The following is a 115343-nucleotide window of genomic DNA, read 5'->3' on the forward strand; positions in this document are numbered from 1 at the left end:
TCAGACAACCCACCACAGGCCACCATCCGGGGCACCACAACCCGACCACAACCGCACCGGGCACTTTTACTACGTTACCCGCTGGTTTCTGTCGTGTCAAACCGACTTGCATCGGTCTGTCGCAACTTCCACCCATTTCTCCGGGCACCACGATCAAGCCGGCTCTCGCCATTCCTGTCGTGGTTGTGGCAGGCCAGCCGTTGCGGTCTCCCGCGAGCGCGCCTGGGGCCCTGCCGGTCGTCAACCATACCCGGTCGGTTTCGCCCCGCCAAATCCGCCTCCCGACGAATCTGGGGCACCACCCGGTTCGAGCGCCTGGCCGTAGCCTCTTGGCCCGAAAGGTCTACCTGCACTCCGGCCTGAGGCTTTCGCCCCGTTCGTCCGTTCCGCGCTGGCAGAGAGAAAGTTACGCGCCCGGCGGATTGATCGTCAAATCCGTCGGGCGCGTCCCGCGTCACACCTGCCGGGCAGCGTCAGGACTCGACCTCCACACCGGCGAAGGAGCGCTTGCCCCGCCGGAGCACGAGGTACCTGTCGTGCAGCAGATCCGCCGGCGAGACCACAGCGTCCGCCGCGACGACGCGGACGTTGTTGACGTAGGCGCCGCCTTCGGCGATCACCCGCCTGGCCTCCTTCATGCTCGGCACCAGGCCGGACTCCTTGAACAGGGTGGCCACGTCCGGCAGGTCGGCGAGGCGTACCAGTCCGGCCTCGGTGAGGGCGGCGCGCAGCGTCACCGCCGACAGCTCGTCAAGTGAGCCCCGACCGAAGAGCGCCTGACTGGCCGCTACCACCTGTGCCATCTCCCGCTCACCGTGCACCAGGGTGGTCAACTCCTCGGCGAGAGCGCGCTGAGCGGCCCGGGACGCCGGCCGCTCCGCCGTCTCCTTCTCCAGCTCCTCCAGTTCCTCCCGGCTGCGGAAACTGAAGTAGCGCAGGTAACGGCCCACGTCCCGGTCGTCGACGTTGATCCAGAACTGGTAGAAGGCGTACGGGCTGGTCATCTCGGGATCGAGCCAGATCGCGCCGCCCTCGGTCTTGCCGAACTTCGAGCCGTCCGACCTGGTCACCAGCGGGGTGGTGAACGCCTGGACCGGCCCGAGCCCGCGTCGCCGGACGTAGTCGACTCCGGCGGTGATGTTTCCCCACTGGTCCGAGCCACCGAACTGGAGCTGGCAGCCGTGCCGCCGGTGCAGCTCGAAGAAGTCGTTGGCCTGGAGCAGCTGGTAGCTGAACTCGGTGAAGCTGATCCCGCTCTCCAGCCGGGCCCGGACCACCTCACGGGCCAGCATCCGGTTGACGGGGAAGTGCTTGCCCACGTCACGTAGGAACTCCACCACCGACATCTCGCCGGTCCAGTCCAGGTTGTTGACCAGGCGGGCGGCATGGTCCCCGGTGTACGACACGAAGGGCGCGAGCTGGTCACGGATCCGCTGCACCCAGCTCGCCACGACCTCCGGCGGGTTGAGGGTCCGTTCCGCGCTCTCCTTCGGATCGCCGATCTGACCGGTCGCCCCGCCGACCAGCAGCAGCGGCCGGTGCCCGGCGAGTTGGAGGCGACGGGCGGTGGTGACCTGCATCAGGTGGCCGACGTGCAGGCTCGGCGCGGTCGGGTCGAAGCCTACGTAGAAGGCGGCTCCCGGGCCGTCGAGCAGCGTGCGCAGCTCGTCCGGATCGGTGGAGTCCTGGAGCAGACCCCGCCAGCGCAGGTCATCGGTTAGGGAGTCCCGCCGGACCGGCGGGAGGGTGCTGTCGGTCACGGTCACCGATTGTCCCCCATCAGCCCGGTCCGGCCCTACCGGGTTCCGGCGACAGGCACCGGCACTAGGCTGACGAGTCCAAGATCGTGGAGGTGGCCGTGGACGTGTCGACGATGTCGGGTGGCTTCTTCGCCCTGCTCGGACTGGAGTTGGACGAGATCAGCGGGGACCGGGTCACGATCCGCTGGCGGGTCCGCCCGGAGCTGCACCAGCCGTACGGCATCCTGCACGGCGGGGTTCACTGCTCGGTGGTGGAGACGGCGGCGAGCCTGGGGGCCGGTGTCTGGCTGGGTGAGCGCGGGCGGGTGGTCGGGGTGTCCAACCAGACCGACTTCCTACGGGCCGTGGGCGAGGGTGAGCTGGTCGCGGTCGGCACCCCGGTGCACCGGGGGCGGAGTCAGCAACTGTGGCAGGTGGAGATCACGGACGCGGACGGGCGGCTGGTCGCCCGCGGCCAGGTCCGCCTGCAGAACCTCTACCCGACCGCCGACTGACAGGGCGGGTAGAACACCGTCGGCCCGGAACCGGGCGCACCCCGACCGCCGCTCATCGTCGCCGCCATGCCTGAGCGGCGCTGAAGGCGGTTTCGGGTAGATGGCGGCTTTCGCGGCGTTATCGTCGCGTCGATGACCGAGCCCGCACCGCCGACGTGAGGAAGCTTCTCGCCGCCACGCTCGGCATCCTGTCCGCGGTCGGCGGCTTCGTCGACATCGGCGACCTGGTCGCCGCCGGTCAGGCCGGGGCCCGCTTCGGCATGGGGCACACCTGGGTGCTGCTGCTCGGGGTCGTCGCCATCTGCGCGTACGCGGAAATGGCCGGACGGATCGCGGCGGTGACCGGGCGGGCGGTGTTCGACCTGGTCCGGGAGCGGCTCGGCGCACGGATGGCACTGCTCAACCTGGTGGCGTCGTACCTGGTCACGGTGATCACCCTGGCCGCCGAACTGGGCGGGGTGGCGCTGGCGTTGCGGCTGGCCACCGGCGTGCCGTACCTGCTCTGGGTGCCGGTCGCCGGGATCGCGGTCTGGCTGGTGCTGTGGCGGATGCGGTTTCCGGTGATGGAACGGGTCTTCGGGCTGGCCGGACTCGCCCTGGTGGTGTTCGCCGTCGCCCTGTTCTGGCTGCCGACCGACTGGGCGGCGCTCGGCCGCGGTGCGGTGACACCTGGCGACTCGGGTCAGGGATGGGGGGCGTACTGGTTCGTCGCGGTGGCGCTGTTCGCCTCGACGGTCAGCCCGTATGAGGTCTTCTTCTTCTCCTCAGGTGGGGTCGAGGAACGGTGGAGCGCCACCGACCTGGCCGACGCCCGCTTCGGCGTGCTCGTCGGCTTTCCGATCGGCGGCTTCCTCGCGCTGTCCCTGATCGCCACGGCGACGGTGGTGCTGCGTCCCGCCGGCCTGTCGGTGGACGGCCTCGACCAGGTCGCGCAGCCGGTGGTGCTGGCCTTCGGCTCGGCCGGCCTGGCCGTGGCCGCATTGGCGTTCTTCGCGGTCACCTTCGGTGCCGCGTTGGAGACCGGTCTGTCCGCCGCGTACGCCGCCGCGCAGTACTTCGGCTGGCAGTGGGGCAAACGGGTGAGCCCGCACGAGGCGGCCCGCTTCCACACGGTGCTGCTGGTAAGCGTGCTGCTCGGGGTGCTCATCCTGCTCACCACGGTCGACCCGGTGACCCTCACCGAATACATGCTGATCATCAGCGCGGTGGCGTTACCGCTGATCTACCTGCCGATCCTGGTGGTCGCCAACGACCGCACGTACCTCGGTGACCGGGTCAACGGCCGAGCTCTCAACCTGCTGGGCGCGGTGCTGTTGCTGGTCATCCTCGCCGCCTCGATCGTCGCCGTGCCGCTGGCGATCGGTACGAGGATGGGCCAGTGAGGATCCAGATCAGCCAGGAGCTGCTCGACCGGCAACTGGTCGACCGGGACGGGCGGCTGATCGGCAAGGTCGACGACGTGGAGTTCGCGCTCGACGCGGACGGGGTGCCGTACCTGCGGTCGTTGCTCAGCGGGCCGGGCGCGCTCGGGCAGCGGGTCGGCGGTCGCCTCGGCCGGATGCTGGTGCTGACCGCCGAGCGATTCGTCACGGACCGGCCGATGGCGCCGCTACGCATCCCGTACGCGCTCGTCGAACGGGTCGACAGTGCGGTGTGGCTGCGGGTGCGGGCCGACGAACTGCCCACCTCGCCGGTGGAGCAGTGGTTGCGCCGGCACGTGATCGATCGGATTCCGGGAGCGCACCGTGCGAGCGGGTGACCTGTTGGGGCGTACCGCGTACGACCCTCAGGGCCGGCGCGTGGGTCGGGTGGTGGACCTCGTGCTGCGCGGCCCTGCCGACGGCCCGCTGCGGCTGACCGACCTGGTCGTCACCCGGCACTGGTACGGCCGGTTGAGTGGACGGCTCATCGGTCCGCAACGGCACCCGTCCGGCCCCTGGGCGATCCGCGCGCTGGCCCGACTGCTCGCTCGGAGCACCTGGCAGGTGCCGGTGCACCGGGTGCGGTTGGACCCACCGCTGCCTGGTCGGCCCGATCCGGGTCGGCCGCACGACGCCGACCCGGATCCTGCCTGAGCAGGCCGTGCGTGGCTGCGCCGGCGGCCGGCACGGTTTCTCAGTGCCGGGTGCCGTCCAGCACCGACGGGGAGTCGGCCGGCGGGCCCGCCGCGTCGTCCGGCTGCGCCTCGGGCTCCTCCGGCGCTGCCGGCCCGGTCGTCTCGGCAGCGTCCGGGTCCGCGGGTCCCGTTGCCGTACGACGCAGCCGGACACCGGAGACCGCGCGGTCGTCGGCGAGCGTCACCTCCAGCCGCCAGCCGTCGACGGTGAGCTGCTCCCCGGCGTGGGGGATCCGGCCGAGACCGGCCAGCAGCAGCCCGGCCACGGTGGTGTAGTCGCCGTCCGGCCGCCCGGGCAGCTCCACGCCGATGTCGGGCAGGTCGTGGACGGGGAAGGTGCCCGGCAGCAGCAGTGCCCCGTCGGCGTCGGTGCGGACCGCACCGACATCCCGGTCGGTCTCGTCGTAGATCTCCCCGACGATCTCCTCGAGGATGTCCTCCAGGGTGACGATGCCCTCGACGGCGCCGCGCTCGTCGACCACCAGGGCCATGTGCTGGCGTTCGGCCTTGAACCGGCGCAGCGCGTCGACCACCGGCACCGAATCCGGCAGCAGCAGCGGCGGGCGGGCGTACTCGTCGACCGGCTGATCGTCACCGACGCCGACCAGGTCCCGCAGGTGGATGACGCCCACCGAGTCGTCCAGGCCGCCGTGGCGTACCACCGGCGCGCGGGAGTGCCCGGAGGCGGCCAGCACGAGTCGGGCGGCCTCCGCGGTGGTGCCGCTGTCCAGGCAGAAGACCCGCAGCCTCGGCACCAGCACCGCCCGCAGCCTGCGCTCGGCGATCTCCACCGCGCCGGCGATGATGGTCTGCTGCTCCTTGGTGAAGCCGTGGTGGCCGGCCACGATGTCGCGCAGCTCGTCCGGACTGATCTCGTCCCGCTCGGGCTTGGGGTCTAGGCCGACCAGCCGTACCACCAGGTCGCTGGTGGCACCGAGCACCCAGACGACCGGCCGGGTGAAGGCGGCGAGCAGATCCAGCGGACGGGCGACGAGCAGCGCCCACCGCTCCGGGACCTGCATGGCGATCCGCTTCGGGGCCAGCTCACCGAAGACCAGGGTGACGAAGGTCAGCACCAGCGTGACGAGGACCACGGAGATCGGGCCGGCGGCCCGGCCGAAGACGCCGTCCAGCAGGGGAACCAGCGGCTTGGCCAGTGACACCGCGGCGGCGGCCGAGGCGAGGAACCCGGCAAGCGTGATGCCGATCTGGATGGTGGCCAGGAACCGGTTCGGATCGCGGGCCAGCCGGGCCAGCACCCGACCCGTGCGCCCGCTGCGTTCCAGTCGCTGGACCTGGCTGTCGCGCAACGACACCAGCGCCAGCTCGCTGCCGGCGAAAATCGCGTTCACCACGATCAGGACCGCGACCAGGGCCAGCTGGCTCCAGTAGCTCTGCACGCCTGGTTCTCCCTCGCTGGACCACGCCCCGTGGCGCCGCCGGTGGCGGCCCCGCCGGCGTAGCGGAGCCTATGCCCACTCGCTCCGGCGGTGAATCATCACCAGGTGGGGCGGGGGCGCGCTCAGCCCTGCGGCAGCGCCGGCGCCGGCAGGTCCAGCACGTACGACTCCCCCGCGCGGCGGAACCCGAGGCGGTGGTAGTACGGGGCGATCATGCCCGGCGGGCTCAGCACCTGACGGAACCCACGGTCGGTGAACAGGCTGCTGCGCCGGTAGACGAACTCGCCGGGGGTGAAGTCACGAAACGGTGGGGTGACGTAGTCCAGGTCGACCTGGGCCACCCCGTCTCCGACGTCGCGGACCAGCACCACACCGACGACCTCGTCGGCGCGTACCACGAGGAAGGCCGAACGATCGACCGGCCGGTCCGGACGGAAACCCGGGTTGAACCGGGCGATGTCGGCGGCGTGCTCCCGCAGCGTGTGGGCCAGGAACGCGTCGTCGGCACCCACCTGCACCACCTGGTAGGTCTGCTCGTCGTGGCGGGTGGTGAGCAGCCGCCGCAGGTACCAGATGTTGATCACGGCCAGCACCACGTTCAGCCCGACCATGGGCCACACCCGGATCGTGGCGTTGTAGCCGATCAGGACGGCACAGCCGACCAGGTTGAGGGCGCGCAGCCGCAGAATGCGCGTCTGCAGCAACGACCAGACCAGCAACGCGGAGCCGGCCCAGCCGACCAGTTCCAGCCAGTTCACCCCGCGAGGGTAGTCGCTGCCCTGGTCAGGCCGGGTGCCAGGGGCGGATCACGCCGGGTCGGTGTCGGGTGCGGCCGGCAGTTCCAGGACGTACTCGTCGACGTCGTGACCGCGACCCGGGGCGTACGCCCGGTCGGTTCCCCGGACGACGAAGCCGCAGCGGCGCAGCACCGCCAGCGACGCGGCGTTGTCGGTGACCGTCCGCGCGAACAGTGGCCGGCGGGTGACCTCCCGCAGCAGCGCGGTCAGGGCGCGGGTGGCGTAGCCACGGCCCCAGTGCGCCCGGTCGATCCAGTAGCTGACCTCGAACTCGTCGCCGACCGGGAAGGCCAGCACGTGACCGACCACCGTGCCGTCGACGGTCACCGTGCGGGCCAGGTTGTCCGGGCCGGTGAGGATGCGGACCCAGTGCGCGGCGAACGCCCGCCGGTCCGTCGGGTCCGCGGCGCCGAACGCGGCCATCCGGCTGGCCTCCGGGTCGAGCTGGTGCGTGAAGAACTCCACCAGGTCGTCCTCACGCACCGGGCGCAGCCGCAGGTCATGGGTCACCGGCCGACCATACGCGTTCCGATTGGGGACCACCGACCCGGTTCGGATCGGCTTTCGGCCCTGACCCCGCCAGCGGCGGTGTTGCTACCAACGAGGCAGAGGCATCGACGGCGAAGTGGAGGCCCGGTCATGACCAGGTACGTGTACGACTTCATCGAGGGTGGCCGGGAGATGGCCGACCTGCTCGGCGGCAAGGGCGCCAACCTCGCCGAGATGACCCGGCTCGGGCTACCGGTGCCGCCCGGCTTCACCGTCAGCACCGACGCCTGCCGGGCGTACCTCGCCGACAAGGCGGTGCCCGACGGGCTGTTCGACGAGGTGAACGCTCATCTGCGGGAGGTCGAGGTGCGGCTGGGCCGGCGGCTCGGCGACCCGGCCGAGCCGCTGCTGCTGGCCGTCCGTTCCGGCGGGCGCTACTCGATGCCCGGGATGATGGAGACGATCCTGGACATCGGGCTCAACGACGCCACCGTGACCGGACTGGCCCGGATCAGCGGCGACGAGCGGTTCGCCTGGGACTCGTACCGCCGGTTGATCCAGATGTTCGGTCGGACGGTGCACGGCGTGCCGGCCGAGGAGTTCGACCGGGAACTGGACGCCTTGCGGGCCACCGCCGGGCCGGACGGGCCGACCGCGGAGCAGTTGCACGGGCTGGTCGAGACGTACAAGAAGGTGTTCGCCGACCGGGTCGGCCACGACTTCCCACAGGCCCCGCACGAGCAGTTGTATCTGGCGATCCGGGCGGTCTTCGAGTCGTGGAACGCCTCCCGGGCGGTGCTCTACCGACGCCGCGAGCACATCTCCGACGACCTGGGCACGGCGGTAAACGTGATGGCGATGGTCTTCGGCAACCTGGGCCCGGACTCGGGTACCGGGGTGGCGTTCACCCGCGATCCGGCCACCGGCGCACCCGGCGTGTACGGCGACTACCTGTCCGACGCCCAGGGCGAGGACGTGGTGGCCGGGGTCCGCAACACGGTCGGGCTGGACGAGTTGTCCCGGCTCGACCCGGCCAGCTACCGGCGGCTGACCGGAATCATGACGACCCTGGAGCGGCACTACCGGGACCTGTGCGACGTGGAGTTCACCATCGAACGGGGCCGGTTGTGGATGTTGCAGACCCGGGTCGGCAAGCGGACCGCGGCGGCGGCGTTCGTGATCGCCGCGCAACTGGCCGACGAGGGTCTGATCAGCTGGGACGAGGCGTTGACCCGGGTCAGCGGGGCCCAACTGGCCCAGCTGATGTTCCCCACCTTCGACCCGCAGGCCACCCCCGAGGCGCTCGCCACGGGCGTCGGTGCCTCGCCCGGGGCCGCCGCCGGCCGGGTGGTCTTCGACAACGCCGCCGCGACCGCGGCGGACGGGCCGGTGATCCTGGTCCGCCGGGAGACCAACCCGGACGACCTGCCCGGCATGATCGCCGCCGCCGGGATCCTCACCGCCCGGGGCGGCAAGACCTCGCACGCCGCCGTGGTCGCCCGGGGCATGGGGCGCACCTGCGTCTGCGGGGCGGAGGCACTGGAAATCGACCCGGAGCACGGCGAGTTCCGGGTCGGCGACACCACGGTCCGGGCCGGTGACCTCATCTCCATCGACGGCACCACCGGGCGGATCTATCTCGGCGAGGTGCCGGTGCGCCCCTCCCCGGTGACCCGCTACCTCGCCGGTGAGCTGGCGCCGGAGTCCGACCGGCTGGTCTCGGCTGTGGACCGGCTGCTGCGGCACGCCGACTCGGTGCGTCGGCTCGGCGTACGCGCCAACGCCGACACTCCCGTCGACGCGACGCGGGCGCTCGGCGCGGACGGGGTGGGGCTGTGCCGGACCGAGCACATGTTCCTCGGTGCCCGCCGGGCCCTGGTGGAGCGGTTGATCCTGGCCGACGGCCTGGATGAGGTCCACGGCGCGCTGGCGGAGCTGCTGCCGTTGCAGCGGGAGGACTTCGTCGCGATCCTCGCGGAGATGGACGGCCTGCCGGTGACCATCCGACTGCTCGACCCGCCGCTGCACGAGTTCCTCCCCCCGTTGCCCGAACTGGCTGCGCGGGTGGCCCGGGCGGAGGCGCTCGGGCAGCACCCGGGTCGCGACGCGGTGCTGCTGGCCGCCGTCCGCCGGATGCAGGAGAGCAACCCGATGCTGGGCCTGCGCGGGGTCCGTTTGGGTCTGGTGGTGCCGGGCCTGTTCGCGATGCAGGTCCGGCCGTGGCCGAGGCGGCGGCGCGGCGGGTGGCCGAGGGCGGCGACCCGCGCCCGGAGATCATGGTTCCGCTGGTCGTCGACGTGCACGAGCTGGCCGCGGTGCGGGCCGAGGTGGCCGACGTGCTGGCCACCGTGCCGGGTGCGCCGCCGATCCCGGTCGGCACGATGGTCGAGACGCCGCGCGCGGCGCTGACCGCCGGGGCGATCGCGGGCGAGGCGGAGTTCTTCTCCCTGGGTACCAACGATCTGACCCAGACCACGTGGGCGTTCTCCCGCGACGACGGGGAGGGCTCGTTCCTCGGTGACTACCTGGAGCGGGGCATCGTCGAGGCGTCACCGTTCGAGACCATCGACGTCGCCGGGGTGGGCCGGCTGGTCCGCCTGGCGGTGGCCGAGGGCCGCGCGGCGCGACCCGGGCTGACGGTCGGGGTCTGCGGCGAGCACGGCGGTGACCCGGAGTCGGTGGAGTTCTTCGCCGAGGCCGGACTCGACTACGTCTCCTGCTCGCCGTACCGGGTGCCGATCGCCCGCCTGGCCGCCGGCCGGGCCGCGGTGGCACCGGACTGCGTCGGCTCCGACGCCCGATAGGAGGTACCCGAGATGACCGCCATCTTCAATGCCACCGGGTCGGTGCCGCTGGCCCAGCCCCGACCGGCCCCGGAAACAGCGCCGCAGCCGGCAGTGCCGCTGTCGGTCGGGCCGGTGCTTGAGCTGCCCGGCACGCCGCCGGCCGCGCTGGTGCCGGTGACCCGCGACGGACGTCCGGTCGGCGTGTTCGTCGCCACCGGCGGGCGCGTCCGGTACCGGCCGCTACCGATCCGACCGGCTGCTGGTCGCCGCGGCGGGGGTGTTGACCGTCGGACTGGTCACCGCCGGCGTCACGGCGCTGGGCCGGCGGCGACCACCCGCCGTCGGTCGGCTGAGCATGGGACCGGGCGGCTGGGTCAGCTTCCGGGGCGTCCGCACACCGCCGCCGCGGGCCGCCCGCCTGGTGGGCCCGCCTGCTCCGGGCCCACCGGCTGGTCGCCGAACGCTGACTTCGGCCCCGGCGAAGCACTTCCGGTGACGGTGCTGCCTCCTCCTCGGACGCAGGCAGCACCGTCACCGATGTTGCACGGATCGTGCACGACGTCGGCCGGGCCGTCGGTACCCGGCCCCGGGTGAGCAGCGTGCCGGCGTCACCGACGTGGGAGGGCCGGCAGGGCCGTTGGTCCCGAGGCGCGCGGGCGGATCGCCCCTGCCGGGCGGCGCCGGCCTCGGCGAGGCTGGTGTCGGAAGGGGCGGGCCGTCGGGGTGCGCCCGATACACAGGGCGGAGCGGACGGTGACCGGACAGGTCCAGGTCGCGGACGGTGACGTACGCGGGGAGAGCATCGTCGTGACGGCACCTGCAACCGGGCTCAGCTCGACCGAGGCCGCCCGGCGGCTACAGGCGGACGGCCCCAACGCCGCCGCCGCACCGCCCCGCCGACATCTGGCGACCCGGATCCTGCATCAGCTCTCCGACCCCCTGGTCGCCCTGCTGCTGGCCGCCGCCGTGGTCACCACGGTGCTGCGGGACTACCCCGACACCGTGGTGATCCTGCTCGTGGTCGCCGTGAACACGGCGATCGGGGTGGTGCAGGAGGTACGCGCCGACCGGGCCATCGCCGCGCTCGACCAGCTCGCCGCACCGACCGCCCGGGTGGTGCGGGACGGCCGGGACGCGGTGCTGCCCGCCACCGATCTGGTCCGGGGCGACCTGGTCCGGGTCGAGGCCGGCGACGTGGTCCCGGCCGACCTGCTGCTGCACGACGCGAGCCGGCTGCACCTGGACGAGTCGGCGCTGACCGGCGAGTCGGTACCGGTGTCCCGGGCGGCGGGCGAGGAGGCCAGCGCCGGCACGGTGGTGACCACCGGTCAGGCCGTCGGCACGGTGGTGCGCACCGGCGCGACGAGTGCGCTGGGCCGGATCGCCACCCTGGCGGCCAGCACCCGGCCGACGGCGACCCCGTTGCAACGCCGGCCTCGCCTCGCTCGGCCGGTTCCTCGGCGTCGTCGCCGTGGTGTTGTCCGGCTGGTCTTCGCCGTCGGCGTGCTCAGCGGTCGCCCCCTGGTGGACATGGCGGTCACCGCGGTGAGCCTGGTGGTCGCCGCGGTGCCGGAGTCGCTGCCGGCGGTGGTGACGCTGGCGCTGGCGCTGGGGGCACGTCGGATGGCGGCGGCCCGGGCGATCCCCCGCCGGCTGCACGCGGTGGAGACGCTCGGCTCGGTCACCGTGATCGCCTCGGACAAGACCGGCACCCTGACCGAGGGACGGATGGCCGTGCAGTCGGCGGTCACCGGCGACGGTGCCGTCTTCGGTGTCACCGGCAGCGGGTACGCCCCGCACGGCACGGTGCACCGCGACGGCGCGCCGGTGGCGGTGCCGGACGAGCTGCGTCGGTTGGCCCGGGCCGGGCTGCTCTGCAACGACGCGACCCTCGCCCCGCCGACCGAGCAGCGACCCCGGTGGGGTGCGGTGGGCGATCCGCTGGAGGCGGCCCTGGTGGCCTTCGCGGCCCGTTGCGGCCTGGATCCACAGACCACCTGCAACGCCTGGCCCCGGGTCGCCGAGCACCCCTTCGACCAGCAGTTGCGCCGCATGACCACGGTGCACCGCTCCTGCGACCGTCGCTACCTGGTGGTGTGCAAGGGCGCCCCGGAGAACGTGCTCACCGCGCCGCTGCTCGACGCCGACGCCGACGAGTTGGCCGCCCTGACCGCCGCGGCGCACCGGCTGGCCGGTGCCGGGCTGCAGGTGCTGGCGTTGGCCGCCGCCGTGGTGGACACCGCGCCGGCCGACCCCGGTATCCCGAGGGGTTGCGCCCGCTGGGTCTGGTCGCCGTCGGCGATCCGCCAGGTGCGCAGCCGCGGCGCCGGACATCGCCGACGGTTTCGCCGACGCCGGCGTGCGGCTGGTGCTGGTCACCGGCGACCATCCGGCCACCGCGGCGGCCATCGCCGGTCAGCTGGGGCTGTGGAGCGAGGGCGACCCGGTGGTACGCGGCGACGACGGTGATCCCGCCGCGGCACCACCGGCGACCCGGGTGTACGCGCGTACGCAGCCGGAGCAGAAGCTCGACATCATCGCCGGGTTGCAGTCCCGGGGGCATGTGGTGGCGATGACCGGCGACGGCGTCAACGACGCGCCGGCGTTGCGCCGGGCCGACATCGGGGTGGCGATGGGTGGCGGTACCGAGGTGGCCCGGCAGGCGGCCGACCTGGTGCTGGTGGACGACGACCTGTCGACGGTGACCGCCGCGATCGGTGAGGGTCGCCGGATCTACGACAACATCCGCCGGTTCCTGCGCTACGCCCTCTCCGGTGGGGTGGCCGAGATCGCGGTGATGCTGCTCGGGCCGCTGTTCGGCCTGCCCGTGCCGCTGCTGCCGGCCCAGATCCTCTGGATCAACCTGCTCACCCACGGGGTGCCCGGGGTGGCGCTGGGCGCCGAACCGGCCGAGCCGGGCTCCCTGCGGCGGGTGCCACGCTCGCCGCAGGAGTCGGTGCTCGGCGCGGGGCTGGGCCGGCAGATCCTGGTCGGCGGCGCGCTGATCGCGGCGGTGACCCTGGGCGCGGGCGTGCTCGCCGCCCACTGGGACCGGCCCTGGCAGTCGGTGATCTTCATCGTTCTCGGCCTGGCGCAGCTCGGGGTCGCGCTGGCGGTCCGCGCACCACGACCGGCCGGACAGCGGCGGAGCAACCTGGCGCTGCCGCTCGCGGTCACCGCCTCCGCGCTGCTCCAGGTGGCCGGGGTGCTGCTGCCGCCGCTGCGGGAGCTGCTCGGCACCGAGGTTCTCGGCGTCACCGAGCTGCTGGCCTGTGCCGCGGTGAGCGTCCTGCCCGGCCTGGCGCTGCGGCTGACCCGGCGTACGTCGGGCACCGATCTGTCCACCCTGACGCCGTCGGTACGCGAGGCTGACAGCGGAGTCGAGAAGGAGATGCGATGACCAGCAACACCGGCGCCCCCGTCGTGGTGGGCGTGGACGGTTCCGAGATCGCCCTGCACGCGGTGCGCGCCGCCGCGCGGAGGCCGCGTACCGGCGCTGTCCGCTGCGCGTCGTGCACGCGTTCATCTGGCCGCTGATGGGCGTGCCGCTGGGTCCCGCGCCGGGCGCGCCGGCCGATGGTGGGCTACGCAACCAGGCCGAGCGGCACCTCGCCGACGCCGTCGCCGAGGCCGGAAAGGTCGCCCCTGAGGTGGCGGTGACCGCCGAGGTGGTCGACGGGTCGGCGAGCAGCGTCCTGCTCGCCGAGGCCCGGGACGCGGCGCTTGTCGTCCTCGGCAACCGTGGCTTGGGCGGCTTCGCCGGGTTGCTGCTCGGCTCGGTGGCCGTGCAGGTCAGCGCCCACGCCGACGGACCGGTGCTGGTGGTGCGGGGCGAGTCGCGGGCGGACGGGCCCGTGGTGGTCGGCGTCGACGGTTCGGAGCTGTCCCAGGAGGCCGTCCGGTTCGCCTTCGAGGAGGCGGCGTGGCGCGGCACCGAGCTGGTCGCGGTGCACGCCTGGCTCTATCCGACGCCGGTCGGTCCCGGTGACATCCTGCCCCTGGTCTACGACCTGGACGCCTTCCGGGACGAGGAGGAGCGCGTCCTCGCCGAGGCGGTGGCCGGCTGGTCCGAGCGGTATCCGGAGGTGCCGGTGCGGCGGCGGTTGGTGCGCGGTTCCCCGGGCCGGGCGCTGGTGGAGGAGTCCCGCACCGCCCAGTTGGTGGTGGTCGGCGCGCGGGGACGTGGCGCGCTGGGTGGGCTGCTGCTCGGCTCGGTCAGCCACGCCGTGCTGCACCACGCCCACTGCCCGCTGGCGATCGTCCGGAAGCTGCGTACGGTCGAGGGGACCTGACCGGTGGTGTGTCGACGCGTGCCGGCGGCGGGACGCGTCGACAATGAACCCTGACCGACCCATGGAGTGACGATGACCCGACCTGTCGTGGTGGGGGTGGACGGATCACCGCCGAGCCTGGTGGCCGCGGAGCACGCGGCACAGGCGGCGGTGTGGCGTTCCCGCCCGCTGCACCTGGTACACGGATACCTGCACCCGCTCGGCTACGGCGTGCCGATCAACCCGTACGAGGTGGGTGTGCCGGCGGCGTCGGAGGACGGCCGCAAGATGCTCGAACAGACCGCCGCCGAGCTGGTCGACCGGTGGCCGGGGCTGACGGTCGAGGTGCGTCAGGTGGCCGGCGGACCGGGTGCGACGCTTGTCGAGGAGTCCCGCCGGGCGGAGTTGGTGGTGGTGGGCAGCCGGGGCCTGGGCGGCTTCGCCGGGCTGCTGCTCGGCTCGGTCGGCACCCAGATCGCCGCGCACGGGCACTGCCCGGTGCTGGTGATCCGCCCGCCCGACCGTCCGCTGCCCACCGAGGGGCCGGTGCTGGTCGGTGTGGACGGTTCGGAGTCGGCCGAACTCGCCGTCGGTTACGGCGCCGAGGAGGCCGGCCGGCGCGGTGGAACGCTGGTGCTGGTGCACGTCGCCGACGACGGCGACGACGCCGGGGAGGCCGAGGCCCTGCTCGCCACCGCCGGTGCGGCGGCGCGCGGAAGTCGCCCGGGACTGACCGTGCAGGAGCGGTTGATCGTCGCGCCCAAGGCGGACCAGGCGTTGATCGAGGCGACCGGGGACGCGGCGCTCGTGGTGGCCGGATCCCGCGGTCGGGGTGGCTTCGCCGGGCTGCTGCTCGGCTCGGTCAGCCAGACGCTCGTGCACCACGCCCGTTGCCCGGTGCTCATCGCCCACCCGTACCAGCCGGAGCAGTGACCACCGCCGGCCGGCCCGCCGACGAATGGCGGCCCGGCCGGCGGGATCAGCCGTCGCGGCCGTGGAGCAGTTGGTCGAAGCTCGTGGTCAGGGCGAACGGGTCGGCGGGTCCGCTGGACGGGGCGCTGCGCCGTACCAGTTCGGCGAGTTCCCTACCGGCGCGCTCGATCCGGGCGCGCAGCGCACCGTCGACGGTCCCGCCGGACCAGTCCTCCGGTGCGGCGAAGACCGCGGTCGGTGCCACCACCGCCCGCAGGTAGGTGAACATCGGACGCAGCGCGTGCTCCAGGGCCAGGGAGTGCCGTGCGGTGCCGCCGGTCGCGCCGAGCAGGACGGCACGGCCGCCGAGCGCGTCGGCGTCGACCAGGTCGAAGAACGACTTGAACAGCCCGTTGTACGAGGCGTTGAAGATCGGACTGACGGCGATCAGCCCATCGGCGCCGGTGACCTCGTCCAGCACCTGCCGCAACGGTTCCGCCGGAAAGCCGGTGAGCAGGTGGTTGACGATGTCGTGGGCGTGTTCGCGCAGCTCGACCGGGCGCAGCTCGACCTGCTCGCCGTGCCGGACCAGCTCGTCGCGGGTGGCCGCGGCGAGCTGGTCGGCGAGCAGCCGGGTCGACGAGGGCTGGCTGAGACCGGCCGAGACCACGGCGAGGGTACGCACGGTCATCGGGCGGCCTCCGGTGCCCGGCCGGTGACGTCGTCGACGGCGTGGACGGTGCTGTCGCTGCCACCACCGGCGGCGGCCAGCAGCGAGGCGTGGGTCGGCGCCAGCGGCACGTGCGCCGGCCGCAGCGACTCGAACTCCTTGCGCAGCACCGGCACGACCTCCTCGCCGAGGAGATCCAACTGTTCCAGGACGGTCTTCAACGGCAGCCCGGCGTGGTCGACGAGGAACAACTGCCGCTGGTAGTCACCCACGTAGTCGCGGAAACCGAGCGTACGGTCGATGACCTGCTGCGGGCTGCCCACGGTCAGCGGGGTCTGGGCGGTGAACTCCTCGAGCGAGGGGCCGTGGCCGTAGACCGGCGCGTTGTCGAAGTAGGGGCGGAACTCACGCACCGCGTCCTGGGAGTTGCGGCGCATGAAGACCTGGCCACCGAGACCCACGATCGCCTGGTCGGCGGAGCCGTGGCCGTAGTGCTCGAAGCGCTGCCGGTACAGACCGACCATCCGCCGGGTGTGCTCGGCGGGCCAGAAGATGTGGTTGGCGAAGAAGCCGTCGCCGTAGTACGCGGCCTGCTCGGCGATCTCCGGGCTGCGGATGGAGCCGTGCCACACGAACGGTGGTACGCCGTCGAGCGGGCGCGGCGTCGAGGTGAACGACTGCAACGGAGTGCGGAACCGACCCTTCCAGTCGACCACGTCCTCGCGCCACAACCGGCGCAGCAGGTCGTAGTTCTCGATGGCGAGCGGGATGCCGTTGCGGATGTCCTGCCCGAACCAGGGGTAGACCGGACCGGTGTTGCCCCGGCCCATCATCAGGTCGACCCGACCGTCGGCGAGGTGCTGCAGCATCGCGTAGTCCTCGGCGATCTTCACCGGGTCGTTGGTGGTGATCAGCGTGGTCGCGGTCGACAGCAGCAGCCGCTCGGTGCGGGCGGCGATCCAGCCCAGCATGGTGGTGGGCGACGAGGGCACGAACGGCGGGTTGTGGTGCTCGCCCGTGGCGAAGACGTCGAGGCCGACCTCCTCGGCCTTCAGCGCGATGGTGACCATCGCCTTGATCCGCTCGGCCTCGGTGGGCTCCCGGCCGTTCGTCGGGTCGACCGTGACGTCGCCGACGGTGAAGACTCCGAACTGCATGACCGCTCCCTCGTGTCGTCCGACCCGGGCGGTGGTGCCCGACGCCCCCGACAACATATTTGACGAGTCAACTATTCCGCGAGCCCGCCGCACACCAGTGTCCCCCGTCACGTCCGTCTCATCCCCGAGCCCGAGCGCCGACGGCCGCGGGGCGGCCCTCAGGCTCGTCGCCGTGGCACGTGCCGCCGGTACGGACTGACCGTGGGGTCGCCGGTGATCCAGAAGCGCCAGGGCACGTCGTGCGCGGCGGCCACGCCGACCCGCGGACCGGCCGAGACGGCCGACGCCCCCACCGGGCGGGCCGGTGGCGTCAGCAGTAACGGCCCGGTCCCGTCGACCATGCAGGTGCCGTTCGCCGACGCCTCGACGCCGAGCGCGACCACCAGCCGGGCCGGCCCCGGGCCAGGTCCCGGTCGGCCACCTCACCGCGCCGCTTGCGGGCCAGGTCCACACCCTCGACCACCTCACCGGCGCGCAGCAGGACCGCCGCCGCCTCCCCCGCGCCGCCGCAGACGACGTTGAGGCACCAGTGCATGCCGAAGACGAAGTAGGTGTACGCGTGCCCCGCCGGGCCGAACATCACCGTGGTGCGGGGCGTCGGCCCGCGATGCGCGTGCGAGGCCGGATCCACACCGGTGCCGGCATACGCCTCGACCTCGGTCAGCCGGATCCGGACCCCGTTCGCCGCCACCTCCCAGCCAAGCAACGTTCGTGCGGTCTCGGCGACGTGTGCGGCGGGAGCGCGCAGCCAGGAATGGTCCACGGATCCAGGTAACCCGGCCCGGGACCCAACCGGCAAGCCGCGCTCCGATGCCGATCCGACCGGGCCACAGCCGCCGACATCCGGCAGGCAGGGTGCGAAGATCACGCAGAGGATCGAGGTGCGACGAGATCGTTCTCGTAGGCGGCGATGACGAGCTGGGCTCGATCACGGGCGTCGAGCTTGGCGAGCAGATTGCCGACGTGCGTCTTGACGGTCTTGACCGAGATGGTGAGTGTCCGGGCGATCTCGTCGTTGGACAGGCCGCGGGCCACGAGAGACAGCACCTCGGTCTCGCGGCCGGTCAGCCTGTCGATCCTACGGACCTCGGGCGGGCCGGGCCGGTCGAGGTAGTGCGCGACGAAGCGGGTGAGAATGCTGGGCGCGAAGAGGGACTCGCCCGCGTGGGTCCGTCGGATCGCGTCGACGAGTTGGTCCGGGTGGGCGTCCTTGAGCAGGAAGCCGTGCGCCCCGGCGCGCAGCGCGGCGGCCACGTACTCGTCGAGGGCGAACATGCTGAGCACGAGGATCCTGGTACCGCTCAGGTCGGGGGCGGCGGCGATGCGTCCGGTCGCTTCGATGCCGTCGCCGTCGGGCATCCGGATGTCCATCAGGACGACGTGGGGGCGGCGTGCACGGGTCAGCGACACGGCCTCGTGTCCGGTGGCGGCCTGACCGACGACGGTGAGGCCCGGGGTACCGTCGATGAGCAGGGCGAGGCTGTGCCGCAGGAGCGGCTGGTCGTCCGCGACGAGCACCCGGATGCTTGTGGGTGGGCCTCCTGGATCAGTTGTCATCCGGACCGCCGAGCCGGCAGGCGCGCCGTGAGCTGAAAGCCCGGCCCGGCCGGGCCGGCACGCAGGGCGCCATCGAGCATGCTCACCCGCTCGCGCAGCCCGTCCAGGCCGTGGCCGGCCCCGGGGCGGGGTCGCCAGCCCGGGCGGGGACCGGCGTCCCGTACCTCCACCACGATCGCGTCGCCGTCGCGATCCACGGTGACGTGCACGCAGGTCGGCCCGGCGTGCCGGGCCGTGTTGCTCAGGCCCTCGCGGACGATCGCGCACACGGCGAGCTGGACGCCCGGTGGCACCTCGCCGACCTTCCGCACCTCGACGGTGGCGGCGAGCCCGGCGGCGGTCGTGGACCGCACGATCTCCGGTAGTGCCTCGAGTGTGTCGGGCGGCCGCAAGGGAGCGGGCTCGGCGCCAGGTGCGCGGAGCACGTCGAGCATCCGCCGCAGTTCGGCCGTGGTCTCCCGACCGACCTGTTCGATGTCGGACAGGGCGTTCGCCCGTTCGGCCTCACCGGCTGGCCCGGTCACCCGAGCGGCCGTGGCGGCACGCACGGTGACCAGGCCCAGGCCGTGCGAGACGAGATCGTGAAGCTCACGGGCGATGCGCAACCGTTCCGCCGCCGCGGCCCGCTCAGCCGCCCATGCGGTCAGCCGGTCCTCGTACACCCGCCGTTGCTGACGAGCGCCGATCAGCGCCCAGAGCAACGCTGCGACGGCGGTCGTGGTGATCAGCGTCAGCAGGAGTGTCCCGGCCGGCCCCACGGTGCCCGCCGTCATCAGGCAGAGGAGCAGAGCCACCGGCACCGATACGGCGACGGCGGACAGCCACGGCCGCCATGTCGGTCGCCCGTCAGGTGCCATCTCGCGAGTCTAGGAACCCGGACCGTGGCCTGACATCGGACCTGGGTCGGAGCGACCTGAGGTGGGCGGGCTGGCGGAAGTCCCGGCTCTGGCCCGATGACGCGGACCGGCACGCTGAGCTGACATGGTGCTCATGCTGTCAGTCGAGCGTCTGGTCAAGCGGCGCGGCTCCCGCGAGATCCTCACCGATGTCACCTTCCGGGCCGCACCGGGCCGGGTGACAGGTCTGCTGGGGCCCAACGGTGCGGGCAAGTCATCCACCCTGCGCATCCTGTTGGGCCTGGACCGCGCGGATGCCGGCACGGCCCTGGTCGACGGCCAACCGTACCGGCGCCTGCGCCAGCCGTTACGCACCGTCGGGTCGATGCTGGAGGGCTCCGGCGCACACCGCTCCCGTACCGCGCGCAACCACCTCACCTGGATGGCGCGCAGCAACGGCATCCCGATCCGACGGGTGGCCGAGGTGCTCGATCAGGTCGGGCTCGGTGCCGCCGGAGGAACCAGGGTCGGCCGGTTCTCGCTCGGCATGTGCCAGCGGCTCGGGCTGGCCGCCGCGCTGCTCGGCGAACCTCGTGCACTCGTGCTCGACGAGCCGGTGAACGGGCTCGATCCCGAGGGCATCCGCTGGATCCGCGTTCTGCTGCGCGGGCACGCGGACGCCGGTGGCACCGTGCTGCTCTCCAGCCACCTGATGAGGGAGGTGGACGAGATCGCCGACGACCTGGTCGTCATCGCCCACGGCCGGGTTGTCGCCGCCGGTCCGATCCGCGAGGTCACGGCCGGCTACCCGACCCTGGAGGACGCCTTCTTCGCCCTCACCGGGCCGACGGCAGGTGGGCGATGACCTTCTTCGACACGGTCGCCGCCGAGATTCGAAAGACGGCGACGCTGCCGGCGACCGCTGTCGCGCTGGCCGTCACGGTGCTCGGTCCGGTCGCGATCACTCTGATCAACGCCGTCGGTGTCCGCGCCGCGCTGCGCAGCGGACGGCCCGAGCTGACGGCCTACACCTCGCCTGCCGAGGCGGTCTTCTCCGCGGTGCCGATCGGCACGGTCGGCGCGGTGGTCCTCGGCGTCGTCGCCGTTGGCGGCGAATACACCGCGAACAGTGCCAGGATCGGCGGCGGTCGGCAGATCACCACGACCCTCACCGCCATCCCCAACCGCCTCGCCGTGCTGGCCGCCAAGGCCGTCACCGTCGTCCTGCTGGTCGCGGTCGCGGCTCTGGTGGTGATTCCCGCCTCGTTGGCGCTGGCTGGCGGGATAGTTGGCACCGATGCTCCGCCGGCCCCGGGAGGGGTGCTGTCCCGCTCTGTCGGTGCCGGGATCTACTGGCTGCTCACGGCGTTGATCGCCCTCGCGGTCACGGTCTTCACCCGCAACGGGATCGTCCCGATCATCGTGCTCGTGGTGAACAGCACGCTCGTCTCGGTCTCCGTGCTGCTGTCACACCTCACCCCGCTCGCCAGGTTCCTGCCCGATCTCGCGGGCATGAGCATGTTCGCCGGTGACCTGTTGGCGTTCGACGACGCGCTCGCCCCGGTCACCGGCGGCCTGGTCATGGCCACCTGGACGGCAGCGCTGCTCGCGCTGGCCAGTGCAGTTTTCCTGCGGCGGGACGCGTGATCCGCTCCTGCGCCCGTGCTACCGCCGCCGAGTTGGCCAAGCTGTCCGGCCTGCCGGCGGCGCTGGCGGCGGTCTTCGGCACGATCGGCACAGCCGTCGCCATCACCGGGGCGTTGGCCGCCTCACCGGTCGGGGCGAACGAGCCGGTCGCAGTCGTCCTCCAAGCGGTGCCGTACCTCCAGGCCGGCACCATCACGCTCGGCGTCCTCGCGGTCGGGACCGAGTACGCCGATGGGCAGCTCCACACCACCCTGCGGTGCGTGCCGGACCGCCTGGTCGTACCGGCTGCCAAGGCCCTCGCCTACCTGGCCTGGGCTGCCGGAACCGCCGTCGCGGCGCTCGCCGTCGGGCTGCTCACGGCCCGAATCGCGCTGGCCACGCGGGACGTCCCGGTGGTCACCGACGGTCTCCCGTGGAACGTCGTCGGCGCGGCGGCCTACCTCGCGCTCATCGGGTTGCTGGGGTTCGCTCTTGCCGCACTCCTGCGGGCCGTCGTTTCCGCTCTCGTCGTCACGCTCAGCCTGGTGCTGGTCGTTTCGCCGGTGCTGGACGCCGTCACCCCGCACGCTCGTTACCTGCCGGATCGCGCGGGTGGCCTGCTCTACCTTCCCGACCAGGCACAGGTTCTGACGCCCGCCACCGGCCTGCTCGTTCTGCTCGGTTGGGTCGTTGTCCTCGCGAGCGGGGCGCTGGCTGCCTTCCGACGCCGAGACGCCTGAGTCCGCCTTCATCCTCACCCTGATTTGTGGAGAGGCACCTGAACCGAGCGCGTCGAGGCGGCAGATTCGGGGAAACTGTCCTCTCAGGATGCCTGGAGGCGACAGTTTCCCCGAAACTGCGCTGAAGAGACCGCGAAGGGGTGCGGGTCAGCGGGGGACGACCTGCTCGGCGGACCATTCGCGCCAGGTGGTGAGCTGGTCGGCGGCGGTGGCTAGTTGGTCGGCGACCGGACCAGGGCCGGTGGAGCCGGGGGTGATCCGGGCCGCGAGGGCCGAGCGGACCGACAGCACGTCGCGTACGGCCGGGTCGAGGTGTTCGCTGACCGTGGCCAGGTCGGCGTCGGAAACCTCGTCGAGAGCGCAGTCCCGGGCCGCGCAGAGCGCCACCAGCTTGCCGGTGATCTCGTGCGCGTCGCGGAACGGCACACCCTTGCGGACCAGCCAGTCGGCCACCTCGGTGGCCAGGGAGAAGCCCACCGGCGCGGCGGCGACCAGGCGGTCGACGCGTACCGTCATCGTGGAGATCATCCCGGCGAGCGCCGGCAGCAGCAGTTCCAGGGTGTCGACCGCGTCGAAGGCCGGCTCCTTGTCCTCCTGCATGTCCCGGTCGTACGTCATCGGTAGGCCCTTGAGCATGGTCAGCACCGCGACCAGCCCGCCGACCAGCCGACCCGACTTGCCCCGGGCCAGCTCGGCGATGTCCGCGTTCTTCTTCTGCGGCATGATCGACGAGCCGGTGGCGAAGGCGTCGTCCAGCTCCACCCAGCCGAACTCCTGCGACGTCCAGAGCACCACCTCCTCACCGAGGCGGGACAGGTGCACCCCGATCATCGCGGTGACGAAGAGGAACTCGGCGACGAAGTCCCGGTCGGCCACGGCGTCCATCGAGTTGGCGAAGGACGTCCGGAACCCCAGCTCCTTCGAGACCGCCCCCGGGTCCAGCGGCAGCCCCGAACCGGCGAGCGCGCCCGCGCCGAGCGGACTGACCGCCGTCCGGTGGTCCCAGTCGCGGAGCCGCTCCAGGTCCCGCAGCAACGGCTGCACGTGGGCGAGCAGCCAGTGGCCGAAGGTGACCGGCTGGGCGTGCTGCAGGTGCGTCATGCCGGGCGCGGCGGTGTCCACGTGCCGGCCGGCCTGCTCGACCAGCGCCTCGGCCAGCTCCACCAGCCGCGCGGCCACGCCCCGGGCGTGGTCGCGCAGATAGAGCCGCAGGTCGGTGGCTACCTGGTCGTTGCGGGACCGGCCGGCGCGCAGCTTGCCGCCGAGACTGCCGAGCCGTTCCAGCAGGCCACGCTCCAGGGCGGTGTGCACGTCCTCGTCGTCGACGGTGGGACGGAACGCGCCCGAGGCGCAGGCGGCCTCCAGGTCGTCGAGGGCGGCGAGGATGCGGCCCAGTTCCTCCGGGTCGAGCAGGCCGGCACCGGCCAGCACCCGGGCGTGCGCCCGGGAACCAGCGATGTCGTACGGGGCCAGCCGCCAGTCGAACTGCACGCTCACCGACAGGCGGGCCAGCGCCTCCGACGGGCCACCGGCGAACCGACCTCCCCACAGGCTCGTCCGGTTGGCCGCTGCGCTGTTCTCGGTCAAGCTCTTGTCGTCCACCCGGTTAATTGTGGTCCCCACGATCAGCCTTCCCCCAACCGGGCACCCGCGTCCGGCACGACCTCGGTCATGGCGTACTCCCTTCGGCACTGTCGTCCCGGCGGGCCCAGCTGGCGAGCCGTTCACCGAGCGCGGCGCCACCGTCGGCGGCACGTGCCACGACGAAAATGGTGTCGTCGCCGGCGATGGTGCCGACGACCTCCGACAGGCCCGCCCGATCCAACGCGCTGGCCAGGTAGTGGGCGGCCCCCGGCGGAGTACGCAGGACCGCGATGTTGCCGCTGGAATCGACCTCGTTGAGCAGCTCACGCAGCAGCCGCACCAGCCGGGCCGGTGCCGCCTCGGCGTCGCGCAGCGGCCGGTGACCATCCTCGGGAATCACGTAGACGGCCCGGCCGTCACCGCCCCGCGCGGTGACCGCGCCGAGTTCCTTCAGGTCCCGCGAGAGGGTGGCCTGGGTGACCTGGACGCCCTCCGCGCCGAGCAACTCGGCCAACTCGGTCTGCGAACGGACCGCCCGGTCGCGGATCAGCTCGACGATGCGGGCGTGGCGGGCGCCCCGGGTCAGCGGTGCGGTCACCGGGCCCACCTTTCGTTCCCGACTGCGGGACTCCGCTGCGCTGCGTTCCTCGCGGTCACCGGGCCCACCTTTCGTTCCCGACTGCGGGACTCCGCTGCGCTGCGTTCCTCACGGTCACCGTGACTCCTGCAGCAGGAAGGTCAGCAGCGCCTTCTGGGCGTGCAACCGGTTCTCCGCCTGGTCGAAGACGGCACTGCGCGGGCCGTCGAGCACCTCGTCGGTGATCTCCTCGCCGCGGTGCGCCGGCAGGCAGTGCAGCACGATGGCCTCCGGCGCGGCGTGCCCGAGCAGTGCCTTGTTCACCTGGTACGCCAGGAACGGGGTGCTGCGGTCCATGCCGTCAGCCTCCTGTCCCATCGAGGTCCAGGTGTCGGTGGCCACCACGTCGGCGTCGCGGACGGCGGCGACCGGGTCGGTGAGCACCCGGACCGAACCGCCGGTGCCGGCGGCGATCGCCTCGGCACGGGCCACCACGTCCGCGTGCGGGTGGAAACCGACCGGGCCGGCGACCCGCACGTGCATGCCGGCGGTCGCGCCGGCCAGCAGGTACGAGTGGGACATGTTGTTCGCCGCGTCCCCCACGTAGGCGAGCGTCCGCCCCACGGTGCCGCCGCACCATTCCCGGATGGTGAGCAGGTCGGCGAGCAGTTGACACGGGTGGAACCCGTCGGTCAGCGCGTTGACCACCGGCACGGTGGCTCCGGCGGCGACCTCCGCGATCCGGTCGTCGCCATGGGTACGCAGCACGATCGCGGCCACGTAGCGGGACAGCACCCGGCCGGCGTCGCCGAGCGACTCACCCCGGCCGAAGTGGGTGACCTGGGTGTCCACCACCAGAGGGTGACCACCCAGTTCGGCGATGCCGGCGTCGAAGGAGATCCGGGTGCGCAGGCTCTGCTTGTCGAACAGCACCGCCACCGAGCGCGGCCCGGCCAACGACGCGAACGCGAACCGGTCGGCCTTCATCCGGCCGGCAAGGTCCAGCACCGCGGACTGCTCGGCCGGCGACAGGTCGTCGTCACGCAGGAAATGCCGGATCACGCGGAAGCCTCCCTCGGCGCCACCGGGCTGGTCGAGAGCCCGGTCGGCGCACGCCCCTCGGCGGAAGCGACCGGGATCGCACCGCCGGACGGCGCGACCGGGGCAACCCGATCCGGAGCACTGGACGCCACCAGGGCGGCTGGCAGCGCCGCCAGGAAGGCGTCGACCTGAGCGGCGGTGAGGATCAACGGCGGGGCCAGCCGGATCACGTCGGGCTGGATCGGATTGACCAGGAAGCCGGCCTCGCGCAGCGCCCCGGCGAGCGCGGCGGACACCGGTGCGGTCAGGGTGACGCCGAGCAGCAGCCCCGCACCGCGTACGCCGGCCACCAGCGGATGACCCAGCGCCTCGATCCCCCGACGCAGCCGCTCACCGAGCCGCTTGACGTGGTCGAGCAACCCCTCACTGGCGATCGTGGAGATGACGGCCAGAGCGGCTGCGCAACTGACCGGGTTGCCGCCGAAGGTGCTGCCATGCGAACCGGGACCGAGCAGGTCGGCGGCCGGGCCGAAGGCGAGCGTCGCGCCGATGGGCAACCCGCCACCGAGCCCCTTGGCCAGGGTCACCACATCCGGTTCGACGCCGTCGGCCTGATGGGCGAACCAGTGCCCGGTCCGGCCGACGCCCGTCTGCACCTCGTCGAGCACCAGCAGGGCACCGTGCCGGGCGGTGATCCGGCGGGCCGCGGCGAGGTAGCCGGCCGGCGGGACGACCACACCGTTCTCGCCCTGGATCGGCTCCAGGATCACCATGGCCGTGGCGTCGCTCACCGCCGCGGCCAGGGCGGCCACGTCACCGTACGGGACATGGGTCACCTCGCCCGGCAGCGGCCGGAACGGGTCGGCTTTGGCCGGTTGACCGGTCAGGGCGAGGGCGCCCATCGTACGGCCGTGGAAGCCGCCGACGGTGGCCACCACCCCGGTGCGGCCGGTGCACCGGGAGAGCTTGAACGCCGCCTCGTTGGCCTCGGCTCCAGAGTTGGCGAAGAACACCCGACCCGGCCGGCCGGCGAGGGCCAGCAGCAGTTCGGCAAGCGCCACCGGCGGTTCGCAGACGTACAGGTTGGAGACGTGGCCGAGCGTGGCGACCTGCTTCGACACGGCCGCCACCACCGCCGGGTGCGCGTGCCCGAGGGAGTTGACGGCGATACCGCCGAGCAAGTCGACATACTCCCGGCCGGCCTCGTCGACCACGACGGCGCCGGAACCCGACACCAGCGCCAGCGGCGGCGTGCCGTAGTTGTCCATCATCGCCTGCCGCCACCGGCTGACCAGGGCACTCATGAGGGAATCACCATCGTTCCGAAGCCTTCCGGGGTGAACACTTCCAGCAGGGTGGAGTGGGCGACCCGACCGTCCACGACGTGTGCGGCCGGCACTCCTGCGTTGACGGCCCGCAGGCACGCCTCCATCTTCGGCACCATGCCCGACTCCAGCGACGGCAGCAGCTTCGCCAACTCGTCGGTGTTGATCTCACTGAGCAGGCTGGACGTGTCCGGCCAGTCGGCGTACAGGCCGGGCACGTCGGTGAGCACGACCAGCTTGCGCGCCCGCAGGGCGACCGCGAGCGCGGCGGCGGCGGTGTCGGCGTTCAGATTGTGCAACACCCCGTCCGCGTCCGGCGCCACCGTGGAGATCACCGGAATCCGGCCGGCCGCGATCAGGTCGTCCACCGCCGAGACGTCCACCGACTCGACGTCGCCGACCTGACCCACGTCGACCGGCTGCCCGTCGACGTACGCGGACCGCCGCACCGCCCGGAACAGCCCGGCATCCTCACCGGACAGACCGACCGCGAACGGACCGTGCGCGTTGATCAACCCGACCAGTTCGCGACCCACCTGCCCGAACAGCACCATCCGGACCACGTCCATCGCCTCCGGGGTGGTCACCCGCAGGCCGCCCCGGAACTCGCTGGCGATTCCCAGCCTCTTGAGCATGGCCGAGATCTGCGGTCCGCCGCCGTGCACCACCACCGGCTTGAGGCCGACGTAGCGCAGAAACACCATGTCGGCGGCGAAGGCCCGCCGCAACTCCGGGTCGCTCATGGCGCTGCCGCCGTACTTGATCACGACGGTGGCACCGGACAGGCGGGCCAGCCAGGGCAGCGCCTCGATCAGCGTGGCCGCCTTGGCCTGGGCAAGGGCCAGATCGGAGCTCAGATTCACCGGATCCGCCTTCCGTTCGCGACTGCGGGACTCCGCTGCGCTGCATTCCTCGCGCTCACCGGGCCAGCCTTCCGTTCGCGACTGCGGGACTCCGCTGCGCTGCATTCCTCGCGCTCACGTTGAGTAGGCCGAGTTCTCGTGCACGTAGGCGTGCGACAGGTCGTTCGTCCACACCGTCGCCTCTGCCGCACCGGCGTGCAGGTCGATCCGGATGGTGACGTCCCGGCCCGAGAGATCGACCTTCGAGCGGTCCTCGGCGGCTGCGCCGGACCGACAGACCCAGATGCCGTTGACCGCCACGTCGACGGCGTCCGGCTCGAAGGCGGCGGCGGTCGTGCCGACGGCGGCGAGGATCCGGCCCCAGTTCGGGTCGTTGCCGAACAGCGCGGTCTTGACCAGGTTGTTGCGGGCCACCGACCGGCCCACCTCGACCGCGTCGTCCTCGTCGGCGGCACCGACCACCTCGATGGCGATCTCCTTGGTGGCGCCCTCGGCATCGGCGAGCAGTTGCCGGGCCAGGTCGTGGCAGGCGGCGGTGACCGCCGAGGCCAGCTCCGCCTCGCTCGGCGCGACACCCGAGGCACCACTGGCCAGCAGCAGCACCGTGTCGTTCGTCGACATGCAGCCGTCGGAATCGACCCGGTCGAAGGTGACCCGGGTGGCCGACCGCAGCGCGGCGTCGAGTGTCTCCGGCCCGGCCACCGCGTCGGTGGTGAGGACGCAGAGCATGGTGGCCATGGCCGGGGCCAGCATGCCGGCACCCTTGGCCATGCCGCCGACGGTCCAGCCGGCACCGGCGACGACGGTGGTCTTGGGCCGGGTGTCCGTCGTCATGATCGCCTCGGCGGCAGCGGCGCCGCTGTTGTCACCCAGGCTCTCGACAGCGGCGGCGACCCCGGGCAGAAGCCGGTCCATGGGCAGCCGCTCGCCGATCAGGCCGGTGGAGCAGACGGCCACCTCACCGGCACCGATCTGGTAGGCGCTGGCCGAGGTCAACGCGGCGGCGGTGTGCTCTGCGGTGGCATGGGTGTCCTGGAAGCCGGCCGGACCGGTGCAGGCGTTCGCACCACCGGAATTGAGCACCACCGCCCGCACGATGCCGCCCCTGACGACCTGCTCGGTCCAGAGCACCGGCGCGGCCTTGATCCGGTTGGCGGTGAAGACACCGGCGACTCCGGCGTCGGGGCCGTCGTTGACCACCAGCGCGACGTCAGGTGCGCCGCCGGTCTTGAGGCCGGCGGCAACGCCGGCCGCCCGGAATCCCTCGGGAGTGGTCACGGTCATGGCGCGGTCCCCCACACGGACAGGCCCGTGGTTTCGGGCAGACCGAACATCAGATTGGCGTTCTGCACCGCCTGGCCCGCGGCACCCTTGCCGAGGTTGTCCAGCGCGGCGACCACGATCAGCCGGCCGGAGTCGACATCGACGCCGGCCTGCAGGTGGCAGGAGTTGCCGCCCACCGTGGCGGCGGTGTGCGGCCACCGTCCCTCGGGCAGCAGGTGTACGAACGGTTCGTCCGCGTACGCCCGCGCCAGCACCGCGCGCGGGTCGGCCTCGCCGGTCGGCAGCGCGGTGACCGTGGCCAGGATGCCGCGCGGCATGGGCGCCAGCACCGGAGTGAACGACAGCCCGGTCGCCCCGGTGGCCTGCTTGATCTCGGGTACGTGCTGGTGTGCGCCCACCTTGTAGGGCGACAGGTCGCCCATCACCTCACTGGCCAGCAGGTGAGCCTTGGCGACCCGGCCCGCGCCCGACGTGCCGGACGCGGCGACGACCACCACGTCGTCGGGTCGGGCGGCACCGGCCGCGATCAGCGGCGCCAGCGCCAGGGTGATCGCCGCCGCGTAGCAGCCGGTGTTGGCCACCCGTTCGGCGGCGACGATCCGCGCCCGCTGGCCGGGCAGCTCGGGCAGGCCGTAGGTCCACGCTCCCGCGTGCGGGCCACCGTAGTAACGGGCCCAGGCGTCAGCGTCGGCGAGCCGGTGGTCGGCGCCGAGATCGACGATCCGGACCCCGGCGGGCAGTCGCGCCGCCAGGGCGGCGGACTCACCGTGCGGCAGGGCGAGGAAGACCAGATCGGCCTCGGCCAGCACCTCCGGCGTGGTCCCGCCGAGGGTCATCTCCAGCCCGGTCAGCTGCGGGTGGACGGCGTCGAGTGGTTGCCCGGCCTGGCTGTGCGCAGTCGCGGCGACCAGGTCGAACTCGGGGTGCCCGGCGAGCAGACGGAGCAGTTCACCACCGGCGTACCCGCTCGCCCCGACGACCGCAGCCCGAATCCCCATACCCACCTCCGCATGAATATGCAGAGAAGGTTAGCAGGAGCACACCTCAGACTGCAAGTTCATACAGGAAGCCGTATGGTAATGAACCACGATGGGTGCCGGTGTGCTAGAGGCGGCCCTCGGCGACCGCGTCGGTCACCCAGGGGATGACCTCGTCGAGCATCTCATCCAGGGATGTGGTGGCGGTGAAGCCGAGCACCTCGTGGGCCTTCGTGGTGTCCGGCACCCGCTTCTGTACGTCATGCTGGAAGGGTTCGTCGCTGACGTACCGGAACGGCACGTCCGGTCCCTTGATCTTGCGCCAGATCAGCTCGGCCAACTCCAGCACGGTGGTCGACTCGGCGGTGGAGAGGTTGAAGTCCTCGTTGGCCGCCGCCGGATGCTCGATGGCCAGCGCGATGCCCCGGGCCAGGTCCCCGCCGTAGGTGTAGTGCCGCACCTGGTCGCCCTCGCCGAGGATGTGCAGCGGATCCTGCCCCTTGACGATCTTCTGCACCAGGTCGGGCACCACGTGCGACATGGCCAGCTTGACGTTGCCGGAGAGCACCTCGGCCTGGCCCAGCGCCCGCCCCTCCCCCACGCCGACGCAGTTGAACGGCCGCACGATCGTGTAGGGCAACCGGTACTGGTCCCAGGCGGCGCGGGCGTAGTACTCCACGGCCAGCTTCTGGAAGCCGTACGAGGACAGCGGCGGCGGAATGCGTCGCTCGTCGCCCTCCCGGCTGGGCCAGTGCTCGGTGGACTCGAACACCATCGAGGACGAGAGGTAGGTGACCTTGGACAGCCGACCGTCTCGGTGGGCTCGGATCGCCGCGTCACAGGTCGCCGCCATGATCCGCTCGTTGGTGGCGAGCAGGTCGTAGGCGTACGCGTGGAAGTAGGAGATCCCGCCGATCATCGCCGCCCCGGCGACCAGGTGGTCGCAGCCGTCGAGCAGCCCGGTCAGCAGATCGGTGTCGCGGGCGTCCCCCTCCACGAACCGGAACCGGGGGTTTCCCTCGTGGCTCTGGGCGACCGGACCGTACTTCGAGAAGTTGTCGACACCCACCACCTCGTGGCCGCGGTCGAGCAACTCCGCGACGAGATAGCCGCCGATGAAGCCGGCCGAACCAGTTACCAGGATCTTCGCCACCGACGCTCCTATGCCGTCTTCTCGTACTCGGTGCCACGCGGAGCCGGCACGGCCGCCGTCCGCACCCGGGCGGTCAACTTCTCCCGGCTCAGTCGTCGACCGTAGGCGAACAGGTACCAGCGCAGGTAGCCGGGGAGGAAGCGGCCCAGGTCGAAGTGGGACTCGCCGAGCGGACGGTCCAGCCAGATGGTCGGAATCTCCGCCACCGGCAGGCGCAGCCGGGTGGCCTTCGCGGTCAGTTCCAGCCCGATCTCGAAGCCGGTCCGCGACTCGATGCCGACCTCCCGGACGAACGCCGTGTCGTACGCCTTGAAGCTGTTGGTGGCGTCGCGGGTGCCGGCCCGGGCGAAGGTGTAAAGGCTTCGTCCCGCCCAGCGGGACATCATCCGCTTGAGCCTCGGCCCGCCGACCTGCTGACCACCCGGCATGTACCGGGAGGCCGCGGCGACCACCACCCCCCGGTCCACCAACCGGGCCAACTCGTCGATCTGGCGGGGATCGTCACACCCGTCGGCCATCGTCACCACCGCGACCGGTGCCAGGGCCGCGTCGATGCCGAACCGGATCGCGTTGGCCGGGCCCCGGCCGTAGGTGTTGAGCACCGCCCGGACCCGCGGGTCGGTACGCGCGATCCGTTCGACGTACGGGACCGTGGTGTCCTCGGGCATGTCGTGCACGATCAGCACCTCGGCGGGCAGCATCAGTTCCCGCAGCATCCGCTCCAGGCAGCGGATGATCGCCTCGCCCTCGTTGTAGACCGGCACGATCACCGAGACCCGGGGATTCATCACACCCGTACCCCCTGCCCGGTCAGACCCCACATGTCGATCACCGGTTTGTCGGTGTCCAGGCGGGCGTACTGCTCATGCGGTGCGGCGATGACCAGCAGGTCGGCCCGGCGCAACACCTCGTCCAGGTCGACGAAGCGGTCGTCGGCCACGTACGGGTCGGTGCAGAGCGTCTCCCGGGTCTTCAACGCCAGGATCTTGCGCAGCTTGTACGCCAGGCTCTCCCGGGGGTCGTCGCTGCCGCCCTTGAAGGCCATGCCGAGGATGCCCACCGTCGAGGTGGCCAGGTCGAACCGGTCCTCCAGGCGGGACACCAGATACAGCGGCAACCCCTCGTTGATCAGCATCGCCGAGTGGCCGAGCACGAAGTTGTTCCGGTTGAACGCGGCCAGTTGCATGGTGTCCTTGAACAGGCACGGCCCGGCGGCGAAACCGGGCATCGGCAGATCGGCCGCACGCGGGTAGTCGTACGCCACCGCGTGCCGGATCCGGGCGAAGTCCAGCCCGAAGTCGTTCGCCATCATCCAGAACTGGTTCGCGGTGGCGAACTTGATGTACCGCCAGGTGTTGGTGAACAGCTTCGCCAGCTCGGCCTCCTCGGGTTCGAGCGGGACGATCTGGTCGGTCAGGTGCCGGAACAGCTTCTCCGCCCGCGCCAGCGCCTCCGGGGTCCGCGCGGCGACGATCTGCGGCAGCGTGAACAGCTCGGTCATCGCCCGGCCCTCGGCGATCCGTTCCGGGCAGAACGCCACGTCCGCGCGCAGACCCTTGCCGGCCAGCAACTTCTCGGTCAGCGCGGTGACCCCGGGGTAGACGGTGCTGCGCAGCACGATCAGCTGGCCGTCGCGCAGATGTTCGGCGCAGCGCTCCAACGCGCGGGGCACGGCACCGAGATCCGGGTTGAGGTGCTCGTCGACCGGCGTGCCGACCACGACGACCAGGTGGTCCGAGATCCCGACGGCGGCGGGGTCGGTGGTGGCGCGCAGCCGGCCGGCCGCCACCGCCTCGGCCAGCGGATCGGCCGCGCCGGGCTCGGCGAAGGGCAGGGTGGCCGCGTTGACGCCCGCGACGGCCTCGGCGTTGATGTCGTACAGCACGACGGACAGCCCGCGGGCGGCGAAGGCGATACCCAGCGGCAGGCCCACCCGGCCACAACCACCGACGATGCAGACGTCGACCGAGGTGGGCGGATCATCGGACATGAGGGGGCTCCCGTGGGGGTGGCGGGTGTGATCCCAGGGTCGTCGGGATACAGCAGGCTAACCCCTCAGACGTGACTCGCGGGTAACCAAACAGCCATCGGTGTTGACCTTTCGGTCGATCACACACCAAGCCCCTTGCCGCCGTCACCGATCGCACACGCTCCCACTCCCGGAGTGAGCAAGGGCCCCTTCCCCGCACGAGGCGCAGGGAAGGGGCCCTTGCCCACCGGTCAGGCGCCGCGGAGGGTGGCGCCGCAGCGTTCGGCGGCGCGGGCGACGGCGGCGTCGCGGGCGGCCACCGCCTCCTCGACCGTCAACGTGCGGTCCGGCGCTCGGAAGGTCAGCTTGTAGGCCAGCGACTTGCGTCCGGCACCGAGCTGCTCCGAGGCGTAGACGTCGAACAGGCTGACCGACTCCAGCAGCTCGCCGGCACCCTCGACGAGTGCCTGGCGAACCTGCGCCGCCGGTACCGACTCGGCCACCACCAGCGCCACGTCGATCAGCGCCGGCGGGTAGCCGGAGACAGCGGGCGCGGCCGTCACCGCAGGTGCCGGCAGAGCGTCCAGGTCCAGCTCCATGGCGCAGGTCCGCCTCGGCAGTTCGAGCGTCGCTACGACCTGCGGGTGCAGCTCACCGGCGTGGCCGACGACCGCGCCGTCGACCAGCAGCTCCGCGCAGCGGCCCGGGTGCCAGGGGGCGTACTCGGCCGAGCGCACCTCGACGCGCTGGTCGGGTATCCCGGCGGCGGTGAGCACCGCGCGGCCCGCCTCGACGGCGTCCGCCCAGCCGGCCGCCCGCCCGCCGCCCCACCAGCCGGCCGGCTCGACCTCGCCGGTCAGCACGACGGCGACGTGCCGGGGCTGGCACGGCACCACCGCGTCGGCGGCGGCGGGCTCCGCGTCGGTGGGACGGCGGTCGACGCCCATCTCCGGCGGGCTGCCGGCGTCCACCCGGGGCTGGAAGACCGTGCCGATCTCGTAGAGGGACAGGTCCCGCAGGCCCCGGCCGAGGTTGCGCCGGACGATACCGAGCAGCGGACCGAGCAGCGTGGTGCGCAGCAGCGGCTCCTCCTCCGACAGCGGGTTGGCCAGCCGCACCGCCCGGCGACGCGGGTCGTCGGCGGCCAGGCCGAGCTGGTCGGCCAGCTCCGTGGCGACGAACGGGTGCGCCAGCACCTCGACGTAGCCGCGCTCGGCCAGGGAACGGGACACCGCCCGGTGACGTCGCTGCTGCCAGGTCAGGCCCCGGCCGGGCGGCGCGGTCGGCAGCACCGACGGCACCTTGTCGTACCCGTCGAGGCGGACCACCTCCTCGACCAGATCCGCCGGATCGGTCAGGTCGGGCCGCCAGGTCGGCGGGGTGACGCTCAGCGCCTCACCGTCTCCGGCGGCCACCGCCACCGAACCCGGTTCCTCGGCCAGCCGGTCGGTGCCGCGCGCCACGGTGCAGCCGACCTGCTCCAGCAGCGCGACCACCCGGGCCGGCGGGTAGTCCACACCAACCCGCCGGCTGGGCAGGTCGGCCGGCAGGATGACCGGGGTACGCGGCCGGACGTGGTTGAGGTCCAGCACCTCCTCGCTGGCGGCGCCGCCCGCGTACGAGGTGAGCAGCCCGACCGCCCGGTCCAGCGCGACCAGCGGCAGCGCCGGGTCGACCCCACGCTCCCAACGCTTCGCCGCCTCGCTGAACAGCTTGTGCCGCCGCGCGGTGCGGCCCACCATCGCCGGGTCCCAGTGCGCGGCCTCGAAGAGCACGTTGACGGTGCCCGGCAGCACCTCGCTGGTCTCGCCGCCCATCACGGCGGCGAGTGAGATCGGCATGCCGTCACCCTCGGCGGCGACCGGGTTCGGCAGCCCGGCGTCGCAGATGACCATGTCCTCGGGGGCGAGGGCGCGGGTCACCCCGTCGAGCGTGGTCAGTTTCTCCCCCGGCACCGCCCGGCGCACCACGAGCGGGCCGGCGATCCGGTCGGCGTCGAAGGCGTGCATCGGCTGGCCGAGTTCGAGCATCACGTAGTTGGTGATGTCCACCGGCAACGAGATGCTGCGGACGCCGGCGATGGTCAGCCGTTGCCGCATCCAGTCCGGGGTCTGCGCCGCCGGGTCGACGCCGCGCACCAGCCGGGCCGCGAACCGGTCGCAGCCGACCGGGTCGCGCACCTCGACCGGGTACGCCGGCACGGCCGTGCCGGGCGTCGCGGGCATCCGGCCCCGGTCGGAGTAGTCGAGGCCGAGGGCGTGCGCCAGTTCGCGGGCGAGCCCACGCAGCGACATCTGGTAGCCCCGGTCCGGGGTGATCTCCACCTCGACGATGACGTCGTCGAGGCCGACCACCGGCCGAGCGTCGTCGCCGGGCTCCGCCACCACGTGCTCGGGCAGCACCAGGATGCCGGAGTGGTCGTCGCCCAGGCCCAGTTCCCGGGCCGAGCAGATCATGCCGTTGGAGTTGCGCCCGTACGTGCGGCGGGCACCGATGGCGAAGCCACCCGGCAGCACCCCGCCGGGCAGGATCACCACGACCCGGTCACCCGGTGCGAAGTTGCGGGCACCGCAGACGATCTCCTGCGGCTCGCCGGTGCCGTTGGCGGCGCCCACGTTCACCAGGCAGAACCGGATCGGCTTCTTGAAGCCGGTCAGCTCCTCGATCTCCAGGACCTCGCCGACCACCAGTTGCCCGGTGACCGTGCCGGACAGGTCCACGATGGACTCGACCTCGATGCCGAGGTCGACCAGGGCCCGCTCCAACTCGTCGACGGGCAGGTCGGGTACGTCGACGTACTCCCGCAGCCAACTGAGAGAAACTCGCATGATGTGTAACCACCGTCTCCGTAACTCGCGCCCGCACTAAGCCCCGTGGCCGAACGCCCGGGTGAACCGGACGTCGCCCTCGACCAGGTCCCGCATGTCGCCCACCCCGTGCCGGAACATCACGGTCCGGTCGATGCCCATGCCGAAGGCGAAGCCGGAGTAGACCTCCGGGTCGATGCCGCAGGCCCGCAGCACCCGCGGGTTGACCATGCCGCAGCCACCCCACTCGACCCACTGTGGCCCCTTGCGGTGCTCCGGGAACCACACGTCGAACTCCGCCGACGGCTCGGTGAACGGGAAGTAGTGCGGCCGGAACCGGGTCTTCGCGCCCGCGCCGAACATCGCCCGGGCGAAGTGGTCGAGGGTGCCCCGCAGGTGCGCCATCGTGATGCCCTTGTCCACCACCAGACCCTCCACCTGGTAGAAGACCGGGGAGTGGGTGGCGTCCAACTCGTCGGTGCGGTAGACCCGGCCGGGCACGACCACGTAGATCGGTGGGGTGCGGCTGAGCATGGTGCGTGCCTGCACCGGTGAGGTGTGCGTACGCAGCACCAGACCGGAACCCTCCGGTGCGATGTGGAAGGTGTCCATCAGTCCCCGGGCGGGGTGGTCGGCGGGGATGTTCAGCGCGTCGAAGTTGGTCCACTCCAGCTCGACCTCGGGGCCCTCGGCCACCTCGTAGCCCATCCCGATGAACAGGTCGCTGATCTGCTCCATCAGCAGCGTGATCGGGTGTCGGGAGCCACGCGGGTGCCGGTCGTACGGCAGCGTCACGTCGACTCGTTCGGCGACCAGGACCCGCTCGGCCTGCTCGCGCTGCAGCACCTCGGCCCGGGCGGCGTGCGCCTGCTCGATGGCCCGGCGGGCCTCGTTGACCCGCTTGCCGGCGTCGGCCTTGGCGGCCGGCGGCAGCGCGCCGATCTCGCGGCGGGCCAGCGAGACCGGGGCCCGGTCGCCCAGGTGCGCCGGGCGCACCGCGGCCAGCGCGTCCGGGTCACCGGCGGCGGCGAACGCCTTCTCGGCCTCGGTCACGGCCTCGGCCAGCGCGGCCGGGTCCAGCAGGGCGACCTGCTTCGGGTCGTACGGATCGTTGCGGTAAGTCATGGCGTACGGGCACTCCCTCACGACGGCGCCGGCCCTCGCGGGCGGCTAGGCGAGTCTACGGACGCGCGGCTGTGCCGCAGCCCGCCGGTGGGAGTCGTGTGGAGAGCAGGTCAGGCCCGCCGCCCGCCGACACCGGCGGGCTGGCTAAACGAACGCCGTGGTGCGTTCACCATGGGGGCCGCGTCTCCTCCGTCATGCGCGCGTGACCTCGGGTCAGCGCTGTGCTCTGGCCGAAGCGTACAGGCAGACGGCCGCCGCCGCAGCCAGGTTGAGGCTCTCGGCCCGCCCGTGCAGCGGCACCCGGACCCGGGCGTCGGCGGCCTCGGCCAGCTCGACGGGCAGGCCGTGCGCCTCGGAGCCGAACAGCCAGGCGGTCGGTGCCGCCAGCCGGCCGGCGTCGACCAGCTCGTCGAGATCAGATTCGCCGTGACCGGTGGCGGCGAGCACCGTCAGCCCGGCGGCCCGGACGGCGGTGAGCGTCGCGGCCGGGTCGCGTTCGCGCACCACGTCCACGTGGAACAGGCTGCCGGCCGACGACCTGACGCACTTGCCGTTGTACGGGTCGACGGCGTCACCCGCGAAGACCACCGTGGTGGCGCCGGCCGCGTCGGCGGTCCGCAGCACCGTGCCGGCGTTGCCCGGGTCACGGATGCCCGCGAGCACGGCCACCAGCCGGGGGCCGCGCGACAACGCTATCTGAAGGGACACGTCGAGGTGCCGGCAGACGGCGACCAGCCCTTGCGGGGCGACGGTCTCGGCGAGCGCGGCCAGCGCCTCGTCGGTCACCTCGGAGACGGGCACGTCGCCGCCGGCGGCGCTCGCCGCCAGGTCGGCGTACCGGTCGAGGGCGGCCGGGGTGCCGAACAGCTCCAGCACGGTGCCGGGTCGGCTCAGGGCCTCCCGGACCGCCTGCGGCCCCTCGGCGAGGAACCGACCCGAGGCGTCGCGGTCGCGGCGACGCTGAAGTCGGCGCGCGGCCACCACCCGGGGCGTACGCGGTGTGAAGAGCATGGTCTCGGTCGCACGCGCGAGGCGTCCCCGTTGCCGAGGGACGCCTCGCTGCGCTGGGTGGGACTCAGGCGGCCTGGGCGGGCGCGCCGCCGGTGCCCTCGGCCTGCACGGCGGCCCGGGCCAGCTCGACGATCGCCGCGAACGCGGCGGCGTCGTTGACGGCCAGGTCAGCCAGGATCTTGCGGTCGACCTCGATGCCGGCCAGGCGCAGGCCCTGGATCAGCCGGTTGTAGGTCATCCCGTTGGCGCGGGCACCCGCGTTGATCCGCTGGATCCACAGCTGCCTGAAGTCGCCCTTGCGGTCGCGACGGTCCCGGTAGGCGTACTGCATCGAGTGCAGCACCTGCTCCTTGGCCTTGCGGTACAGCCGGGAGCGCTGACCGCGGTATCCGCTCGCGGTCTCCAGCAGGGTACGGCGCTTCTTCTGGGCGTTAACAGCCCGCTTGACGCGTGCCATCTCAACTCCTTCTTGGATTCAGGTGGCGCGCGTCAGCGGCCGAGCAGCTTCTTGATGCGCTTGACGTCAGCCTTGGCCACCTCGACCACGCCCGTCAGCCGGCGGGTGCGGGTGGAGGGCTTCTTCTCGAGGTTGTGACGCAGACCGGCCTGCTGCTTCGTGATCTTGCCGTTGCCGGTCACGCGGACCCGCTTGCCCATCCCCGTGTGGCTCTTCATCTTCGGCATGTGGAACGTCTTCTCCCCTGTTACTGACCGCTGGTGTCAGCGGTCGCGCCGGTGTCACCGGCTGCTGCGCTCTCACTGGTCACCGCAGGTTCGGCGGCCGCGGCGGTGGCGGGCTCCTCCGCGGTCCGCTCCCGGGGTCCACCACGGGACGCCGTGGCGGCGACCGCGGAGGCCTTCACGGCCCGGTGCGGAGCGAGAACCATGATCATGTTTCGGCCGTCCTGCTTCGGAGCGGACTCCACGTATCCCAGTTCCGTGATCTCGGACTCGAGCCGGCGCAGGAGCCGGTAGCCCAGCTCCGGGCGGCTCTGCTCGCGACCGCGGAACATGATCGTCACCTTGACCTTGTCACCGGCCTTGAGGAACCGCACCACGTGACCCTTCTTGGTCTCGTAGTCGTGCGGATCGATCTTCGGCCGGAGCTTCATCTCCTTGATGACGGTCTGCTGCTGGTTACGCCGCGCTTCGCGCGCCTTCAGTGCGCTCTCGTACTTGAACTTGCCGAAGTCCATGAGCTTGCACACCGGCGGGCGCGCCATCGGCGCAACCTCGACCAGGTCCAGATCGACGTCCGCGGCCAGCTGAAGGGCGCGCTCCAGTGGGACGATGCCCACCTGCTCACCCTCGGGGCCGACCAGTCGGACCTCACGTGCCCGGATCTGCTCGTTCACGCGTGGTTCGACGCTGATGGGGCCTCCTCGAGTCGGATCTTCATGCGTGGCCGACCCGGCGGCTCCCGGTGGGAACCGGCCCGGAAAGTAGAAGGCCCCGGCGTATGCCAGGGCCCGCTCGACCGGTCGGCACGATCACAGGATCGCGCATCCGGTGCCGGGACGTGCCCGGAACCGGTGACCGGACCCGGACGCCACAGGCGGCGACTCGGGTGGGAGCAGGCGCTCCGCTTTCACAGCCGTCCTGACGCTCAGGACAGCATGGTCGACTCGACAACACTACACCCTCGGTAACCGGGACCTCAAACCGAGCCGGCGGGCCCGAGCGGACGCAGCGAACGGATCAGCGGGCCGCGCGCTCTGCGACGGCGGTCAGGTGCGCCTGGTGCAGGCGGCGCAGGGCGCGCACGCCGTCGACGGCGAGCTGCTTGTCGGCGGCCTGGAGGGCGACCACCGGCAGCAGGTCGTCGTCGTAGAGCTCCAGGGCCGCCCAGGGGGCCCCACGGTCGAACCGGACGCCGCGGACGACCTCCCAGGGCAGCTCGTACGAGCCGATGATGTTGCGGACCCGCACCCCCCGCACGTCCGCCTCGACCCGGGGTCGGGTGAACAGCAGAGTGCCCAGGGCGAACATGACCCCGAGCCCGATCATGGCCAGCTGGTCGCCGCGCTGGAAGGTGCCGTACCCGTTGCCGGTGGGGCCGGTCAGCGTGGTGGCGACCAGGGCGAAGACCACGACCAGCAGGACGGCCGACACCCAGCAGACCAGCCGGATCCGCCGGGGTCGCACCCGGACCACGTCGGTTTCACTCACCCCACCAGTCTGCCATCCGGCCGTACCCGGGCATCCGGCGCCACACAGGGCCGGGACGTACCGGCCCGGCAGGACCTCACAGCCGGCAGGCGTGGATGTTGGTGACCAGGATCGCCCGGGCTCCCAGTTCGTAGAGTTCGTCCATGATCCGGTGCACGTCGTCGCGGAGCACCATCGCCTGCACCGCCACCCAACCCTCCCGGTGCAACGGGGAGACCGTCGGTGACTCGATACCCGGGGTGAGCGAGCTGGCCCGATCCAGCAGCCCGGCCGGCACGTCGTAGGCGAGCATCACGTAGCGACGGGCCACCAGCACCCCGTGCAGCCGGCGCATCAGCTGCTCGGCCTGCGGGTGCGGGGCCGCGCCGGTGCGGCGGACCAGCACCGCCGAGGACTTCAGCAGGGGCTCACCGAAGACCACCAGGCCGGCCTGGCGCAGCGTGGCGCCGGTCTCGACCACGTCGGCGACCACGTCGGCCACGCCCAGCCGGATGGCGTTCTCCACCGCACCGTCGAGCCGGATGACGTCGGCCTTGACGCCCAACTCGGCGAGGTGCCGCTCGACCAGCCCCGGGTACGCGGTGGCGATCCGGTGCCCGCCCAGCTCCCGTACGTCGGCGATGTCGTCCGGACGGGCGGCGAACCGGAAGGTGGCCCGGCCGAAGTTCAGGTCGACCACCTCCTCGGCCGGCGCGCCAGAGTCGATGAGCAGGTCCCGGCCGGTGATGCCGACGTCCAGGTCACCGGAGCCGACATAGGTGGCGATGTCCTTCGGCCGCAGGTAGAAGAATTCGATGTCGTTTGCCTGGTCGCGGCAGACCAGGTCCTTGGTGTCGGTGCGCTGGCGGTAGCCCGCCTCGCGCAGCATCTGAGCGGCCGAATCGGCCAGGGCGCCCTTGTTGGGTACGGCGACACGCAGCATGACGGAGTGCTCCTTCGATCGGTTTCGGGTCGACGGTGGGGGCACTCACAGATGTCGGTAGACGTCCTTGAGGTCGAGACCGCTGGCGAGCATCAGCACCTGGACCTGGTAGAGCAGCTGGGAGATCTCCTCGGCGGTGCGCTCGGGCCCCTCGTGCTCGGCGGCCATCCACGACTCGGCGGCCTCCTCGACGACCTTCTTGCCGATGAAGTGCACGCCCTTCTCCAGTGCGGCGACCGTGCCCGAGCCGGGGGTGCCGGCCGCGGCCTTGGCCTGCAACTCCGCGAACAACTCCTCGAACGTCTTCACGGAGACGGATTCTCGCAGTCGCCGAGGGTGGACCCGAGCACCGGGTCGGTGGTGACCGGTGGACGGGAGGCACACCGACCGGGGCGGTGGGACAACCCTTCGATCTTCGCCTATGTTGGTCGTACGCTGTCCGCCATGGTCACCACCCCGCGTACCCTCGCGTTCGCCTCCGCGGCGGCCGTCCTGCTCGCGGCCAGTGCCTGCACGCCGCAGGCCCAGCCCGCGCCCATGCCGACCGTGTCGATGGCCTGCGTCAAGGACAGCCTGCCCACCCAGACGCCGGGCAAGCTCACCATCGCCACCGGCGAGCCGGCCGACGAGCCGTGGTTCGTCGACGACAAGCCGGCGAACGGTAAGGGTTTCGAGTCCGCCGTCGCCTACGCGGTGGCGGAGCAGCTCGGCTACGCCCGCGACGACGTCACCTGGACACGGGTGGCGTCCGACGCCGCCGTCGCCCCCGGGCCGAAGACCTTCGACTTCGGCATCGACAGGTACTCGATGACCGAGGAGCACAAGCAGGCGGTCGACTTCTCCGCGCCGTACCACCTGGTCCGGCAGGCGGTGGTCGCGCTGGAGTCCTCCAAGATCGCCGACCGGAAGGCGCTGGCCGAGCTGCGTGACGCCCGACTCGGCGCGCAGGCCGATACGACCAGCCACCAGGCCATCACCGACCTGCTGCGGCCGAGCTCCGAACCGCGGACCTACAAATCCCGCGACGAGGCCGCGAAGGCGTTGCGCAGCGGGCGGATCGACGGCCTGGTGGTGGACCTGCCCACCGCGTTCGACCTCACCGGCGGGAAGATCGACGACGCGGTGATCGTCGGGCAGCTCCCCCAGGTGGGCAGCCCGGAGGCGTTCGGACTGCTGCTGGCGAAGGACTCGCCGCTCGCCGGCTGCGTCAGCGCGGCGGTCGGACGTCTCGCCAGCGACGGCGTCCTCGAAGAACTCGAACAGCAATGGCTCACCCAGACCGCCAAGGCCCCCAACCTCACCTGACTGTGCCCTCCCCCGCCCGTCCCCCCACCCGCCGCACCACGTGTTGATCAAGAAGTTTCGGTCGCCCGAGCACGCCACGATTTCTTGACGCGAACTTCTTGATCAACCGGGCAGGGGGTGGGACGGGGGCGGGGTCGGTGGGTCAGGAGGTGAAGCCGACGGGGTGGGCGGGGGCGGCGGCCGCCTGGCGGATGGCCAGGGCGGCGTCGAGGGCGGCCACCGTCGACGTCCAGCCCTTGTCCTCGGCGGATCCGGGCAGGCCGGCCCGGTCGCGGGCCTGCTCGATGTTGTCCACGGTCAGCACGCCGTGGGCGACCGGCTTGCCCTCGTCCAGGGCGACCCGGGTCAGCCCGTCGGTGACCGACCGGCAGACGTAGTCGAAGTGGGCGGTGGCACCGCGTACCACCACGCCGAGGGCGACCACCACGTCACAGCGCCGGGCCAGCGCCTGCGCCACCACGGGCAGCTCCACCGAGCCGGCCACCCGGGCCACCACCGCCCGGGCACCGCACGCCTGCGCGGCGGCCACCGCCCGGTCGAGCATGTGGTCGGTCAGCTCACCGTGCCAGCGCGCGGCGACCACACCGACGGTCATCCCCGCCGCGTCGACCGGAGCCGAACCCGGCTCCCCGAAACCCGCCATCTCGCCTACGCTCCGATCTCTGTGCCGGGCACCGTACGCCCCATCGGCGCTTCGGCGGCCTCGTCCAGCTGGTCGAGCAGGTGCCCCATCCGGTCCCGCTTGGTCCGTAGGTAACGTACGTTTTCCGGGTGCGGACGCACCGGCAGCCCCTCGCGGCCGGTGATGGTCAGGCCGTAGCCCTCCAGCCCCGCCCGCTTGGCCGGGTTGTTTGTCAACAACCGCATCGAGCGGACCCCGAGGTCGTAGAGGATCTGCGCGCCGGTACCGTAGTCACGCGCGTCGGCCGGCAGGCCGAGGTCGAGGTTGGCGTCCACCGTGTCACGGCCCTGGTCCTGCAACTGGTACGCCTGGAGCTTGTGCAGCAGCCCGATGCCACGCCCCTCGTGACCACGCACGTAGAGGACCACGCCCCGCCCCTCGCGAGCCACCCGGTCCAGGGCGGCGTTGAGTTGCGGCCCGCAGTCACAGCGCACCGACGAGAAGACGTCACCGGTCAGGCACTCCGAGTGCACCCGGACCAGCACGTCACGGCCGTCGCCGATGTCGCCCATGACCAGCGCCACGTGCTCGGCCGAGTCGTACTCGCTGCGGTAGCCCAGGGCCCGGAAAACCCCGTGCTCGGTGGGCATCCGGGCGTCCGCGACCAGCTCGACCTGCTTCTCGGTGCGCCGCCGGTAGGCGATCAGATCCGCGATGGTGACAAGCGTCAGCAAGTGCTCGGCGCAGAACTTCTCCAGGTCCGGCAGCCGCATTATGGTGCCGTCGTCGTTGACCAGCTCGCAGAGCACCCCGGCCGGGCGCAGCCCGGCCAGCCGGGTCAGGTCCACGGCCGCCTCGGTGTGTCCGGGCCGTCGCAGCACCCCACCCGAGCGGGCCCGCAGCGGCACCACGTGCCCCGGGCGGGCCAGGTCCGTCGGGCCGGTGGCCGGGTCGGCGAGCAGCCGGATGGTGTGTGCCCGGTCGGCCGCCGAGATGCCGGTGGTGACTCCTTCCCGGGCGTCGACGGTCACCGTGTAGGCGGTCTGCCGCTGGTCCTGGTTGGTGTGGTGCATGGGCGGCAGGTCGAGCCGGTCGCACTCGCTCTCGGTGAGCGGTACGCAGATGAAGCCCGAGGTGTGCCGCACCGTGAAGGCCAGCAGTTCCGGGGTGGCCAGCTCGGCCGCGAAGATCAGGTCGCCCTCGTTCTCCCGGTCGGCGTCGTCGACCACCACGACCGGGCGGCCGGCGGCGATCTCGGCCAGGGCCTGCTCGATGTCAGCGAAGGTCATGCCGGCACCTCCGCCCCGTCGGCCGCGCGAGCGCCCAGCAGCCGCTCGACGTACTTGCCCAGCACGTCCACCTCCAGGTTGACCGGATCACCGACGGACCGGGTGCCGAGGGTGGTCGCCGACAGGGTGGTGGGGATCAGGCCGACGGCGAACCAGTCGTCGCCCACCTCGGTGACGGTCAGCGAAACCCCGTCGACGGTGATCGAGCCCTTCTCCACCACGTAGCGGGACAGCCCGGCGGGCAACCGGAACCGGACCGTCTCCCAGCGCGCCGCCGGCTCGCGGGAGAGCACCTCGCCCACGCCGTCGACGTGCCCCTGCACCAGGTGACCGCCGAGGCGGCTGCCCAGCGCGGCGGCCCGCTCCAGGTTGACCCGGTCGCCGGTACGCAGCGCGCCCAGCGCCGAGCGGCGCAGCGTCTCGCCCATCACGTCGGCGGTGAACACCCCGCCGTCGACGTCGACGACGGTCAGGCAGACGCCGTTGACCGCGATCGAGTCGCCGTGCCGTGCGTCGGAGGTGACCAGTGGGCCACGGACCGCTACCAGGGTCGAGTCCTCCGCCGTCGGGGTCATCCCGACGACCTCGCCCAGTTCCTCGACGATGCCGGTGAACATGCCTAGCCCTCCCTCTTCCGGGGCAGCGCGGTGATCCGCAGGTCGGGACCGACCTGCGTAACGTCGGTGAGTTCCAGGTCGATCGCCTCAGCGATGGTGCTCACACCCGCGTCGACGAGCGCGGCGGGCCCGGCACCGAGCAGCCGGGGTGCGAGGTAGCCGACCACCCGGTCGACCAGGCCGGCGGCGAGGAACGCCCCGGCGAGCCGGGGCCCGCCCTCCAGCAGCACCGCCCGTACCCCACGGGTGCGCAGGGCGGCGAGCAGCGCCGGCAGGTCCACCCCGCCGTCCGGGCCGGTGCCCACCTCGGCGGCGGTGGCCACCCAGGTGCGGGCGGCGCCGTCGCGGACCCGGGCGTCGCCAGGGGTACGCCCGGCCGAGTCGACCACCACGCGCAGCGGCTGCCGGATGGCCAGACTGCCGTCACGCAGGTTGCGCACGGTGAGCCGGGGATCGTCGGCGAGGACCGTGCCGACACCGACCACCACCGCGTCGACGGTGGCGCGCAGCGCGTGCACGTCCATCCGGGCGGCCTCGGAGGTGATCCACATGCTGGTGCCGTCGGCCGCCGCGGAACGACCGTCGAGGGTCGCCGCGTACTTCCAGATCACGTACGGCCAGCCTCGGCGCATGGTGGTCAGCCAGGCCACGTTGCCGGCCTCCGCCTCGGCCTCGCGAACTCCCACGTCGACCCGGATGCCGGCGGACCGCAACGTGGCCGCGCCGCCGGTGGCGACCGGGTTGGGATCCGGCACCGCGATGACGACCCGAGCCACCCCCGCCTGGACCAGCGCGGTGCTACAGGGGCTGGTGCGGCCGACGTGGTCGCAGGGTTCCAGGGTGACCACCGCCGTGCCACCCTTGGCCCGCTTGCCGGCCTGGGCCAGCGCGACGATCTCCGCGTGCGGTCCCCCGGCGTACGCGTGGAAGCCCTCGCCGACCACCTCGCCGTCGGCGTCGAGCAGCACGCAGCCGACGACGGGATTGGGACTTGTGGTGCCGAGCCCGCGCGCCGCGAGTTCGATCGCCCGACGCATCGCCTCGTCCACGGAGACGCTCGCCATCGCCTGCCGTTGCCCTCTCGCTCGTACGCGCGGGCAGGGAGTTCGGCCAGGTGGCCACGGGCAGGCGGAGTCCGGGTACGGCACAGCCGCCCCGGTCGGGACGCGCGCACGCCGGAGCCCGGCGAGCCACACGGCCCCCTTCCGTCCCGCGCGCTGTCTCCCATCCGGACTGTCTGGGCGCGGACGAACCGCCCCCAACCGTCGGCCCCGGATTCTCACCAGGTCCACCGGGCGGACGAACCGCTCCCGGGTCGCGGGCTTACCACGGTCGGACCGTGGATCACCGCCGGTTCGGAATTACACCGAGTCCCGCCAGCGCGTGGTGGGTACTGAGCAAAGTCTTACACGTCCGGCGGGGCACCGGGCCACCCGGGCGAGCTACTTCACATGACGGTGACCGGGGTCGGCGACACCGCGACGACGATCCACCGCCACGTACGAGCCGGGTTGGCTCTTCGCCACGGTCTTCATCTCGGAGGCGACCGTCATCGCCTCCAGCGGGTCGGTGATGCGCTTGTCGGTGTCGGAGATCGCGACCCCGATGGAGAGGGTGACCAGCGCCGCCCGGCGGATGTTGCCGCGCCGGTCCTTCAACTCCACGTAGCCGCGTTCCCGGTCGGTGGGATCGTAGAGGGCGTCCGCGGCCTTCTCGAAGTCCGCCGACACCCGCAGGGTGAGCGGCCGCACCTGCTCCGGCGTGCACACGAAGACGAAATCGTCACCGCCGACGTGGCCGAGGAAGGCCGGCGGCAGGGCCACCGCGACCACCGCCCGGTGCAGGCTGCGGGCCAGTGCCGAGATGAACCCGTCGCCCCGGACGAACCCGTACCGGTCGTTGACGCTCTTGAACCGGTCGATGTCGATGTAGCCGACGGCGTAGTCCGCGCCACCACGGACCCGGTCGGCGATCTCCCGGCGGATCCGGCTGTTGCCCGGCAGGCCGGTCAGCGGGGAGACCTCCCGGAACTCCTTGTTGCGCCGCAGCGTGGAGCTGACCCGGGCGACCAGCTCGGCGTTGTCGAAGGGCTTGACCAGGTAGTCGTCGGCGCCGGCGTTGAGCCCGTGGACCTTGTCCTGGGTCATTCCCTTGGCCGTCAACATGATCACCGGCAGGGCGGCGGTCATCGGGTCGGCGCGCAGGCGTCGGGTCAGTTCCAGCCCGTCCACCCGGGGCATCATCAGGTCGACCACGGCCAGGTCCGGCCGTTGGCGTTCGATCAGCTCCAGCGCCTCCTGGCCGTCGGCGGCGAGGATCACGTCGAAGCCCTGCAGACGCAGGTTGAACTCGACGAAGCGGGCGATGTCCTCGTCGTCGTCGACGACGAGGATCACGTCCTTGCGATCGTCGTCGGGGGTGTCCACGTCAGGCCCCGGCCGCCGCGCGCTCGGCCAGCCCGCGCAGCCGGCGTACCGCCTCGGCCGGGTCGTCGGCGCCGTAGACGGCGGTGCCGGCCACGAAGGCGTCGGCCCCCGCCGCGGCCGCCTGCTCGATGGTGTCGGCGGCGATCCCGCCGTCGACCTCGATGCGCAGCTCCAGGTGGCCGGCGTCGACGTGGCGACGCGCGGTGCGGACCTTGTCCAACAGCTGCGGGAGGAAGCGCTGCCCGCCGAACCCGGCCTTGATGGTCATGACCAGCAGCGTGTCGAAGCTGGGCAGCAGGTCGAGGTACGGCTCGATCGGGGTGTCCCGGTCGATCGCCAGCCCCGCCTTGGCACCGGCCGCCCGTAGGTCCCGGGCCAACGCCACCGGGTCGTCGCAGGCCTCGGCGTGGAAGGTGACGTTGTACGCCCCCGCGTCGGCGTAGCCGGGCGCCCAACGCTTCGGGTCGGTGATCATCAGGTGTACGTCGAAGGGCAGCTTGGTGGCGGCCCGCAGGCTCTGCACCACGGGCAGCCCGATGGTCAGGTTCGGCACGAAGTGGTTGTCCATGACGTCGACGTGCAACCAGTCCGCAGCGTCCTCGACGGCACGGACCTCCTCGGCGAGACGGGAGAAATCGGCGGCGAGGATGCTGGGCGCGACGATCGGCGGCGGTACGGTCACAGGGCCAGTGTACGAACGCGGCCAGCAGCCGCGGCAGCGTGCCAGCAACCGGGACACCCCGTGACCCGGAGGTGACCAATGGTGCAGAATGACCCCCTTCGGCACCGATGAAACGGAATGAAGCTCAGCTTCCACTGGCCAGACGACCGATTCGCGGCAACACTCCATCGGGGACGGTGACGTATCGTGCAGGCCGGTGGGCGCGGGAGCCGGCAGCCGGGCGGCAGCTCCCGGAAAGGGCGGACGATGCGACGGTGGCTCGCGGCACTGGCGCTGGCCAGTGTGGCTGCGATGGTGCTCAGCGGCTGCGTGCGGCCGGGCGGAACCGACGGCGATCTCACCGACGACTGGCAGACACTGCGGGCACCGACCATGTTCGTGCCGGCCACCGACGCCTGTCTGCCCCGGATCACCGCGGTGGTCCAGGCGGGCACCTACGAGACCGTGGACTGCGCTCGCAACCATCTCGCCGAGACGGTCCACGTCGGCACGTTCACCGACGCCGCCGCCGAGGGCGAACGCCCGGAACCGGAGTCGGCGGCGCTGCGTACCGCCCGCGCGGAGTGCGACCAGCGGGCGCGCCTGGTGCTCGGAGGTGACTGGCACACCGCCCGGTTGACGCTCAACATCTCGCTACCGTCGGCGCCGGCCTGGAACGGTGGTGCCCGCTGGTTCCGCTGCGACCTGAGCGAGACCGACAGCATCGACAACACCCGGCCGGTCAACCGCACCGGCAGCCTGCGCGGCGCACTGATCGGTGACTCACCGCTGGTGCACCGTTGCTTCGACCCGAAGCTCATCGGCGACAGCCTCAACTACATGGCCCCGGTGCTCTGCACCGAGCCGCACGGCGCCGAGTTCGTCGGCGTCTACGTCGAGCAGGACATGAGCTGGGAGCAGTTCGTCCGGTCGTCCGGCCAGGCCCACAAGCGGTGCATGGAGCTGATCGCCGCCTTCGCGGACGTGCCCAACAACGCCGACCTGCCCTACCGCGCCGGTTCCATCTTCTACCCGCCGTCACAGCGGGAGTGGGAGGAGGGCGACCGGGGGGTGCGGTGCATCCTGTGGAGCGACGACCGCAAGCTCACCGGCTCGATGCGCGGCGTGGGCCCGCAGGGACTGCCTGTCACCTGAGCACGGTGCGGAAACGGCTCGAACGGTCGCTGAGCCCGTGCCGTATGCTGCCGCTTCGACGGGCGGGAGCGGGAGGTCGACGGGGATGCGACGATGGCTGACCGGAGTCGCCCTGGCGACCGTGGTGGCGCTGGTGGCGACCGGCTGCACCAGGCCGGCCGGCACCGATGGTGATCTGGTCGACGACTGGGCGTCGATGGGCGCACCGGCGGTGTCCACGCCCGGCTCCGGCACCTGCCACGGGCAGCCGCAGGAGGTCGGCTACCTCAGCGCGTACGCACCGGTGGATTGCGCGCAGCCGCACCGGGCCGAAACCCTCCACGTCGGAACGCTCACCGAAGCGACCGGGGCCCGGCTGCCGGCGGTCGGCAGCAAGGGGATGCGCGCCGCGTTCGGCGAATGCGACCGCGAGGTCCGCGAGACACTGGGCGGCGACTGGCGCGGCGCCCGGATCGGGCTCACCGTCGTCCTACCCTCGCCGCAGGCGTGGACCGGTGGCGCCCGGTGGTTCCGCTGCGACGTCCACGAGCTGCGCGGGCTCGACACCCCGATACCGGTACGACGCACGGCCAGCCTGGCCGGTGCGCTGGACGGGTCGTCGCCGCTGCGGCACGGCTGCTTCAACGCCCGCACCGAGGGCGACGAGGTGACCGAGATGGTCGCCGTCAAGTGCACCGCGAAGCATCGGGCCGAGTTCGTGGGTCTGTGGCAGGCACCGGAGAGCATCTGGTCGGAGTTCCTGGAAAACCCGGGGCGGAGCCACCGCGGTTGCCGCAGCGCCATCGCCCGCTACGCCAAGGTGCCGGACGACGGCAACCTCCAGTACCGGGTCGGCACCATCTTCTACCACCCGTCGGAAGGCGAGTGGCGCAGCGGCAACCGGTCGGTGCAATGCTTCCTCTGGATGAGCGACCGCACCCTGACCCGATCGGTGAAGGGCGCCGGCACTCAAGCCCTCCCGATCACCTGAGCCACCGTCACCTGCCCCAGCCCCCAGCGATGGTCGCGGCACCACCGCGGTCGCGGCACCTCGCCGGGTGAATCTTGGACAGAATCCGTTAGCGAAGAACGGAAACTGTCCAAGATTTCAGCGTGGTACCCGAATCATCGGGCGATGGTGATGGGGGTTGCGTGGCTGCGCTCGCGATGAAGCGCCCGGGTCGGGTCAGGACCGGCCGGCGGCCCGGGCGACGAACGCCTGCCAGGCCGCTGGAGCGAAGACCAACGCCGGACCGGTCCGGTCCTTCGAGTCGCGGACACCGACGACGCCGGGAAGATTGTCGGCGACCTCGACACAGTCGCCACCGTTCGAGCTGCTACGGGTGCTTGTGCGCCACACGGCGCCGGTCAGGTCAGCCATGATCGTGCCTCAAGGAAGTCGATGGTCTGGCGGCGCGGCAGCGCCACCGAGCGCAGCGTATCCCAAATGGACCAGAGCGCGGCGGTGTCGTTGGTCAGCCGGCCGGCGGCCTGGTCGTCCAGGTACGCGACGTCGCCGTCCTCCGTCGTGGCGATGACGAACGGCCCCGCCTGCCCGGGGTGCAGGCCGGCGTCGAGCGGCAGTACGTGCAGCAGGATGTTGGGAGGCTGCGCCAACCGCACCAGGTGATCCAGCTGCGGGTGCATGATGTCCGGGGCGCCGCGACGAAGCGCGAACTCGTCGATGACCGCGACGAAGAGCGGCGGTTTGCGCCGTTCCAGGACCGACGACTGCCGGCGCATCCGGGTCTCGACGTAACCGGCCACCTCGTCCGGGGCGAGCAGGCCGCTGCTGAGCACCGCCGAGGCGTACTCGGGGGTCTGCAACAGGCCCGGGATGACCGCGACTTGAAAGGATCGCAGCGCGGTGGCCTGGAGTTCCGTCTCCACCCAGGGCCGGAGCCAGGACGGCTCGCGCCGCTTCAAAACGTCCGGCCAGATGTCCTCGATGTCCCGCCCTAGTGCCGCAGCCGCCGCCGCGCGGTGTCGGGGATGCGGCACGCGCCCCGGGGCAACCCACCGCGCGACCGTCTTGGGATCCACGCCTACCTGTTCGGCGAGACTCTCGGCGGTCTCTCCCGCGTCCGCCATGGCTGCCCTCAGCGCCTGATTCATGCCCGCCCTCCCACATGACGTCCTTGACGTCTGAAGAACCTATGCCTACGCCCTGTAGTCGTCCACATTCGCCACGCGATGGTTCTCGTGGGCGGCGCGTGCGGGCCTTGGGACGGCAATCCCGCTCGCCGGGTCGCCGGGGGTCGCCCCTGGGCGAGCAGACCGGGGCGACCCCCTCCAACCACGACGGAGGAGGCAACCATGTCCGTGCAGAAGCCGGCGCGTGGCAGGTGACCGGACGGGAGGGCGGAGCACCCCGGGTCCGTCCCGGCGTGTACCTCCTGGCCCGGGAAGCATCCCCGCAGTTCCACCAACCGATCCTGGTCCGGGTGATCCGGCACTTGGAACGCGCGACGTACGACGGGTGGGCCTGGGTCGACGTCTACCAGCTCGATCGGCACGGGGACGCGACGCAGCGGCGGGCGCTGTTCCTGCGGCCGGCGGGGATGCGGCCGGTGAACGTCCCGCCCGTCCCGTACGCCGAGCGTCGCTCCCGGCCCCGCTCCGGCGTCGCGAGCGTGACCGGATGAACGGCCGGATCGAGGCACACGTCCCGTCCCGCCCGACGTGGCGGTGCCGGGCCTGCGGGGTTGCCTGGCCCTGCTCGCCGGCGAAGCTGAATCTGCTCGCCGTGTACCGGGAGGACAAGCCGGCGCTCATGGTGCACCTGGTGGAGTTGCGCGAAGAGGCCGCCGAGCAGCTTGCCGGGCTGGAGCCCGGCGGACAGTTCCCGGATCTGCACCGACGGTTCACGGATTGGGTTCCCGTCCGGTCCGCCGAATAGCCACCCGCCCCGGGCGCTGCGGCTCTTCCCCCGACCGCCGCGCCCGAGGCGGGTCCGGGCGGCGACGGGCTCGCGGCTCAGGTGCGGCGGAGCAGGGCGAGGAACATGGCGTCGGTGCCGTGCCGGTGCGGCCACAACTGCACCGTCGGCCCGTCGCCAAGCCCCGGCATGCCGGCCGGCAGCACCGTACGGGCGTCGACGAAGTCGACCGGCACGCCGCTGCGGCGGGCCGCCTCGGTCACCGTCACGTGCGTCTCCACCGTGTGCGGCGAACAGGTCACGTAGGCCACCACCCCACCCGGCCGGGCCGCCCGCAGCCCGGCGGCGAGCAACTCACGCTGCAACCGGGTCAGGGCGGACAGGTCGGACGGCTGACGCCGCCAGCGCGACTCCGGGCGGCGGCGCAGCGAGCCGAGCCCGGTGCACGGCGCGTCGACGAGCACCCGGTCGAAGTGTTCCTCCGGCAGTTTCGGCTCGGTGCCCACCAGCCGGCCGTCGGTGTTCAGCACGGTCACCGGCAGCCCTCGGGTGGCACCGGCGACCAGCCGGGCCCGGTGCTCGGCCACCTCCACGGCGGTCAGTCGGGCGTCCCGCTGCACGGCGAGGGCACCGAGCAGACCCGACTTGCCGCCCGGGCCGGCGCACAGGTCGAGCCATCGGCCGTCCGGGCCGTCCACCGGTGCCAGGGCGAGCGCGTTCGCGACCAGTTGGGAGCCCTCGTCCTGGACGTGGGCCCGGCCGTCGGCCACCGCCGCCAGCTCACCCGGCGCGCCACCGGCGAGGTAGACCGCGTACGGCGAGAAGGCACCGGGCGCGCCGCCCACCTCGTCGGCGAGGTCGACCGGGTCAATCAGGCCGGGCCGGGCACACAGGTGCACCGGCGGCCGCTCGTTGTCCTCGATCAGCAGGCGGGTGGTCTCGCCGAGGTCACCACCGAGCGCCTCGTTGAAGGCCCGCACGATCCACTGTGGATGGCTGTAGGCCAGCGCGAGGTGACCGATCGGGTCGCTCTCGACCGCCGGTGCCAGTCGGGTCACCCATTCGTCGAGGTCGCGGGTGGCGACCTCGCGCAGCACCGCGTTGGCGAAACCGGTGGCACCCTGACCGACCGCCCGGACCAGGTCGACGGTGGCGGAGACCGCCGCGTGCGCCGGCACCCGGGTGTGCAGCAGCTGGTACGCGCCGATGCGCAGCGCGTCGCGGACCGGCGGGTCGATCCGCTGCACGTCCCGTCCGGCCGCGGCGGTCAGGACCGCGTCGAGCGTGCCGAGATGACGCAGGGTGCCGTAGGTCAGTTCGGTGGCGAAGGCGGCGTCCCGGCCGAACAGTCCCGCGTCGGTCAGGATCGCCGGCAGCACCAGGTTGGCGTACGCGTCGTCGCGGTGCACCGCCGCGACCGCCTCGTACGCCGCGTACCGTGGCCGGTCGACCGGCGGCCGCCCGCGACGCTCTCCGCTGCGGCGGGCGGCGGTCTCCTCACGCGAACTCCTCCCCGGCGCCGACCCGGGCACCGCGCGCCCAGTCGGTCGCCGGCATGGCCCGCTTGCCGGCCGCGCGCACCTCGCCGAGGCGCACCGGGACGGTGGCCGTGCCGGCCAGCACCCGCGCCTTCTCCACGAGCAGCTCACCGGGCTTGAGGTCGGGCGCGTCCGGTGCCGGGTGACCGGGCCGAGCTTCACCCGCTCGTCCCGGAAGGTCGTCCACGGCCCGGGAGCCGGGGTGCAGGCCCGGATGCGCCGGTCCACCGCGAAGGCCGGGTCACCCCAGCGCACCCGGGCGTCCTCCACGGTCAGCTTCGGGGCCAGCGAGACTCCGTCGGCCGGCTGCGGCTCGGCCCTGGCGGTGCCGTCCTCCAGCGCGTCAAGCACCGCGACCAGCAGTCCGGCGCCGCTGTGCGCCAAGCGCTCCAGCAGGTCACCGGAGGTGTCCCCGGGCCGGATCTCGTCGGTGAGCGTGCCGTAGACCGGGCCGGTGTCCAGCCCCTCCTCCAAGTGGAAGACGCTGGCTCCGGTCAGCTCGTCGCCGTGCAGTACCGCGTGCTGCACGGGTGCGGCGCCCCGCCAGGCCGGCAGCAGCGAGAAGTGCAGGTTCACCCAGCCGTGCCGGGGAATCTCCAGCGCGACCGGCGGCACCAGCGCGCCGTAGGCGACCACCGGAACGCAGTCCGGCGCCAGCTCGCGCAGCCGGTCCAGGAACTCCGGCTCACGCGGACGCGCCGGGGTCAGCACCTCGACACCCCGCTCGTCGGCCCAGGCGCCGACCGGGGAGCGGACCAGCCCCCGACCACGCCCGGCGGGCGCGTCCGGCCGGGTGACCACGGCGACCAGCTCGTGCCGGGAGTCGGCTACGGCGGCCAGGGCCGGAACGGCGACGGCCGGCGTACCAGCGAAGATCACCCGCACCCGGTCACCGCCCCAGACCGAAGGGGCTGCCGGCGGCGTGCGGGCTCAGCTTGACCGTCGGCGGGGCGGCGGCGTCGTACCACTCGGCCTGACGGATCGCCTTCATCGCCTCCTTGCGACCGGCCGGATCCAGCCGGTCGAGGAAGAGCACCCCGTCGAGGTGGTCGGTCTCGTGCTGCACGCAGCGGGCCATCAACCCGGTGCCGACGATCTGCATCGGGTCGCCGTAGCCGTTGAAGCCCTTGGCGATCACGTTCTGCCGGCGCTTGGTGTCGAAGTAGAGCCCGGGAATGGACAGGCACCCCTCCGGGCCGTCCTGCTCCTCCTCGTCGGGAAACTCCAGCACCGGGTTCACCAGGTGGCCGAGCACGTCGTCGACGTCGAAGGTGAACACCCGCAGGCCCACACCCAGTTGCGGCGCGGCGAGACCGGCGCCGCCCTGCTCACGCATGGTGTCGGTCAGGTCCTCGACGAGCTTGCGCAGCTCGACGTCGAAGTCGACCACCGGATCGGCCGGCGTGCGCAGCACCGGATCCCCGAACAGACGGATGGGCTGGACGGTCACGCGGGTTGGCTCCTTCACGGCGGGACGGTAGTGCCGTACCAGTCTACGGACTGCCGGTGGCCGCGCCGGCCGGCGGCAGGCTCAGCCGGCGGGACTCTCGCCGGCGAGCACCGCGTCGCCGGCGAGCAGGGCGTGCTCGGGCAGCGGCAGGTGCAGGTCGTGGGCCGCCTCCCAGTCGTGGATCACGCTGGGGCGGGCCTGCGCGACGAAGTAGTCGATCGCGCTCACCCCACCGACCACCGGCTCCTCGACCTCGGCGACCAGCCGGCCCGCCACCAGCCGGGAGCCGCTGCGCAGTGCGGCGCTGAGTCGGCGGTGCCCGTTGACCACGAAGAAGTACTCGCCGGTGTACCCGATCTCCAGGGGCTCCAGGCCGGTCTCACCGTCGGCGGCGGCCTCGCTGGCGTGGGTCGGGTCCCACATGCCGCGCAACCCGGTGATGTCCTCGGTCGGGTAGACCCGGCCCGGGTCGAGCAGCAGCAGCGGCGGGGTACCACGCAGCACCTCCGGCGCCAGCCGCCCCTCGTACGCGTCGACGATGCGTTCGATCACCTCGTCGGCGGACGCCCGGGTGGTGTCGCAGATCAGGTCGTAGTTACGCAGCCGGGCCTTGTCCACGCCGTACCGGACCAGGAACCGGCCACGCTCGCTCTCGCTGCGTTCCCTGAGCTTCGCCTTCGCCTCGTCGAGTGAGGTGTAGCTCTCGGCCGGCCCGGAGGGGCGCAGCAGGACCCGGCGGGCGGCCTCCCCCGGCTCGGTGATCATGTGCACCTTGAGGGCGTCGGTGAAGAAGTGCCAGGCCAGCCGGGAGTCCATGACCAGGCTCTCCCCGGAGGCGGCGATGTCGCGCTGGAGCTGGTCGACATAGCCGTCGACGGCCTGGTCCAGCTCGGCGTGCAGATTCAGCTGGAGCGCGGTCATCTGCCGCTCCTGGGCCATCTTCCGGTAGAGGTCACCGACGCTGACCCGGCGCAGGCCGAGCCGCTTGGCGATCTCGACGGAGACGGTGCTCTTCCCGCTGCCCAGGTCACCGTTGAAGACGATCGACTGACGAACGGTCACGACTTGTCCACCCCTGATCACCGGCCGGTTGAGATCATCGATTGCCGCGCCGGACCGACGCGGTACCCGCAGTCGTCGCGCCGCCCTCGGACATCTCCAGCCCGACCTGGAGTCGCCGTACGCACCGGCATGACGGGCGATGCTACCACCCCGTGCGGGCCGACCTCCGGGACGCGACCCTGAGCGGGCGAGTCGATACTCACAGTCATGATCGGGTAACATATCGCATCGATTGGGACACCAACCGGTACCCTCCGTCACCGACTGCGGTCAGAACAGCGCGAGCGGATCGACCTGGATGCGGACCGGTTCGGCCGCCTTGCGGGCGCTGCGCACCCCGGCCGCCGCGTGCAGCGCACCGGCCATGGCGGCGGCCCTGGCCCTGGGCACCCGTACCAACATCCGCTCCCGCTCGCCGTCGGCCGGCACCGGACCGAGCAGCTCGGCCCCGTCGGGCAGCCGTGCCTGCGCCAACAGGTCGGCGACCGCCACCGGCAGGCCCGTCACGCTGGCCATCCGCATCGCCGGGGAAAGCCCAGCTCCCGCCGCTCGGCCAGCCGCGGGCCGCGAACCAACCGGCGTCCCAGCGCAGCAGCGCCTGCACCGGTGCGAGCGCCCCGTCGGCGACCACCACCACCCGCCCCGGCGGAGGCCGGCCGGGCCAGGGCCGCGGCGGCCGTCCAGCGGCGCAGCGCCTCCTCCCCGGCCCGCAGGTCGGCACGGGTCAGCAACGCCCAGGTGTCCAGCAACAGGACCGCGCCGTAACCGTTGGTCGCCACCGGCTCGGCGCCCGGGGTCGCGATCACCAGACCGGCGCCACCGGGGACGTCGGCCAGCACCTCCCGGCCGGAGGTGCGCACCGGCACCCCGGGAAGGCCCGCCCCAACTCCTCGGCGGTCCGCCGGGCACCGGTGACCGAGGCCCGCAGCCGCCGCCCGCCACACCGGGGACAGGCGTACGCGGCAGCGATCCGGGCGCACCAGCGGCAGGCGGCGACCCGCCGGCCGACGGCAACGCGAGTGGGCCGGCGCAGTGCGGGCAGCGGGCCGGGGTGCGGCAGTCGGCGCAGGCCACCGAGGGCAGGTAGCCGCGCCGAGGCACCTGCACCAGGACCGGTGCCTCCGCGCGCAGTGCCTCCCGGGCGGCGGTCCAGGCCAGACTCGGCAGCCGGGCGGTCGCCGCACCGGATCGCGGGCCAGTTGCGGGTCGTCGCCGGTCGGCACGATCGCTGGGGTACGCGCCCGCAGCACCGCCCGGTCGGCGATCACCTCGCGGGCCCAGCCGGTCTCGACGAGCAACTGCGCCTCGGCGGTCCGGGCGTGGCCGCCGACGAGTGCGCCGGCCTCCGCCAACTGGGCCGGTGAGCAGCACCTCGCGGGCGTGCGGGTAGGGGCTCGCGGCTCGGCGTGCAGATCGTCACCGTCGTCCCAGATGGCCACCAGACCCAGCCGGTCGACCGGGGCGAACATGGCCGCCCGGGTGCCGATCACCACCGGGGCGTCGCCGCGACGGGCCGCCAGGAACGCCCGGTACCGCCGTGCCGGACCGAGGGCGGCCGACAGGCAGACGTGCCGGCCCGCGCCGAGCCGCGCGGTCAGCGCGGCGTCGAGCCGATCCAGGTCACGCCCGTCGGCGACCACCACCAGTGCCCCCGGCCGGCGGCCACCGTGGCGGCGACGGCGGTGGCGTAGCGAGCCGCCCAGTCCTCCCCGGCAGCGCCGACCACACCGCCCGGGAGAGCGCCCGTCGGCCAGCGCCCGCAGCAGCGCCGGCCCGGCCGGGTAGTCGCGCCACCCTCCGGCTCCGGCGAACCTGGCGGATCGGTGGGTGCCGCGTCGCTTCGCGGGGCGTCGGCGGTGGCCTCCTTCTCCACCCGGGCGTGCCGGGGTGGCACCGCCAGCCGCAGCACGTCGGCCAGGCTGCCGGCGTACCGGTCGGCGACGACCCGGGCCAGCCGGGCCACCTCCGGGGCGAGCACCGGCACCGCAGAGACGACCTTGTCCAGGTACGCCAGCTTGGGGTGGTCGGATCGTTCGGTCCGCTCCAGCAGCCAGCCGTCGACGAGTTGACCGGCGAAGCGCACCTTGACCCGTACGCCCGGCACGGCGTCGGCGGAGAGCGCCTGCGGTACCAGGTAGTCGAAGGGACGGTCCAGGTGGGCCAGGGGCACGTCGACGCAGACACGGGCGACCGGCGACCCGTCAGCGGGCCGCCGGTCGTCACGCCGGGTGGTTGTCAGGCTCCGGCGGCCGACTTGAGGTCGGCGGCGCGGTCGGTGGACTCCCAGGTCAGCTCGGGCAGTTCGCGGCCGAAGTGGCCGTAGGCGGCGGTCCGGGAGTAGATCGGCCGCAGCAGGTGCAGATCCCGGATGATGGCGGCCGGACGCAGGTCGAAGATCTCGGTGACCGCCTTCTCGATCGAGGCCACCGGCACCGTCTCGGTACCGAACGTCTCCACGAACAGGCTCACCGGGTGCGCCTTACCGATCGCGTACGCCACCTGCACCTCGCACCGCTCCGCCAGACCGGCGGCCACCACGTTCTTGGCCACCCAGCGCATCGCGTACGCGGCCGACCGGTCGACCTTCGACGGGTCCTTGCCGGAGAAGGCCCCACCACCGTGGCGGGCGTAGCCACCGTAGGTGTCCACAATGATCTTCCGCCCGGTCAGACCCGCGTCACCCATCGGGCCACCGATCTCGAACCGACCGGTCGGGTTCACCAGCAGCCGGTAGCCCTCGGTGTCCAGACCCAGGCTCTCCAACTCCGGAGCGATGACGTGGTCCCGCACGTCCGGGGTGAGCAGCGACTCCAACGAGATGTCCGCGGCGTGCTGGCTGGACACCACCACCGTGTCCAGGCGCACCGGCCGCAGACCGTCGTACTCGATGGTGACCTGCGTCTTGCCGTCCGGACGCAGGTACGGCACCGTGCCGTCCTTGCGGACCGCGGCCAGCCGACGCGCCAACCGGTGCGCCAGCGCGATCGGCAACGGCATCAGCTCGGGCGTCTCCGAGCAGGCGAACCCGAACATCATGCCCTGGTCACCGGCACCCTGCGCGTCCAACGCGCTCTCCGATGACCCGGTCCGCAACTCGAACGCGTTGTCCACGCCCTGCGCGATGTCCGGCGACTGGGAGCCGATCGAGACACTGACCCCACACGACGCCCCGTCGAACCCCTTCTTCGACGAGTCGTAACCGATACCCAGGATCGTCTCCCGCACGATCGTCGGGATGTCGGCGTACGCCTTCGTCGTCACCTCACCGGCGACGTGCACCTGACCGGTGGTGATCAATGTCTCCACCGCCACGCGACTGTGCGGATCCTGCGTCAACAAGGCATCGAGAATGCCGTCACTGATCTGATCGGCGATCTTGTCCGGGTGGCCTTCCGTGACCGATTCGGACGTGAAGAGGCGGCGTGTCACGGTACTCCTAAGTCTTGGACGTCGTTCCGCAGCAGTCTAGTCACCAACCGTCGACGGCATCGTCCACGGTCGTCTCGGGCCCAGCCGTCAGGAGGAGTTACCGGCCAACCGGGCGACCACCAGGTCCCACACCCCGTCGGCGAGCTCCTCCTTGGACCGCTCGGGCATCCGGCTGACCGAGCCGTCCACGCTGATGACCGTGGCCGCGTTGGTCTCGGCGCCGAAGACCTTGTCCGGCCCGACCTCGTTGATGACGATGAGGTCGGCCCGCTTACGGGCCAGCTTGGCCCGTCCGTTGGCCTCGGCGTCGCTGGTCTCGGCGGCGAACACCACCAGCACCTGCTCCGGCCGACGACGCTGACCCAGCTCGGCGGCGATGTCCGGGTTGGTCACGAGCTCGATGGTGGGTGCGGTGCCGTCGTCCGACTTCTTGATTTTGCCAGGCGTGTACGTCGCCGGGCGGAAATCGGCCGGAGCCGCCGCCATCACCACCACGTCGGCGTCCACCGCCGCCTTCAGCGTGGCCTCCCGCAGTTCCCCGGTCGTACCCACGCGGATCAGATCCGCACCGGCCGGGTCGGGCAGTGCGACGTTGGCCGCGATCAGCGTGACCCGGGCACCACGGGCGAGGGCGGCCCGGGCGAAGGCGTAGCCCTGCTTGCCGGACGACCTGTTGCCCAGGAAGCGCACCGGGTCCAGCGGTTCCCGGGTGCCACCGGCGGTGACCACCACCCGCCGGCCGGTCAGGTCGGCCGGCGCGTCGACGCCGCGGGCCAGGACGCGGCGGGCGACGGCGAAGATCTCCGTCGGCTCCGGCAGCCGGCCCTTGCCGGTGTCGACGCCGGTGAGTCGCCCCACGGCCGGCTCGACGACCCGACCCCTCGGGCCCGTAGCGTCGCGACGTTGGCGACGGTGGCGGGGTGCTCCCACATCTCGGTGTGCATGGCCGGCGCCAGCAGCACCGGGCAGCGAGCGGTGAGCAGGGTGTTGCTGAGTAGGTCGTCGGCGAGGCCGTGGGCCGCGCGGGCCAGCAGGTCGGCGGTGGCGGGCGCGACCACCACCAGGTCGGCCTGCTGACCGAGGCGCACGTGCGGCACCTCGTGCACGTCGGACCAGACGTCCTCGGCGACCGGTTGCCCGGAGAGCGCCGCCCAGGTCGGCGCGCCGACGAAGCGCAACGCGGCCGCGGTGGGCACCACCCGCACCTGGTGGCCCGACTCGGTGAACAGGCGCAGCAACTCGCACGCCTTGTAGGCGGCGATCCCGCCGCCGACGCCGAGGACGATCCGGGCGTTCATCGACGCGCGGGAGATTACGGCTGGTCGGTCGGCTCTGCGGTGAGCAGGCCCGAGTTGATCTCGCGCATCGCGATGGAGAGCGGCTTCTCCTGGGGGGTGGTCTCGACAAGCGGGCCGACGTACTCCAGCAGGCCCTCACCGAGCTGGCTGTAGTAGGCGTTCACCTGACGGGCGCGCTTGGCCGCGAAGATGACAAGCGCGTACTTCGACGTCGTCTTCTCCAGGAGCTCGTCGATCGGCGGGTTGGTGATGCCTTCGGGGTTGGCGATGGATCCCACGGATGAACCTCTGCGTCTTTCGCACGGACCGCGCGTGCGCGCGGTGCCGGCGCTCAACCGCGCGGACGCGGCCGGGCCGGAGCCAGGAAGGAAGAACCGATGAATCCTACCAGTTCGTCCACGACCCGCTCGATGCGGTCGTGCGACACGCTGAGGTCGACGGCCGCCACCACGGCCGGGCCCGGCAGCCGACCGGGCGGATGGAGCAGGACGAGTCGCGCCCCCGGCCACCCCGCCCGGACCAGCAACGCCCCGGCCAGGTCCAACGCGAGCAGCACCGGCTGCCCGGCGGCGAGCCGGCGGCGCAGCGGGGTGATCTCCGTGCCGCGCCGGTACCCGCCGAGCCGGCTCCATTCCAGCAGTTCGCCCTCGGCGAGCTGACGGTCGAACTCCTCCGACGTGACGAAGTGTCGGTGGACGCCGTCCAGTTCGCTGCTCCGGCGGGGCCGGGTGGTGACCGTGATCGGCGTCCACACTGACGGAGAACGCGCCCGGATCAGCTCGACGACACTCTCCCTGCCGGCACCGGATGGGCCGGCCAGGACAGTGAGCCGAGCCGCCGGGCGCGCCTCGTCATCCAAGCTCACTGCTTGTTTCTACCCGCAGTCGTGCTCAGTTGGCGGCGAACTCCCCAAGCAGGGCCTTGCGCTGCTGCTCGCCGAGGCCACGCAGCCGGCGGCTGTCGGCAATCTTGAGCTTCTCCATGATTTGAGTAGCCCGGATCTTGCCGATGCCCGGCATGGCCTGCAGCACGGCCGACACCTTGAGCTTGCCGACGACATCGTCGGACTCGGCCCGCTCAAGAACGGCTCCGAGGGTGGTCTTGCCCTGCTTGAGCTGCTCCTTCAGCTCGGCACGGGCTTTGCGGATCTCCGCAGCCTTCTCCAGCGCGGCTGCGCGCTGCTCGGGGGTCAGTGACGGGAGCGGCACCAGTTCTCCTCAGGTCCCTATCGCGACGGGCGGGACGCGCCGCCGCATCTGTGAAACGTGGTGTCGCTGTGAACCAAGGGGTTCCCAGCGCGGGGAAAACTAGCGGTCAACGGAGCTTTCGGCAACGTGGGCGCGCGATGATCACCACAAAGTGACCGAGTCATCAGTCAGTCACGACATTGCCAGGACCGCCCGACACTCGGCCACGGCGCGGTCCGCGGCGGCTCGCAACGCCGCCGGATCGGGCCCGGCGCCCAGCACCTCACGGGAGTACGCGGGCAGCACGGCCGGCACCGCGGGGCCGAAGACGACCCGCAGATCCGCCGCCGTGGCACCCTGCGCGCCGAGGCCGGGTGCGAGCAGTGGGCCGTTCACCGCCGAGAGGTCGCAGTCGGTCTTCCCGACCGTCGCGCCGATCACGGCACCGATGCTCCCGATCGGCTCAGCACCCGCGTTGAGCTGGGAAATCTCGTCAAGAACGGTCTGCGCGACGGTTCGTCCGTCGGCGCTGCGCGCCCGCTGCACCGAGGCACCCTCGGGGTTGGAGGTGAGCGCCAGGACGAAGACGCCACCGCCGTGCTCGGCAGCCAGCTCGAACATCGGCGCCAGCGAGCCGACCCCCAGGAAGGGGCTCGCGGTCACCGCGTCGACATACATGGGGCTGGATGGATCAAGGTAGGCCGACGCGTACGCGCGGACCGTCGAGCCGATGTCGCCGCGCTTGGCGTCGAGCAGAACGAGCGAGCCGAGATTTCGTAACTGTCGGATAGTTGACTCAAGGACCGCCATCCCTTGAGACCCGAACCGCTCGAAGAACGCCGACTGGGGCTTGACCACCGCAACCCGGTCACCAAGGGCGTCCACGACGGTCCGGGCGAATCGATCGAGCCCGGCCACATCGTCGCCAAGACCCCACTGCGCCAGCAACGCCGGATGTGGGTCGATCCCCACGCAGAGCGGGCCGCGCTCGTGCATCGCCCGGTGCAGCCGGGCGCCGAAGCTCTCCATAGCCAGTACCTTCCTCTCGTGCTGTGCCGGATTTGCACCGTTCACGCCTACTCAGCAGGCTCGGTTCAAACCCCGGCCGGGTTACTCCAATTCCCGGCACCTGCCGAGCACGGCTACTCAAATCGAGCCGAGCGTCGGCGACCGCCTACTCAGCCCACCGCGATCGCTGCCGCGACACCCGTCACCAGGGTCGCCAGGTCGGCGTCCGTGGTGACGTACGGCGGCATCGTGTAGACCAGGTTCCGGAACGGCCGCAGCCACACCCCCTGGGCCACCGCGGCGGCCGTGGCCGCGCCGACATCCACCTCGTGGTCCAGTTCGACCACGCCGATGGCGCCGAGCACGCGCACGTCCACCACGCCCGGCGCGCCGCGCAGCGGCGTCAGCCGACCGCAGCCCCCGATCGAGCCGCGCCACCTGACCGGACCAGTCCCCGGCCCGCAGCAGGCCCAGCGACGCGTTGGCGACCGCGCAGGCGAGCGGGTTGCCCATGAACGTCGGGCCGTGCGCGAGCACGCCGCCGGCGCGGATGCCCCGCGCGACCTCGGCGGTGCACAGCGCCGCGGCCAGGGTGAGGTAGCCGCCGGTGAGCGCCTTGCCGACGCAGAGCACGTCCGGGGTGACTCCGGCGTGTTCGGCGGCGAACATCGTCCCGGTACGGCCGAAACCGGTGGCGATCTCGTCGAAGATCAGCAGCACTCCGTGTGCCCGGGTCACCTCGCGCAGCACCCGCAGATAGTGCGGATGGTGGAAGCGCATCCCGCCCGCGCCCTGCACCACCGGCTCCACGATCACGGCGGCCAGTTCGTGGGCGTGCCGCTCGACCGCGTCGATCAGCGCCGCCTCGTACGCCGGGTCCGGCGGGCTGTCGAAGCCGCCCGGCGGTACCGGGGCGAAGACCTGTCGCGGCAGCACGTCCCCCCAGAGGTGGTGCATGCCGCCCTCGGGGTCGCAGACGCTCATCGGATGGAAGGTGTCGCCGTGGTACCCGCCCCGCCACGTGCCCAACCGGTGCCGCCGCGGCCGGCCGGTGGCCCGCTGGTACTGCAGGCACATCTTCACGGCGACCTCGACACTCACCGAACCGGAGTCGGCCAGGAACACGTGCTCCAGCCCGTCGGGCGTCAGCTCGACCAGGGTGCGAGCCAGTTCCACGGCCGGCGCGTGGGTCAGCCCGCCGAACATGACGTGACTCATCCGGCCCACCTGGTCGACCACGGCCGCGTCCAGGACCGGGTGCCGGTAGCCGTGGATCGCCGCCCACCAGGAGGACATCCCGTCGATCAGCTCACGGCCGTCGGCCAGCCGCAGCCGCACCCCCTCGGCGCTGTCCACCAGGTACGGCGCCACCGCCGGCGGCAACGCCGCGTACGGATGCCACACGTGCGCCGCGTCGGCGGCAAGCACCTCCTCCGGCGTCATCAGCCCTCCTTGTGCCCCCCTTTGCTCTGCTTCACCGGACGCACGACGGCTGCGCCGAAACCGTTGCGTGGGGTGAAGCAGAGCAAAGGCAGTGGTGAGTAGGTGGTGTCCGTGTCGTCAGGCTCCGGTCGTGGCCGGACGTACGGCACCGGCGGCCGCGCGGGCGACGGCGCGGGGCAGCGCCGGGCCACGGTAGATGAAGCCGGTGTAGAGCTGCACCAGGCTGGCACCGGCGTCGAACATCCGGGTCGCGTCGTCGGGATCGACGATGCCACCCACCCCGATCACCGGCAGTCGCCCGCCCGTCTCGGTGTGCACGAAGGCGACCACCTGCCGCGCCCGGTCGGCCAGGGGACGGCCGGAGAGCCCACCGGCCTCGCCGGAGCGCCCCCGGTCGGCCGGAGCCAGCCCGTCCCGTCCGAGGGTGGTGTTCGTGGCGATCACTCCGGCGGCGCCTCGCGACAGGCACACCTCGAGCAACTCGGCGATGGCCGGCTCGGTGAGGTCGGGGGCGATCTTCACCAGCACCGGCTTCTCCCCCACCAACGCCGCCAGCAGCGCGTCAAGGTGCTCCCGGTCCTGCAACGCGCGCAGCCCCGGGGTGTTCGGTGAGGAGACGTTGACCGCGAAGTAGTCACCGTGATCGCGCAGCGCGCGGTAGGACTCCCGGTAGTCCTCCACCGCGTCCTCCAGGGCCGTCACCTTCGACTTGCCCAGCGAGATGCCCAGCGGTACGCCGAGCGGACGTGGCAGCGCCGCGAGCCGGTCCGCCAGCGCCTGCGCCCCGGCGTTGTTGAAACCCATCCTGTTGATCACAGCCTCGCTGTCGACCAGCCGGAACAGCCGGGGCCGGGGATTGCCCGGCTGCGGACGCGCCGTCACCGTGCCGACCTCGACGAAACCGAAGCCCAGCGCCGGCCACGCCGGCAGCGCCACCCCGTCCTTGTCCATCCCGGCGGCCAGCCCGACCGGATTGGCGAACCGCACTCCGAACACGGTGCGCGGCGCCGCCACCGCGTACCGGGCCCGCACCGCCGCCAGCGCCACCGGCATCCGGGACAACGTGGCCAACCGCCGCAGGGTGAACTCGTGCGCCGCCTCCGCGTCCCCGCCCCCGATCCGAAACAACCCCCGCCGCACGGTCCCCTCGAAGATCACGCCCCCCCTCCCCGAACCCACGCGTCGATCATGAAGTTGTTGTCCCGACACGCCAAGGCGGCCGACAACAACTTCATGATCAACGAGAGCTGGGCGGTCACTGGGTGGGCCGGAGGATGGCGTGCAGGGACTGGAGGGGGCGTACCTGCATGTCGCCGCGGATTCGGGCCTCGATGCCCATGACGGCGGCGGCGGCGCCGGGGACGGTGGTGATGCAGGGGATGTCGGCGGTGACCGCCGCACTGCGGATCTCGTAACCGTCGGAGCGGGCGCTGGCACCGGAACCCTGGGGCGTGTTGACGACCAGGGCGACGTGGCCGCCGAGGATCAGCGACACCGCGTCGTCCTCGGAGCCGGCCTCGTAGTGCTTCGGGACCTGCTCACAGGCGATGCCGTGCCGGCGCAGCACCTCGGCGGTACCGCTGGTCGCGACGATGTCGAAGCCGAGATCGGCCAGCCGCTTGATCGGGAAGATCATGCCGCGCTTGTCCCGGTTGGCCACCGAGACGAAGATCCTGCCCTCGGTCGGCAACGAACCGTACGCCGCCGACTGCGACTTGGCGAAGGCCTGCCCGAAGGCGATGTCGATCCCCATCACCTCGCCGGTCGACTTCATCTCCGGGCCGAGCAGCGAGTCCACGCCCTTGCCGGCCGGGGTGCGGAACCGCTTGAAGGGCAGCACCGCCTCCTTCACCGCGATCGGGGCGTCCGGCGGCAGCGAACCACCGTCCCCGGTCGCCGGCAACATGCCCTCGGCGCGCAACTCGGCCAGGGTCGCGCCGAGCGCGATCCGGGCCGCCGCCTTGGCCAGCGGCACCGCCGTGGCCTTCGAGACGAACGGCACGGTACGCGAGGCGCGCGGGTTGGCCTCCAGCACGTACAGCGCGTCGTCCTTGAGCGCGTACTGCACGTTGAGCAGCCCCCGTACGCCGATGCCCCGGGCGATCGCCTCGGTGTAGCGGCGGACCTGGGCCACGTGCGAACTGGCCAGGGTGATCGGGGGCAGGGCGCAGGAGGAGTCGCCGGAGTGGATGCCCGCCTCCTCGATGTGCTCCATGATCCCGCCGAGGTAGACCTCGCCGTCGGCGTCGCAGAGCGCGTCCACGTCGATCTCGATGGCGTCGTCGAGGAAACTGTCGACGAGCACCGGGTGGTCGGGCGAGATGTCGGTGGCCCGGCCGATGTAGTCGCGCAGCGTGGCGTCGTCGTACACGATCTCCATGCCGCGACCGCCGAGCACGTACGACGGCCGGACCAGCACCGGATAGCCGATCTCGTCGGCGATCTCCTTCGCCTCGTCGTACGAGGTGGCGGTGCCGTGCGCCGGCGCGCGCAGGCCGGCCCGGGCCAGCAGCGACCCGAAGGCGCCCCGCTCCTCGGCCAGGTGGATCGACTCCGGGGAGGTACCCACCACCGGCACTCCGGCGTCCTTGAGTCGCTGGGCCAGCCCGAGCGGCGTCTGCCCGCCCAGCTGCACGATCACGCCGACCACGCCCGGCCCGCCGGCCGCCCGGCCGGAGGAGTCCTCCGCGTGCCAGACCTCCAGCACGTCCTCGAAGGTCAGCGGCTCGAAGTAGAGCCGGTCCGCGGTGTCGTAGTCGGTGGAGACGGTCTCCGGGTTGCAGTTGACCATCACGGTCTCGAAACCGGCGCCTGCGGCGCCGGAAGCGGACGCAGCGGCCATGCCGATCGGGGCGCTGCGCAGCGCCTGAACCGCGTGCACGCAGGAGTAGTCGAACTCGATGCCCTGTCCGATCCGGTTCGGCCCGGAGCCCAGGATCAGCACCTTGGGCCGCACCGAGCCGACCACCTCGGTCTCCGCGTCGTACGAGGAGTAGTGGTAGGGAGTCATGGCCTCGAACTCGGCGGCGCAGGTGTCCACCGTCTTGTAGACCGGCCGGATGCCGAGGCGGTGCCGCAGCTTCCGTACCCCGTCCTCGGCGGCCAGCTCGGGGCGCAGCGCGGCCAGCTGCCGGTCGGACAGGCCGGCCCGCTTCGCCCGACGCAGCAGCTCCGCGTCCAGCACCGGTGCCGCCACGATCTCGGCACGCAGCTCGACAAGGGCGGCGATCTGGTCCAGGAACCACGGGTCGATGCCGCCGGACGCGGCGCTGACCTCGGCGATCGAGGCGCCCAGTCGCAACGCCCGCTCCACCGTGTAGAGCCGCCCGTCGTGCGGCATACCCAACGCGGCGAGGGTGTTCTCCCTGGTGGCGCCCTGCGGGTCCGGCACGGTCCAGAAGCCGGAAGCCTTGGTTTCCATCGAGCGCATGGCCTTGTTCAGCGCCTCGGTGAAGTTGCGCCCGAGGCTCATCGCCTCGCCGACCGACTTCATCGTGGTGGTCAGCTCCGGGTCCGCGCCGGGGAACTTCTCGAACGCGAACCGGGGGATCTTCACCACCACGTAGTCGAGCGTCGGCTCGAACGCGGCCGGCGTCTTGCGGGTGATGTCGTTGGGGATCTCGTCGAGGGTGTAGCCGATGGCCAGCTTCGCGGCGATCTTCGCGATCGGGAAGCCGGTCGCCTTCGACGCCAGCGCCGATGAGCGGGACACCCGCGGGTTCATCTCGATGACGACGATGCGACCGTCGGCCGGGTTCACCGCGAACTGGATGTTGCAGCCCCCGGTGTCCACGCCGACCTCCCGCAGCACCGCGATGCCCAGGTCGCGTAGGTGCTGGTACTCCCGGTCGGTGAGCGTCATGGCCGGTGCCACGGTGACGCTGTCACCGGTGTGCACGCCCATCGGGTCCAGGTTCTCGATCGAGCAGACCACCACCACGTTGTCGTGGCGGTCCCGCATGAGTTCGAGCTCGTACTCCTTCCAGCCGAGCACGCTCTCCTCGATGAGCACCTCGTGCACCGGGCTGGCGGCCAGGCCGGTGCCCGCGATGCGGTCCAGGTCCGCGTCGGTGTGCGCCATCCCCGAGCCGAGGCCGCCCATGGTGAACGACGGCCGGATCACCACCGGCAGGCCCAGCTCGGCGACGGTCTCCCGGACCTCGTCCATCGAGTGGCAGACCCGCGAACGTGGTACCAGCGCCGCCGGGTCGGCCACGCCGAGGCGCACGCCGGCCTTCGCCACGATCTCCTTGAACAGCTGCCGGTCCTCGCCGCGCCGGATCGCGTCGATGTTCGCGCCGATCAGCTCGACGCCGTACTTCTCCAGCACCCCGGCCTCGTGCAGAGCCACGGCGGTGTTCAGGGCGGTCTGCCCGCCCAGGGTGGGCAGTACCGCGTCCGGGCGTTCCTTGGCGATGACCAGCTCGACGAACTCCGGAGTGATCGGCTCGACGTAGGTGGCGTCGGCGAACTCCGGGTCGGTCATGATGGTGGCCGGGTTGGAGTTGACCAAGCTGACCCGGATTCCCTCGGCACGCAGCACCCGGCACGCCTGCGTCCCCGAGTAGTCGAACTCGCAGGCCTGTCCGATGACGATCGGTCCCGACCCGATCACCAGGATGTGCTTGAGATCGGTCCGCTTAGGCATTGGTACGTCCCCCACTGAGAGCCCGGCCGTAGATCAGCTCGGCGAAGCGGTCGAAGAGATAGTCCGCGTCGTGCGGGCCGGCCGCCGCCTCCGGGTGGTACTGAACGGTGAAGGCGGGCACGTGGCGCGCCCGCAGCCCCTCGACCACGTTGTCGTTGAGGCAGACGTGCGACACCTCGACGCCACCGAACTCGGTGTCGATCACCTGGTCCGGCACGACCGCCCCGGCCCGGACACCCGGAACCTCGACGGCGAAGCCGTGGTTGTGGCTGGTCACCTCCACCTTGCCGGTGGCCCGGTCGAGCACGGGCTGGTTGATGCCCCGGTGGCCGTAGCCGAGCTTGTAGGTGCCGAAGCCGAGCGCCCGGCCGAGGATCTGGCTGCCGAAGCAGATGCCGAACAGCGGCACCTCGCGGCGCATCACCTCCCGCGCCAGGGCGACCGGAGCGTCGGCGGTCGCCGGGTCGCCGGGGCCCGGTGAGAAGAAGACCGCATCGGCGCCGGTGGCCAGCAGGTCCTCGATCGTCGAGTGGGCCGGCAGCACGTGGGTGGTCACGCCACGCGCGGCGAGCCGCCGCGGCACATTGCGCTTGATGCCCAGGTCGAGCGCGGCCACCGTGAACCGGTGCTCGCCCTCGGCGTCGACCACGTACGGCGTCGCGGTGGTCACCTCGGCGGAGAGGTCCGCGCCGAGCATCTGCGGCGACCGGCGGACCCGGTCGAGCAGCGCCTGCGGGTCGTCCTCGACACTGGAGATGCCCACCCGCATCGCGCCGCGTTCGCGCAGGTGGCGGGTCAGCGCCCGGGTGTCGACGCCGCTGATGCCGACCACCCCCTCGGTGGCCAGCCGGTCCTCCAGTCCGCCGGTGGCCCGCCAGTTGGAGCTGACCCGGGCCGGGTCACGCACCACGTAGCCGGCCACCCAGATCCGACGCGACTCGTCGTCGGAGGTGTTGACGCCGGTGTTGCCGATGTGCGGTGCGGTCTGCACCACCACTTGACGGTGGTACGACGGGTCGGTGAGCGTCTCCTGGTAACCGGTCATCCCGGTGTTGAAGACCGCCTCGCCGAAGGTCTCCCCGACACTGCCGTACGCCTCACCGTGGAAGGTGCGCCCGTCCTCCAGGACGAGAATCGCTGGACGCCTACGACTCATGCCGTTCCTCCGATCCGGACTGCGGTGCTCCGCTGCGCTGCGCTCCTCGCTCGGATCACTTGACTGCCTTTCCGTCCAGAACCGTCGCCTCGCCACGCAGGAAGGTCGCCACGATGCGACCCGGCAGCGTCATCCGGGCGTACGGGGTGTTGCGGCTACGGCTGGCCAGTTCCGCCGGCTCGATCACCCGGCGGGCCGCCGGGTCGACCAGGGTCAGGGTGGCCGGCGCGCCGGGGGCCGGGTCGTGGCCGTGTTCGGTGAGCCCGGCGATCCGGGCCGGGGTACGGGACATCCGCTCGGCGATCAGGTCCCACCGCGGACCCAGCACGTCGAGCGCGATGGACAGCGCCGTCTCCAGCCCGAGCATGCCCGGCCGAGCGTACGCCCACTCGCACTCCTTGTCCTCGACGGCGTGCGGGGCGTGGTCGGTGGCGATGATGTCGATCACTCCGTCGACCAGGGCGGCCCGCAGCGCGGCGATGTCGGTGGCGGTGCGCAGCGGCGGGTTGACCTTGAAGACAGGGTCGTAGGTCTCGGCACGCGCGTCGGTGAGCAGCAGGTGGTGCGGGGTCACCTCGGCGGTGACGCGTACCCCCCGGGCCTTGGCGTGGCGCAGCACCTCGACGCTGCCGGCGGTGGAGACGTGGCAGACGTGCAGCCGGCTGCCCACGTGCTCGGCCAGCAGCACGTCCCGGGCGATGATCGCCTCCTCGGCGACCGCCGGCCAACCGGTCAGACCCAGCCGGGTGGAGACCTCACCCTCGTGCATCTGTGCGCCCTCGGTGAGCCGGGGCTCCTCGGCGTGCTGGGCGATGATGCCGTCGAAGGCCTTCACGTACTCCAGCGCCCGACGCATCAGCCGGGGGTCGGCGACGCAGTGGCCGTCGTCGGAGAAGATCCGCACCCGGGCCGCCGAGTCGGCCATCGCGCCGAGTTCGGCCAGCCGCTCGCCGGCCAGGCCGACGGTGACCGCGCCGATCGGCTGCACGTCGACCAGCCCGGCCTCGCGGCCGAGCCGCCACACCTGTTCCACCACGCCCGCGGTGTCGGCCACCGGCGAGGTGTTCGCCATCGCGCAGACCGCGGTGTAGCCGCCGAGCGCCGCCGCCCGGGAACCGGTCTTGACGGTCTCGGCGTCCTCCCGGCCGGGCTCGCGCAGGTGGGTGTGCAGGTCGACCAGGCCGGGCAGGGCGACCAGCCCCTCGGCGTCGACCAGCGTGGCGTCGGGCGCGGCGAGGCCCGCGCCGGTCTCGGCGACGACACCGTCGCGGATCAGCAGGTCGGTCGGTGCGGCGCCGAGGACGCTGACGTTCCTGATCAGGTACGAGTTCACTGTGCTTCCTTCGTTCGCGACTGCGGGGCTCGCAGAACCGGCTCACTCCTCGCGCTCACCGGTTGTTCCCCCCGAGCAGCAGGTAGAGGACGGCCATCCGGACGGAGACACCGTTGGCGACCTGTTCGACGATGGTGGAGCGGGGCGAGTCCGCGACCTCCGGCGTGATCTCCATGCCCCGGTTCATCGGGCCGGGGTGCATGACGATGGCGTGCTCGGGCAGTCGGCCCATCCGCGGACCGTCCAGTCCGTAACGGCGGGCGTACTCACGGGCGGACGGAAAGTAGGAGTCGTTCATCCGCTCGCGCTGCACCCGCAGCATCATCACCACGTCCGAGGTGGGCAGCACCGCGTCGAGGTCGTAGCAGACGTCGGTACCGGGGGCGAGGGCGGCGGCGATGTCGACCGGGATCAGCGTGGGCGGTCCGACCAGCGTCACCTTGGCACCGAGGGTGGACAGCAGCAACACGTTGGAGCGCGCCACCCGGGAGTGCAGCACGTCGCCGACCACCGCCACCGACAGGCCGGCCAGCCGTCCCAGCCGGGACCGCATCGTGTACGCGTCGAGCAACGCCTGGGTGGGATGCTCGTGGGTGCCGTCGCCGGCGTTGACCACCGAACCGTCGACCCAGTCGGCGAGGCGGTGCGGGGCACCCGAGGCGGGGTGGCGAACCACCACCGCGTCGGCCCCCATCGCCTGCAGGGTCAACGCGGTGTCCTTCAGGCTCTCGCCCTTGGCGACGCTGGAACCCTTCGCCGAAAAGTTGATCACATCGGCGCTGAGCCGCTTGGCCGCCGCCTCGAACGAGATCCGGGTACGGGTCGAGTCCTCGTAGAAGAGGTTGACCACGGTCCGGCCGCGCAAGGCGGGCAGCTTCTTGACCTCACGACCGGCCACCGCGGCCATCTCGGCGGCGGTGTCCAGGATCTGGGTGGCGGTGTCGGCGTCGAGGTCCGCGCCGGAGAGCAGGTGCCTGATCATGAGGGGGTCTCCTCGCCGTGGAGCCGGACCTCGTCCGCGCCGTCGGTCTCGGCCAGCGTCACCTTGACGTTCTCGGCGAGCGCCGTCGGGATGTTCTTGCCGACGTAGTCGGCGCGGATCGGTAGCTGCCGGTGTCCCCGGTCGACGAGCACGGCGAGTTGCACCGAGGCGGGCCGCCCCAGGTCGCCGAGCGCGTCGAGGGCGGCCCGGACGGTCCGGCCGGAGAAGAGGACGTCATCGACGAGGATCACCCGTTTGCCGTCGATGCCACCGGCCGGCAACTGGGTCGGGCCGACCGCGCGGGTGGCGTGTCGGCGCAGGTCGTCGCGGTAGAGAGTGATGTCGAGCACGCCGACCGGCACGGAGATGCCCTCGAAGGAACTGATCCGGGCGGCGAGGCGGTCGGCGAGCGGGGCACCCCGGGTGGGGATGCCGAGCAACACGGTGTCGGCCGCACCCTGGGTCTTCTCGAGGATCTGGTGAGCGATGCGATCGACCACGCGGTGCAGGTCGGCGCTGGTCAGGATCACCTTCACCGAGGGTTGTCGCGGCGGCGACGACCGGGCAGCCGGTGGGTAGGCCACAGCGGACCTCCTTCCCCGCCTCACGGGACGGGTCGTTAAAGGACGTCGGAACCTCCCGGCCGGCCGAGGAGCGGCCGGCGGAGGGGCTTGGGCAACGTTACCAGTGGTCGTCGCCGCCTCGACGCGCGGGCACCAGGTACGACGGCGTATCCCCGTCGACGTTGGCTGACTGGCCAGTCAGCGAGACGAAACCGGACAAGTCACCCGGAGTGCACCATGGGAAGATCGCGACCACTTGACCAGGTGTACGAATCCCCGTACCGTCACGCTCCGTAGCGAATCGCTGGGAGAACCCGAGCAGCACTGGGAGTGTCCGAATGCCCTCTGAATACGCCAAGTCTCTGGGCGCCCGCCTGCGCTCCATCCGCCAGCAGCAGGGCCTGTCCCTGCAGGGGGTGGAGGAGAAGTCGAACGGGCGATGGAAGGCGGTCGTGGTCGGCTCGTACGAGCGCGGCGACCGGGCCGTCACGGTGTCCCGACTGGCCGAGCTGGCCGAGTTCTACCGCGTTCCGGTCTCGGAGTTGCTGCCCGACGGCAGCGGGGTACGACACGAACCCACCAGCAAGATCGTTCTGGACCTGGAGCGTCTCTACGACGAGGCCAGCGAGGACCTCGCCTACGTGGCCCGGTACGCGCGCGCCATCCAGCAGCAGCGCGGGGACTACAACGGCCGGGTGCTGTCGATTCGCGCCGACGACCTGCGCGCCCTCGCGATCGTCTACGACGCCTCGCCGTCCGGCCTGATCGAGCGGCTGACCGAGCACGGCGTACTGGTCGCCGACCCACGGGCATTCTTCGCCTCCTGAGATCGACCCCGCGACAAGGGCCCGTGCCGTCCGGCACGGGCCCCTTTCGTCGCTGTCGTCGCAGGTGCCGGCAGTCACCGGGGACCGCTGCCCACCTCAGCGGGTGGCGTACTCCGCGATTCGGCCGAGCAGACCGTTGAGGAAGCGCGGCGAGTCGTCGGTCGACATCTGCCGCGCCAACTCCACCGCCTCGCTGATCGCCACCGCGTCGTCGATCTCGTCCAGGTAGAGCAGCTCGTAGACCGCGATCCGGGCGAGGTTACGGTCGACCACCGGCATCCGGTCGAGCGTCCAGCCCTCGGCGTAGCTGGAGATCAGCTCGTCGATCCGGTCCAGATGCCCGGCCACCCCCTCGACCAGGCCGACCGCGTACCCCAGGTGGTCGGGGCGCGGCTTCACGATCCGCTCGACGTAGCCGGCCAGCACCTCGACCGGCGGACGATCACGCAGGTCGGCCTCGAAGAGCACGTCCAACGCGCGCTTACGCGCCTTGCGGCGCGCCGGCATCTGCTGCTTCGGACCCTCGGACATCAGGCGCGGCCGAGGTAACGGCCGTCGCGGGTGTCGACCTTGATCTTCTCGCCGGTGGTGACGAAGAGCGGCACCTGGACGGTCGCGCCCGTCTCCACCGTCGCCGGCTTGTTACCGCCGGTGGAACGGTCGCCCTGCAGACCCGGCTCGGTGTAGGTGACCTCCAGCACGACCGAGGTCGGCAACTCGATGTAGAGCGGCACGCCCTCGTGGGTGGCCACGATCGCCTCGGCCTCCGGCAGCAGGTAGTTGGCGGCCTCGCCGACCGTCCCGCCCATTACCGTGATCTGGTCGAACGTCTCCATGTCCATGAAGACGTAGTCCTCGCCGTCGGCGTAGAGATACTGCATCGTGCGCTTGTCGACGGTCGCGGTCTCAACCTTGGTGCCCGCGTTGAAGGTCTTGTCGACCACCTTGCCGGAGAGCACGTTCTTCAGCGTGGTACGCACGAACGCACCACCCTTACCGGGCTTGACGTGCTGGAACTCGACGACGGCCCAGAGCTCCCCGTCGAGGTTGAGTACCAGGCCGTTCTTCAGGTCGTTGGTGGTGGCCATTTCCTGCCTTGATCATCATTTGGCGGACAGACCTGGCAAGTCTACTAGCCGCTCCGCGGCCCGCCGACCGCCGTCGCCCGCTGCTGGCCGCCCACCCCGTCCAACCAGTCCCCCCGCAGTCCGCACGGCGTGACGAGGTCTGGCGCGGCGTGACGAGATCCGGCGCGGTGTGGCGGGGTCCGGCCCGGCGTGGAAGCGTCCGGCCCGGCGTAGCGGGGTCCGGCGCGGCCCAGCGTGACACGCATGGCTAGCACGCCGTGCCTGGCACAGTCAGTAATGCTCCGCCCCGCACCCCCACTACCAGTCGGCCCCTTTGCTCTGCTTCAACCCACGCAACAGTCACCTTCCGTGACAGCAACGCCTCACATCGTCGCTCCACCGCGTCAGGAAGGTGCTGGTCAGCCGCTAGTGCGTGGGTTGAAGCAGAGCAAAGGACGCGAGGGGGAGTTGGGCGGGGGCGGCGGCTCGTCACCGAGGGTATGCGACACCGAACGTAGTGGGGTGGTGAACATGAGGCGTCGGGAAGGTGTCAGCGCGGGCTGGGCGCGAAGCGGGGCGCACGCCAGCCGGGCCGGACTCAGGCCAGGCCGGACTCAGGCGGGCTGGTCGCGGCGGTTGGCCAGGTGGTGCAGGGCGAGGCGGTAGCCATCGACGCCCAGCCCGCAGATCACGCCGGTCGCCACCGCCGAGACGACCGAGTGGTGTCGGAACTCCTCGCGGGCGTGGATGTTGGAGATGTGCACCTCCACCAGCGGCCCACGAAGCATCGCGCAGGCGTCCCGCACCGCGATCGAGTAGTGCGACCAGGCCGCCGGGTTGAGCACCACGGCGGCACCCTCGTCGGCGGCGGCGTGCAGCCAGCCGAGCAACTCGTGCTCGGCGTCGGTCTGCCGCACGACGACGTCCAGGCCCAGGTCCCGGCCGGTCGTCTCGCACAGCTTCACCAGGTCGGCATAGCTGGTCACCCCGTACACGTCGACCTGGCGGGTGCCCAGCCGGCCCAGGTTCGGCCCGTTGAGCACGTAGACCCGCGTGGTCATCGAGCCGTCCTCCGATCGCGACTGCGGGGCTCGCAAACCCGGCTCACTCCTCGCGCTCACCGAACCCCCTCCGTTCGCGACTGCGGGGCTCGCAAACCCGGCTCACTCCTCGCGCTCACCGGGACACCGCGGCGTAGGCGGCGTGCAGCAGGTCGTCGTCCGGGCCGTCGAGGATCGCCGGGCGGGCCAACTCGTCGAGCACCACGAAGCGCAGCCGGCTGCCCCGGGCCTTCTTGTCGACCCGCATGGTGGCCAGCAGGCGGGGCCACGCGTCGGCGTGGTAGCCGGTCGGCAGGTCGAGCGCCGTCAGCACGGCACGGTGCCGCGCCGCGGTGGCCGCGTCCAACCGGCCGGCGAGGCGGGCCAGCTCGGCGGCGTACACCAGGCCGACCGACACCGCGTGACCATGCCGCCAGCGGTACCCCTCGACCTTCTCGATCGCGTGGGCCAGCGTGTGCCCGTAGTTGAGCACCTCCCGTACGCCCGACTCACGCAGGTCTCCCGCGACTACGTCGGCCTTGACCCGGATGGCCCGCTCGATCAACTCCCGGGTGACCGGCCCGGCCGGGTCGGTCGCGGCGGCCGGGTCGGCCTCGACCAGGTCGAGGATGGCCGGGTCGGCGATGAAGCCGCACTTGACCACCTCGGCCAGGCCGGCGGCCAGGTCGGCCGACGGGAGGCTGTCCAGCGTGACGAGGTCGGCCAGCACACCGACCGGCGGGTGGAAGGCACCGACGAGGTTTTTGCCGGCGGCGGTGTTGATCCCGGTCTTGCCGCCGACCGCCGCGTCGACCATGCCGAGCAACGAGGTGGCCACCGGCACCCAGCGCACCCCGCGCAGCCAGCACGCCGCCACGAACCCCGCCAGGTCGGTGACGGCACCACCACCGAGGCCGACCACCGCGTCGGTACGGGTGAACGCCGCCTCGCCGAGCCGGTCCCAGCACTGCGCCGCCACGTCGACATGCTTGCCGGCCTCGGCGTCGGGTACCTCGATCAGCAGGGGTGTCACCCCGGCCGCCGCCAGGTTGGCGCCGACCGCGTCGGCCAGTTCCTTCAGCGGCGGCGTGTGCAGCACCGCCGCCCGGGTGGCGTCGGGCAGCAGACCGGGCAGCGCACCCAGCAGGTCGCGGCCGACCAGCACGTCGTACGGTCGGTCGCCGCCGACCGGGATCCGGGTCACCTCGTCCATCGCCGGGAGCCTAGCCCACCCACCACCGATCCGACCCGCGCCGCCACCGGGGTGCCCGAGGGGTGGAACAACGTTTAGCGATCCGCACAGCGGGCACGGGCAGCCGGGGGGTCACGGGCGAGAGGGAGTCGACATGAGCGGGCGGACGATCGACGGTGCGGACATCCGGCTGCCCGCCACCATCCTCGGCTTCGGCCTCGGCGGCTTCGTCGACGGCATCCTGCTGCACCAGGTCTTCCAGTGGCACCACATGCTCAGCAGCACCGGCAGCGACAACATCGGGGTGCGCGAGTACCCGGTGGACACCGTCGCGGGGCTGGAGATGAACACCGTCTGGGACGGCCTGTTCCACGTGGTGGCCTGGGTGGCCGTCCTCACCGGGCTCGCGATGCTCTACTCGCGGGTGACCCGCTCCCGCGGCCGGCTGTGGCGTTCGCCCATGCTGTGGGGCTGGGCGCTGATCGGGTGGGGGCTGTTCAACCTGATCGAAGGCGTCATCGACCACCACATCCTGGGCATCCACCACGTCCGCGCGGGCGAACACCAACTCTGGTGGGATCTCGGCTTCCTCGCGTTGGGCGTGGTGCTGATCGTCGTCGGCTGGCTCGTGCAGCGCCGCGCCACCGCCGTCGACGCCGGTGCCGACGAGCGGCGGACGCGGACCCGGGGCCGACCGGGGTGAGCCCGCCGCTGGTGGTGGGCCCGGCCCTGGTCTCGGCGCACGGCACCGAGCACGGCACTACGGTCGGCCCGGCACTTCTCGTACCGCTGCTGGCCGGCTGGCTCTACCTGGCCGCCGCACTGCGGCAACGCGCCCCCGACCGGGCCGGCTGGAGCCACTGGCGCACGGCCGCCTTCGCCGCCGGGTGCGCCCTGCTCGCCATCGCTCTGCTGGTGCCGACCGACGACTTCGCCGGACACATGTGGCAGCATCTGCTGCTCGGCATGCTGGCACCGCTGGGGCTGGTGCTCGGCGCACCCGGCATCCTGGCCCTGCGCTGCCTCGACCGGCGGGCCGGGCGGGCGGCACTGCGGGTGCTGGGCCGGCCGGCGCTGCGACCGCTGACCCACCCGGTCACCGGGCTGCTGCTCACCGCCGGCGGGCTGTGGCTGCTCTACCTCACCCCGCTGTACCGGGCCACCCTCGACAGCGCGGCCCTGCACAACCTGGTCAACCTGCACTTCCTGCTCAGCGGACTGCTGTTCACCTGGTCGATCGCCGGCCCGGAACCCTACCCGCACCGGGCCCGGGTGCCGGTCCGGCTGGTGGTGCTCGGCGCGGCGGTGGTCGCCCACGCCAGCCTCGCCCAACTGATGTACGCGGGCCTGCTGGTCGACGTGCCGGCGACCACGGAGCACCTGCGCGCCGGCGCGACCGTGATGTACTACGGCGGCGACCTCGCCGAGATCCTGCTCGCCCTGGCCCTGCTGACCACCTGGCGCCCCGGACCACGTCACCGGACGGTCGGCACCGCCGTCACCGTCGGCTCCTGATCTCTGCGGCCCGCGCGCAACCGCAGACGTCGCCCGGCCCCGGCGCTACGGCTTCAGCAGGGGGATGATCTCGGCGACGATCTCCTCGGGGGTGCGGCCGTCGGTGACGACCGTGGCGGTGGCGACCTCGGCGTACAGCGGTCGGCGTTGGTCCATCAGGTGTTTGAGGGTGGCCCGGGGGTTGATCGCCAGCAGCGGCCGGCCGACGCCGAGACCGACCCGCTTCACCGCGTCCGGCAGTTCGACGGAGAGGTGCACCACCCGGTGACCGACGAGCGCGGCCCGGTTCTCCTCGGCCAGCACCGCGCCGCCGCCGAGGGCGAGCACCCCGGAGCAGGAGGCCAGCGCCGCGGCCAGGGCCGCCCGTTCGAGGGTACGGAAGTGCTCCTCCCCCTCGTCGACGAAGATCTCCGGGATCGGCTTGCCGGCGTGACGCTCGATGTCGGCGTCGGTGTCCCGGAACTCGACGCCGAGCGCCTCCGCCAGGCCCTGCCCGATCGTGGTCTTGCCGGAACCGGGCGCGCCGACCAGCACGCAGACCGGCCGGGTCGGAGCGGTCACCGGATCACCAGCGCGTCGAGGTAACCGGCCAGGTTACGGCGCATCTCGGCGACCGAGTCACCACCGAACTTCTCCACCGCCGCCTCCGCCAGCACCAGCGCCACCATCGCCTCGGCGACCACGGCGGCAGCCGGTACCGCGCAGACGTCGGAGCGCTGATTGATGGCGGTGGCCGGCTCACCGGTCGTCACGTCCACCGTGGCCAGCGCCCGGTTCAGCGAGGAGATCGGCTTCATCGCCGCCTTCACCCGCAGCGGCTCGCCGGTGGTGATGCCGCCCTCCAGGCCGCCCGCCCGGTCGGTGACCCGGCGTACGCCGGTGGCGGTGGGCACGATCTCGTCGTGCGCCTCGGAGCCCCGGGACCGGGCCTGCTGCCAGCCGTCGCCGATCTCCACACCCTTGATCGCCTGGATCGACATCAGCGCGGTGGCCAGCCGGGCGTCGAGCTTGCGGTCCCACTGCACGTGGCTGCCCAGACCGGGCGGTACGCCGTACGCCAGCACCTCCACGACGCCGCCGAGGGTGTCGGCGGCCTTCTTCGCGGCGTCGACCTCGGCGACCATCCGGGCGCTGGCCTCCGCGTCGAGGCAGCGCAGCGGGTCGGCGTCGATCCGCTCGGCGTCCTCCGGCCGGGGTCGCAGCCCCGGCTTGACGGCGACCGGGCCCAGCTCGACCACGTGCGAGACGATCTCGATGCCGAGGGCCTGACGCACCAGCGCCTTGGCCACCGTGCCGACGGCGACCCGGGCGGCGGTCTCCGCGCGCTGGCCCGCTCCAGGATCGGCCGGGCGTCGGTGTGGCCGTACTTCTGCATGCCGGCCAGGTCGGCGTGGCCGGGCCGGGGCCGGTCAGCGGCGCGTTGCGCGACTGCCGGGCCAGCTCGTCCGGGTCGACCGGGTCGGCGGCCATCACGGTGCGCCACTTGGGCCACTCGGAGTTGCCGACCCGGACGGCGACCGGGCTGCCCAGGGTGACGCCGTGCCGCAGGCCGCCGATGATCTCGATCTCGTCCTGCTCGAAGGCCATCCGGGCACCCCGGCCGTAGCCGAGCCGGCGGCGGGCCAGCTCCCCGGCAATGTCGGTGGAGGTCACCTCGACACCGGCCGGCACCCCCTCCAGCAACGCGACGAGAGCGGGTCCGTGCGATTCCCCTGCGGTCAACCAACGCAACACAGCCATGAGTCTGTCACGCCCGGAGCCCGGCACCCCGCGCCGCCCGTCGTGTCCCGCCCTCCGGACGCGACGGGCGGCGCGGGCGGGTCAGATGCCTCGGCCGCGTCGGTGCAGGGTGCGCAGCACCGTGTCGGCGCGGACCACCCGCCCGGCGACCGCCAGGGCCAGGTAGGCCCGGGGTTCGCGTGGGTTGCGCCGGATGGTCCGCCGGGCCCAGCGCACCGCCCCCCGGGAGTCGCCCGACGCCGCGCGGGCGAAGGCGATCTGCCCGGTGACCCGGGCCTGCCCCGCCGGATGGCTGGCGAACTCGGGATAGCGGTCCAGCAGCCACTGCAACGCCTCGGAGATGGTGTCCCACCGCTGGGCGAAGTAGGACCGCTTGTGCCAGCGCACCACCACGTACGGAGTGCGCAGGTTGACCAGCGGGGCGCTGCGGGCGGCCCGGAGCAGGAACTCGTAGTCCTCGGCGTAGCTGCCCGGAATCTCCTCGTCGACGAGCCCGAACCCGTCCCGCAGCGCCGACGCCCGGATGACGAAGGTCGACGGGTGCAGCTCGGTCATCCGGTCCCGCAGCAGCTCGGCCAGGCTGATCGAGTCGCGGTCCAGCACCCGCTCGACGGTGTGCCCGTCGTAGCTGACCCGGATGCCGCAGCTGACGAACTCGGCGCCGGGCACCGCGTTCAGGGCGTCGACCTGGGCGCGCAGCTTGCCGGGCAGCCACTCGTCGTCGTCGTCGCAGAAGGCGACCAGCTCACCGGTGGCGGCCAGGGTGCCGGTGTTGCGGGCGCCGGCCAGGCCCGGGGTCCGCGAGTTGGTGACCACCCGCACCGGCCGGTTCGGAGCCGAGAGCTCGGCCAGGGAGCCGTCCGGTTCGGACTGGTCGTACACCACGACCACCTCGACCGCAGCCGGGTAGTCCTGCGCGACGATGGCCCGTACCGCGGCCCGCAGCAGCTCGGGTCGGTCGCGGGTGGGCACCACCGCGCTCACGCTCGGGTACTGGGTCACGGCTTCCGCCTTCCGTTCGGGCCGCGCCACGGCCGCCACCAGGGTCGGTGCTGCCGCTGCGCGGCGGCCACCAGGTCCTCCACGATCACTCCCACCCGCCGCACCGCGGCCCGCCGCCCGTCGGCCGCATCGGCGTCCACGGCGACGGTGAACCGGGCCCGGTCGGCGAGACCGGTGGCCAGCGTGTCCAGCAGCTCCTGCCGGGACTCGCAGAGCGCCACCAGGCCGGCCGCGCCGAGTCGGCGGGCGAACAACAGCTGATGGTCGTCGACGTGCTCGCCACGGGTCGGGTCGCGGGGCACCACGATCGGCAGGTGTCCGTGCCGGCGGGCCTCCAGGATGGTGGCCGGGCCACCGTGGCAGACCACCAGGTCGGACCGGGCCATCGCCGCCTGCAGCTCGGCGTGACCGAGGAACGGCACCGCGTCGGGCAGGTCGGCGGCCCGGGTGTGTCCGTGCTGCACGGTCAGCCGAACCTCGCCGGCGATCTCGTCGTGCCAGTGGCGCAGCCAGTCGACCAGCCGGTCGAACGGATGCTTGTCGGTGCCGACGGCCACCAGCACCTGTGGCCGGCCGTCGGTGCGCGCCTCGCGGGGCTCCGGTACGCGTACCGTCGGCTCGTCGGGAGTAGGGCGGGGCCGCAGCGGCGTGACGCGGTGCCCGTCGCCGGGCGCGTCGCCGCTCACAGCAGCGTCCCCACGACGGTGGCCTCCGGGTACTGGCGGCGCTGCTCCTCCCACTGCACGAGCATCGCCGACAGGAACGGTCGGCACAGCCGGGCGGTCAGCGTCGGTGTGTCGATCCGGTCGTAGACCTCGATGTAGACGGTCGGGATGCGGCGCAGCCGGGCCAGCACGACGAACGGCACCGCCACGCCCGCGCCGGTGGTGACCACCGCGGCGACCCGCCGTCGCCGCAACACCCGGACGGCCAACCACGCGTTGCGCAGCAGGTTGCCCAGGTGACGGGTGGTGGGATGGTACGCCGGAACGACGTCCTCCCCGGCCAGCAGCGACAGCGCCTCCGGCGTGTCGAAGGTGACCCAGCAGCGCCGCCAGGTCTCGTACCAGGGCCGCAGCGCCAGCAACTGCGCCAGGTGCCCTCCGCTCGACCCGACCAGCAGCAACACCGGCTGCTGATCGGCTCCCAGTTTGGTGTTGTCCACGCGACTCCCCACAAGTCCGCTTGACGTGTCGGTCAGCTGTGTCGGTTCGAAATGGTGTCCAGCAGGGCGGGATGCAGCGCCGGGTTCCAGCCGGCACCGGCGTCGGCCAGCCGCCAGGTCCGCAACCACATCTCCAGCAGGTAGGCATCGGCCACCAGCCGCTGCCCGGCCCGGTCCAGCCCCAGCGCGTCGCCGTGCCGGTCCAGCCAGGTGTCGACCTGCCGGGCCGCCGCAGCGGCCGGTTCGCCGCGCGCCACGAGCGCCCGCTGGAACGCGTCGTGGGTCAGGTCGAACCCGACGGGCACCTCCGGCCCGCTGTGCTCCCAGTCCCAGGCGATGAGTTCTCCCTCGTGCCGGCCGAGGTTCCACGGCACCCAGTCGCCGTGCCAGTGGCCGAACTCGACGGCGACGTCACCGTGCCGGCGGGCCAGGTCGGCGACGGCGGCCGACGCACGCTCGCCGACGGTGTCCGCGGCCCGCCGCGCCTGCTCGGTCAGGCGGGCCAGGAACGGTGAGCCGGCCAGCGGCCGGGCCGGCGCCGGCGGGCGACCACGCCGGGCCACCGCGAGCAGCGCCGTCAGGTCGGGCGGCGCGTCGATGGACAGCCCCGGATCCGCGCCGGCAGCGGCTCGACCACCGCCACCGCCTGCCCGGCCCAGGCGAACTCGGTGAGCAGGCGCGTGGTGCCGGGGTGCCCGGCCGTCCCGGCCAGGCCGGCGACCTCCCGCAGCGCCGCGGCCTCGGCGGTGACCAGCGCCCGCGTGGCGTCGTTCCAGCCGATCTTCGCGTACCCGCGCGGTTCGCCCCGGTCGTCGAACAGTTGCAGCGTCGGCTTGTGGTTCGATCCGGCGGACGCACCCCGAAGGCCGCGTCACCGGTGTGCCGAGTTCGGCACCGACCCGCGCGGCGAGCAGCACCTCCGCCGGATCGAGCCCGACCGGCACCGCCACGGTCAGCACCGGAAAGGGCGCCCGGTCCACCGCGCCGGCCCGCGCCGCCACACCGAGCACCGCCCGCGCCGCGCGCAGCTTCGCCGGGCGCAGAGCGTTGTACGACAGCAGCGCCGCCGCCGCGACCCGGGGGCGACCCAACGGCAGCAGGAAGCGGGCCCGGGCCACCGACGGCACCACCGCGTACCGGACCACGACGGTGTGCCCGGCCGGTGGCTCGGCGTCCACGGTCACCGCGATCCGGGCGTCGGAGAAGACCGCCCGGGTGACCCAGCCCAGCCCGTCGTCCCGGCTGCGCGGATCGCCCGTGGTGGTGGCCGAGGCGGTCACGCGACCCGGTCCGGCCAGTCGAGCCGCAACCCCAGCCGCTGCCGCAACGCCTCGTTGTGCGGGCGGTAGTACGCGGTCAGCTCGGCACGCAGCGCCGGCTCCAGGGGCGCGGACCGCCGGTCGTTGTAGACCTTGAAGTTGGGCAGGTCGAACGGGGGCAGGCCGAGGAAGTCCAGGGTGCGCCGGTAGGTCGCCCGCGCGTCGGCGTACAGCTCCTCGCTGGGCAGGAAGAGGAGCTGGCCGCGGTCGAAGCGCTCCAGCCACGGTTGCAGATGCTCCAGGTACCGGCCCCGCGCCCGGTAGGTGTACCAGTCGTAGGGCTCGCTGAAGTGGTTGGGTTCGGCGATCAGCCGTTCCCGCTCCCCCGCCGTGCGCTCCTCCTCGGCGGCCAGCGCGGCAGCGAAGTCCAGCGGCTCCACGCCGTTGGTCCGCCGTTCCTTCCAGTGCGAGTAGGCCCGTTCCACCGGGTCGCGCAGCAGCACGATCAGTCGCACCGAGGGCATCAGCGCACTGACCCGCTCGGCGGCCAGCGGATGGAACATGTACAGCGGGGCGGCCTCACCGACGCGGACCGGACCGTCGTGGCGGTTCTCCAGTGCCTCCCGCTGCCGCTGGGTCGGGAAATGCGAGCGGTACCACGCCTCCCCGCGACTCCAGTGCTCCTCGAAGTAGTGCGAGGACTTCGTGTTCCAGGCGGGAAAGAGCCGGGGTACCAGCGGATGCTGGATCAGGTAGTTCCACAGTGAGGTGGTGCCGCCGCGTTTGGTGCCGATGATGAGGAAGTCCGGCAACGGCCGCCGGTCGCTGGTGCGTACCCCGTAGTCGACGAGGCTTTCCCGTACCCGGTTCGTCACCTGGGTCGGCACCAACTGCTTCACCCGGTCCCTAATGGACGACACGACGAATTCACCTGCCCTTCGATGTCCGTGGCGGGGCGCCGGCCGGCGCCTGGCCACGGATCTGCACCATGGTCACCCGGATGCCGCGCCGCACCCGGGACAACGTCAACAAGCCGACGCACACGGTGGCGAGCGTGGCCACCGCGAGCAGCAGTCCGGCGATGTCGCGGCCCGCCACCGCCAGGCCGGCCACCGCCGCCAACCCGACCCCCGCCACGGTGGTCGCCGCCGCGGCGAGCATCCGGGCGTCGACCAGGGGTTGGCGCACCACCAGCCGGGCGAATGTGGCCGCGCAGAGGTTCTCGGTCACGATGCCGGCGGCCCACGCCACCGCCGCCCCGGTCGCCCCGTGGGCGGGGATCAGCGCCATCCCGCCGCCGACGGTGACGAGCAGTCCGGCCAGTGCCGCGGCCAGGTGCAGGCCGCTGCGCCCGCCCATCAGCAGCAGACTCTGCACGTTGCCGACCCCGGTGTTGACGAGCATCGCCAGGGCCAGCACCGTCATCGCGGCGGCGCCGGCGGTGAACTCCGGGCCGAACAGCGCCAGGAAGGCCGGTGCGAAGACGGCGAGCAGCAGGTACACCGGCCAGGAGAGCACCAGGCCCCAGCCGGTCAGCTGCCGGTGCACCGCGGCGGCGGCGACCCGCTCGCCCCGACCGAGCAGCCGCGACAGTTGCGGGGCGGTGGCCACCCGCAGCCCCTGCATGGCGAGTTGGCCGGCGAGGACGTAGCGGCCGACGGCACCGAAGACACCGGCGTCGGCCGGGCCGGCCAGGGCCGAGGTGAGCAACACACCGATCCACATGCTGCCCGCGTCGATCGCCGCCGAGGCGGCGCGGGGCAGCGCGAACCGCCAGAACGTGGCCCAGTCGCCGGGCCGCGGACGCAGCCGGGCGCCGGCGCCGATCCCGAGCGGCCCGGCGACCAGGATCAGGCACACCAGCAGTGCCATGGCGGCGGGCACCAGCCAGCCGGTCATCCCCGCCAGCAGCCCGCCACCGGCGAGCACCGCCGCGCCGACGAGCAGTGGACGGGCGACCGGCAGCAGCAGGAACTGGACCGCGACGTAGGACCGCATCGGGCGGACGCAGCGCACGACCGCCAGCAGCAGGTTCATCGCGACCACCACGGGCACCGCCGCGAAGGTCACCACCAGCAGCGGCCCGCCCGCCGAGCCCAGCAGCCGACCCGCGAGCGGCCCGGCCACCCACGCGCCGCCCACCGCCACCAGCACGGCCACCAGCAACGGTGGGATCATGGCGACCGGCAGCGCCCGGGCACCGTCCCCGGCGGCACCGGCCCGTCGGCGCGGCAACGCCCAGATCAGACCGGTCTCCGCGCCGAGGGTGCAGATCGCGGCGGCGACGGTCACCACGCCGATGGCGGCGAAGAACGCGCCCGCCCCGGTGGTGCCGTAGCCGCGGGTGATGACCACCGCGAGCACGAAGCCGAACAGACCACTTGTCGCCGCGCCGAGCAGCCCGGCCACCCCGCTGCGGGTGCTGCGCCGGGTCTCGGCCGCCCCGTCCACCGCCGCCGTGGCGGCGACGGCGCCGGCCGTACGCGCGGGATCCTCGCCCGTCGGTGGGCTGGTGGTCGCCGTCACGCCGGCACCACCGCCGCCCGCCGCGACGACCCACCCGGTGCGGTACGGCGTTCCCGTTCGCAGAGCGCGAACGCGAAGGCCACCGCGAAGAAGGCCACCGCGAGGTTCTGGTTGGCCATCCCGTAGAAGGGCACCTGTACCAGACAGATCAGCGGGACGACGGAGAGCCACTGCCCCGCCGCCGAGGTGGCCCGGGCGCAGCTCAGCGCGGCGGCGACGAACCAGCCCAGAAAGCAGAGCAGGGCCGGTACGCCGTGGCTGAACAACACCATCCACAACTGACCCTGGGTGCCGATCGGCGCGTCGGCGGTGACGGTGTCCACCTCCATCGGCGCGCCGTAGCCCAGCCAGGGCGAGTCACCCACCCGGCGCAGCACCTCGGCGTAGAGCGAGAGCCGGTCGGTGTTGGTGTCGCTGGACTCGACCCGATTGCCGATCAGCTCGGCGACCGGGATGAACAGGCTGGCGATGCCGCCGAGTACCACCATCCCACCGATGGAGGCGGCCACCCGGATGTTGCCGCGCAGCGCCGCCCGCACTCCGAGCACGGCGAGCCCGACGCCGAGGCTGAGGAACATCGCCCGGTTGAGCGTGAGGAACGCCGGGACCAGCGACACCGGCAACGACGCCAGCAGCGCCCAGCGCAGCAGGCCGCGCCGCCGCATCATGGTGTACGCGACCACGCACGGCAACGTCATCGCGTACGCGCTGCCGTAGTTGTTGGTGTACGCGTACGGAGCCGCCGGGCGGTAGATCGGGTTGAGCGACCGGGTGCTGTACTCCGCGGTGCTCAGGTGGACCATGTCGCTGATGAACGGCACCCCGGACACGCCCGGCGGCAGCAGCGCCTCGACCGGGGTGGCCAGTTCCAGGCGCGGCACCAGCACGCCCAGCCAGCCCAGCGCGACAAGCGCGAACCAGAACGCGCACAGCGGCACCAGCACGGCGGCCTGATCGGGACGCTCCCGGGCGACGGTGTAGACGTAGACCGCGACGACGAGCGCGGTGAGGTAGAACGCCAGCCGCAGCACGAAGGTGGGCAGCGAGGTCGGCGCCGCCAGTCGGGTCGCGCTGACCACCACGAGGGCCACGAAAAGCAGCCAGATCCCCGTGGCGGGGGGCAGCGGCACCCGGCCCCGGGTGGCCAGCAAGGTGAACAGCAGGGCACCCAGTAGCGGCCAACCGAGGTAGAAGGCGCCGGCCACCCACCAGAGCGGCACCAGCCCGAACATCGCCACCAACGGCCACAGCGGCAGTCGGGGCGGCGCGGCGGACGGGGGGCGGGTAGCGGCGCTGGCCGGTAGGGGCGGCTCGGTGGTCGCCGGGGCGCGGGTCAGCGGCACGCCTCAGCTCCGCCCGCTGCGGCACAGCACGAAGCCCAGCGGGTTGACCCCGGCCGCCCGCAGCCGCTCGGCGAGCCGGCGCAGGTCGGCCTGACGGGTGCGGTCGCGTTCGACCACGACCACGGCGGTCCCCTGCCGGGCCGCCGCCACACCCCGCTCGTCGGCCCGGCCGGCGGGGCGTTGTACAGCACCAGACGCTGGTCGGCACCCTGCCGCCAGGTGCCGAACCGCACGCTGCCGGCGCCCACCACCACCTGCTCGTCGCCGGTGGCCCGTCCGTTCTCGCTACTGCTGACGGTCTTCGCGACGCGGGGCAGGGTGAGCGTGGCTTCCGGGTCGGTCGAGGGTCGGGCGCCGACCGGATGCGGGGAGGGACGTCGGGTGATCACCTCGGTCGGACCGTCGTCGGTGTCCGTGCCGGCGGTGCGGGGCTTGGGCACGGCGGGTCGGGTCGGGTCGATGGCCGCCGGCAACCGGCCCCGGTCGGTGAGCACCGTGGCCCGCAGCCGATCGATCCGGCCGCTGTCGTCGGCCACGAACACCTCCCGCCCGGCGACGGCGAGGGCGACCGCGAGCCCGGCGGTGATCGCGGTGGCGTCCTCCCGGGCGGTCACCACGGCGACCCGGGCGGGTTGGCGTACCCGCTCGGCGACGGCCATCGCCACGTAGCGGATGTCGGCGTCGACCGCCCGGCCGCGTAGCCGGGCGCGGCGGACGGTGCCCAGCAGCGGCAGGCCGGTGCTGTCCCGCGCATCGGCCACGCTGCGGATGCGCCGGTCCGCCGACTCCCACAGGAAGGCGAGCACCAGACCGATCACGGTCCCACCGAGCAGCCCACCGGCGAGCAGCAACGACGAACTGCCGGAGGTGGTGGCCAACTCCTGCTCGGCGCTACGGGTGACCCAGCCCGGGTTCACGTCGACCGCGGCGATCTCCGTGCGGGCGGAGCTGAGCTGGGTGAGCTGGTTGTTGATGCCGCCGAGTTCGGCGACCGCCGCCTCCGCGGCGGCGGCGTCCCGGGCGTTGTTGATCCTGCGCTGCACGGTGTTGCGCTGGGCGACGATCTTCTCGATGCTCTCGTCGTACGAGTTCAGCATCTCCTCGCGCTGCTTCTCGTACATCCCACGCCGGATGTCCAGATAGCTCTGCGCGGCCAGGTTGGCGCCGGCCACCGCCCGTTCGGCGTCGCCGGCCCGATAGAGGAAACGCAGGATCTGACCGCCGGCGGGCACCTCCACCTCGAGGGCGTCGCGCACCGTGCGCTGGTCCGAGTCGAACGTCGCGGCGAGCTTCCCGACGACCTCGGTGCCGGTGGCGATCCCGCTCTCCACGTTCATGTTCACCGCCCGGTCGGCGGCGGCGCCGCTGGGCGTGAAGGCGTCGGTGACCACCGGCCGGACCGCGACCACCGCGCTCGCCGTCACCGTGGCCGGCGCCACCAGCACGTAGCCGACCGCGGCGAGCAGTCCACCGAGGGCCACCGCCGCGACCAACCGGATCCGGTGCAGCGGCACCCGCATCACGTCGGTGATGGTGACGCTGCGGGACGTCGGGGCGCTGGCTGGACCGTCGCCGGTCCAGGCGCTGGGCGCGACATCAGTCATGGAACTTCTTCGCTATCTGTTGTGGATTGCCGATCACCACGACTCCGGGCGGCACGTCGGTGCGGACCACCGTCGCGGCACCCACGACGCTGTCCCGGCCGATCCGCACCCCCTTCATGACCAAGGCGTGCGCACCGATCCACACGTTGTCCTCGACGGTGATCGGCGCTCGGCTGGCCGGCGTGGGCGGGTCGTGACGGCGCTGCGGGTCCAGGTTGTGGAAGTCGTTGTCGAGCAGTTCGCAGTCCGACAGCAGGCACCGGTCGCCGATGGTCACCGAGGTCCAGGTGCCGATCCAGGTCGCGTTGAGCAGGCAGTCGGCGCCCACCCGCACCTCGCCGGGCCCGGCGAAGCGGACCAGTTTGTTCAACCGGGTGTGCTCGCCGATGCTGACCCGCACGCCGCGGCGCAGCCGGATCCGGCCACGGATCTCCACCCCCGCCCCCAGCCGCAGGCGCGGATAGCGCAGCCGATACCAGCCGCGCTTGGCCGCGAAGACGATACGCACGACGAGTCCACGTCGGATGCCGGACAACGAGCCTCCCCACCTTCCTCGGGTCGGCGGCGGGAGACCCGACGCCGACCCGAGGTGAACAAACTACCGAGGATTCGTTACGAACGGTGAACGCTACGGCACCGAAAAGAACATCGAGGCGGTCGACCAGGTCAGTTCCGGCGTCGCCTCGGCGACGAGCGTCGACCCCGCACCGTTGACCGCGGCGGTGGGCGCCAGGGTCGGGTCGAACGCCACGCTGCGCAGCGATCCGTTTGTCGCCCCGTAGACGATCCGACCGTCCACCCAGGCCATGCCGCGTACCGCCGACCAGGTCACACCCGTGGTGGGCAGGACGAACTCGGTGGCACCCAGGTAGTTGCCGTCGATCTCGAAGTAGCGGTAGTAGAGGTTGTTGGCACCGCTGCGGGTGTAGTACAGCCGACCGTCGAGGTAGAACGCACCCGTCAGCAGGGCCGGGTTGTACCAGTCGTTGTAGCCGGACGCTTCCCACGACCCACCGATCGTGAAGCCGTTGAACAGCGAGACGTCGATCCGGCTGCCGGTCGGCGTCCCGGCGACCACGTGGGACCAGTAGATCCGGTCGTCCACCAGCCAGGTCGCGCCCGCGTCGGTGTAGTTCGGCTGGCTGACGACGGTGGCGTTGGCGGTGTCCAGGGTGGTGCTGTCGAACGGCACCCGCGCCACCTGACCGGGACCGACGTTCAGGTGCAGGTGGCCACTGCTGCCCGTCGGCGGGTTCTTCGGGATGATCGTGCGCCCGCCGCTGATCGGGAAGACACCGAGTCGACCGTGGTACTCGTTGCCCATGCCGTCGGAGTTGTGTCCGAAGTAGAGGCCGGCGCTGCCGCGCCACAGCACGGGCACCGACGATCCCCAGGAGCTGGCGCCGGAGGGCAGGTCGGAGCCGCCGCTGCGGCGGGGGTTCCAGTTCACCGGCATGCCGGTGGCCGGGGTGACCGCGCCGATGCCCAGCCGGTCGATGGCCCCGTTGCCGGCGCGGTCACTGGCGTTCGGGTTGTTCAGCCAGCGGAAGTGCCCGCCGAGGTAGATGATGTTGTCGGCCACCTCGACGGAGGTGATGGTGTCGTTGCCGGTGAAGTTCACCCAGGTGGCGACCTGGTTGGGCCCCCGGTGCGCGGTCTCGAAGCGGACCAGGGCGTCGCAGTAGGCGCTCGGCCAGCCCGACCCGCCGTTGGTGCCGACGACGAACCAGGTGCCGTCGCCGCCGAAGCGTACGTCCTGCACGTAGTGCACGAAGGTCGTCGGGTTGGCGCACGGCGCGACGAACCGCTCCGAACTCCAGTCGATGACGCTCGGTGTGCCCGTCACGTCGATCAGCGCGATCTGGTTGCGCGGCAGGTCGTTGACGTAGAGGAAGTTGCCGCCGACGACGAGGGTGCCGCCGTCCGGGGAGACGTCGATGGTCCAGGCGTACATGCTGGTGCCGTGCCGGCCGACGGTCGTGTTGATGTCGAAGGTCGGATCGATCTCTCCGGTCGTCGCGTCCAACCGGCCGAGCCCGGAGTGCGCGGTGCCGTTGAGCCAGTTGAACGCCCCGGCCACGTAGAGCCAGTTGCCGTGCAGCACCAGGTCACGCACGGTGCCGCCGTCGGAGCGACCGGCCCAGCTGTCGATGATCATGCCGGTGGACGGCTCGAGCGCCACCAGGTTCCGGCGGGACACCCCGTTGACGTTCTTGAAGGCGCCGCCGACGATCAGCGTGCCGCCGGGGCCGGCGATGAGTGAGTTGACCGCACCGTCGAGCACCGGCAGGAAGGTCGTCGAGATCGTCCCGGTGGTCCGGTCGTACGCGAACAGGTAGCTGCGGGCGATCCAGGCCGACGTGGCCGTCTGGCGGATCTGCGTGAAGCTGCCTCCGACGTAGACCGTGTTGCCGATCTCGGCGAAGGCGCGAGCCTCACCGTTGCGGGCGTGTGGAGTCTGGTCGGCCGGATCGGTCGAGACCAGGGTGGCCGGCTCGGGTGCCGGTACCACGGCCGCGGAAGCCGCGGTGGGCACGGTCAGTACGGCCGCGAGCGTCACCAACGCGACGGCCGCGGCCCGGAGTCGATGCCGACGGGTGGAACGCCACGACAAGGAGTATGTGGGCACGCTGCGCCTCCAGAGTGGACGAGAATGCACGTAGCGTGCCCGCTCCACGCTGGAGGGCGGCATCCGCCGATTGGACGGACGGTGGATCAGGAAACGGACAACCTCGCCCACCGTCGGATTTCCGACAGTCGCTGTGGCGGCCCGTTCTCCTGACTCGGCTCAGCCCGGTTCAGCGGCTCCCTCCCGTCGGCTGCCGCAGGTAGCTGTCCCGTCCCGCGGCGGCGAATCCGGCCACCGCGGCCGCGTCCTGGTTCATCATCATGTTGCAGGTGCTCGTCGTCTTCGTCATGCCCGCCGAGTTGAAGTAGATCGCCGCCTTGATCTTCGGGTGGGCCTTCAGCGCCGCCGGGAACTCCTCGAACCAGCGCCGCTTCGCGTTCGGGTCGGCGGCGTTCATGTTGGTGCCGAACTCGGCGAGCATCCGAGGCTTGCCCGCACCGATGCCGTTGTCGTCGAGCCAGCGGTAGAAGGAGCCGATGGTGGTGCTGGGGCTCTTCCAGACGGTGCTGCCGTTGCAGACGTGGAAGTTGTACGGGTCCCAGGCCACCCAGTCGACGTAGTGGTCACCGGGATAGAGCCCCGCGTACCGGTCGTAGTGGCCGGACCAGCCCATCATCGTCCAGACCCAGACGGCGTTGTCGGCCTTGGCGTCGGCGAACCGGTCGTGCACGTAGCGCCAGGCCCGGACGAAGTCGGCGTCGCTGCCCTTGGCCGGCTCGTCCTCCGGCTCGTGGTCGAACCCGATGAAGACCGGCTGGCCGATCGCCCGGATCCGGCCGGCGACGGCGTCGATCGTCGCGTCGTACCGTCCGCTGTAGACGTCCTTCCAGGTCAACACCGTGCCCGAGGAGAAGACCCGGCTCTCCCAGGCGAAGAACATGAGCCGCCCGTCGCGCATCTGCTGCTGCTGGAACTCGTCCGGGAAGGCGCCGTTGCTGCCGGTGTTGGAGAAGTCGTGGTAGCGGTGGACGACGTCGAACTTCCGCCCGACCTGCTTCTCCACGTCGGTGATCGCCTTGCCGTGATCCCAGCCGGCGGCGGCGTTCGTCGGCGAGTACATCCCCCACCAGGCGCCGCAGCCGGGGACCAGCTTCGCCGAGACCGTTCCGCACTTGCCCGGATCCGCAGGCGGCGGCGAGGTGGGGCTGGGCCGGGCGGGCGACGGTCGCGCGCTCGGCGAGACGGTCGGTGGCCGGCGGGCGGCTGGCGGTGGCCGTCGGCGTCGGTGCGACGCTGGGCAGGCGGACGGCGGCCGGGCACCCACGCCGTCGTAGCTGATCGCCAGGCGCGGGCGCAGATCGGCGTTGCGGTTCTCGCCGGAGGCCGTAGATACGGCTGTCCAGCCCGGCCTGCGCCAGCGGCGCAGCGTCCAGATGCCGTTGCCGGTGACCAGACCCGAGACGTCCCACTCGTTGAAGCCCTTGGCGACGCCACTGACCGTGTCCAGCGCCGCGCCCAGCGGGGGGCACCGGGCGGGCGGCGCGGCGTCGAGGCGGGACTCGTGCGCGGTCACCGTCGCCTGGAACTTCTGCCAGGCGTGCACCCGCAGCGTGGCCCGTACGTTCACCGCGTTCGCCGGCAGCGAGGTGACCAGGAAGGTCAGCACCGCCTCACGGGCGCCGCGCGGGTTGCCGTCGCAGGGCGCGGGGCAGGTCGCCAGCGTCGTCTTGACGCTGTTGTCGCCGTCCTGCGGCACCGCCGTGGCGGTGGTGTCGGCCACCACGGCGATCGACAGGTCGTCATCGGCGAGCAGCGGCACCATCGTCGCGCCGAGCCCCAGCACCACAGTGGTGCCGATGACGCCGAGCATCACGGCCTTACGCCGGCCGCCGCGATGTGGAATCAAGCGGTGCAGTCCGCGACTGGTCACGGATACTCCTAGTGTCTTCGACGATAACGCTGAGCAGCGTATCCGCGTACACAACGGAGCGTGCGGATGACGGCAGGACCTAAGCGCGTCTTAAACCTCACCTAAGACACCCCTGCCCTCCCATCTAGTTGATAATGACGTTGGCGGCAGGATCAGAGATCAACTACGCCGCTAACCTCATGGTCAACGGGGTGACCGGGCGGCGGTGAGGGCGGCGGCCATCGCGGGGCGGGGGGCGGGTGTGTCGGTGAACTGCTCGAACTGGCCGATCGCCTGGGCCAGCAGCAGGTCGAGGCCGGAGACGATCCGGCAGCCGGCGGCTTCGGCGGCGGCGGCCAGCGGGGTCGGCCACGGGTCGTAGATCGCGTCGAAGACCACCGTGCCGGCCCGCCAGGGCACCCTGTCGGCCAGCTCGTCGGCGGCCCCCTTCGGCACGGTCGAGATCCAGCACATCGACACCGGCCAGCCCCGACACGCCTCGGAAGGTGGCAGTTCCGGCCACGGTGCGCCGGTCATGGCACGCCCAGGCGGCGACCGGTTCCAGTTCGGCGAGCGCCGCCAGGCGGCAGGCGATCACGGTCACCGCGGCCGCGTGCAGCCCAGGCCGCCGCCGCGGCGGCCGCCGGGCGGTACCGCCCGCGCCGAGCACGGTGACAGTGGCACCGGGGCGTACGCCCGCGTCGGTCAGCACCTCGACCATGCCGGTGACGTCGGTGTTGTCGGCGTACCAGGAGCCGTCCGGGACGGCGTACCAGCGTGTTGGCCGCACCCACCGCGGCGGCGACCGGCGAGACCTCGGCGGCCACCGTGAGCGCCGCCTCCTTGCCCGGCATGGTCACCGACAGCCCGGCCCACTCCGGGCCCAGGCCGGCGACCAGGGCCGGCAGCTCCGCCGCCGCGCACTCGATCCGGGTGTACGACCACCCGGTCAACCCGGCGGCCGCGTACCCGGCATTGTGGATCACCGGGGAGAGCGAGTGGGCGATCGGCTTGCCGAGCACCGCCGCCCGGTGCACCACCGTTCCGTGCCCCGACGCCTCGGGCACCGACGCCTCGGGCACCGACGCCTCAGGTGCGGACGCCGCACGCCCTGACTCAGCCACCATCGCTCCTCGTTACCGGCAGGCACACCTGTCGCCTAGCATCCAACAATGTCTGACAGCAGTCTGCGGCATCGCAAGGGCGAGATCACCCTCACCGTCCGAGGCCCCGACGGGCAGCCGCTCGCCGACCAGGTGGTGACGGTCGCGCAGGAGCGGCATGCCTTCGCCTTCGGCAACATCGGCTTCGACTTCGTCGACCTGGTCGGCGGCCCCGGCCCGGAGGAGACCACGGGCGTCGAGAGCTTCGGCGGGGACAGCCGGCTGGACCTCGACCGGCTCGGCGAGCTGTGGCTCGACGTGTTCAACACCGCGACGCTGCCGTTCTACTGGGGTCGCTACGAGCCACGGCGCGGCGCGCCCGACACCGAGCGTCTCACCGCCACCGCGCGGTGGCTGGCCGAGCGCGGCGTCACCGTCAAGGGCCACCCGCTGGTCTGGCACACCGTACAGCCGTCGTGGCTGCTCGGTGAGGACCTCGACGAGGTCGAGCGGCTGCTGCGGGCCCGCGTCCGCGACCTGGCCGGCGGCTTCGCCGGCCTCATCGACACCTGGGACGCGATCAACGAGGCGGTGATCATGCCTGTCTTCGCCAACGGCGACAACGCGATCACCCCGCTGGCTCGGGCGCGCGGGCGCATCCACCTGGTGCGGTTGGCGTTCGAGGAGGCCCGCGCGGCCAACCCGGCGGCCACCCTGGTGCTCAACGACTTCGACCTCAGCTCGGCGTACGAATGTCTCATCGAGGGCGTCCTCGAAGCCGGCGTACGCGTCGACGCGATCGGCCTGCAGACCCACATGCACCAGGGGTACCGGGGTGAGGAGTACATGCGGCAGATGCTCGACCGGTTCGCCCGGTACGGGCTGCCGCTGCACCTGACCGAGACCACGCTGGTCTCCGGGCACCTCATGCCGCCCGAGATCGAGGACCTCAACGACTACCAGATCCCGCACTGGCCGAGCACGCCCGAGGGCGAGGCCCGGCAGGCCGAGGAGGTCGAGCGGCACTACCGGTCGCTGCTCGCCCACCCGGCGGTCCAGTCGATCAACTACTGGGGGCTCACCGACCGGGGTGCCTGGCTCGGCGCGCCGGCCGGACTGGTCCGCACCGACGGCAGCCCGAAGCCGGCGTACGACGCCCTGAAAGCGTTGGTCAAGGGCGAGTGGTGGCTGTCGCCGACGGACCTGCGCACCGGATCGGACGGCACCGTCACCGTCACCGGCTTCCTCGGCGACTACACCGTCACCGCCGCGGACCGCGCCGCCTGCTTCACCATCGACGCTCCCGACACCACCGCGACGGTCGACCTGTCCTGACCACGGCACCGCCGGCACCCGCCAGCGTGCGGAGACGGTGCGGGCCCGAGCCACTGCCACCCGCCCGGGCGGGCCGGCGTCAGAGGACGCCGGCCTCCTTGGCCTTCTCGATGTTCGCCAGGTGCTTGTTGTAGTCGTCGGTGAAGGCCGAGTTGCCCTCCTTGTCGATCGCCACGAAGAAGAGCCAGTCGCCGGTCGGCGGGTCCATCGCCCCCTCCAGGGCCTCCTTGCCCGGATTGTTGATCGGGGTGGGAACCATGCCCCGGAGCTTGCGGTTGTACGGGTTCTTCGGGTTGTCGAGGTCGCTCGCCGTCATCTGCCCGGAGGTCTTCGCCTCCTGGCCGGTCAGTTCGAAGTAGTAGTTGACCGTGACGTCCATCTCCAGGCAGCCGCAGTCGAAGGTCTGCGAGTAGACCCGGTTGTAGGCGACCCGGGCGACCTTGCCGAGATCCTTCTTGGTGCCGGCCTCGGCCTGGGCCAGCGACGCCACGATCAGCGCCTCGTACGGGCTGATCCCGCCACGCTCCTTCTGCACCCGGTCGGCGAACTCCATCTCACCGGTGACGGTGAGGAAGTGGTCGACCATCTGCCCGAGGATCTCCTCGGCGGTGGCGTCCGGCGGGATCTCGTAGGTGTCCGGGAAGAGGAACCCCTCGATCGACTTCTTGGGCTTCTTGCCGTCCGTCCGCTTGAACCACCAGTCCGGTACGCCCAGCTTCTCCGGGTCCTTCGCGGCGGCCTCGAACTCCTTGACCGGGATCTCGGTGTGGTCGCTGAGCAGCTTGAAGATGTTCTTCGCGGTACGCCCCTCGGGGATGGTGAGCCCGTTGACCACCCGGTTCTTCGGGTCGAGCATCGCGGTCAGGGCCAGTTCACCGCTCATCTGCTTGCGCAGCTTGTAGGTGCCGGGCTGGATGTTGCGGCTGCGGGAGTTCTCGTCAGCCGCCTCGATGAACGCCTTGGTGCTCTTGATCACACCGGCGTCGTACAGTGCCACGGCCATGTCGGCGAGGAACGCGCCCTGCGGGATCTGGACGGTCACCTCCTCGGTGCCGCCGCCGTCGTAGTCCGGGGTGACGAAGCGGCTCTGGATCCGGTCGAAGCCGTAGAAGGCGCCTCCGCCGATGCCGCCGAGCAGCACCACGGCCAGCAGCAGGGCCAGGACGGTCTTGCCCCGCCCGCCACCGGACTTGCCGCCCTTGCGGCGGCCCCGGCGGTGCTTGCCCTTCTCCCCCCGCTCCTGCTCGTCGAACCCGAGGTCCAGATCGTCCATCATTGCGTCCGCCTCCGCTGCGCATCCAGCCAGCTCTGCAGAATTTCCACCGCGGCGGCCTGGTCGACCACCGCCCGTTGTCGCTTTCCTCGGACACCGCGCTCGGCAAGCCTACGACTCGCCACGACCGTGGACATCCTCTCGTCGGTGAGCGTCACCGGGACAGGACTTATCACACCGGCCAGTTGACGAGCGTACGCCTTCACGTGCTCCGCCGCCGGGCCATGTCTGCCGGCGAGGTTGACCGGAAGGCCCACCACCACCTCGACGGCCTCGTGCTCGGCGACCAGCGCGGCGAGCTCGGCGAGGTCCGACGGTACCGCATCTGACCTGGGGTTCTGCTCACGTGCGAGGGTGACCAGCGGGGTGGCCAGAATGCCGTGCGGATCGGACCGGGAAACCCCGATCCGGACCTGCCCGACGTCCACTCCCAGCCGCACCCCACGGGGCGAGTCGCTCACGCCGTGTCACCTCCACCGACAGACGCGTCAGGGCGGGCCGACCCGGCCCGCCCTGATCCGCTGTGCCGCCGACTCACGCTTCAGCGAGCGCCCGCTCGACCGTGAGCAACAGTCGGGGCACCTCCGACTCGGGCAGCCCGCCGCCCTGCGCCAGCTCGGGACTGCCGCCACCACGGCCGGAGAACGCCGCCTTGACCAGGTCGTTGGCGGCAATGCCCCGGCTTCGGGCGGCCGGGTTCACCGCCACCACCAGCGACGCCTTGCCGTTGGCTCGGGCGGCCACCGCGACCACCCCCGGCCGGGACGCCTCGATCCGACCCCGGATCTCCTGGGCGAGAGTGCGTACGTCGTTGCCGGCCGCCCCCTCGGGCGCCTCGGTACCCACGTAGGCGACCCCGGACACGTCCTTGGCCTGGGCGGCAAGCGCCGCCGCGCCGCCGAGCACCAGCTGCGCGCGCAGCTTCTCCAGCTCCTTCTCCGCGTCGCGCAGCTGGGTGACCGTCTGCTCGACCCGGTCGGCGACCTGCTCGGAGGGAACGCGGTACAGCTCGGCGAGGCGGGACACCAGCAGGTGCTCGCGGGCCAGGAAGTTGAACGCGTCCATCCCGACCAGCGCCTCGACCCGGCGTACGCCGGACCCGATCGACGACTCGGAGAGGATCTTCACCAGACCGAGCTGGCCGGAGCGGGCCACGTGCGTGCCGCCGCAGAGTTCCCGGGCGTAGTCACCGACCTCGACCACCCGGACGTGCTCGCCGTACTTCTCACCGAACAGCGCCATGGCACCGATGCGCCGCGCCTCCTCCAGCGAGGTGATGAACGCGTGCACCTCCAGGTCGGCCAGCAGCACCTCGTTGACCTGCTGCTCCACGTCACGCAGCACGCTGGGTGCCACGCCGGTGGCGGTGTTGAAGTCGAAGCGCAGCCGACCGGGCGCGTTCAACGAGCCGGCCTGGGTGGCGGATTCGCCGAGGAAGTTGCGCATGGTCTGGTGCACCAGGTGGGTGGCGGTGTGCGAGCGGGAGATCGCCCGCCGCCGGCTGGTGTCGATCTCGGCGTAGCCGGTCTCCCCGGCCCGCACCTCGCCCCGCAGCACCCGGGCCCGGTGCACGATCAGCCCCGGCACCGGCTGCTGCACGTCGAGGACCTCGACCTGGCCGCCGCCCACCGTGATCATCCCGAGGTCGGGCTGTTGACCGCCGCCCTCGGCGTAGAACGGGGTGGTGTCGAGCACCAGCTCGATGGTGTCGCCCTCGACGGCCGCCGCCCGCTGCCCGTCGGTGCCGAGCACCGCGCGGACGGTGGACTCACGGGCCACCTCCGTGTAGCCGGTGAAGGTCACCGGACCACCGGCGTCGAGCACCGCCCGGTACGCCGACAGGTCGGTGTGCCCGGTCTTGCGTGCCTGCGCGTCGGCCTTGGCGCGGGCCCGCTGGTCGGCCATCAGCCGGCGGAAGCCCTCCTGGTCGACGGTGAGCCCCTGCTCGGCGGCGATCTCCAGGGTCAGGTCGATCGGGAAGCCGTAGGTGTCGTGCAGCTGGAACGCCTTGTCTCCGGAGAGCGCCGGCCGCCCCGCCGACTTCGTCTCGGTGATCGCGGTGTCCAGGATCGTCGTACCGGCCCGCAGCGTGGCCAGGAACGCGTCCTCCTCGGCGTACGCGTACGCCGAGATCCGGTCGAAGTCCGCCGCCAGCTCCGGGTACGACGGGGCCATGCAGTCCCGCGCCACCGGCAGCAGCTCCGGCAGGGCTCGCTCCTGCCAGCCGAGCAGCCGCACCGACCGGATCGCCCGACGCATGATCCGCCGCAGCACGTAGCCCCGGCCCTCGTTGGACGGGGTCACCCCGTCACCGATGAGCATCAGCGCGGTACGCACGTGGTCGGCGATCACCCGCAGCCGCACGTCGTCCGGGTGCGACTGGTTGGCGGCGTGGCCCGAGTGCGCGCCGTACCGCTTGCCGGTCAGCTCCGCCGCCCGGTCCAGGATCGGGCGGACCTCGTCGATCTCGTAGAGGTTGTCGACGCCCTGCAGGATCGACGCCATCCGCTCCAGGCCCATGCCGGTGTCGATGTTCTTCGCCGGCAGCTCACCCAGGATCGGGAAGTTCTCCTTGTCGGTGCCCGGACCCCGCTCGAACTGCATGAACACGAGGTTCCAGAACTCCAGGTACCGGTCCTCGTCGACCTCCGGACCACCCTCGGCGCCATAGGCCGGCCCCCGGTCGTAGTACAGCTCGGAACACGGGCCACACGGGCCGGGGATGCCCATGGACCAGAAGTTGTCCTTCTTGCCCCGGCGCACGATGCGCTCGTCGGGCACCCCGGTGCGACGCCAGATGTCGTACGCCTCGTCGTCGTCGAGGTAGACCGTCGCCCAGATCCGCTCCGGATCCAGCCCGAACCCGCCGGACTCGACCGACTTCGTGGCCAGCTCCCAGGCGAGCGGGATCGCGCCGTCCTTGAAGTAGTCGCCGAAGGAGAAGTTCCCGTTCATCTGGAAGAACGTGCCGTGCCGGCTGGTCTTGCCGACCTCGTCGATGTCCGGCGTACGGATGCACTTCTGCACGCTCACCGCGCGCCGGTACGGCGGCGTCTGCTGGCCCAGGAAGTAGGGGACGAACTGCACCATGCCGGCGTTGACGAACAGCAGGTTCGGGTCGCTGATGGCGGGCAGCGGAGCGGACGGCACGACGGTGTGACCGTTCGCCTCGAAGTGGGCGAGATACCGCCGCTTGATCTCCGCCGTCTTCATCGCTGGTGTTCCTCCGGAAAGATCTCTCGGTCGCCGACCCGCGGGTCCTCCCGCAGCTCGGCGAACTGGTCGTCGAACGCCTCGCCCTGGGCGAACGCCTCGTGGATCTCGTGCTCCCGCTCAGCCATCCCGGCGCGTACGTCCGCCACGAAGCTACGCAGTTCCTCGACCAGTCCGCCAGCGGATTGCGACAGGTTGTCGGCGATGCCGGCGGGGGTGTAGGCGTGGGCGGCGCGGGTCGCCTTGCGCACCACCACGACACCGACGGCCAGCCCGATACCCAGCCAGAAAAGGCGCCTCATGCTCGTACCTCCCGGTGCCGTCGGGTCAGCGGTTCCCGCGCCGGGCGGCGCGCCGCTGAGCCTTGATGGTGTCCCGCACCTCGCGCTCGGTCTCGGCGTGCCGGCGGGCGGCGGCGGCCTTGCGCACGCCATAGCCGAACGCCGCCACCTTGACCAGCGGGTTGGCCGCGGCGGCGGAAACCACGGTGACCAGGTTGGCGACGTTGGCGCTGATGTTCTGCGCGTGGCCGGTCATGGTGTCGACCTTGGCCAGCTGGAGGTTCACCCCGTCGAGCGAGGTCTGCACCTGCTCCAGGGTCACGTTGACGTTGCGTACGGTGGTGTTGACGTCACCGAGCAGCGGGCCCGTCCGGTCGTTCAGGTCATTGATCATGCGGGTGGTGGCGTCCACGGTGTGCCGCAACCGCAGGATGGGCAGCGTCAGGATCAGCACCAGCATCGCGAACGCGATCGCCGCGATCAGTGCCGCGACCTCCAAAAAGCCCACGCCAGTCCTCCTCAAACAGTGGTTCGGGGCGCACGGATCCGCCAGCCGCACGACCGTCTCGCCCACGTCAACGTCGAGTGGCCGGTCGACGACCGGTCACCACCAGCACCTGACCCTACCGTCCGTGATGAGGATCGGCTCAGGACGGTGGTGACGGCGTCAGGTCGCTCAACGGGTCGTCGGTCACTGTCGGGAAGGGATCCTCGCCGGTGAGCGACGGGTCGGTGCTCGGCTGTGGCCGCGTCCGCTCGTCGTCGATCGCGTTGCGCACCTTCACCGACACCAACGATCCGGGGCACTCCTGCGCCGCGGTGGCCGGGTCGGGCGCCGGCACCACCGCGGGTTCGCCGTCGACGGGCGGTGGCACGCAGGTGCGTTCCCGTACCCAGAGGTCGAGGGTGAGTTCGTCGCGCCGCCAGCAGGTGTAGCTGCCCTTCTCCTCCTGCTCCGGGCAGTAGTTGGGCGTCCACCGCTGCCAACCGTCGCGGGTCAGCGCGGCCTCGTACGCCTGCGCGGTCTCGTCGGGTGACCGGTCGGAGGTGGTGGTGCGTTCCCGCAACCGGCAGTCCAGCAGACACCACGGGCTGCCGGTGACGTCGTCGACCGCTTCCGTCGCCGCCCAGGCCGGCACGTCGAGCTGGTCGAGCGAGGCGAAGACCGGATCCCGGTTCATGGTCTGCACACCGAAGAACGCGGGAAGTACACCGAGCAGCAGGACACTGGCCAGCACCAGGACGGCGGCACGCGACCGGGGGGAGCCCGGCACCTGCCGGCGCGGCTGACCACCGTCGCCCGCCTGGTCGCCCTCGGGCCGGTCGACGTCGACGAACTCCGGCGCGTTGGCGCGTCGAGCCGTCGGTTCCGGGCCGGGGTGCCCGGTCGGTCCGGCCGGTGCCACGACTGCCGCGGCGCGGGCCACCGCCGGAGCCTCGCCGCCCCGCGCCGAAGGCACCGGCGACATGCCGGAGGGTGCGGGGCGCGCCGGATTCCGGTGCGGCGGCATGGCCCGGCCGGCGGGCCGCTCCTCCGGGCGCACCGGAGCACCGGCCCGAGCCGTGACCGGCGAGCCGGTCGGCCCGGTGGCGACGCCCCGGCCGGGCTCGGCGGAGCCAGGGCCGGCGGGACCGATGTCGGGTCGGTGCGGCGACGTCACGGCCGGACCGTCGGGTCGGACCGCGCCGCGCGGCGGAACGCCGGGCGGACCGTCCGGACGCGCCGCACCACGCGGCGCACCGACAGGCGGACCGTCCGGACGCGCCGCACCGACAGGCGGACCACCCGGACGCGCCGCACCACGCGGCGGCGCTGCCGGGGCACCATCGGGTCGCGCCGCACCACGCGGCGGACCGACGGGCGGACCGTCCGGTCGGGCCGCACCACGCGGCGGAACACCGGGAGGGCCGTCGGGCCGCGTCGCGCCCCGCGAGGGCAGATCAGGCGAGCCGTCCGGACGCGCCGCACCACGCGGCGGGCCGTCGGGCCGGGGTGCCGGACCGGTGGCCCCGATCCGGGGCAGGGTGCCGGCCCGACCTGTCGGCTCACGTCCGTCCGGGCCGGGGGCAGGGCCGGCCGGCGGAGTCGGGCGGCCACGTCCGACCGGTGGCCCGTCGGCGCGGCGGGCAGGCCCGGCCACCGGGCGGTCCGGTCCCGACTCGACCCGCCGCCCATCGGCCGGCGCGGCGCCCGCGTTCGGTCGACCGGGAGGACCACCGGCGTCCACGCCACGGCGGTCGCCGATCGTCGGCGTACCACCGGAGGGCGTGCCGGCCACGCGGCCGGGCGGTGTCGCGGGTCGCTTGCTGATCGTGGGCAGCGCCGGGTCGGTGTGGTGCGGTCGTCCGGCCTGCCGGAGCCAGTCGGAGGGCCGCTCCGGTCGGGCGGTGCGGCCCTCGCCCAGCCGCCCTGCGCCGGGTGGCGCCTCGGTACCGGCACCCGCTACCGCGTGCCGTCCGGACGGCTCCTCGGCGGCCGCGCGCCGACCCCGGGTGTCGTCGGCGGTCGGTGGGCCCGATTCGGTGCGCCCGACGGGTGGGGTGCGCGCGGGCCCAGCCGCGGGTGGGCCGGACGGGACGCCGGGAATCGGTGGCGCGTTGCCGGACAGCGGCACCACCGGCCGTTCCTCCTCCGGCTCGGCGGCGCGTCGACGGCCGGCCGCCGACCGCCGGCCGGAACGCCGCCCGGTCGACCGGCGGCGGGCGTCATGCTCCCGGGCGTTGCACCGGCAGTGGTCGCCGGCCCGCCCTGTTCGGCGCCCCTCGGACCGGCCGGGTCGGCGACCGGTTCCGGTGGCAGGCGGTGGCCGCCGAGCGGCGGCGTCGGGTCCGGCACGCCGGCTGACGGTGGTCCGGCCGGGGCGTCGGCCGGCCGGGGACGGCCCGGCCCGGCGAGACGCCCGGCCCGGCCGTCAGGGACACGGCCAGGATCGGTGCGGTCCGCCGGAGGCGGGCCGGTGACCGTCGTCGGCGGTGCCGGGGCGTGGCCGGGGTCGGTCGAGGGCAGACGACGCGGGCCGGCGGGTGCGGCGTTCGGCCGGATGCCCGGCATCCGACGCTGCCCGGCTGGGCCTGCCCCGGGACCTGCGGGCGGGCCCGACACCGGTCCGGGCGGCCGGCCCGCAGCGATCGGTGCCCCGGACACCGGGCCGGCTTCCGGAGCCGGCCGGGAGCGCTCCCGGCACCGGCTCACCGGGATGTGGCCGCCGGGTGGCTGGTCCGGCGGCGCCAGGCTGCGGTGGCCAACCGGCCGGCGGGGTGTTGGCGGCACCGGCCTCGTGACGGGTGGTGGCCGGCGGCGGTGGGACGAACGGCGGGGGGCCCGGGGTCGTTCCTGCCCACCGGGGGTGGGCCGGCGGGCGGACGCGCGGGCGGGTTGCCCGGCCAGGGGCCGTCGACCGGACGCGCTCGTGGGGGCTCGGCCGGGCCGCGGCCGGGTGGCGGTGGCACCGGTCCGTCCGGCCCCGGATGGTTGACCGGTGCGGGGGCGGGTCGTACGGGCGGCTCCTGGCCGGGACGCTCCGGCCCACGGCGCGCGGCGGCGGGCGGCTCGACGGCGACGCCGTCAGGGCCCAGCTCGGTGCGCTGCTGCTTGGCCGAACGCAGGTCGTCGATCCAGCCGAAATCCTCGCCGCCGGCCGACTCCTCCGGGGCGGCCTCGGATCTGCCCCGACCCCACCGGCGGCCCTTGCCGCGCCGCGCGTCCGGGCCCTCGTCCGGCCGGTCCGACGATTTCACTGTTGACCCCTCCCGTCGGCGCTCGCGCCGACCTCTTCGGCCACCTGAGCTGTCGTGGCCGTACCACGGTCGCCGTCGTCCTCCCCCGACGACGTCGGCCGGTCCGGCCGACCGCCTCCTGCCGGCTCGTCCGTACGGGCGGGGGTGGACAGCCCGCGAACGATCCGGCGCAGCAACGGTAGCCGGCCGGCCACCGATCGCTCCGCGCCGTGCTGGCTCGGCCGGTAGTAGTCGGTGCCGACCAGGTCGTCCGGCACGTACTGCTGGGTGACCACACCCCGCTGGTCGTCGTGCGGGTAGCGGTAACCGATGCCGTGCCCGAGACCCCGGGCACCGGAGTAGTGGGCGTCGCGCAGGCCCCGGGGCACCGGCCCGCCCCGCCCGGACCGCACGTCGGCGATCGCCGCGCCGATCGCGGTGGTCGCCGAGTTGGACTTGGGCGCGGTGGCCAGGTGGATCACGGCCTGGGCGAGGTTGAGCTGCGCCTCGGGCATGCCGACGTACTCCACCGCGTGGGCCGCGGCGGTCGCCACACCGAGCGCCGCCGGGTCGGCCATGCCGACGTCCTCGCTGGCGAAGATGACCAGCCGCCGCGCGATGAACCTGGCATCCTCCCCGGCGACGAGCATCCGGGCCAGCCAGTGCAGCGCCGCGTCCACGTCGGAACCGCGCATGCTCTTGATGAAGGCGCTGGTGACGTCGTAGTGGGCGTCCCCCGCCCGGTCGTAGCGGACCGCCGCGGTGTCCACCGCGCGTTCGGCGGTGGCGAGGTCGATGTGGTCCCTGCCCAGCGCGCTGGTCGAGCCGGCCGCCGCCTCCAGCGCCGTGAGCGCCTTGCGGACGTCTCCGCCGGCCAGCCGGACCAGGTGCTCCTCCGCCTCGGGTGCGAGGGTGAGCGTCCCAGCCAACCCGCGCTCGTCGACCAACGCGCGGTGCAGCAGCCCGCGTACCGCCTCGTCGTCGAGGGGTCGCAGGGTGAGCAGCACACACCGGGAGAGCAGCGGGGAGATGACCGAGAAGTACGGGTTCTCGGTGGTGGCCGCGAGCAGCGTGACCGTCCGGTCCTCCACCGCGGCGAGCAGCGAGTCCTGCTGGGTCTTGCTGAACCGGTGAACCTCGTCGATGAAGAGCACCGTCGGTGGACCACCCGAGCGCCGCTGTCGCCGCGCCGTGTCGATCACCGCCCGGACGTCCTTGACGCCGGCGGTCAGCGCGGACATGGCGACGAAGCGCCGGTCCGTCGCGGCGGCCACCAGGTGGGCGATCGTGGTCTTGCCGCTGCCCGGCGGCCCCCAGAGGATCACCGACATCGGCGCGCTGCCGGCGACCAACTGCCGCAGCGGCGCACCGGGAGTGAGCAGGTGCTCCTGGCCGATCAGCTCGTCCAGACTGGCCGGACGCATCCGGACCGGCAGCGGCGCGTCCGGCCCGGCCGGGGTGAACCCGCCGACACCGCCGGAACCCACCTGCGCACCGGGCGCTGCGGCGGGTTCACCGAGGGTGAACAGGGCGTCGGACTCCATCACGAGAACAGTACCGGGCTCGGCCGACAACGCCGGAATCGCGCCGTCGACCGAGCCCGGGGTGATCGTTCCCGGTCAGCCGCGGCCCGGGCGACGGCCCCGGTACCAGCGGCCACCGCCGCCGCCCGGACCCCGGCCGACGCCGGCCAGGTAGAGCGAGAGCAGCAGCAGACCGATCAGGACCAGGGTGTTCCAGTTGAACAGGTCGGGGGCGCCGAGTTTGGTGTCCAGCAGGTCGAGCAGCAAGGCGAAGCCGAAGACGGCGGCTGCGGCGATGGCGAGCATGACGTACCTCCGGTGGGGGTTGCCAGTAGGTCGGCGCGGGATGTACCCGATCGGTCCGCTCGCCAATCTCCAACCACGACGACCTACGCTGGCGGCATGATCGTCGCCGACGAGGCCCTTGACGGGCGGGATGCCATCCTGGCCGCGACGGACCGTCATCCCTTCGTCCGGCACTCACTACCGGATCACGAACCGGCGCGTGGTTGGCGACGCGCCGCAGCCGTGTGCTGGCTGCTCACCGTCGAACACGGGCCGATCGGAGGCGTGATCGGCGCCGCGGCGCCGGCGATCGACCTGGTCGGCGCGGTGGCCGCGGCGGGGAGGGTCGGTGCCGGGCGGTGGATTCACCTGCCCCGTACGGACCCCTCGCCGCTCGGGCCGGCCGTGACCGCTCAGGAGGACTGGGATTTCCGCTGGACGACAGGCGCGCCGCCGGCGCAGCCCGGCGAGGAGCGGGTGGTCCGGCTGACCGAGGCGGACCACCCGGCCCTGACGGCGCTGATCGACGAGGCGTTCCCGACCAGCACCGCCCGCCCCGGCGATCCGAGTGTGCGCGACTGGTACGGAATCCGCGACGGTGACCGGCTGGTCGCCTGCGGCGCCGACCGCACCCGGGGTGAGGTCGGCTTCCTCGCCGGGTTGACGGTGGCACCGCGGCACCGGGGGCGGGGTCTGGGTGCGGCGATCACCGCCGCGATGACCCGGGTCCTGCTGGAGCGGTACGACATGGTGGCACTGGGCGTCTACCCGAGCAACCTGGCGGCGATCCGGCTCTACCGGCGGCTCGGCTACACCGACACGTTCTCGCTCACCTCGGTCCGCTTCGGCTGATTGTCAGCCGAGGCGGACCTCCGGCCGGCCCGCCAGGCGGGCAGGTACAGCGGCGCGGCGACCGCCAACGCGACCGCACCGACCAGCATCGCCGTACTCACCCCGGCCCGGTCACCGATGAAGCCGAGCAGTACGCCGCCGAGCGCGCCGGCCGGCATGGCCACCATCGAGTTCACCGAGATCACACTGGTCCGGTACGGGCCGTCGACCTGCCGGTGCAGCAGCCCCATGTGCAGCGGGTTCGACGCGCCGTGCACGGCATAGCAGACGAAGAAGGCGATCAGCACGCCGACCGGGCCGGCGAGCAGGGCCATGCCGACCACCGTGCCGCCCTGCACGATCCGCAGCAGCGCGGCACCGGGCGCGGCGCCCAGCCACCGGACGAGCAACGGGTGGCCGCCGCGCCGGCCGCCGAGGCCAGCCAGGCGATGGTGCTCGCGGGGCCGAGCAGGGCGGCGGCCCGGTCGGCGGCACCGGTCACCTCGGCCAACCGGATCGGCAGCAGACTCTCGAAGGTGACCATCCCGAAGCCCCAGAACAGCTCGACCGCGACCAGGGCGAGCAGCACCCGGGAACGGCGCAGCAGGCCGAACGCCTCGCCGACCATGCGCGGCGCGGCCCGGACCGACGCCCACAGCGCACCGGGCCCGCGCGCCGGTCGCCGTTCCACCAGCAGGGTCAGCAACGCCAGCAGGGAAACCCCCTGCAGGCCGACGGCGGCCAGCACCGGCGTGGTCAGGGCACTGACCGGCCCGAGCGGACCAAGCGCGACCAGGCCGCCGCTCAACAGGGCACCGGCCGCGATGCTCAGGCCGAGCACGGTGCCACCCTGGCCGAGCCCTTTCTCGTACGCGGCATCCGGGTCGACAGCCAGGGTGCTGTCCACGTACCAGGACTCCAGCGGGCCGCTGTCCAGCGCACGGAACACGCCCTGCAACGCCCAGACGGCGGTGAGCAGGACGAACGAGTCGGCCAGCACCAGCAGGCCCATCGAGACGAGGCCCACCACGCTGGCCGCCACCAGCACCGGCCGGCGACCCAGTGCGTCGGCGAACCCACCGGTCGGCAGCTCCAGGGCGAGCACCACCACCCCCTGGGCGGCGGCGGCCAGCCCGATCTGGGTCAGGGTCAGGCCCCGCTCCTGCATCAGCAGGATCACCACCGGCATCAGCAGGCCGGTCGGCAACCAACGCAGCCCGTGCAGGATCAGAAATCGACGCCGGATCTGGCGTACGGACAGCTCACTCATCGCTTGCGCCCGAGCAGCAACGGGAACGAGGCGAGGAAGATCTGCACCTGCTCGGCACCGGGCTCGCCCGGATCGGCCTCGGCCCGGTAGCGCTCCAGGGTGCGCCACAACTCCTGCTGTAGTTCGATCAGCCGGGCCGCCGGGATGGTCATGAAGGCGTCGCTCATGCCGAAGGCGTCACGCCACTGCGGCGGCCACTCGTCGCGGGCGGCGAACCATCGCTCGGTGTGCTCGACGAAGAGGCGGACCTGCTCGGCCTGGATCCACTCCATCGCGGCCCGGGCGTCCGGGTCGTCGTCGAAGTCGGTGTTCTCCCAGCTGGTCACCTCGTGGGCGGCCCGCCACCAACGCTGCCGGCCGGTGCCCCGGTCGGGCTCCTCGACGACCAGGCCGACCTCGGCCAGCTGGCGCAGGTGATAGCTGGTCGCACCGGTGTTGCTGTCGAGCAGCCCGGCGAGGGTGGTCGCCGTGGCCGGCCCCTTGACCCGCAGCGCACCGAGCAGCCGGGCCCGTAGCGGATGGGCCAGCACCCGGACCTGCCGGTGATCGATCCGGATCCGTCGCGGCGGTGGTCGACGCACTCCTTCGGTCATGGACGCACAATATCTATGCACAACTCCTGTGCACAATAGTTGTGCATAGGAGTTGTCGGCGTGCGGGTGGCTGGGTGCGGGGTGACGGGAGATTGGCCGCCATGTCAGGCAGAAATAGTCATCGACCGGCGGCGAGCAGCTCCGAGACACCGCGCAACCGGGTGCGGAGCAGGCCGACGGCCCGGGTGGAGTCGAGGCGTACCTCGGTGGGGCGCACCACCCCGGCGGCGGCGCCGGTGGTGGTCTTCAGGCCGGCCGGGTCGATGCCCTCCCGGCGGGCCACCAGCAGGCCCAGCTCGGCCCGGCTGACCGCGTCCGGACCCGCCACGTTGAGCGGGCCGGCGACGTCGGAGTCGACCAGTTCAAGCACGGCGGCGGCGAGATCGCCGACGTCGACCGGGCAGCGCAGCTCGTCGGTGAACAGGGTCGCCCGACCGGCCAGGGCGTCGCGGCAGAGCTGGATCTGCTTGCTCCCCTCCCCCAGGATCAGCGAGGTACGCACCAGCACGGCGCCCGGGTCGACGGCCCGCACCGCCGTTTCCGCCGCCGCCTTCGCCGCCCCGTACGGAAAGATTGGCGTGGGCGGGTCGTCGTCGGCGTACGCCTCGGGTCGCCCGGCGTGCAGGGCGTCGCTGGAGATGTGCACCAACCGGGCGCCCACCCGCGCGGCGGCGTACGCCACGTGGGCGGCCCCGTCGGCGGTGACCGCCCAGTCGCCGTACCGGTAGGGGGTGGCGACCACGGCGTCCGGGCGTACCGCCGCGACCAGGTCGACCACCGCGGCCCGCTCGGTCACGTCCAGCCGACGCACCTCGACACCCGGCACCCCGACCTCACCGGAGTGGCACGTCCCCACCACCACCCACCCGCCCCGCACCGCGAGCCGACAAACCTCCCGCCCCAGAAACCCGCTCCCACCAACCACCAGCACCCGCACCGTCGCCCCCTCACCCGCCACCAATACCGTTGATCATGAAGTTGTTGTCACGCCGCGCCGGTCCACGGGACAACAACTTCATGATCGGCGAGGAATCGGGGCGGGCCGCGTAGGGGCCGGGCGGGTGGGGTGGGTCAGGTGGGGTCGGCTACGGGGGCGGCGGGGCCGGCGGTGCCGGCGTGGGACGCGGGCGGCGGGGGCTTGGGCTTGGCGTCGATGCCGGCCTCGGTGCGCTGCTGGGCGGTGATGGGGGTGGGTGCGCCGGTCAGCGGGTCGAAGCCGCCCCGGGTCTTCGGGAAGGCGATCACCTCGCGGATCGAGTCGGCCCCGGCGAGCAGCATGCAGACCCGGTCCCAGCCGAACGCGATACCGCCGTGCGGCGGCGGGCCGTAGCTGAACGCCTCCAGCAGGAAGCCGAACTTGTCCTGCGCCTCCTCGGGACTGATGCCGAGCAGGTCGAACACCCGCTGCTGCACGTCGCGGCGGTGGATACGGATCGAACCGCCGCCGATCTCGTTGCCGTTGCAGACGATGTCGTACGCGTACGCCAGGGCCCGGTCCGGCGCCTCCTCGAACCGGTCGACCCACTCGGAGTTCGGCGAGGTGAACGGGTGGTGCACCGCGGTCCATCCACCCGCCGCGCCAGTCTCGTCCGACGTCCGTTCGAACATCGGCGCGTCGACCACCCAGCAGAACGCCCAGGCGCTCTCGTCGACCAGGCCGGCCCGCTTGGCGATCTCGACCCGCGCCGCACCGAGCAACTCCTGCGCCTCGCGGGTCTCCCCGCTGGCGGCGAAGAAGATCGCGTCGCCCGACTTGGCACCGACCGCGTCGGCCAGCCCGGCCAGGTGCTCGGCCGACAGGTTCTTCGCCACCGGCCCGCGCGCCTCGCCGGTCTCGGCGTCGAGCACCACGTACGCCAGCCCCTTGGCGCCACGGGCCTTGGCCCAGTCCTGCCAGCCGTCCAGCTCCTTGCGGGTCTGGGACGCGCCACCGGGCATGACCACCGCGCCCACGTAGCCACCCGCGTCGATCGCTGCGGCGAACACCCGGAACGCGGTACCGCGCAGGTAGTCGGTCAGCTCGGTCAGCTCGACGCCGTAGCGCAGGTCGGGCTTGTCCGAGCCGTACCGCGCCATCGCGTCGTGCCAGGTGATGCGCGGGATGGGCCGGGGAATCTCGTGGTCGGCCAGCTCCGACCAGAGCGCGGCGACGATCGCCTCACCGAGGTCGATCACGTCGTCCTCGGTGACGAAGGACATCTCGATGTCGAGCTGGGTGAACTCCGGCTGCCGGTCGGCCCGGAAGTCCTCGTCGCGGTAGCAGCGGGCGATCTGGTAGTACCGCTCCATCCCGCCGACCATCAGCAGTTGCTTGAACAGCTGCGGTGACTGCGGCAGCGCGTACCAACTGCCCGGCTGCAGGCGCACCGGCACCAGGAAGTCGCGGGCACCCTCCGGCGTGGACCGGGTCAGCGTCGGCGTCTCGATCTCCAGGAAGTCCCGCTCGTGCAGCACCGTACGGGCCAGTTGGTTGGCCCGGGACCGCAGCCGCATGGCCCGCGCCGGGCCGCCGCGACGCAGGTCGAGGTAGCGGTACCTGAGCCGGACGTCGTCCCCGGCCACCACCTGGTCGTCCACCGGCAGCGGCAGCGGCGCGGCCTCGGAGAGCACCTCCAGCTCGGCCGCCGTCACCTCGATCTCGCCGGTGGGCAGCTCCGGGTTCTCGTTGCCCTCGGGCCGTCGGGTGACCTCACCGACGACCTTGACGCAGTACTCGTTGCGCAGCGCGTGCGCGTCCTCTTCCCGGAGGACCACCTGCACCATGCCCGAACCGTCGCGCAGGTCGACGAAGATGACACCGCCGTGGTCGCGCCGGCGGGCCACCCACCCGGCGAGCGTCACCGTGGTGCCGGCGTCCGTCGCGCGCAGGCTGCCGGCGTCATGGGTACGGATCACGACGTACGTCTCCCTCGTCTTGCCCTACGTCTGCTCCCGGCATTCTGTCAGCACCTACCCGTCGACGTTCCCCGGGTGCGCGGACCAGCACCTCCCGACACCTGCGGTGCCGGACGGACACTCCGTCAGCGCGTCCGGGTCACGGACGCGACCCTCGGGTCCATGGAGTAGCGGCGGGCGACCTCGGCGGCGTCGCCGGCGGTGGCACCGGGATCGAACGACGCCTCCAGGCACGAGCTGTGCGGCCCGTCGAGCCCGAAGCCGGCGATGACGTGATCGGGATCGAAGCGGCGGCTGTCGCGGGTCAGCTCGTCGACGGATGCTACCGGCCGCACGCACACCATCACCTCGGGCTGGGTGCGGCCCCAGGCCATGGCCGGAGCCGATGCGCCGATGGTGAGCAGGAGCGCCGCCGCCACGCCGAGCGCGGTGGCCCGACCGAGCGCCGATCTACGTGCCGGCAGGGCCCCGAGCGTCGGCCGGCTCGACGGCAGGGCCACCGCGCCGAGAGCGGCCAGAGCGTACGCCCACAGGGCCCGCTTGTCCGGCGTGTCGTACAGGGCCAGCGCGACCACGCCGGCGCCGATGGTCTGGGTGACCAGGGCGACCACCCGGAACTCCGGCTGGTCGACGACCTGCGCTGGTATCGCGGCGAGCGCGCCGAGCACCAGGAGCAGCCCGACGAACCAGGACGCGTTCCACTCACGACGTGCGTCCACGGCGAGCAGCACCCAGGCCGCCACCTGCCCGCCCACGAAGATCGGCGCGCGGAGTTGCGCCAGGAGTCGTACAACCATCAGCTGACCGTAATAGATGGAACGTGATCCGGGACAGCGGTGCGGGCCGCCGGAGGAGGAATCCGGCGGCCCGCTGGCTGAGGAGGTACTCCCGGAGGAAGGTCAGAAGATGCTGACGCCGTAGCGGCTCAGCGCCTCGGTGACCGGCTGGAAGAAGGTGGTGCCGCCGGTGGAGCAGTTGCCGCTGCCGCCGGAGGTCAGGCCGAGCGCGGTGCTGCCGCTGAACAGCGAACCGCCGCTGTCACCGGGCTGGGCGCAGATGTTGGTCCGGATCAGGCCGGAGACCGAGCCCTCGGCGTAGTTGACCGTGGCGTTGAGCGCAGTCACCGAGCCGCTGCGCAGGCCGGTGGTGCTGCCGGAGCGCTGCGCCGACTGGCCGACGTACGCGTTGCCGGCGCCGGTGATGTCCCGGTAGCTGCCGTTGTAGAGGTAGACGTTGCCGGCCGCGTTGCCCGAGTTGTTGTGCCGGACGATGCCGTAGTCGTTGCCCGGGAAGCTGGTGCCCGCGCGGGTGCCCAGCAGCGAGGTCTGGCCCGAGTTGCTGTACCAGCTCGACGAGATGTTGGTGCAGTGCCCGGCGGTGAGGAAGTAGTAGGTGCTGCCGCTGCGCACGTTGAAGCCGAGCGAGCAACGCCCGCCACCGCCGGCGTAGATCGCCTGGCCGCCGGAGATGAGGGTGCTCAGCGGAGCGGCCCCGGCCTCGATGCGCACCGCGCCGTTGGTGCGCGCGGCGGCGGCCTTGACCTGCTCCAGCTTGGCGCCGGTGACGGTGGTGTCGACGGAGATGACGACCTGGTTGGTGACCGGGTCGGTCCACCAGGCGGTGCCGGGGATCTTGGCCGAGCGCTCCAGCACGGCGGTGGCGCGGTTCAGCTCCGCGGCCCCGCGCTTGACGACCTTGACCTTGGCGCCGGCAGCGGCCGCCTGACGGGCGGCGGCGACGTCGGTGACGGCGACGACCATCTTGCCGCTGGCGTCGGCGTAGGCCCCGGCGGCGCGGTCTCCGAGCCGGTCGGCGAGCGCGGTCGCCGCGTCGGGCGAGACGCTCCCGGGTGCCGCCTGGGCGGGGGTGCCGGCCAACACGCCGGCGACCAGGGTTCCGGCTGCGGCGACGGTGACGACACGGCGGAGCATTGACCTCGTGGGTCGCATGTAACAGCCTCCCGATATGGGGGATGAGGCCCTGTCACGTCGACAGGGACGGGGGCAGCTCGACCACCTGGGGAAATGGCCAAGCGAGGGAAAGTATTCACATATTTAAGATCATAAGCAAGACCTGGGTATGCCCGAATTCACCCACCGGCAATCCGTAACAGGGCGGACACATACGAAGACCGGGGTGTCACACGGTCAGTACGACCTCGTGTGACACCCCGGACCAGGAGAGCGATCTCAGCGGTTACGACCGCACCGGCTCAGCTCACCAGCGGCTTGAGATCCTCACGAGGCGGCGTCCACTCCCCCGACGCGGCGGCCACCTGCTCGCCGGAACGGATGTCCTTGACCTCGTCGGGCGCGCCGTCCGCCCCCGGGAACCAGACGTAGGGGATGCCGCGCCGCTGCGCGTACCGGATCTGCTTGCCGAACTTCGCCGCGCTGGGCGACACCTCGGTCGGGATGCCCCGGGAGCGCAACGCCCCCGCGACGGAGTCGCTTGCCGGCCGCAGCTCCTCGTTGGTCACCGCGACCAGCACGCAGGTCGGCACCTCCCGGGACACCGACAGCGCGCCCGCGCCGAAGAGCAGCCCCAGCAGGCGGGTCACCCCGATGGATATACCCACCCCGGGGAAGCGGGCGTTGCCGGCGCTGGCCAGGTTGTCGTACCGGCCGCCGGAGCAGATCGAGCCGAACCGCTCGTACCCGATCAGCTGCGTCTCGTAGACGGTGCCGGTGTAGTAGTCCAGACCGCGGGCGATCCGCAGGTCCGCCACGCAGAGGCCGGGCGAGTGCGCGGCGGCGGTCTCCATCACCCGGACCAGTTCCTCGACCCCCTCGTTGAGCAGCGGGTGGCTCACCCCGAGCGCGCGTACGGCGTCGGCGAAGGAGGCGTCGGGCGCGGCGATCTCGGCCAGCGCCAGGCACGCCTTGGCCTGCGCCTCGCTCGCCCCGGCCGTGGCCGCCAACAGCTCCGCCACCCCGGCTGGTCCGATCTTGTCGAGCTTGTCGACGGCCCGCAGCGCCGCCTCCGGGTCGGTCAGGCCGACGCCCCGGTAGAAGCCCTCACAGATCTTGCGGTTGTTGACCTGGATGCGCACCGGTGGGATCGGCAACGACCGCAGCGCGTCCCCGACGACGAGCGGCATCTCCGCCTCGTGGTGCGGTGCCAGGGTGTCCCGGTCGACGATGTCGATGTCGGCCTGGAGGAACTCCCGGTAGCGGCCCTCCTGCGGGCGCTCACCACGCCACACCTTCTGGATCTGGTACCGCCGGAACGGGAAGGTCAGCTTGCCGGCGTTCTCCAATACGTAGCGGGCGAACGGCACGGTCAGGTCGAAGTGCAGGCCGAGGGCGTCGTCACCGGCCGGACCCTCCGGGTCGCCGTGCAGCCGGCGGATCACGTAGACCTCCTTGGAGGTCTCCCCCTTGCGCAGCAGCTGGTCCAGCGGCTCGACCGCGCGGGTCTCCAGCGGGGCGAAGCCGTACAGCTCGAAGGTCGACCGGATCCGGTCCAGGACGTACTGCTCGATCATCCGCTGGGCGGGCGTCCACTCCGGGAAGCCGGAGATGGGCGTGGGCTTGCTCATGACGTACTCCCTCGGCAGCCGCGCGCTGCGCGGCGGGGTCTGCTGGCGATGCCGCGCGGTCCGCGCGGTGAGTTCCGGTGCGCGACCGTTACAGGCCGCGGCTGGGTGCCGCGGGTCGCGCGCCGCCCAGCTCCGCCACCTCGACGAGGTACGGGTTGGTGGCGCGCTCGCGGCCGATGGTGGTCGCGGGGCCGTGGCCGGGCAGGACGACGGTGTCGTCGGCCAGCGGGAGGATCTTGTCCCGCAGGCTGGTGAGCATCGTCGGCATGCTGCCGCCC

At 72.3% G+C, this 115343-nt stretch carries 99 protein-coding genes, 12 pseudogenes and 1 riboswitch (1 of these 112 running past the window's edge); of the genes and pseudogenes, 22 read left to right on the top strand and 89 right to left on the bottom strand.

Annotated features, from left to right (window positions below; genetic code table 11):
• Nucleotides 1-473 precede the first annotated feature (473 nt).
• Nucleotides 474-1766, bottom strand: coding sequence for a tyrosine--tRNA ligase (gene tyrS, locus ENC19_RS00005; RefSeq protein WP_373688871.1), 1293 nt, complete (start codon nt 1764-1766; stop codon nt 474-476).
• A gap of 107 nt (nt 1767-1873) precedes the next feature.
• On the opposite strand from tyrS, the gene ENC19_RS00010 reads away from it, so the two are divergent.
• The 4 genes from ENC19_RS00010 (at nt 1874) to ENC19_RS00025 (ending at nt 4329) form a co-directional block, all read left to right on the top strand.
• Nucleotides 1874-2254, top strand: a complete 381-nt coding sequence (locus tag ENC19_RS00010) for a PaaI family thioesterase (protein WP_166457921.1) — start codon at nt 1874-1876, stop codon at nt 2252-2254.
• Between the two features lie 155 nt (nt 2255-2409).
• A complete protein-coding gene (locus tag ENC19_RS00015; protein ID WP_164445121.1) occupies nt 2410-3636 on the top strand; it encodes an NRAMP family divalent metal transporter in 1227 nt (408 codons plus the stop codon).
• Nucleotides 3633-4013, top strand: a complete 381-nt coding sequence (locus ENC19_RS00020) for a hypothetical protein (protein WP_164445122.1) — start codon at nt 3633-3635, stop codon at nt 4011-4013. The genes ENC19_RS00015 and ENC19_RS00020 overlap by 4 nt, the downstream gene beginning before the upstream one ends.
• Nucleotides 4000-4329, top strand: coding sequence for a PRC-barrel domain containing protein (locus ENC19_RS00025; RefSeq protein WP_164445123.1), 330 nt, complete (start codon nt 4000-4002; stop codon nt 4327-4329). Before ENC19_RS00020 ends, ENC19_RS00025 begins: the two co-directional genes overlap by 14 nt.
• 40 nt (nt 4330-4369) lie before the next feature.
• On the opposite strand, the gene ENC19_RS00030 is transcribed toward ENC19_RS00025, so the two are convergent.
• The 3 genes from ENC19_RS00030 to ENC19_RS00040 all read right to left on the bottom strand — a co-directional run bounded on the left by ENC19_RS00030 (nt 4370) and on the right by ENC19_RS00040 (nt 7077).
• Nucleotides 4370-5770 carry a hemolysin family protein gene (locus ENC19_RS00030; protein ID WP_164445124.1) on the bottom strand — a complete coding sequence of 467 codons (1401 nt, stop codon included), beginning with the start codon at nt 5768-5770 and terminating at the stop codon, nt 4370-4372.
• 122 nt (nt 5771-5892) lie between these two features.
• Entirely contained in the window at nt 5893-6528 is a 636-nt protein-coding gene (locus ENC19_RS00035; RefSeq protein ID WP_164445125.1) for a YgjV family protein, read from the bottom strand.
• A 48-nt stretch (nt 6529-6576) separates the two neighbouring features.
• A complete protein-coding gene (locus tag ENC19_RS00040) occupies nt 6577-7077 on the bottom strand; it encodes a GNAT family N-acetyltransferase (protein WP_164445126.1) in 501 nt (166 codons plus the stop codon).
• 129 nt (nt 7078-7206) lie between these two features.
• On the opposite strand from ENC19_RS00040, the pseudogene ppdK reads away from it, so the two are divergent.
• From ppdK to ENC19_RS00060, 5 genes and pseudogenes are all read left to right on the top strand, one after another.
• A pseudogene (gene ppdK, locus ENC19_RS00045) lies at nt 7207-9860 on the top strand (pyruvate, phosphate dikinase).
• A gap of 735 nt (nt 9861-10595) precedes the next feature.
• On the top strand, nt 10596-12311 hold the full coding sequence (locus ENC19_RS31165) for an HAD-IC family P-type ATPase (RefSeq protein WP_328824120.1): 1716 nt from the start codon (nt 10596-10598) through the stop codon (nt 12309-12311).
• Nucleotides 12202-13242 (top strand): HAD-IC family P-type ATPase, encoded by a 1041-nt coding sequence (locus ENC19_RS29735; protein WP_328824121.1) that lies wholly within the window; start codon nt 12202-12204, stop codon nt 13240-13242. Before ENC19_RS31165 ends, ENC19_RS29735 begins: the two co-directional genes overlap by 110 nt.
• A pseudogene (locus tag ENC19_RS00055) lies at nt 13239-14134 on the top strand (universal stress protein). Before ENC19_RS29735 ends, ENC19_RS00055 begins: the two are co-directional and overlap by 4 nt.
• A 66-nt stretch (nt 14135-14200) precedes the next feature.
• Nucleotides 14201-15046 (top strand): universal stress protein, encoded by an 846-nt coding sequence (locus tag ENC19_RS00060; RefSeq protein ID WP_164445127.1) that lies wholly within the window; start codon nt 14201-14203, stop codon nt 15044-15046.
• A gap of 46 nt (nt 15047-15092) precedes the next feature.
• On the opposite strand, the gene ENC19_RS00065 is transcribed toward ENC19_RS00060, so the two are convergent.
• The 5 genes and pseudogenes from ENC19_RS00065 to ENC19_RS00085 form a co-directional block, all read right to left on the bottom strand.
• The gene (locus tag ENC19_RS00065; protein ID WP_164445128.1) at nt 15093-15716 is read right to left on the bottom strand and encodes an FMN reductase; all 624 of its coding nucleotides are present in this window, start codon (nt 15714-15716) and stop codon (nt 15093-15095) included.
• Nucleotides 15713-16852 (bottom strand): LLM class flavin-dependent oxidoreductase, encoded by a 1140-nt coding sequence (locus ENC19_RS00070; RefSeq protein WP_164445129.1) that lies wholly within the window; start codon nt 16850-16852, stop codon nt 15713-15715. Before ENC19_RS00070 ends, ENC19_RS00065 begins: the two co-directional genes overlap by 4 nt.
• A gap of 158 nt (nt 16853-17010) precedes the next feature.
• Nucleotides 17011-17615, bottom strand: a pseudogene (locus ENC19_RS00075) (DNA-3-methyladenine glycosylase).
• 101 nt (nt 17616-17716) lie between these two features.
• The gene (locus ENC19_RS00080) at nt 17717-18409 is read right to left on the bottom strand and encodes a response regulator (protein WP_164445130.1); all 693 of its coding nucleotides are present in this window, start codon (nt 18407-18409) and stop codon (nt 17717-17719) included.
• Nucleotides 18406-19266, bottom strand: coding sequence for a sensor histidine kinase (locus tag ENC19_RS00085; RefSeq protein ID WP_164445131.1), 861 nt, complete (start codon nt 19264-19266; stop codon nt 18406-18408). Before ENC19_RS00085 ends, ENC19_RS00080 begins: the two co-directional genes overlap by 4 nt.
• A gap of 124 nt (nt 19267-19390) precedes the next feature.
• Here ENC19_RS00085 and ENC19_RS00090 point away from each other — a divergent pair, with 124 nt between their 5' ends.
• The 3 genes from ENC19_RS00090 to ENC19_RS00100 are packed head-to-tail and all read left to right on the top strand — an operon-like array spanning nt 19391 to nt 21611.
• A complete protein-coding gene (locus ENC19_RS00090; protein ID WP_235944344.1) occupies nt 19391-20110 on the top strand; it encodes an ABC transporter ATP-binding protein in 720 nt (239 codons plus the stop codon).
• Nucleotides 20107-20892, top strand: coding sequence for an ABC transporter permease (locus ENC19_RS00095; RefSeq protein WP_164445132.1), 786 nt, complete (start codon nt 20107-20109; stop codon nt 20890-20892). Before ENC19_RS00090 ends, ENC19_RS00095 begins: the two co-directional genes overlap by 4 nt.
• Complete coding sequence (locus tag ENC19_RS00100) at nt 20889-21611, top strand: ABC transporter permease (protein ID WP_164445133.1); 723 nt, start codon at nt 20889-20891, stop codon at nt 21609-21611. The genes ENC19_RS00095 and ENC19_RS00100 overlap by 4 nt, the downstream gene beginning before the upstream one ends.
• A gap of 147 nt (nt 21612-21758) precedes the next feature.
• Here the strand turns inward: ENC19_RS00100 and argH are convergent, their stop codons facing one another.
• The 19 genes from argH to ENC19_RS00195 form a co-directional block, all read right to left on the bottom strand.
• Nucleotides 21759-23222, bottom strand: coding sequence for an argininosuccinate lyase (gene argH / locus ENC19_RS00105; RefSeq protein WP_164445921.1), 1464 nt, complete (start codon nt 23220-23222; stop codon nt 21759-21761).
• Between the two features lie 58 nt (nt 23223-23280).
• A complete protein-coding gene (locus ENC19_RS00110) occupies nt 23281-23793 on the bottom strand; it encodes an arginine repressor (RefSeq protein WP_164445134.1) in 513 nt (170 codons plus the stop codon).
• Between the two features lie 114 nt (nt 23794-23907).
• Nucleotides 23908-24834: an ornithine carbamoyltransferase gene (argF, locus tag ENC19_RS00115; RefSeq protein WP_164445135.1), complete on the bottom strand. Its 927-nt coding sequence runs from the start codon at nt 24832-24834 to the stop codon at nt 23908-23910.
• Nucleotides 24831-26117 (bottom strand): acetylornithine transaminase, encoded by a 1287-nt coding sequence (locus ENC19_RS00120; RefSeq protein ID WP_164445136.1) that lies wholly within the window; start codon nt 26115-26117, stop codon nt 24831-24833. Before ENC19_RS00120 ends, argF begins: the two co-directional genes overlap by 4 nt.
• Nucleotides 26114-27001: an acetylglutamate kinase gene (gene argB / locus ENC19_RS00125; RefSeq protein WP_164445137.1), complete on the bottom strand. Its 888-nt coding sequence runs from the start codon at nt 26999-27001 to the stop codon at nt 26114-26116. Before argB ends, ENC19_RS00120 begins: the two co-directional genes overlap by 4 nt.
• 114 nt (nt 27002-27115) lie before the next feature.
• Nucleotides 27116-28285 (bottom strand): bifunctional glutamate N-acetyltransferase/amino-acid acetyltransferase ArgJ, encoded by a 1170-nt coding sequence (gene argJ, locus ENC19_RS00130; protein WP_164445138.1) that lies wholly within the window; start codon nt 28283-28285, stop codon nt 27116-27118.
• Nucleotides 28282-29283: an N-acetyl-gamma-glutamyl-phosphate reductase gene (argC, locus tag ENC19_RS00135; protein WP_164445139.1), complete on the bottom strand. Its 1002-nt coding sequence runs from the start codon at nt 29281-29283 to the stop codon at nt 28282-28284. Before argC ends, argJ begins: the two co-directional genes overlap by 4 nt.
• Before the next feature lie 106 nt (nt 29284-29389).
• Nucleotides 29390-30415, bottom strand: coding sequence for an NAD-dependent epimerase/dehydratase family protein (locus tag ENC19_RS00140; RefSeq protein ID WP_164445140.1), 1026 nt, complete (start codon nt 30413-30415; stop codon nt 29390-29392).
• A gap of 8 nt (nt 30416-30423) precedes the next feature.
• Nucleotides 30424-31203 carry a glycosyltransferase family 2 protein gene (locus ENC19_RS00145; RefSeq protein ID WP_164445141.1) on the bottom strand — a complete coding sequence of 260 codons (780 nt, stop codon included), beginning with the start codon at nt 31201-31203 and terminating at the stop codon, nt 30424-30426.
• A complete protein-coding gene (locus tag ENC19_RS00150) occupies nt 31203-32405 on the bottom strand; it encodes a nucleotide sugar dehydrogenase (protein WP_164445142.1) in 1203 nt (400 codons plus the stop codon). The genes ENC19_RS00145 and ENC19_RS00150 overlap by 1 nt, the downstream gene beginning before the upstream one ends.
• 230 nt (nt 32406-32635) lie before the next feature.
• Entirely contained in the window at nt 32636-35212 is a 2577-nt protein-coding gene (gene pheT, locus ENC19_RS00155) for a phenylalanine--tRNA ligase subunit beta (RefSeq protein WP_164445143.1), read from the bottom strand.
• A 36-nt stretch (nt 35213-35248) separates the two neighbouring features.
• A complete protein-coding gene (gene pheS / locus ENC19_RS00160) occupies nt 35249-36316 on the bottom strand; it encodes a phenylalanine--tRNA ligase subunit alpha (protein WP_164445144.1) in 1068 nt (355 codons plus the stop codon).
• A gap of 213 nt (nt 36317-36529) precedes the next feature.
• Nucleotides 36530-37327, bottom strand: a complete 798-nt coding sequence (locus ENC19_RS00165) for a TrmH family RNA methyltransferase (protein WP_164445145.1) — start codon at nt 37325-37327, stop codon at nt 36530-36532.
• 64 nt (nt 37328-37391) lie between these two features.
• Nucleotides 37392-37784, bottom strand: coding sequence for a 50S ribosomal protein L20 (gene rplT, locus ENC19_RS00170; protein WP_093404272.1), 393 nt, complete (start codon nt 37782-37784; stop codon nt 37392-37394).
• Nucleotides 37785-37816: 32 nt separating this feature from the next.
• A complete protein-coding gene (rpmI, locus tag ENC19_RS00175) occupies nt 37817-38011 on the bottom strand; it encodes a 50S ribosomal protein L35 (protein WP_164445146.1) in 195 nt (64 codons plus the stop codon).
• Nucleotides 38012-38031: 20 nt separating this feature from the next.
• A complete protein-coding gene (infC, locus tag ENC19_RS00180; RefSeq protein ID WP_164445147.1) occupies nt 38032-38682 on the bottom strand; it encodes a translation initiation factor IF-3 in 651 nt (216 codons plus the stop codon).
• A 343-nt stretch (nt 38683-39025) separates the two neighbouring features.
• On the bottom strand, nt 39026-39496 hold the full coding sequence (locus tag ENC19_RS00185; RefSeq protein ID WP_216592517.1) for a PH domain-containing protein: 471 nt from the start codon (nt 39494-39496) through the stop codon (nt 39026-39028).
• 76 nt (nt 39497-39572) lie between these two features.
• Nucleotides 39573-40418, bottom strand: coding sequence for an ATP phosphoribosyltransferase (gene hisG, locus ENC19_RS00190; protein ID WP_164445148.1), 846 nt, complete (start codon nt 40416-40418; stop codon nt 39573-39575).
• A gap of 45 nt (nt 40419-40463) precedes the next feature.
• Nucleotides 40464-40727 carry a phosphoribosyl-ATP diphosphatase gene (locus ENC19_RS00195; RefSeq protein WP_088947482.1) on the bottom strand — a complete coding sequence of 88 codons (264 nt, stop codon included), beginning with the start codon at nt 40725-40727 and terminating at the stop codon, nt 40464-40466.
• Nucleotides 40728-40862: 135 nt separating this feature from the next.
• Here ENC19_RS00195 and ENC19_RS00200 point away from each other — a divergent pair, with 135 nt between their 5' ends.
• A complete protein-coding gene (locus tag ENC19_RS00200) occupies nt 40863-41723 on the top strand; it encodes an ABC transporter substrate-binding protein (RefSeq protein WP_164445149.1) in 861 nt (286 codons plus the stop codon).
• Nucleotides 41724-41865: 142 nt separating this feature from the next.
• On the opposite strand, the gene ribH is transcribed toward ENC19_RS00200, so the two are convergent.
• The 6 genes from ribH to rpe form a co-directional block, all read right to left on the bottom strand.
• A complete protein-coding gene (gene ribH / locus ENC19_RS00205; RefSeq protein ID WP_164445150.1) occupies nt 41866-42366 on the bottom strand; it encodes a 6,7-dimethyl-8-ribityllumazine synthase in 501 nt (166 codons plus the stop codon).
• Between the two features lie 5 nt (nt 42367-42371).
• Complete coding sequence (locus ENC19_RS00210) at nt 42372-43634, bottom strand: bifunctional 3,4-dihydroxy-2-butanone-4-phosphate synthase/GTP cyclohydrolase II (protein WP_164445151.1); 1263 nt, start codon at nt 43632-43634, stop codon at nt 42372-42374.
• Nucleotides 43631-44251: a riboflavin synthase gene (locus tag ENC19_RS00215; protein ID WP_164445152.1), complete on the bottom strand. Its 621-nt coding sequence runs from the start codon at nt 44249-44251 to the stop codon at nt 43631-43633. Before ENC19_RS00215 ends, ENC19_RS00210 begins: the two co-directional genes overlap by 4 nt.
• A gap of 2 nt (nt 44252-44253) precedes the next feature.
• The gene (gene ribD, locus ENC19_RS00220) at nt 44254-45315 is read right to left on the bottom strand and encodes a bifunctional diaminohydroxyphosphoribosylaminopyrimidine deaminase/5-amino-6-(5-phosphoribosylamino)uracil reductase RibD (RefSeq protein ID WP_164445153.1); all 1062 of its coding nucleotides are present in this window, start codon (nt 45313-45315) and stop codon (nt 44254-44256) included.
• A 148-nt stretch (nt 45316-45463) separates the two neighbouring features.
• Nucleotides 45464-45636: riboswitch (FMN riboswitch) on the bottom strand.
• Nucleotides 45637-45693: 57 nt separating this feature from the next.
• Complete coding sequence (locus ENC19_RS00225; RefSeq protein ID WP_164445154.1) at nt 45694-46677, bottom strand: response regulator; 984 nt, start codon at nt 46675-46677, stop codon at nt 45694-45696.
• A 1-nt stretch (nt 46678) separates the two neighbouring features.
• Nucleotides 46679-47359 carry a ribulose-phosphate 3-epimerase gene (gene rpe / locus ENC19_RS00230; protein ID WP_093404294.1) on the bottom strand — a complete coding sequence of 227 codons (681 nt, stop codon included), beginning with the start codon at nt 47357-47359 and terminating at the stop codon, nt 46679-46681.
• Between the two features lie 246 nt (nt 47360-47605).
• On the opposite strand from rpe, the gene ENC19_RS00235 reads away from it, so the two are divergent.
• Together ENC19_RS00235 and ENC19_RS00240 are read left to right on the top strand one after the other, a co-directional pair.
• Nucleotides 47606-48493, top strand: a complete 888-nt coding sequence (locus ENC19_RS00235; protein WP_164445155.1) for a septum formation family protein — start codon at nt 47606-47608, stop codon at nt 48491-48493.
• An 85-nt stretch (nt 48494-48578) separates the two neighbouring features.
• On the top strand, nt 48579-49463 hold the full coding sequence (locus ENC19_RS00240) for a septum formation family protein (RefSeq protein WP_164445156.1): 885 nt from the start codon (nt 48579-48581) through the stop codon (nt 49461-49463).
• A 195-nt stretch (nt 49464-49658) separates the two neighbouring features.
• Here the strand turns inward: ENC19_RS00240 and ENC19_RS00245 are convergent, their stop codons facing one another.
• Both ENC19_RS00245 and ENC19_RS00250 read right to left on the bottom strand, forming a co-directional pair.
• Complete coding sequence (locus ENC19_RS00245; protein WP_093404304.1) at nt 49659-49853, bottom strand: DUF397 domain-containing protein; 195 nt, start codon at nt 49851-49853, stop codon at nt 49659-49661.
• A complete protein-coding gene (locus ENC19_RS00250) occupies nt 49841-50587 on the bottom strand; it encodes a DUF5753 domain-containing protein (RefSeq protein ID WP_164445157.1) in 747 nt (248 codons plus the stop codon). Before ENC19_RS00250 ends, ENC19_RS00245 begins: the two co-directional genes overlap by 13 nt.
• A gap of 230 nt (nt 50588-50817) precedes the next feature.
• On the opposite strand from ENC19_RS00250, the gene ENC19_RS00255 reads away from it, so the two are divergent.
• Together ENC19_RS00255 and ENC19_RS00260 are read left to right on the top strand one after the other, a co-directional pair.
• Nucleotides 50818-51117 carry a hypothetical protein gene (locus ENC19_RS00255; protein ID WP_164445158.1) on the top strand — a complete coding sequence of 100 codons (300 nt, stop codon included), beginning with the start codon at nt 50818-50820 and terminating at the stop codon, nt 51115-51117.
• Nucleotides 51114-51371, top strand: coding sequence for a flavin reductase (locus tag ENC19_RS00260; RefSeq protein ID WP_164445159.1), 258 nt, complete (start codon nt 51114-51116; stop codon nt 51369-51371). Before ENC19_RS00255 ends, ENC19_RS00260 begins: the two co-directional genes overlap by 4 nt.
• A 77-nt stretch (nt 51372-51448) precedes the next feature.
• Here the strand turns inward: ENC19_RS00260 and ENC19_RS00265 are convergent, their stop codons facing one another.
• From ENC19_RS00265 to pyrR, 18 genes and pseudogenes are all read right to left on the bottom strand, one after another.
• A complete protein-coding gene (locus ENC19_RS00265; protein ID WP_164445160.1) occupies nt 51449-52882 on the bottom strand; it encodes an RsmB/NOP family class I SAM-dependent RNA methyltransferase in 1434 nt (477 codons plus the stop codon).
• A pseudogene (gene fmt, locus ENC19_RS00270) lies at nt 52848-53773 on the bottom strand (methionyl-tRNA formyltransferase). Before fmt ends, ENC19_RS00265 begins: the two are co-directional and overlap by 35 nt.
• Nucleotides 53774-53777: 4 nt before the next feature.
• Nucleotides 53778-54338 carry a peptide deformylase gene (def, locus tag ENC19_RS00275; RefSeq protein WP_164445161.1) on the bottom strand — a complete coding sequence of 187 codons (561 nt, stop codon included), beginning with the start codon at nt 54336-54338 and terminating at the stop codon, nt 53778-53780.
• 81 nt (nt 54339-54419) lie between these two features.
• Complete coding sequence (locus ENC19_RS00280) at nt 54420-55400, bottom strand: AAA family ATPase (protein ID WP_164445162.1); 981 nt, start codon at nt 55398-55400, stop codon at nt 54420-54422.
• A 270-nt stretch (nt 55401-55670) separates the two neighbouring features.
• A pseudogene (locus ENC19_RS00285) lies at nt 55671-57570 on the bottom strand (primosomal protein N').
• Nucleotides 57571-57635: 65 nt separating this feature from the next.
• Complete coding sequence (gene metK, locus ENC19_RS00290) at nt 57636-58829, bottom strand: methionine adenosyltransferase (RefSeq protein ID WP_164445163.1); 1194 nt, start codon at nt 58827-58829, stop codon at nt 57636-57638.
• A gap of 87 nt (nt 58830-58916) precedes the next feature.
• Nucleotides 58917-60127, bottom strand: a pseudogene (coaBC, locus tag ENC19_RS00295) (bifunctional phosphopantothenoylcysteine decarboxylase/phosphopantothenate--cysteine ligase CoaBC).
• Between the two features lie 14 nt (nt 60128-60141).
• On the bottom strand, nt 60142-60405 hold the full coding sequence (gene rpoZ, locus ENC19_RS00300) for a DNA-directed RNA polymerase subunit omega (RefSeq protein WP_030335666.1): 264 nt from the start codon (nt 60403-60405) through the stop codon (nt 60142-60144).
• A 53-nt stretch (nt 60406-60458) separates the two neighbouring features.
• On the bottom strand, nt 60459-60992 hold the full coding sequence (locus ENC19_RS00305) for a nucleoside/nucleotide kinase family protein (RefSeq protein WP_164445164.1): 534 nt from the start codon (nt 60990-60992) through the stop codon (nt 60459-60461).
• A 25-nt stretch (nt 60993-61017) separates the two neighbouring features.
• Nucleotides 61018-61335 (bottom strand): integration host factor, actinobacterial type, encoded by a 318-nt coding sequence (gene mihF / locus ENC19_RS00310; RefSeq protein WP_007458370.1) that lies wholly within the window; start codon nt 61333-61335, stop codon nt 61018-61020.
• 171 nt (nt 61336-61506) lie between these two features.
• A complete protein-coding gene (gene pyrF, locus ENC19_RS00315; protein ID WP_164445165.1) occupies nt 61507-62343 on the bottom strand; it encodes an orotidine-5'-phosphate decarboxylase in 837 nt (278 codons plus the stop codon).
• A 149-nt stretch (nt 62344-62492) separates the two neighbouring features.
• A pseudogene (locus ENC19_RS00320) lies at nt 62493-63765 on the bottom strand (adenosylmethionine--8-amino-7-oxononanoate transaminase).
• Nucleotides 63766-63882: 117 nt separating this feature from the next.
• Complete coding sequence (locus ENC19_RS00325; RefSeq protein WP_164445166.1) at nt 63883-64923, bottom strand: quinone-dependent dihydroorotate dehydrogenase; 1041 nt, start codon at nt 64921-64923, stop codon at nt 63883-63885.
• 97 nt (nt 64924-65020) lie between these two features.
• Complete coding sequence (carB, locus tag ENC19_RS00330) at nt 65021-68413, bottom strand: carbamoyl-phosphate synthase large subunit (protein WP_164445167.1); 3393 nt, start codon at nt 68411-68413, stop codon at nt 65021-65023.
• Nucleotides 68406-69569, bottom strand: coding sequence for a glutamine-hydrolyzing carbamoyl-phosphate synthase small subunit (carA, locus tag ENC19_RS00335; protein ID WP_164445168.1), 1164 nt, complete (start codon nt 69567-69569; stop codon nt 68406-68408). Before carA ends, carB begins: the two co-directional genes overlap by 8 nt.
• Before the next feature lie 55 nt (nt 69570-69624).
• The gene (locus tag ENC19_RS00340) at nt 69625-70902 is read right to left on the bottom strand and encodes a dihydroorotase (RefSeq protein ID WP_164445169.1); all 1278 of its coding nucleotides are present in this window, start codon (nt 70900-70902) and stop codon (nt 69625-69627) included.
• Nucleotides 70903-70957: 55 nt separating this feature from the next.
• Nucleotides 70958-71884 carry an aspartate carbamoyltransferase catalytic subunit gene (locus ENC19_RS00345; RefSeq protein ID WP_164445170.1) on the bottom strand — a complete coding sequence of 309 codons (927 nt, stop codon included), beginning with the start codon at nt 71882-71884 and terminating at the stop codon, nt 70958-70960.
• Complete coding sequence (gene pyrR, locus ENC19_RS00350; protein WP_164445171.1) at nt 71881-72468, bottom strand: bifunctional pyr operon transcriptional regulator/uracil phosphoribosyltransferase PyrR; 588 nt, start codon at nt 72466-72468, stop codon at nt 71881-71883. Before pyrR ends, ENC19_RS00345 begins: the two co-directional genes overlap by 4 nt.
• Before the next feature lie 317 nt (nt 72469-72785).
• Between pyrR and bldD the strand changes: the two genes are divergently transcribed.
• Nucleotides 72786-73274 carry a transcriptional regulator BldD gene (gene bldD / locus ENC19_RS00355; RefSeq protein WP_007458348.1) on the top strand — a complete coding sequence of 163 codons (489 nt, stop codon included), beginning with the start codon at nt 72786-72788 and terminating at the stop codon, nt 73272-73274.
• Between the two features lie 96 nt (nt 73275-73370).
• Here bldD and nusB read toward each other — a convergent pair whose 3' ends face one another.
• The 4 genes from nusB to aroB all read right to left on the bottom strand — a co-directional run bounded on the left by nusB (nt 73371) and on the right by aroB (nt 76594).
• Nucleotides 73371-73781: a transcription antitermination factor NusB gene (nusB, locus tag ENC19_RS00360; RefSeq protein WP_205809128.1), complete on the bottom strand. Its 411-nt coding sequence runs from the start codon at nt 73779-73781 to the stop codon at nt 73371-73373.
• A 23-nt stretch (nt 73782-73804) separates the two neighbouring features.
• Nucleotides 73805-74362 (bottom strand): elongation factor P, encoded by a 558-nt coding sequence (gene efp, locus ENC19_RS00365; protein ID WP_164445173.1) that lies wholly within the window; start codon nt 74360-74362, stop codon nt 73805-73807.
• 593 nt (nt 74363-74955) lie between these two features.
• Nucleotides 74956-75402: a type II 3-dehydroquinate dehydratase gene (gene aroQ, locus ENC19_RS00370; protein WP_164445174.1), complete on the bottom strand. Its 447-nt coding sequence runs from the start codon at nt 75400-75402 to the stop codon at nt 74956-74958.
• 115 nt (nt 75403-75517) lie between these two features.
• A complete protein-coding gene (gene aroB / locus ENC19_RS00375) occupies nt 75518-76594 on the bottom strand; it encodes a 3-dehydroquinate synthase (RefSeq protein ID WP_164445175.1) in 1077 nt (358 codons plus the stop codon).
• A 133-nt stretch (nt 76595-76727) separates the two neighbouring features.
• On the opposite strand from aroB, the gene ENC19_RS00380 reads away from it, so the two are divergent.
• Both ENC19_RS00380 and ENC19_RS00385 read left to right on the top strand, forming a co-directional pair.
• Nucleotides 76728-77276, top strand: coding sequence for a DUF2243 domain-containing protein (locus ENC19_RS00380; protein ID WP_164445176.1), 549 nt, complete (start codon nt 76728-76730; stop codon nt 77274-77276).
• Nucleotides 77273-78088, top strand: a complete 816-nt coding sequence (locus ENC19_RS00385) for a cytochrome c oxidase assembly protein (RefSeq protein WP_328824124.1) — start codon at nt 77273-77275, stop codon at nt 78086-78088. The genes ENC19_RS00380 and ENC19_RS00385 overlap by 4 nt, the downstream gene beginning before the upstream one ends.
• A gap of 45 nt (nt 78089-78133) precedes the next feature.
• Here the strand turns inward: ENC19_RS00385 and ENC19_RS00390 are convergent, their stop codons facing one another.
• The 14 genes and pseudogenes from ENC19_RS00390 to ENC19_RS00455 form a co-directional block, all read right to left on the bottom strand.
• On the bottom strand, nt 78134-78649 hold the full coding sequence (locus tag ENC19_RS00390; protein WP_164445177.1) for a shikimate kinase: 516 nt from the start codon (nt 78647-78649) through the stop codon (nt 78134-78136).
• A pseudogene (aroC, locus tag ENC19_RS00395) lies at nt 78646-79822 on the bottom strand (chorismate synthase). Before aroC ends, ENC19_RS00390 begins: the two are co-directional and overlap by 4 nt.
• An 87-nt stretch (nt 79823-79909) precedes the next feature.
• Nucleotides 79910-80830 carry a glycosyltransferase family 2 protein gene (locus ENC19_RS00400; protein ID WP_164445178.1) on the bottom strand — a complete coding sequence of 307 codons (921 nt, stop codon included), beginning with the start codon at nt 80828-80830 and terminating at the stop codon, nt 79910-79912.
• Nucleotides 80827-81474, bottom strand: coding sequence for a glycosyltransferase (locus tag ENC19_RS00405; RefSeq protein WP_164445924.1), 648 nt, complete (start codon nt 81472-81474; stop codon nt 80827-80829). Before ENC19_RS00405 ends, ENC19_RS00400 begins: the two co-directional genes overlap by 4 nt.
• 38 nt (nt 81475-81512) lie before the next feature.
• The gene (locus tag ENC19_RS00410; RefSeq protein WP_164445179.1) at nt 81513-81995 is read right to left on the bottom strand and encodes a glycosyltransferase family protein; all 483 of its coding nucleotides are present in this window, start codon (nt 81993-81995) and stop codon (nt 81513-81515) included.
• A gap of 32 nt (nt 81996-82027) precedes the next feature.
• Nucleotides 82028-83275, bottom strand: a pseudogene (locus ENC19_RS00415) (hypothetical protein).
• A complete protein-coding gene (locus ENC19_RS00420; RefSeq protein ID WP_164445180.1) occupies nt 83272-84174 on the bottom strand; it encodes a sulfotransferase domain-containing protein in 903 nt (300 codons plus the stop codon). The pseudogene ENC19_RS00415 and the gene ENC19_RS00420 overlap by 4 nt, the downstream one beginning before the upstream one ends.
• A 7-nt stretch (nt 84175-84181) precedes the next feature.
• Nucleotides 84182-85780, bottom strand: coding sequence for a lipopolysaccharide biosynthesis protein (locus tag ENC19_RS00425; protein WP_408058034.1), 1599 nt, complete (start codon nt 85778-85780; stop codon nt 84182-84184).
• Complete coding sequence (locus ENC19_RS00430) at nt 85777-87123, bottom strand: O-antigen ligase family protein (protein WP_408058035.1); 1347 nt, start codon at nt 87121-87123, stop codon at nt 85777-85779. Before ENC19_RS00430 ends, ENC19_RS00425 begins: the two co-directional genes overlap by 4 nt.
• 3 nt (nt 87124-87126) lie before the next feature.
• Nucleotides 87127-88727, bottom strand: a pseudogene (locus ENC19_RS00435) (lipopolysaccharide biosynthesis protein).
• Nucleotides 88720-89262, bottom strand: a complete 543-nt coding sequence (locus ENC19_RS00440) for an acyltransferase (protein WP_164445181.1) — start codon at nt 89260-89262, stop codon at nt 88720-88722. Before ENC19_RS00440 ends, ENC19_RS00435 begins: the two are co-directional and overlap by 8 nt.
• Before the next feature lie 93 nt (nt 89263-89355).
• Nucleotides 89356-91287 carry a hypothetical protein gene (locus tag ENC19_RS00445; RefSeq protein WP_373688887.1) on the bottom strand — a complete coding sequence of 644 codons (1932 nt, stop codon included), beginning with the start codon at nt 91285-91287 and terminating at the stop codon, nt 89356-89358.
• 238 nt (nt 91288-91525) lie between these two features.
• A complete protein-coding gene (locus ENC19_RS00450) occupies nt 91526-93226 on the bottom strand; it encodes a glycoside hydrolase family 26 protein (RefSeq protein ID WP_164445183.1) in 1701 nt (566 codons plus the stop codon).
• Between the two features lie 183 nt (nt 93227-93409).
• Nucleotides 93410-94227, bottom strand: a pseudogene (locus ENC19_RS00455) (shikimate dehydrogenase).
• A 150-nt stretch (nt 94228-94377) separates the two neighbouring features.
• On the opposite strand from ENC19_RS00455, the gene ENC19_RS00460 reads away from it, so the two are divergent.
• Complete coding sequence (locus ENC19_RS00460) at nt 94378-95643, top strand: endo-1,4-beta-xylanase (protein WP_164445184.1); 1266 nt, start codon at nt 94378-94380, stop codon at nt 95641-95643.
• A 79-nt stretch (nt 95644-95722) separates the two neighbouring features.
• On the opposite strand, the gene mltG is transcribed toward ENC19_RS00460, so the two are convergent.
• The 9 genes from mltG to ENC19_RS00505 form a co-directional block, all read right to left on the bottom strand.
• Nucleotides 95723-96919 (bottom strand): endolytic transglycosylase MltG, encoded by a 1197-nt coding sequence (gene mltG, locus ENC19_RS00465; protein ID WP_164445185.1) that lies wholly within the window; start codon nt 96917-96919, stop codon nt 95723-95725.
• Nucleotides 96916-97377, bottom strand: coding sequence for a Holliday junction resolvase RuvX (ruvX, locus tag ENC19_RS00470; RefSeq protein WP_164445186.1), 462 nt, complete (start codon nt 97375-97377; stop codon nt 96916-96918). The genes mltG and ruvX overlap by 4 nt, the downstream gene beginning before the upstream one ends.
• Nucleotides 97378-97450: 73 nt before the next feature.
• Complete coding sequence (gene alaS / locus ENC19_RS00475; protein ID WP_164445187.1) at nt 97451-100129, bottom strand: alanine--tRNA ligase; 2679 nt, start codon at nt 100127-100129, stop codon at nt 97451-97453.
• The gene (locus tag ENC19_RS00480) at nt 100126-100431 is read right to left on the bottom strand and encodes a hypothetical protein (RefSeq protein ID WP_093404399.1); all 306 of its coding nucleotides are present in this window, start codon (nt 100429-100431) and stop codon (nt 100126-100128) included. The genes alaS and ENC19_RS00480 overlap by 4 nt, the downstream gene beginning before the upstream one ends.
• A gap of 25 nt (nt 100432-100456) precedes the next feature.
• On the bottom strand, nt 100457-100918 hold the full coding sequence (locus tag ENC19_RS00485) for a DUF948 domain-containing protein (RefSeq protein ID WP_164445188.1): 462 nt from the start codon (nt 100916-100918) through the stop codon (nt 100457-100459).
• A 139-nt stretch (nt 100919-101057) separates the two neighbouring features.
• Nucleotides 101058-101684, bottom strand: coding sequence for a hypothetical protein (locus ENC19_RS00490; protein WP_216592621.1), 627 nt, complete (start codon nt 101682-101684; stop codon nt 101058-101060).
• 1915 nt (nt 101685-103599) lie between these two features.
• Nucleotides 103600-104148 (bottom strand): hypothetical protein, encoded by a 549-nt coding sequence (locus tag ENC19_RS30830; protein WP_164445189.1) that lies wholly within the window; start codon nt 104146-104148, stop codon nt 103600-103602.
• Nucleotides 104145-105671: a replication-associated recombination protein A gene (locus ENC19_RS00500; RefSeq protein WP_164445190.1), complete on the bottom strand. Its 1527-nt coding sequence runs from the start codon at nt 105669-105671 to the stop codon at nt 104145-104147. The genes ENC19_RS30830 and ENC19_RS00500 overlap by 4 nt, the downstream gene beginning before the upstream one ends.
• A 75-nt stretch (nt 105672-105746) precedes the next feature.
• Nucleotides 105747-105956 (bottom strand): hypothetical protein, encoded by a 210-nt coding sequence (locus tag ENC19_RS00505; RefSeq protein ID WP_164445191.1) that lies wholly within the window; start codon nt 105954-105956, stop codon nt 105747-105749.
• Between the two features lie 96 nt (nt 105957-106052).
• On the opposite strand from ENC19_RS00505, the gene ENC19_RS00510 reads away from it, so the two are divergent.
• Nucleotides 106053-106787: a GNAT family N-acetyltransferase gene (locus tag ENC19_RS00510; RefSeq protein WP_164445192.1), complete on the top strand. Its 735-nt coding sequence runs from the start codon at nt 106053-106055 to the stop codon at nt 106785-106787.
• Here the strand turns inward: ENC19_RS00510 and ENC19_RS00515 are convergent.
• From ENC19_RS00515 to ENC19_RS00550, 8 genes and pseudogenes are all read right to left on the bottom strand, one after another.
• Nucleotides 106781-108036, bottom strand: a pseudogene (locus ENC19_RS00515) (MFS transporter); the annotation flags it as partial. The gene ENC19_RS00510 and the pseudogene ENC19_RS00515 overlap by 7 nt on opposite strands.
• Nucleotides 108033-108629, bottom strand: coding sequence for a winged helix-turn-helix domain-containing protein (locus ENC19_RS00520; RefSeq protein WP_164445193.1), 597 nt, complete (start codon nt 108627-108629; stop codon nt 108033-108035). The pseudogene ENC19_RS00515 and the gene ENC19_RS00520, both read right to left, overlap by 4 nt.
• A gap of 118 nt (nt 108630-108747) precedes the next feature.
• Nucleotides 108748-109566: a sugar nucleotide-binding protein gene (locus ENC19_RS00525; RefSeq protein ID WP_164445928.1), complete on the bottom strand. Its 819-nt coding sequence runs from the start codon at nt 109564-109566 to the stop codon at nt 108748-108750.
• A 134-nt stretch (nt 109567-109700) separates the two neighbouring features.
• Nucleotides 109701-111524, bottom strand: coding sequence for an aspartate--tRNA ligase (gene aspS, locus ENC19_RS00530; RefSeq protein WP_164445194.1), 1824 nt, complete (start codon nt 111522-111524; stop codon nt 109701-109703).
• A gap of 125 nt (nt 111525-111649) precedes the next feature.
• Nucleotides 111650-112321, bottom strand: a complete 672-nt coding sequence (locus ENC19_RS00535) for a hypothetical protein (RefSeq protein ID WP_164445195.1) — start codon at nt 112319-112321, stop codon at nt 111650-111652.
• 102 nt (nt 112322-112423) lie between these two features.
• On the bottom strand, nt 112424-113473 hold the full coding sequence (locus tag ENC19_RS00540; protein ID WP_164445196.1) for a S1 family peptidase: 1050 nt from the start codon (nt 113471-113473) through the stop codon (nt 112424-112426).
• Nucleotides 113474-113736: 263 nt separating this feature from the next.
• Complete coding sequence (gene hisS, locus ENC19_RS00545) at nt 113737-115065, bottom strand: histidine--tRNA ligase (protein WP_164445197.1); 1329 nt, start codon at nt 115063-115065, stop codon at nt 113737-113739.
• Nucleotides 115066-115153: 88 nt separating this feature from the next.
• Nucleotides 115154-115343, bottom strand: the end of a protein-coding gene (locus tag ENC19_RS00550; protein WP_164445198.1) for an MBL fold metallo-hydrolase. The gene runs 530 nt beyond the window's last position; the window shows 190 of its 720 coding nt (coding positions 531-720); the start codon falls outside the window, past its right edge; it ends in the stop codon at nt 115154-115156.

The organism is Verrucosispora sioxanthis, assembly GCF_010560025.1.
GTDB classification, from domain to species: domain Bacteria; phylum Actinomycetota; class Actinomycetes; order Mycobacteriales; family Micromonosporaceae; genus Micromonospora; species Micromonospora palythoicola.

Bases quoted from the DNA above. Each gene is read 5' to 3' on its own strand.
- nusB (WP_205809128.1), bottom strand. From the start codon at position 73,781: ATGCCGGCGCGCCGCAAGGCGCGTAAGCGCGCGTTGGACGTGCTCTTC.
- ENC19_RS00095 (WP_164445132.1), top strand. From the start codon at position 20,107: ATGACCTTCTTCGACACGGTCGCCGCCGAGATTCGAAAGACGGCGACG.
- ENC19_RS00215 (WP_164445152.1), bottom strand. From the start codon at position 44,251: ATGTTCACCGGCATCGTCGAGGAACTGGGCGAGGTCGTCGGGATGACC.
- aroQ (WP_164445174.1), bottom strand. From the start codon at position 75,402: ATGACCACGCGGGTCTACGTGCTCAACGGGCCGAACCTGGGCCGGCTG.
- pheT (WP_164445143.1), bottom strand. From the start codon at position 35,212: ATGCGAGTTTCTCTCAGTTGGCTGCGGGAGTACGTCGACGTACCCGAC.
- ENC19_RS00235 (WP_164445155.1), top strand. From the start codon at position 47,606: ATGCGACGGTGGCTCGCGGCACTGGCGCTGGCCAGTGTGGCTGCGATG.
- ENC19_RS00070 (WP_164445129.1), bottom strand. From the start codon at position 16,852: ATGCAGTTCGGAGTCTTCACCGTCGGCGACGTCACGGTCGACCCGACG.
- ENC19_RS00380 (WP_164445176.1), top strand. From the start codon at position 76,728: ATGAGCGGGCGGACGATCGACGGTGCGGACATCCGGCTGCCCGCCACC.
- bldD (WP_007458348.1), top strand. From the start codon at position 72,786: ATGCCCTCTGAATACGCCAAGTCTCTGGGCGCCCGCCTGCGCTCCATC.
- ENC19_RS00480 (WP_093404399.1), bottom strand. From the start codon at position 100,431: ATGAGGCGCCTTTTCTGGCTGGGTATCGGGCTGGCCGTCGGTGTCGTG.
- ENC19_RS00245 (WP_093404304.1), bottom strand. From the start codon at position 49,853: ATGGCTGACCTGACCGGCGCCGTGTGGCGCACAAGCACCCGTAGCAGC.
- ENC19_RS00120 (WP_164445136.1), bottom strand. From the start codon at position 26,117: ATGAGTGCCCTGGTCAGCCGGTGGCGGCAGGCGATGATGGACAACTAC.
- ENC19_RS00240 (WP_164445156.1), top strand. From the start codon at position 48,579: ATGCGACGATGGCTGACCGGAGTCGCCCTGGCGACCGTGGTGGCGCTG.
- ENC19_RS00500 (WP_164445190.1), bottom strand. From the start codon at position 105,671: ATGGAGTCCGACGCCCTGTTCACCCTCGGTGAACCCGCCGCAGCGCCC.
- pheS (WP_164445144.1), bottom strand. From the start codon at position 36,316: ATGACTTACCGCAACGATCCGTACGACCCGAAGCAGGTCGCCCTGCTG.
- ribH (WP_164445150.1), bottom strand. From the start codon at position 42,366: ATGGCGGGTTTCGGGGAGCCGGGTTCGGCTCCGGTCGACGCGGCGGGG.
- aroB (WP_164445175.1), bottom strand. From the start codon at position 76,594: ATGGACGAGGTGACCCGGATCCCGGTCGGCGGCGACCGACCGTACGAC.
- mltG (WP_164445185.1), bottom strand. From the start codon at position 96,919: ATGATGGACGATCTGGACCTCGGGTTCGACGAGCAGGAGCGGGGGGAG.
- ENC19_RS00010 (WP_166457921.1), top strand. From the start codon at position 1,874: ATGTCGGGTGGCTTCTTCGCCCTGCTCGGACTGGAGTTGGACGAGATC.
- ENC19_RS00065 (WP_164445128.1), bottom strand. From the start codon at position 15,716: ATGACCGTGCGTACCCTCGCCGTGGTCTCGGCCGGTCTCAGCCAGCCC.
- rpmI (WP_164445146.1), bottom strand. From the start codon at position 38,011: ATGCCGAAGATGAAGAGCCACACGGGGATGGGCAAGCGGGTCCGCGTG.
- ENC19_RS00260 (WP_164445159.1), top strand. From the start codon at position 51,114: ATGAACGGCCGGATCGAGGCACACGTCCCGTCCCGCCCGACGTGGCGG.
- ENC19_RS00200 (WP_164445149.1), top strand. From the start codon at position 40,863: ATGGTCACCACCCCGCGTACCCTCGCGTTCGCCTCCGCGGCGGCCGTC.
- ENC19_RS00150 (WP_164445142.1), bottom strand. From the start codon at position 32,405: ATGTCCGATGATCCGCCCACCTCGGTCGACGTCTGCATCGTCGGTGGT.
- argJ (WP_164445138.1), bottom strand. From the start codon at position 28,285: ATGACCGTGACCACTCCCGAGGGATTCCGGGCGGCCGGCGTTGCCGCC.
- rplT (WP_093404272.1), bottom strand. From the start codon at position 37,784: ATGGCACGCGTCAAGCGGGCTGTTAACGCCCAGAAGAAGCGCCGTACC.
- ENC19_RS00505 (WP_164445191.1), bottom strand. From the start codon at position 105,956: ATGCTCGCCATCGCCGCAGCCGCCGTCTTCGGCTTCGCCTTGCTGCTC.
- ENC19_RS00210 (WP_164445151.1), bottom strand. From the start codon at position 43,634: ATGACCTTCGCTGACATCGAGCAGGCCCTGGCCGAGATCGCCGCCGGC.
- ENC19_RS00085 (WP_164445131.1), bottom strand. From the start codon at position 19,266: ATGGCACCTGACGGGCGACCGACATGGCGGCCGTGGCTGTCCGCCGTC.
- carB (WP_164445167.1), bottom strand. From the start codon at position 68,413: ATGCCTAAGCGGACCGATCTCAAGCACATCCTGGTGATCGGGTCGGGA.
- hisS (WP_164445197.1), bottom strand. From the start codon at position 115,065: ATGAGCAAGCCCACGCCCATCTCCGGCTTCCCGGAGTGGACGCCCGCC.
- argC (WP_164445139.1), bottom strand. From the start codon at position 29,283: ATGGGGATTCGGGCTGCGGTCGTCGGGGCGAGCGGGTACGCCGGTGGT.
- ENC19_RS00145 (WP_164445141.1), bottom strand. From the start codon at position 31,203: ATGAATCCCCGGGTCTCGGTGATCGTGCCGGTCTACAACGAGGGCGAG.
- ENC19_RS00080 (WP_164445130.1), bottom strand. From the start codon at position 18,409: ATGACAACTGATCCAGGAGGCCCACCCACAAGCATCCGGGTGCTCGTC.
- ribD (WP_164445153.1), bottom strand. From the start codon at position 45,315: ATGGCGAGCGTCTCCGTGGACGAGGCGATGCGTCGGGCGATCGAACTC.
- hisG (WP_164445148.1), bottom strand. From the start codon at position 40,418: ATGCTGCGTGTCGCCGTACCCAACAAGGGCGCCCTGGCCGATTCGGCC.
- ENC19_RS00090 (WP_235944344.1), top strand. From the start codon at position 19,391: ATGGTGCTCATGCTGTCAGTCGAGCGTCTGGTCAAGCGGCGCGGCTCC.
- carA (WP_164445168.1), bottom strand. From the start codon at position 69,569: ATGAGTCGTAGGCGTCCAGCGATTCTCGTCCTGGAGGACGGGCGCACC.
- ENC19_RS00460 (WP_164445184.1), top strand. From the start codon at position 94,378: ATGTCTGACAGCAGTCTGCGGCATCGCAAGGGCGAGATCACCCTCACC.
- ENC19_RS00520 (WP_164445193.1), bottom strand. From the start codon at position 108,629: ATGACCGAAGGAGTGCGTCGACCACCGCCGCGACGGATCCGGATCGAT.
- ENC19_RS00345 (WP_164445170.1), bottom strand. From the start codon at position 71,884: ATGATCAGGCACCTGCTCTCCGGCGCGGACCTCGACGCCGACACCGCC.
- ENC19_RS00535 (WP_164445195.1), bottom strand. From the start codon at position 112,321: ATGGTTGTACGACTCCTGGCGCAACTCCGCGCGCCGATCTTCGTGGGC.
- ENC19_RS00510 (WP_164445192.1), top strand. From the start codon at position 106,053: ATGATCGTCGCCGACGAGGCCCTTGACGGGCGGGATGCCATCCTGGCC.
- ENC19_RS00540 (WP_164445196.1), bottom strand. From the start codon at position 113,473: ATGCGACCCACGAGGTCAATGCTCCGCCGTGTCGTCACCGTCGCCGCA.
- pyrF (WP_164445165.1), bottom strand. From the start codon at position 62,343: ATGGAGAGCTTCGGCGCCCGGCTGCACCGGGCGATGCACGAGCGCGGC.
- ENC19_RS00165 (WP_164445145.1), bottom strand. From the start codon at position 37,327: ATGCTCTTCACACCGCGTACGCCCCGGGTGGTGGCCGCGCGCCGACTT.
- ENC19_RS00250 (WP_164445157.1), bottom strand. From the start codon at position 50,587: ATGAATCAGGCGCTGAGGGCAGCCATGGCGGACGCGGGAGAGACCGCC.
- alaS (WP_164445187.1), bottom strand. From the start codon at position 100,129: ATGAAGACGGCGGAGATCAAGCGGCGGTATCTCGCCCACTTCGAGGCG.
- efp (WP_164445173.1), bottom strand. From the start codon at position 74,362: ATGGCCACCACCAACGACCTGAAGAACGGCCTGGTACTCAACCTCGAC.